This window comes from Aliiroseovarius sp. B-4, from assembly GCF_056857795.1.
In genome coordinates this window covers 1-112,347 of the sequence record NZ_JBSXNV010000027.1, presented here as the reverse complement: position 1 = coordinate 112,347, position 112,347 = coordinate 1, and the positions used below count along the sequence as shown (strand labels likewise).

108 protein-coding genes and 3 pseudogenes (1 of these 111 only partly in view) are annotated in these 112,347 nt (G+C 60.2%); 59 read left to right on the top strand and 52 right to left on the bottom strand.

Annotated features, from left to right (window positions below; translation table 11 throughout):
- The 6 genes in view from AC13C8_RS03020 to AC13C8_RS02995 are tightly spaced (at most 13 nt apart) and all read left to right on the top strand, a layout consistent with a single transcriptional unit that may run on beyond the window.
- A protein-coding gene (locus AC13C8_RS03020; protein WP_482846341.1) for an acyl-CoA dehydrogenase family protein crosses the window boundary here: on the top strand, positions 1–259 show its 3' end. The gene continues 956 nt to the left of window position 1, outside the view; only the last 259 of its 1,215 coding nucleotides appear in the window; its start codon lies beyond the left edge, outside the window; it ends in the stop codon at positions 257–259.
- Between the two features lie 13 nt (positions 260–272).
- Positions 273–1,472, top strand: a complete 1,200-nt coding sequence (locus tag AC13C8_RS03015; RefSeq protein ID WP_152467138.1) for an acyl-CoA dehydrogenase family protein — start codon at positions 273–275, stop codon at positions 1,470–1,472.
- 9 nt (positions 1,473–1,481) lie between these two features.
- Complete coding sequence (locus AC13C8_RS03010; protein ID WP_057796873.1) at positions 1,482–2,336, top strand: SDR family NAD(P)-dependent oxidoreductase; 855 nt, start codon at positions 1,482–1,484, stop codon at positions 2,334–2,336.
- Positions 2,329–3,132, top strand: a complete 804-nt coding sequence (locus AC13C8_RS03005; RefSeq protein ID WP_152467137.1) for an enoyl-CoA hydratase-related protein — start codon at positions 2,329–2,331, stop codon at positions 3,130–3,132. Before AC13C8_RS03010 ends, AC13C8_RS03005 begins: the two co-directional genes overlap by 8 nt.
- A gap of 12 nt (positions 3,133–3,144) precedes the next feature.
- The gene (locus AC13C8_RS03000) at positions 3,145–3,627 is read left to right on the top strand and encodes a PaaI family thioesterase (RefSeq protein WP_027264417.1); all 483 of its coding nucleotides are present in this window, start codon (positions 3,145–3,147) and stop codon (positions 3,625–3,627) included.
- On the top strand, positions 3,627–4,028 hold the full coding sequence (locus tag AC13C8_RS02995; RefSeq protein WP_028093915.1) for a PaaI family thioesterase: 402 nt from the start codon (positions 3,627–3,629) through the stop codon (positions 4,026–4,028). The genes AC13C8_RS03000 and AC13C8_RS02995 overlap by 1 nt, the downstream gene beginning before the upstream one ends.
- On the opposite strand, the gene AC13C8_RS02990 is transcribed toward AC13C8_RS02995, so the two are convergent.
- Positions 4,010–5,374, bottom strand: a complete 1,365-nt coding sequence (locus tag AC13C8_RS02990; RefSeq protein WP_136340203.1) for a TetR/AcrR family transcriptional regulator — start codon at positions 5,372–5,374, stop codon at positions 4,010–4,012. The two genes, AC13C8_RS02995 and AC13C8_RS02990, sit on opposite strands and share 19 nt — an antisense overlap.
- Before the next feature lie 124 nt (positions 5,375–5,498).
- Here AC13C8_RS02990 and AC13C8_RS02985 point away from each other — a divergent pair, with 124 nt between their 5' ends.
- From AC13C8_RS02985 to AC13C8_RS02960, 6 genes are all read left to right on the top strand, one after another.
- On the top strand, positions 5,499–6,260 hold the full coding sequence (locus AC13C8_RS02985) for a glucose 1-dehydrogenase (RefSeq protein ID WP_152467136.1): 762 nt from the start codon (positions 5,499–5,501) through the stop codon (positions 6,258–6,260).
- 115 nt (positions 6,261–6,375) lie between these two features.
- Entirely contained in the window at positions 6,376–8,313 is a 1,938-nt protein-coding gene (locus tag AC13C8_RS02980) for an AMP-binding protein (protein WP_197918524.1), read from the top strand.
- A complete protein-coding gene (locus AC13C8_RS02975) occupies positions 8,310–9,164 on the top strand; it encodes an SDR family oxidoreductase (RefSeq protein ID WP_152467134.1) in 855 nt (284 codons plus the stop codon). Before AC13C8_RS02980 ends, AC13C8_RS02975 begins: the two co-directional genes overlap by 4 nt.
- Positions 9,148–9,873 carry a helix-turn-helix domain-containing protein gene (locus tag AC13C8_RS02970; protein WP_152467133.1) on the top strand — a complete coding sequence of 242 codons (726 nt, stop codon included), beginning with the start codon at positions 9,148–9,150 and terminating at the stop codon, positions 9,871–9,873. The genes AC13C8_RS02975 and AC13C8_RS02970 overlap by 17 nt, the downstream gene beginning before the upstream one ends.
- A gap of 21 nt (positions 9,874–9,894) precedes the next feature.
- Positions 9,895–10,350: a PaaI family thioesterase gene (locus tag AC13C8_RS02965; protein WP_152467132.1), complete on the top strand. Its 456-nt coding sequence runs from the start codon at positions 9,895–9,897 to the stop codon at positions 10,348–10,350.
- A gap of 305 nt (positions 10,351–10,655) precedes the next feature.
- Positions 10,656–11,156: a DNA-3-methyladenine glycosylase I gene (locus AC13C8_RS02960; protein ID WP_136340201.1), complete on the top strand. Its 501-nt coding sequence runs from the start codon at positions 10,656–10,658 to the stop codon at positions 11,154–11,156.
- Positions 11,157–11,244: 88 nt separating this feature from the next.
- Here AC13C8_RS02960 and AC13C8_RS02955 read toward each other — a convergent pair whose 3' ends face one another.
- On the bottom strand, positions 11,245–11,673 hold the full coding sequence (locus AC13C8_RS02955) for a MarR family winged helix-turn-helix transcriptional regulator (protein ID WP_232237122.1): 429 nt from the start codon (positions 11,671–11,673) through the stop codon (positions 11,245–11,247).
- A gap of 98 nt (positions 11,674–11,771) precedes the next feature.
- Here AC13C8_RS02955 and AC13C8_RS02950 point away from each other — a divergent pair, with 98 nt between their 5' ends.
- On the top strand, positions 11,772–12,206 hold the full coding sequence (locus AC13C8_RS02950) for a DoxX family protein (RefSeq protein ID WP_036051600.1): 435 nt from the start codon (positions 11,772–11,774) through the stop codon (positions 12,204–12,206).
- Positions 12,203–12,907 carry a glutathione S-transferase family protein gene (locus tag AC13C8_RS02945; protein ID WP_043753650.1) on the top strand — a complete coding sequence of 235 codons (705 nt, stop codon included), beginning with the start codon at positions 12,203–12,205 and terminating at the stop codon, positions 12,905–12,907. Before AC13C8_RS02950 ends, AC13C8_RS02945 begins: the two co-directional genes overlap by 4 nt.
- A gap of 461 nt (positions 12,908–13,368) precedes the next feature.
- Here AC13C8_RS02945 and AC13C8_RS02940 read toward each other — a convergent pair whose 3' ends face one another.
- Together AC13C8_RS02940 and AC13C8_RS02935 are read right to left on the bottom strand one after the other, a co-directional pair.
- Positions 13,369–14,889, bottom strand: a complete 1,521-nt coding sequence (locus AC13C8_RS02940; protein WP_152467131.1) for a class I adenylate-forming enzyme family protein — start codon at positions 14,887–14,889, stop codon at positions 13,369–13,371.
- Between the two features lie 26 nt (positions 14,890–14,915).
- Complete coding sequence (locus AC13C8_RS02935; RefSeq protein ID WP_152467196.1) at positions 14,916–16,916, bottom strand: NADPH-dependent 2,4-dienoyl-CoA reductase; 2,001 nt, start codon at positions 16,914–16,916, stop codon at positions 14,916–14,918.
- Between the two features lie 126 nt (positions 16,917–17,042).
- On the opposite strand from AC13C8_RS02935, the gene AC13C8_RS02930 reads away from it, so the two are divergent.
- From AC13C8_RS02930 to AC13C8_RS02845, 18 genes are all read left to right on the top strand, one after another.
- The gene (locus tag AC13C8_RS02930) at positions 17,043–18,224 is read left to right on the top strand and encodes an acyl-CoA dehydrogenase family protein (protein ID WP_043753664.1); all 1,182 of its coding nucleotides are present in this window, start codon (positions 17,043–17,045) and stop codon (positions 18,222–18,224) included.
- The gene (locus AC13C8_RS02925; RefSeq protein WP_027264403.1) at positions 18,221–19,000 is read left to right on the top strand and encodes an enoyl-CoA hydratase/isomerase family protein; all 780 of its coding nucleotides are present in this window, start codon (positions 18,221–18,223) and stop codon (positions 18,998–19,000) included. The genes AC13C8_RS02930 and AC13C8_RS02925 overlap by 4 nt, the downstream gene beginning before the upstream one ends.
- Positions 19,001–19,009: 9 nt before the next feature.
- Positions 19,010–20,170 carry an acyl-CoA dehydrogenase family protein gene (locus tag AC13C8_RS02920; RefSeq protein WP_027264402.1) on the top strand — a complete coding sequence of 387 codons (1,161 nt, stop codon included), beginning with the start codon at positions 19,010–19,012 and terminating at the stop codon, positions 20,168–20,170.
- Between the two features lie 27 nt (positions 20,171–20,197).
- Positions 20,198–21,589: a phenylacetate--CoA ligase family protein gene (locus AC13C8_RS02915; RefSeq protein ID WP_136340197.1), complete on the top strand. Its 1,392-nt coding sequence runs from the start codon at positions 20,198–20,200 to the stop codon at positions 21,587–21,589.
- Positions 21,586–23,193: an acyl-CoA carboxylase subunit beta gene (locus AC13C8_RS02910; protein ID WP_152467130.1), complete on the top strand. Its 1,608-nt coding sequence runs from the start codon at positions 21,586–21,588 to the stop codon at positions 23,191–23,193. Before AC13C8_RS02915 ends, AC13C8_RS02910 begins: the two co-directional genes overlap by 4 nt.
- Before the next feature lie 10 nt (positions 23,194–23,203).
- Positions 23,204–25,210 (top strand): acetyl/propionyl/methylcrotonyl-CoA carboxylase subunit alpha, encoded by a 2,007-nt coding sequence (locus AC13C8_RS02905; RefSeq protein ID WP_152467129.1) that lies wholly within the window; start codon positions 23,204–23,206, stop codon positions 25,208–25,210.
- 4 nt (positions 25,211–25,214) lie between these two features.
- The gene (locus AC13C8_RS02900; protein ID WP_152467128.1) at positions 25,215–26,174 is read left to right on the top strand and encodes a hydroxymethylglutaryl-CoA lyase; all 960 of its coding nucleotides are present in this window, start codon (positions 25,215–25,217) and stop codon (positions 26,172–26,174) included.
- A 12-nt stretch (positions 26,175–26,186) separates the two neighbouring features.
- On the top strand, positions 26,187–27,101 hold the full coding sequence (locus AC13C8_RS02895) for an SDR family NAD(P)-dependent oxidoreductase (protein WP_152467127.1): 915 nt from the start codon (positions 26,187–26,189) through the stop codon (positions 27,099–27,101).
- Positions 27,101–27,895: a citryl-CoA lyase gene (locus AC13C8_RS02890; protein ID WP_152467126.1), complete on the top strand. Its 795-nt coding sequence runs from the start codon at positions 27,101–27,103 to the stop codon at positions 27,893–27,895. Before AC13C8_RS02895 ends, AC13C8_RS02890 begins: the two co-directional genes overlap by 1 nt.
- A 3-nt stretch (positions 27,896–27,898) precedes the next feature.
- Positions 27,899–29,062, top strand: coding sequence for an acyl-CoA dehydrogenase family protein (locus AC13C8_RS02885; protein ID WP_152467125.1), 1,164 nt, complete (start codon positions 27,899–27,901; stop codon positions 29,060–29,062).
- A gap of 11 nt (positions 29,063–29,073) precedes the next feature.
- Positions 29,074–29,913, top strand: coding sequence for an HTD2 family dehydratase (locus AC13C8_RS02880; protein WP_152467124.1), 840 nt, complete (start codon positions 29,074–29,076; stop codon positions 29,911–29,913).
- A gap of 211 nt (positions 29,914–30,124) precedes the next feature.
- Positions 30,125–30,904, top strand: a complete 780-nt coding sequence (locus AC13C8_RS02875; protein WP_028288584.1) for an ABC transporter ATP-binding protein — start codon at positions 30,125–30,127, stop codon at positions 30,902–30,904.
- 46 nt (positions 30,905–30,950) lie between these two features.
- Complete coding sequence (locus tag AC13C8_RS02870; protein ID WP_233145719.1) at positions 30,951–32,906, top strand: AMP-binding protein; 1,956 nt, start codon at positions 30,951–30,953, stop codon at positions 32,904–32,906.
- Positions 32,907–32,921: 15 nt separating this feature from the next.
- Positions 32,922–33,806, top strand: coding sequence for a branched-chain amino acid ABC transporter permease (locus tag AC13C8_RS02865; RefSeq protein WP_028288586.1), 885 nt, complete (start codon positions 32,922–32,924; stop codon positions 33,804–33,806).
- Between the two features lie 3 nt (positions 33,807–33,809).
- Complete coding sequence (locus AC13C8_RS02860; RefSeq protein ID WP_027264390.1) at positions 33,810–34,862, top strand: branched-chain amino acid ABC transporter permease; 1,053 nt, start codon at positions 33,810–33,812, stop codon at positions 34,860–34,862.
- 34 nt (positions 34,863–34,896) lie between these two features.
- Complete coding sequence (locus AC13C8_RS02855; protein WP_051630972.1) at positions 34,897–36,135, top strand: ABC transporter substrate-binding protein; 1,239 nt, start codon at positions 34,897–34,899, stop codon at positions 36,133–36,135.
- 61 nt (positions 36,136–36,196) lie between these two features.
- Complete coding sequence (locus AC13C8_RS02850; RefSeq protein WP_028288589.1) at positions 36,197–36,988, top strand: ABC transporter ATP-binding protein; 792 nt, start codon at positions 36,197–36,199, stop codon at positions 36,986–36,988.
- 12 nt (positions 36,989–37,000) lie between these two features.
- Complete coding sequence (locus tag AC13C8_RS02845) at positions 37,001–37,789, top strand: SDR family NAD(P)-dependent oxidoreductase (protein WP_043753691.1); 789 nt, start codon at positions 37,001–37,003, stop codon at positions 37,787–37,789.
- A gap of 25 nt (positions 37,790–37,814) precedes the next feature.
- Here the strand turns inward: AC13C8_RS02845 and AC13C8_RS02840 are convergent, their stop codons facing one another.
- On the bottom strand, positions 37,815–38,918 hold the full coding sequence (locus AC13C8_RS02840; RefSeq protein ID WP_232237125.1) for a CaiB/BaiF CoA transferase family protein: 1,104 nt from the start codon (positions 38,916–38,918) through the stop codon (positions 37,815–37,817).
- A gap of 113 nt (positions 38,919–39,031) precedes the next feature.
- Here AC13C8_RS02840 and AC13C8_RS02835 point away from each other — a divergent pair, with 113 nt between their 5' ends.
- Genes AC13C8_RS02835 through AC13C8_RS02825 form a run of 3 tightly spaced genes read left to right on the top strand, consistent with a single transcriptional unit; the run spans position 39,032 to position 42,258 of the window.
- Complete coding sequence (locus AC13C8_RS02835) at positions 39,032–39,820, top strand: enoyl-CoA hydratase/isomerase family protein (RefSeq protein ID WP_152467123.1); 789 nt, start codon at positions 39,032–39,034, stop codon at positions 39,818–39,820.
- A 16-nt stretch (positions 39,821–39,836) separates the two neighbouring features.
- Positions 39,837–41,075: a thiolase family protein gene (locus AC13C8_RS02830; protein WP_152467122.1), complete on the top strand. Its 1,239-nt coding sequence runs from the start codon at positions 39,837–39,839 to the stop codon at positions 41,073–41,075.
- A gap of 16 nt (positions 41,076–41,091) precedes the next feature.
- On the top strand, positions 41,092–42,258 hold the full coding sequence (locus AC13C8_RS02825; RefSeq protein ID WP_136340189.1) for an acyl-CoA dehydrogenase family protein: 1,167 nt from the start codon (positions 41,092–41,094) through the stop codon (positions 42,256–42,258).
- A 146-nt stretch (positions 42,259–42,404) separates the two neighbouring features.
- Here the strand turns inward: AC13C8_RS02825 and AC13C8_RS02820 are convergent.
- A pseudogene (locus AC13C8_RS02820) lies at positions 42,405–42,926 on the bottom strand (SDR family NAD(P)-dependent oxidoreductase); the annotation flags it as partial.
- Between AC13C8_RS02820 and AC13C8_RS02815 the strand changes: the two are divergent.
- Positions 42,877–43,854 carry an FAD-binding oxidoreductase gene (locus tag AC13C8_RS02815; protein WP_168733229.1) on the top strand — a complete coding sequence of 326 codons (978 nt, stop codon included), beginning with the start codon at positions 42,877–42,879 and terminating at the stop codon, positions 43,852–43,854. The pseudogene AC13C8_RS02820 and the gene AC13C8_RS02815 overlap by 50 nt on opposite strands.
- Before the next feature lie 225 nt (positions 43,855–44,079).
- Here AC13C8_RS02815 and AC13C8_RS02810 read toward each other — a convergent pair whose 3' ends face one another.
- The 10 genes from AC13C8_RS02810 to AC13C8_RS02765 all read right to left on the bottom strand — a co-directional run bounded on the left by AC13C8_RS02810 (position 44,080) and on the right by AC13C8_RS02765 (position 53,190).
- Positions 44,080–45,276, bottom strand: coding sequence for a phenylacetate--CoA ligase family protein (locus AC13C8_RS02810; RefSeq protein ID WP_232237126.1), 1,197 nt, complete (start codon positions 45,274–45,276; stop codon positions 44,080–44,082).
- Between the two features lie 27 nt (positions 45,277–45,303).
- Complete coding sequence (locus AC13C8_RS02805; RefSeq protein WP_028095226.1) at positions 45,304–46,113, bottom strand: enoyl-CoA hydratase/isomerase family protein; 810 nt, start codon at positions 46,111–46,113, stop codon at positions 45,304–45,306.
- 28 nt (positions 46,114–46,141) lie between these two features.
- Positions 46,142–47,293 (bottom strand): acyl-CoA dehydrogenase family protein, encoded by a 1,152-nt coding sequence (locus tag AC13C8_RS02800; RefSeq protein WP_152467119.1) that lies wholly within the window; start codon positions 47,291–47,293, stop codon positions 46,142–46,144.
- The gene (locus AC13C8_RS02795; RefSeq protein WP_136340185.1) at positions 47,290–48,414 is read right to left on the bottom strand and encodes an acyl-CoA dehydrogenase family protein; all 1,125 of its coding nucleotides are present in this window, start codon (positions 48,412–48,414) and stop codon (positions 47,290–47,292) included. Before AC13C8_RS02795 ends, AC13C8_RS02800 begins: the two co-directional genes overlap by 4 nt.
- Positions 48,401–48,850 (bottom strand): MaoC family dehydratase, encoded by a 450-nt coding sequence (locus AC13C8_RS02790; RefSeq protein WP_136340184.1) that lies wholly within the window; start codon positions 48,848–48,850, stop codon positions 48,401–48,403. The genes AC13C8_RS02795 and AC13C8_RS02790 overlap by 14 nt, the downstream gene beginning before the upstream one ends.
- On the bottom strand, positions 48,847–49,566 hold the full coding sequence (locus tag AC13C8_RS02785; protein WP_152467118.1) for a transglutaminase-like domain-containing protein: 720 nt from the start codon (positions 49,564–49,566) through the stop codon (positions 48,847–48,849). The genes AC13C8_RS02790 and AC13C8_RS02785 overlap by 4 nt, the downstream gene beginning before the upstream one ends.
- A 63-nt stretch (positions 49,567–49,629) precedes the next feature.
- A complete protein-coding gene (locus AC13C8_RS02780; RefSeq protein ID WP_152467117.1) occupies positions 49,630–50,766 on the bottom strand; it encodes a CaiB/BaiF CoA transferase family protein in 1,137 nt (378 codons plus the stop codon).
- Positions 50,767–50,776: 10 nt separating this feature from the next.
- Positions 50,777–51,634, bottom strand: a complete 858-nt coding sequence (locus AC13C8_RS02775) for a MaoC/PaaZ C-terminal domain-containing protein (protein ID WP_172975947.1) — start codon at positions 51,632–51,634, stop codon at positions 50,777–50,779.
- 23 nt (positions 51,635–51,657) lie between these two features.
- The gene (locus AC13C8_RS02770) at positions 51,658–52,809 is read right to left on the bottom strand and encodes a thiolase (protein ID WP_152467116.1); all 1,152 of its coding nucleotides are present in this window, start codon (positions 52,807–52,809) and stop codon (positions 51,658–51,660) included.
- Positions 52,810–52,812: 3 nt separating this feature from the next.
- Positions 52,813–53,190, bottom strand: a complete 378-nt coding sequence (locus tag AC13C8_RS02765) for a Zn-ribbon domain-containing OB-fold protein (RefSeq protein WP_152467115.1) — start codon at positions 53,188–53,190, stop codon at positions 52,813–52,815.
- Between the two features lie 104 nt (positions 53,191–53,294).
- On the opposite strand from AC13C8_RS02765, the gene AC13C8_RS02760 reads away from it, so the two are divergent.
- Positions 53,295–54,440 (top strand): CaiB/BaiF CoA transferase family protein, encoded by a 1,146-nt coding sequence (locus AC13C8_RS02760; RefSeq protein ID WP_152467193.1) that lies wholly within the window; start codon positions 53,295–53,297, stop codon positions 54,438–54,440.
- Positions 54,441–54,470: 30 nt separating this feature from the next.
- Entirely contained in the window at positions 54,471–55,637 is a 1,167-nt protein-coding gene (locus AC13C8_RS02755; RefSeq protein ID WP_152467192.1) for a CaiB/BaiF CoA transferase family protein, read from the top strand.
- Between the two features lie 21 nt (positions 55,638–55,658).
- On the opposite strand, the gene AC13C8_RS02750 is transcribed toward AC13C8_RS02755, so the two are convergent.
- From AC13C8_RS02750 to AC13C8_RS02675, 16 genes and pseudogenes are all read right to left on the bottom strand, one after another.
- The gene (locus AC13C8_RS02750) at positions 55,659–56,816 is read right to left on the bottom strand and encodes an acyl-CoA dehydrogenase family protein (protein ID WP_081979662.1); all 1,158 of its coding nucleotides are present in this window, start codon (positions 56,814–56,816) and stop codon (positions 55,659–55,661) included.
- Positions 56,817–57,021: 205 nt separating this feature from the next.
- Complete coding sequence (locus tag AC13C8_RS02745) at positions 57,022–57,948, bottom strand: electron transfer flavoprotein subunit alpha/FixB family protein (RefSeq protein WP_152467191.1); 927 nt, start codon at positions 57,946–57,948, stop codon at positions 57,022–57,024.
- Positions 57,948–58,706: an electron transfer flavoprotein subunit beta/FixA family protein gene (locus AC13C8_RS02740; RefSeq protein WP_090029138.1), complete on the bottom strand. Its 759-nt coding sequence runs from the start codon at positions 58,704–58,706 to the stop codon at positions 57,948–57,950. Before AC13C8_RS02740 ends, AC13C8_RS02745 begins: the two co-directional genes overlap by 1 nt.
- A gap of 42 nt (positions 58,707–58,748) precedes the next feature.
- Positions 58,749–59,531: an enoyl-CoA hydratase/isomerase family protein gene (locus AC13C8_RS02735; RefSeq protein ID WP_136340178.1), complete on the bottom strand. Its 783-nt coding sequence runs from the start codon at positions 59,529–59,531 to the stop codon at positions 58,749–58,751.
- Positions 59,532–59,542: 11 nt separating this feature from the next.
- Positions 59,543–60,319, bottom strand: coding sequence for an enoyl-CoA hydratase/isomerase family protein (locus AC13C8_RS02730; RefSeq protein WP_152467190.1), 777 nt, complete (start codon positions 60,317–60,319; stop codon positions 59,543–59,545).
- Between the two features lie 79 nt (positions 60,320–60,398).
- Positions 60,399–61,649, bottom strand: a complete 1,251-nt coding sequence (locus AC13C8_RS02725; protein ID WP_152467189.1) for an ABC transporter substrate-binding protein — start codon at positions 61,647–61,649, stop codon at positions 60,399–60,401.
- A 97-nt stretch (positions 61,650–61,746) separates the two neighbouring features.
- Positions 61,747–62,985, bottom strand: coding sequence for an ABC transporter substrate-binding protein (locus AC13C8_RS02720; RefSeq protein ID WP_394374333.1), 1,239 nt, complete (start codon positions 62,983–62,985; stop codon positions 61,747–61,749).
- Positions 62,986–63,018: 33 nt separating this feature from the next.
- Complete coding sequence (locus AC13C8_RS02715) at positions 63,019–63,828, bottom strand: ABC transporter ATP-binding protein (RefSeq protein ID WP_152467188.1); 810 nt, start codon at positions 63,826–63,828, stop codon at positions 63,019–63,021.
- An 11-nt stretch (positions 63,829–63,839) separates the two neighbouring features.
- On the bottom strand, positions 63,840–64,913 hold the full coding sequence (locus AC13C8_RS02710) for a branched-chain amino acid ABC transporter permease (RefSeq protein ID WP_152467187.1): 1,074 nt from the start codon (positions 64,911–64,913) through the stop codon (positions 63,840–63,842).
- A 3-nt stretch (positions 64,914–64,916) separates the two neighbouring features.
- Positions 64,917–65,804 (bottom strand): branched-chain amino acid ABC transporter permease, encoded by an 888-nt coding sequence (locus AC13C8_RS02705; RefSeq protein ID WP_152467186.1) that lies wholly within the window; start codon positions 65,802–65,804, stop codon positions 64,917–64,919.
- Positions 65,805–67,724 (bottom strand): AMP-dependent synthetase/ligase, encoded by a 1,920-nt coding sequence (locus AC13C8_RS02700; protein ID WP_482846339.1) that lies wholly within the window; start codon positions 67,722–67,724, stop codon positions 65,805–65,807.
- Complete coding sequence (locus tag AC13C8_RS02695) at positions 67,717–68,523, bottom strand: ABC transporter ATP-binding protein (protein WP_136340174.1); 807 nt, start codon at positions 68,521–68,523, stop codon at positions 67,717–67,719. The genes AC13C8_RS02700 and AC13C8_RS02695 overlap by 8 nt, the downstream gene beginning before the upstream one ends.
- Before the next feature lie 37 nt (positions 68,524–68,560).
- Complete coding sequence (locus tag AC13C8_RS02690) at positions 68,561–69,415, bottom strand: SDR family oxidoreductase (protein WP_028284935.1); 855 nt, start codon at positions 69,413–69,415, stop codon at positions 68,561–68,563.
- Between the two features lie 105 nt (positions 69,416–69,520).
- On the bottom strand, positions 69,521–70,675 hold the full coding sequence (locus tag AC13C8_RS02685) for an acyl-CoA dehydrogenase family protein (protein WP_152467207.1): 1,155 nt from the start codon (positions 70,673–70,675) through the stop codon (positions 69,521–69,523).
- A gap of 8 nt (positions 70,676–70,683) precedes the next feature.
- On the bottom strand, positions 70,684–71,895 hold the full coding sequence (locus AC13C8_RS02680) for a CaiB/BaiF CoA transferase family protein (protein ID WP_152467184.1): 1,212 nt from the start codon (positions 71,893–71,895) through the stop codon (positions 70,684–70,686).
- A 123-nt stretch (positions 71,896–72,018) separates the two neighbouring features.
- Positions 72,019–72,441 (bottom strand): annotated as a pseudogene (locus tag AC13C8_RS02675) (IS66 family transposase); the annotation flags it as partial.
- On the opposite strand from AC13C8_RS02675, the gene AC13C8_RS02670 reads away from it, so the two are divergent.
- Positions 72,398–72,631, top strand: a complete 234-nt coding sequence (locus tag AC13C8_RS02670; protein WP_336246031.1) for a hypothetical protein — start codon at positions 72,398–72,400, stop codon at positions 72,629–72,631. The pseudogene AC13C8_RS02675 and the gene AC13C8_RS02670 overlap by 44 nt on opposite strands.
- Before the next feature lie 12 nt (positions 72,632–72,643).
- Here the strand turns inward: AC13C8_RS02670 and AC13C8_RS02665 are convergent, their stop codons facing one another.
- The 5 genes from AC13C8_RS02665 to AC13C8_RS02645 form a co-directional block, all read right to left on the bottom strand.
- Entirely contained in the window at positions 72,644–75,724 is a 3,081-nt protein-coding gene (locus AC13C8_RS02665; RefSeq protein WP_482846338.1) for an efflux RND transporter permease subunit, read from the bottom strand.
- 27 nt (positions 75,725–75,751) lie between these two features.
- The gene (locus AC13C8_RS02660; protein ID WP_152467181.1) at positions 75,752–76,900 is read right to left on the bottom strand and encodes an efflux RND transporter periplasmic adaptor subunit; all 1,149 of its coding nucleotides are present in this window, start codon (positions 76,898–76,900) and stop codon (positions 75,752–75,754) included.
- Positions 76,887–77,438 carry a TetR/AcrR family transcriptional regulator gene (locus tag AC13C8_RS02655; protein WP_234163372.1) on the bottom strand — a complete coding sequence of 184 codons (552 nt, stop codon included), beginning with the start codon at positions 77,436–77,438 and terminating at the stop codon, positions 76,887–76,889. The genes AC13C8_RS02660 and AC13C8_RS02655 overlap by 14 nt, the downstream gene beginning before the upstream one ends.
- A 67-nt stretch (positions 77,439–77,505) precedes the next feature.
- Complete coding sequence (locus AC13C8_RS02650; RefSeq protein ID WP_234163373.1) at positions 77,506–78,099, bottom strand: TetR/AcrR family transcriptional regulator; 594 nt, start codon at positions 78,097–78,099, stop codon at positions 77,506–77,508.
- Between the two features lie 252 nt (positions 78,100–78,351).
- Positions 78,352–78,705, bottom strand: a complete 354-nt coding sequence (locus tag AC13C8_RS02645; protein WP_229737775.1) for a winged helix-turn-helix transcriptional regulator — start codon at positions 78,703–78,705, stop codon at positions 78,352–78,354.
- Positions 78,706–78,838: 133 nt separating this feature from the next.
- Between AC13C8_RS02645 and AC13C8_RS02640 the strand changes: the two genes are divergently transcribed.
- From AC13C8_RS02640 to AC13C8_RS02620, 5 genes are all read left to right on the top strand, one after another.
- Complete coding sequence (locus AC13C8_RS02640; protein ID WP_043753122.1) at positions 78,839–79,246, top strand: DoxX family protein; 408 nt, start codon at positions 78,839–78,841, stop codon at positions 79,244–79,246.
- A gap of 66 nt (positions 79,247–79,312) precedes the next feature.
- A complete protein-coding gene (locus AC13C8_RS02635; protein ID WP_136340168.1) occupies positions 79,313–80,128 on the top strand; it encodes a DODA-type extradiol aromatic ring-opening family dioxygenase in 816 nt (271 codons plus the stop codon).
- An 8-nt stretch (positions 80,129–80,136) separates the two neighbouring features.
- Positions 80,137–80,634 carry a luciferase domain-containing protein gene (locus AC13C8_RS02630; protein ID WP_036051542.1) on the top strand — a complete coding sequence of 166 codons (498 nt, stop codon included), beginning with the start codon at positions 80,137–80,139 and terminating at the stop codon, positions 80,632–80,634.
- Positions 80,635–80,676: 42 nt separating this feature from the next.
- Positions 80,677–81,579, top strand: a complete 903-nt coding sequence (locus AC13C8_RS02625) for an SDR family oxidoreductase (RefSeq protein WP_152467180.1) — start codon at positions 80,677–80,679, stop codon at positions 81,577–81,579.
- The gene (locus AC13C8_RS02620; RefSeq protein ID WP_051372683.1) at positions 81,579–82,226 is read left to right on the top strand and encodes a glutathione S-transferase family protein; all 648 of its coding nucleotides are present in this window, start codon (positions 81,579–81,581) and stop codon (positions 82,224–82,226) included. The genes AC13C8_RS02625 and AC13C8_RS02620 overlap by 1 nt, the downstream gene beginning before the upstream one ends.
- Before the next feature lie 568 nt (positions 82,227–82,794).
- Here AC13C8_RS02620 and AC13C8_RS02615 read toward each other — a convergent pair.
- Positions 82,795–83,133 (bottom strand): DUF736 domain-containing protein, encoded by a 339-nt coding sequence (locus AC13C8_RS02615; RefSeq protein ID WP_065331505.1) that lies wholly within the window; start codon positions 83,131–83,133, stop codon positions 82,795–82,797.
- A 366-nt stretch (positions 83,134–83,499) separates the two neighbouring features.
- Between AC13C8_RS02615 and AC13C8_RS02610 the strand changes: the two genes are divergently transcribed.
- A complete protein-coding gene (locus AC13C8_RS02610) occupies positions 83,500–84,861 on the top strand; it encodes an ISKra4 family transposase (RefSeq protein WP_040182552.1) in 1,362 nt (453 codons plus the stop codon).
- 243 nt (positions 84,862–85,104) lie between these two features.
- Here the strand turns inward: AC13C8_RS02610 and AC13C8_RS02605 are convergent, their stop codons facing one another.
- The 11 genes from AC13C8_RS02605 to ftsH all read right to left on the bottom strand — a co-directional run bounded on the left by AC13C8_RS02605 (position 85,105) and on the right by ftsH (position 97,103).
- Positions 85,105–86,250, bottom strand: coding sequence for a cation:proton antiporter domain-containing protein (locus tag AC13C8_RS02605; protein WP_482846337.1), 1,146 nt, complete (start codon positions 86,248–86,250; stop codon positions 85,105–85,107).
- 49 nt (positions 86,251–86,299) lie between these two features.
- Positions 86,300–86,722 (bottom strand): thioredoxin TrxC, encoded by a 423-nt coding sequence (gene trxC / locus AC13C8_RS02600; protein WP_482846336.1) that lies wholly within the window; start codon positions 86,720–86,722, stop codon positions 86,300–86,302.
- Positions 86,723–86,779: 57 nt separating this feature from the next.
- Positions 86,780–87,622 carry an SDH family Clp fold serine proteinase gene (locus AC13C8_RS02595; protein WP_482846335.1) on the bottom strand — a complete coding sequence of 281 codons (843 nt, stop codon included), beginning with the start codon at positions 87,620–87,622 and terminating at the stop codon, positions 86,780–86,782.
- Positions 87,613–88,251 (bottom strand): rhomboid family intramembrane serine protease, encoded by a 639-nt coding sequence (locus tag AC13C8_RS02590; RefSeq protein WP_482846334.1) that lies wholly within the window; start codon positions 88,249–88,251, stop codon positions 87,613–87,615. Before AC13C8_RS02590 ends, AC13C8_RS02595 begins: the two co-directional genes overlap by 10 nt.
- A gap of 194 nt (positions 88,252–88,445) precedes the next feature.
- Positions 88,446–88,928 (bottom strand): bacterioferritin, encoded by a 483-nt coding sequence (locus AC13C8_RS02585; protein ID WP_078530854.1) that lies wholly within the window; start codon positions 88,926–88,928, stop codon positions 88,446–88,448.
- Positions 88,929–88,981: 53 nt separating this feature from the next.
- Positions 88,982–89,563 carry an NADH dehydrogenase ubiquinone Fe-S protein 4 gene (locus AC13C8_RS02580; protein ID WP_078530853.1) on the bottom strand — a complete coding sequence of 194 codons (582 nt, stop codon included), beginning with the start codon at positions 89,561–89,563 and terminating at the stop codon, positions 88,982–88,984.
- A gap of 1 nt (position 89,564) precedes the next feature.
- Positions 89,565–90,185, bottom strand: coding sequence for a hypothetical protein (locus AC13C8_RS02575; protein ID WP_078530852.1), 621 nt, complete (start codon positions 90,183–90,185; stop codon positions 89,565–89,567).
- A gap of 211 nt (positions 90,186–90,396) precedes the next feature.
- Positions 90,397–91,044, bottom strand: coding sequence for an HdeD family acid-resistance protein (locus AC13C8_RS02570; RefSeq protein WP_038146996.1), 648 nt, complete (start codon positions 91,042–91,044; stop codon positions 90,397–90,399).
- An 11-nt stretch (positions 91,045–91,055) separates the two neighbouring features.
- Positions 91,056–92,213 carry a sigma-70 family RNA polymerase sigma factor gene (locus tag AC13C8_RS02565; protein WP_482846333.1) on the bottom strand — a complete coding sequence of 386 codons (1,158 nt, stop codon included), beginning with the start codon at positions 92,211–92,213 and terminating at the stop codon, positions 91,056–91,058.
- Between the two features lie 77 nt (positions 92,214–92,290).
- The gene (locus AC13C8_RS02560; RefSeq protein ID WP_482846332.1) at positions 92,291–95,200 is read right to left on the bottom strand and encodes an ATP-dependent Clp protease ATP-binding subunit; all 2,910 of its coding nucleotides are present in this window, start codon (positions 95,198–95,200) and stop codon (positions 92,291–92,293) included.
- 70 nt (positions 95,201–95,270) lie between these two features.
- Positions 95,271–97,103 (bottom strand): ATP-dependent zinc metalloprotease FtsH, encoded by a 1,833-nt coding sequence (gene ftsH / locus AC13C8_RS02555; protein WP_482846331.1) that lies wholly within the window; start codon positions 97,101–97,103, stop codon positions 95,271–95,273.
- Between the two features lie 154 nt (positions 97,104–97,257).
- Between ftsH and AC13C8_RS02550 the strand changes: the two genes are divergently transcribed.
- From AC13C8_RS02550 to AC13C8_RS02515, 8 genes are all read left to right on the top strand, one after another.
- A complete protein-coding gene (locus AC13C8_RS02550) occupies positions 97,258–98,211 on the top strand; it encodes a zinc metalloprotease HtpX (RefSeq protein ID WP_482846330.1) in 954 nt (317 codons plus the stop codon).
- A 267-nt stretch (positions 98,212–98,478) separates the two neighbouring features.
- Entirely contained in the window at positions 98,479–98,907 is a 429-nt protein-coding gene (locus AC13C8_RS02545) for an Hsp20/alpha crystallin family protein (RefSeq protein WP_287257740.1), read from the top strand.
- A 15-nt stretch (positions 98,908–98,922) separates the two neighbouring features.
- Positions 98,923–99,321, top strand: a complete 399-nt coding sequence (locus AC13C8_RS02540) for an Hsp20/alpha crystallin family protein (RefSeq protein WP_287257739.1) — start codon at positions 98,923–98,925, stop codon at positions 99,319–99,321.
- Positions 99,322–99,339: 18 nt separating this feature from the next.
- Complete coding sequence (locus AC13C8_RS02535) at positions 99,340–99,831, top strand: Hsp20/alpha crystallin family protein (protein ID WP_287257737.1); 492 nt, start codon at positions 99,340–99,342, stop codon at positions 99,829–99,831.
- Between the two features lie 58 nt (positions 99,832–99,889).
- Positions 99,890–100,075, top strand: coding sequence for a hypothetical protein (locus tag AC13C8_RS02530; protein WP_287257736.1), 186 nt, complete (start codon positions 99,890–99,892; stop codon positions 100,073–100,075).
- Entirely contained in the window at positions 100,076–101,077 is a 1,002-nt protein-coding gene (locus tag AC13C8_RS02525; RefSeq protein ID WP_287257734.1) for a PDZ domain-containing protein, read from the top strand.
- On the top strand, positions 101,074–101,553 hold the full coding sequence (locus tag AC13C8_RS02520; protein WP_482846329.1) for a phosphate-starvation-inducible PsiE family protein: 480 nt from the start codon (positions 101,074–101,076) through the stop codon (positions 101,551–101,553). The genes AC13C8_RS02525 and AC13C8_RS02520 overlap by 4 nt, the downstream gene beginning before the upstream one ends.
- Before the next feature lie 33 nt (positions 101,554–101,586).
- Positions 101,587–102,186: a DnaJ domain-containing protein gene (locus tag AC13C8_RS02515; protein WP_482846327.1), complete on the top strand. Its 600-nt coding sequence runs from the start codon at positions 101,587–101,589 to the stop codon at positions 102,184–102,186.
- Here AC13C8_RS02515 and AC13C8_RS02510 read toward each other — a convergent pair.
- Both AC13C8_RS02510 and AC13C8_RS02505 read right to left on the bottom strand, forming a co-directional pair.
- Positions 102,146–103,078: an IS5 family transposase gene (locus AC13C8_RS02510; protein WP_482846326.1), complete on the bottom strand. Its 933-nt coding sequence runs from the start codon at positions 103,076–103,078 to the stop codon at positions 102,146–102,148. The genes AC13C8_RS02515 and AC13C8_RS02510 overlap by 41 nt on opposite strands.
- Positions 103,079–103,164: 86 nt before the next feature.
- Positions 103,165–104,400, bottom strand: a complete 1,236-nt coding sequence (locus AC13C8_RS02505) for a helix-turn-helix domain-containing protein (RefSeq protein WP_482846325.1) — start codon at positions 104,398–104,400, stop codon at positions 103,165–103,167.
- A gap of 238 nt (positions 104,401–104,638) precedes the next feature.
- Here AC13C8_RS02505 and AC13C8_RS02500 point away from each other — a divergent pair, with 238 nt between their 5' ends.
- The 4 genes from AC13C8_RS02500 (at position 104,639) to repC (ending at position 109,351) form a co-directional block, all read left to right on the top strand.
- On the top strand, positions 104,639–105,547 hold the full coding sequence (locus AC13C8_RS02500) for a recombinase family protein (RefSeq protein ID WP_482846324.1): 909 nt from the start codon (positions 104,639–104,641) through the stop codon (positions 105,545–105,547).
- Between the two features lie 342 nt (positions 105,548–105,889).
- Positions 105,890–107,089 (top strand): plasmid partitioning protein RepA, encoded by a 1,200-nt coding sequence (gene repA / locus AC13C8_RS02495; protein ID WP_009807965.1) that lies wholly within the window; start codon positions 105,890–105,892, stop codon positions 107,087–107,089.
- Positions 107,089–108,057, top strand: coding sequence for a plasmid partitioning protein RepB (gene repB, locus AC13C8_RS02490; RefSeq protein ID WP_024099295.1), 969 nt, complete (start codon positions 107,089–107,091; stop codon positions 108,055–108,057). Before repA ends, repB begins: the two co-directional genes overlap by 1 nt.
- 238 nt (positions 108,058–108,295) lie before the next feature.
- Positions 108,296–109,351, top strand: coding sequence for a plasmid replication protein RepC (repC, locus tag AC13C8_RS02485; protein WP_088652203.1), 1,056 nt, complete (start codon positions 108,296–108,298; stop codon positions 109,349–109,351).
- Positions 109,352–109,563: 212 nt separating this feature from the next.
- Here the strand turns inward: repC and AC13C8_RS02480 are convergent, their stop codons facing one another.
- Positions 109,564–110,766, bottom strand: coding sequence for a Fic family protein (locus tag AC13C8_RS02480; RefSeq protein ID WP_482846322.1), 1,203 nt, complete (start codon positions 110,764–110,766; stop codon positions 109,564–109,566).
- A 278-nt stretch (positions 110,767–111,044) separates the two neighbouring features.
- On the opposite strand from AC13C8_RS02480, the gene AC13C8_RS02475 reads away from it, so the two are divergent.
- Together AC13C8_RS02475 and AC13C8_RS02470 are read left to right on the top strand one after the other, a co-directional pair.
- Positions 111,045–111,530, top strand: a complete 486-nt coding sequence (locus tag AC13C8_RS02475; RefSeq protein WP_482846321.1) for a hypothetical protein — start codon at positions 111,045–111,047, stop codon at positions 111,528–111,530.
- A gap of 41 nt (positions 111,531–111,571) precedes the next feature.
- A pseudogene (locus tag AC13C8_RS02470) lies at positions 111,572–112,213 on the top strand (ArdC family protein); the annotation flags it as partial.
- Positions 112,214–112,347: the final 134 nt, after the last annotated feature.

Below are 112,347 nucleotides of genomic sequence, written 5' to 3'. Positions count from 1 at the left end.
ACTGGCCGCCTGTACGGGCCTACCAAAAGGGGCCGGGGGCCGTGGCGAAATCCACAAACTGACCGCGGCGGCCTGTCTTTACGCAGGCGAGGCATTCAACAAGGCGGTGACCGAAGCCTGTCATATTCATGGTGGCTCTGGCTACATGCAGGACACCGAGATCAACCGGCTGTTCCGCGCCAACAAATTGTTGGAGATCGGCGCGGGAACAAGCGAAGTCCGCAAGATCATCATTGCCGAAGAACTTTTGCGCGCCTGAGGGGGACGAGACAATGAACAAGCAACTGCGCAACGACACCGCTCTGCCAACACATTTCATGACGGACGAACAGCAGGCCCTGGCCGATCAGGCCGGCAAGTTCTTCATGTCCGAATTCCACCATCTGAATGCGGAAATGGACGATACTGATGACCTGCCGTCTTCGGTTTTCCCCAAGCTGGGCGAAATGGGCTACCTGGGACTGAACGTGCCGACGGAATTCGGCGGTGCCGGGCTCGATTTTACCTCGGCCTGTATCATCACCGAGGAAATGTCGCGCGCCTCGGCGGCCATCGGACTGACCCATGTGGCGCACGACAACCTCTGCGTCAATAATATCTATCGCAACGCCAATGACGAGTTGCGCCGAAAATACCTGCCAGGTCTGTGCGACGGCACGCTGGTGGGTGCCCTGGGTCTGACCGAACCCGGCGCGGGGTCTGATGCGCTTGGCTCGATGCGGACCACGGCCAAAAAGGATGGCGACGACTACATCCTGAACGGCGCCAAGATCTACATCACCAATGGGCCGATTGCCGATCTGGTGCTGGTCTATGCCAAGACATCGCCCGAAAAAGGGGCCAAGGGCATTTCCGCCTTTATCGTGGAAACCGACACGCCCGGTTTCAAGGTGGCGCAGAAGCTGAACAAGATGGGATTCCGGGGCTCGCCGACGGGCGAACTGGTATTCGAAGATTGCCGTGTTCCGGCCAGAAACATGGTCGGCAAGCTGGATGGCGGGGTTGCCGTTACCATGTCCGGACTTGATCTGGAACGTGCCATCGTCTGTTTCAACGCTCTGGGCATTGCGCAGCGGGCGCTGGATATTTCCATCGATTACGCCAAGACACGCCAGCAATTCGGCAAACCGATCGCCAGTTTTCAGATGGTTCAGGCGATGCTGGCCGACATGTATACGCAGATCGAGGCCGCGCGGAGCCTGTCCTTGCGCACCGCTGCCATGTGTGAAGGCCTCGAAGAGGGCGAAGGCGGGCGCGGCGAAATACACAAGCTCACCGCTGCGGCGATCTACAAGGCCGCTGAGGCGACATCCTTCGTGCTGGACAAAGCTGTCCAGATTCACGGCGGCTCGGGTTACATGCGTGATACAGAAGTGAACCGGCTATACCGGACCGGTCGCGTGCTTGAGGTCGGCGCAGGCACCCAGGAGGTTCGCAAACTCATCATCTCTGGCGAATTGCTGAAGAACTAGGGGCGGAACATGAGCGAAGCGAAATCAAGGCGTTACGCGTCGGATCTCATGGCGGGTCAAGTTGCCCTGGTCACGGGGTCCGGATCTGGAATGGGCCGGGCGACGGCGATCGAAATGGCCGCTTGCGGGGCAAGGCTTGCGCTGTTCGCGCGCCGCGAAGAGCCGCTGGAAGAGACCGCCGAAATGATCCGGGCGGCGGGGGGCGAGGCCTTTGTCGTGCCCGGAGACACCCGCGACGAAGACAGTATCGAAGCTGCGATGGGGCGGATCAAGGACCACTATGGGCAGTTGGATGTTTTGGTGAACAATGCCGGCGGCCAGTATATCGCGGCCGCCCGCGATATCACCAACAAGGGCTTCGAAGCCGTGATCCGCAACAACCTGATCGGATCTTGGCAGATGACCCGGGCAGCGGCGGATCACTTCATGTACGACAATGGTGGATCGGTTGTGTTTGTCACCGCCATCTCTGCGCGCACCGCGCTTACCGGCTTTACACACACCGTCGCCGCCCGCGCCGGTGTGACGGGCATGATGAAAACGCTGGCCGCCGAATGGGGCGAGTACGGCATCCGGCTGAACTGTGTCGCGCCGGGCACGATCAAGACCGATGCGCTTGGCCGCTATCCGATTCCGCCGGAACAGTGGAAAAAGCTGAACCGCTCGGTGCTAAACCGGATGGGGGCGGCCGAGGACATCGCAGGCACGATCATTTTCCTGGCCTCGAAACTTGGCGGTTTCATCACCGGAGAAGACATTTATGTAGACGGCGGTGAAACCTTGCATATGGGTCATGACGCGCGGGACATGATCAACCCCGCGATGTTCGAGAAACGCGAACGGGGAGATGGCAAGAATGAATAAACAGCCCGTCCTTCTGGAGATTTCCGACAGGATCGCTACGGTTACGCTGAACGACCCCGAGCGGCGCAACCCGGTCACCGGCAACGACATGATCGCTGCCCTTCTGGAGACCTTCGCCAAGGTGCAGGCCGATCCTCAGGTCAGCGTGATGATCCTGACCGGGGCCGACCCGGCCTTTTGTGCAGGCGGGGACATCAAGGAGATGAACGATCCCGACAGCGTGTTCCGCAAGGAGCCGCTGGCGGCGGCGCAGAGTTATGTTGATGGGGTGCAGCGGCTGCCGCTTGCGCTCTACAACATGGATATTCCGACGATCGCCGCAGTCAACGGCCCGGCGGTGGGCGCGGGGTGCGACCTGACCATGATGTGCGACATGCGCATCGCGTCAGAAAAAGCAAGGTTCGGCGAGGTGTTTCTGAATCTCGGAATCATTCCGGGCGATGCGGGCAGCTGGTTCCTGTTGCGTCGTCTGGGCCACCAGAAGGCCGCCGATCTGACCTTCTCGGGGCGCATGGTCGAGGCCAAGGAAGCGCTGGAGCTTGGTATGGTGCTTGAACTTGTGCCTCATGAAAAATTGATGGAACGGGCCCGTGAACGGGCCGCTGTCATCGCCGCGAAACCGCCGCGCGCGGTGCGGGTCGCCAAGCGTCTGATGCGCAATGCCGAACGGATGGACCTGCCGGATTTCCTGAATTCCGCGGCGGCCTATCAGGCGCTCATGCATCAGACCGAAGACCACCACGAGGCGGTTGCTGCGTTCGTCGAAAAACGAAAACCCAATTTCACGGGGCGTTAAAGGAAAGATCGCATGTCAGACATCACCCAAAAGAAGATGGAGCAAATCGCGCAGATGTGGAATGCGCGCGGCAAGGGTCTGATAACGCATATGGCGCTTGAGATCGAAGAGGTCTCGACGGAAGGTGTTCGGGTTCGGATGCCGTTCAATCCGGACTTTTGCGTCGATGCGGAACAATCGCTGCTCCACGGTGGTATCCTGACGGCACTTCTGGACAGTGTCTTTGGACTGGCGAACTTTGTTGCCATCGAAGGCGTCAGTACCATGGCCACTCTTGACCTCAGAGTTGATTACCTGCGCCCGGCCCGTTCGCGCGCGGATGTCATCGTTCAAGCGCATTGTTTTCGCAAGACCCGCCACATCGCCTTCAATTCCGGCAGCGTCTGGTTCGCGGGCCATGAGGATGCTGAAATAGCTAGGGGAACCGCCTCGTTTGCATTGACGCGCGGCGAAACCAGCCTGTTTGACGCAATGACAAAAGGAAAAACCTCGTGATGGACGTGCAAACTGTCAATGCCAATGTATCCCGGGTGCCGTTCTTCCGATTTCTCAACTTTGAGGTCAGAAGTCTAGACAGTCTCCATGCTGAGGCGGAAATGACCTTTGATGACCGCCATATCGGTAACCCGATCATGGAGTACTACCATGGCGGCATAATCGCGAGTTTTATGGAGGCCACTGCCGCCATCGCGGTACAGCCCGATTTCGCCGACGTTCCGGCCAAGCCGATCAACCTGACCGTCGATTACCTCAGACCCGGTGTGAAGGGACCGCTTTTTGCGCGCGCTAACGTCACGCGCAAAGGCAAGCGGATGGCAAGCGTCAGCGTGCTCAGCTGGCAGACGGATCGGGAAAAGGCGGTTGCCGAAGGGCTGTATCACTTCCTTCTGGTCTGACCGGGGCAACCGCTTTCAGGGCTACCTTGTCCTGTGGACGGGGTCGCTTCCCGGTTACAAATGCCTTCCAATAGCAGATTGATGAGCATGCTGGAGAATTCAGGCAGTGATAGATATCCTTCCACTCCTGCCTTGTTCGGGTCGAACCATTCCACCGTCCAGTTTAAGGCACCCAACATCACTTGGCGCAAGGGGACGATCTTGATATCCGACCGTATGGCACCGTCGTCCTGAGCTTCACGGAGTATCCGATCCCAGAGTTTTCCATACTCATGGCGAATACCCCTGTGCCTCTCCCTGAAATGATTGGGGAGCATTCCATAGCTTCTGATATTCGCCGAGGTGAATTCACTTGCCTTGAAGAGGAAATCCAGGTGCGCCCAGATTGCAGTCGCTATCTTGGCGTGATGATCGTACGGGGCATCGAATTTCCGAACGGCGGCTTCGACACCTGATAGCAAGTCCCTCAGTCCGGCGTTTAGAACTTCGTCAACGATCGCTTCTTTGGAGTTGAAATGGTAATAGACGCTGCCCGCTTTCATGTCCGCTTCTTCCGCGATCTTTCTCAGCGTGGTCGCCTTGTAGCCATTGTCCCTCAGAACGCGCGCTGCGGCCTTTAGAATTTCTGCACGGGTCTTAGCCGCCTTGCTGTCGGGATCCGGGGTTTTGGCGGTAGTGGCGGGGCACAGCTTCAAGCCTTCGGTATCCGCCTTGCGATGTGGACACATTCCGTCAAGTATCAGCTTACTCATTCGTTCCGCGAGTATGCGCACCGGATACGAGTCGACATCGTACCATTCTACGGTCCAGTTCATGGCACTCAGGATGAACTGGCGGATCACAGCAGTGGATATGTCGCTTCGAAGGTGGTCGGCGCGTTTGGCGTCATTCAGGAATTTGCCCCAGGCACCCGCATATGATGCACGCAATTCGCGATGCGGGGCGCGTGTTTCGTCCGACAACATCGGATAGTTCCGAATATTGGCTGACGTAAAGTCGCTGTCGGTCAATAGGTAGGCAAGGTGTGTTTCAATCAGCAGTCCGAAAGTCTTGCGAAAATCCTCCGAACTTGTCGGTGCCGACCGAACGATTTCACTGACCGCCTGATATAGTTGACGGACGCCAAGATCGAGAACTTCGCTCAGAATCTGGTCCTTGGATTGAAAATGATAATAAATGCTGCCGGCCTCAATGCCAGCTTCCTGCGCGATGTCGCGCATAGTCGTTGCGTGATAGCCTTCATACCGAAAAAGTCGCGCAGCCGCCGAAAGGATACCCTCACGTGTCCTCTCAGACTTGCTCAAGTCTTCGCTCAGTGTCCTGGGGGGGTCAGTCTTGTGTACCATTTCATTTCGATACTTGCGGGACACGAGACTGTCCATTGCATTAAATCTAACAAATGTTAGAATAATCCAAGGAACGTTCCGAATCAAGTTCTTGACAAAGGTTTATCGGAAGAGGAGGACCTCCATGCGAGGGTTGAGTGGAAAACGGGTCATTGTGACCGGCGGTGGAAGCGGCATTGGCCGCGCAGTTTGCGAACGGTTCGGCGAAGAGGGCGCCGAAGTTGCCGTTTTCGATCTGAACAAGGATGGGGCGGAGGAAACTGTCCGACTGATCACCGAGGCTGGCGGGAAGGCGCAGGCCTTCAAGGTAGATATCACCGACCGTAGTCAAGTCGACACGGCGGTGGCCGAGTTCGAATCCGGCGGCCCGATTGATGTGCTGGTGAACAACGCCGGCTGGGACGTCAGCAGAATGTTTCTCGACACCGATGCCGATCTTTGGAAAAAGGTTATCGACATCAATCTTTACGGCCCGCTCAACATGCATCACGCGGTGCTTCCGGGCATGGTCAAGAGCGGCGGCGGTCGCGTGGTTAACATCGCCTCTGACGCTGGTCGTGTCGGGTCATCCGGCGAGGCGGTTTATTCAGCCTGCAAGGGCGGCATCATTTCGTTCACGAAGACCGTGGCGCGCGAGCTGGCGCGCAAAGGTATACAATTGAATGCGGTCGCCCCGGGACCGACCGACACACCTCTGTTCGCTCAATTTGCCGAGGGCGAGGCAGGTCAAAAGATCGCCGAAGGTCTCAAGCGGGCGATTCCGATGAAGCGCCTGGCGCAGCCGACGGATTACCCTGGCATCATCTGCTTCCTGTCGTCGGACGACGCAGGGTTCATTACCGGCCAGGTGATTTCGGTTTCGGGCGGCTTGTCCATGCACGGTTGAAGCCATGACAGCAGCGCCGGACACCAGGCGTTGCTGCCAAACCGTGCCAAAAGAGTTACCTCCCCGACTGGCCGCGCCTTTTGTGCGGCCCTTTTTCATTCTAGAAAGGTTGCGAATGTTTCAGCCAGGCTCTGACATCCAGCGGACAAGCACTCTGACCGCATTTCTGACGGGCTGCGGCATTGACAGTTACGAGGAACTCGTCCGCCGTTCGAATGAAGACCCAGACTGGTTCTGGGGCCGGATCATTGACCATGCCGGGATACGGTTCGCGCGGCCCTACAGCCGGTTGCGAGATATCTCCGAAGGGCCCGAATCGATCCGGTGGGCCGTCGGGAGTACTTTGAATCTGACGGAAACCTGTCTTGACGCCCGAATTGTCGATGGCTTGGGCGACAAGGTCGCAATCGACTGGGTCGGCGAAGACGGAAGCCGCCGCCGCTGGACCTATTCCGACCTTACCGCCGAAGCCTCCCGCGTTGCCTCGGCCCTTGCCACGCGCGGTGTAAGGCCCGGTCAGGCGGTGGGCATCTATATGCCGATGATCCCCGAAATCGAGGCCGCGCTTCTGGGGATTGCCCGGCTGGGCGCGGTTGCGGTGCCGCTGTTTTCCGGTTTTGCGCCTCATGCCATCGTATCGCGCCTGAACGACGCGGATGCCGTGGCGGTGCTGACAGCGGATGCCACACCCCGGCGAGGCAAGCCGGTCTGGATGGAGGCGAGCCTCGCCCAGGCTTTGACCGACGTGCCATCGGTTCATACCGTGATCAGCCTGCGACGGTTCGGCGGTGCGGTAGCCGATCCCGCCCGCGATCTGGACTGGAGCGAAACCGTGGGCCGCGCCAGTCCGGAGCTTGCCGCCGTTCCGGTCAAGGCCGAAGCCACCTTTCTGATCGCCTATACGTCAGGCACCACCGGACGGCCCAAGGGCGTCGTGCATACCCATCTGGGCGTGCAGGCCAAGGCCACGGCCGATTTCCTGCTTTGCCTCGACATGAAACGGGATGACCGGCACCTCTGGATGACCGACATGGGGTGGGTCATGGGACCGCTTACCCTTTTGTCGGTGCTCTTGTCCGGTTCGACTCTGGTGCTGGCCGAGGGCGCACCATCAATGCCCGGCGATCCCTTCAGGCTGTTGCGTCTTGCGTCCGAGATGGAGGTCACGCATCTCGGCGTGGCCCCGACCCTGGTACGGCAGTTCATGACGCAGGATACTGAATCTTTGTCGGGCTACGACTTGTCGTCCCTGCGCATCGTCGCCTCGACCGGCGAGCCCTGGACCGAGGATGCCTGGCTCTGGCAGCTCGATCATATCTGTCGCCGCCGCGCCGTGCCGCTGAACATCTCGGGCGGGACCGAGCTTTTTGGCGCGATCCTGACCTCGACCGTGCTGCACGAGCTCAAGCCCGGCGGATTTTCGGCCCAGGCCCTGGGTGTCGGGGCCAAGGTTCTGCGCCAGGACGGCAGCGAAGCCGCACCGGGCGAGGTCGGCGAACTGGTCGTGACCCAGCCGCCTCTGGGTCTGACCCCGGCCATCTGGGGGGACCGCGATCGCTACCTTGAAACCTACTGGTCCACCTTCCCCGGCCTCTGGCGGCACGGCGACTGGGTGCGCTGCGATCCGGACGGGACATGGTATATCCTGGGCCGGTCGGACGACACGCTGAACATCGCCGGCAAACGCATCGGCCCGCCCGAGATCGAGGCGGCCCTGACCGAAACCGGAGAGGTGGTGGACGCCGCTGCCATCGCGGCACCTGATGACATCAAGGGCGTGGCCGTCGTCTGCGTCTGCGTGGCGGCCCCAAATGTGTCGCCGGACGCGGAGCTCGTGAACCGGCTCAAGGATCGTGTCGGAGAGATCGTCTCGAAGCCCTTCCGCCCGCGCGAGATCCACTTTGTCGAAGCGCTGCCCAAGACCCGCAGCATGAAAACCATGCGCCGTGTCGTGCGTGCCGCCTTTCTCGGTGAAGATCCGGGCGATCTGTCGTCGATCAGCAACCCGGAAACCATTCAGCCCATCGCAGACCTGCAAAAGGAAAAGTCATGATCACTGTTTTCGGAGCCACGGGCACGACTGGCGCGCCCCTCGTCGATACGCTTCTGGCAAAAGGCGCGTCCGTGCGCGCTGTCACCAGCGCCCCCTCCAAGTTAGATGCGCTAAGGGCCAAAGGATGCGAGGCGGTCGCAGCGGATTTCACGGACCCTGCCGCGCTGGCGCGGGCCTGTGACGGGGCAGAAAAGATATACCTGGTCACGCCTGCCCATCTGAACATGCGCCAGTGGAAGGCGAACGTGATCGAGGCGGCCAAGGCCGCGGGCGTGCGCCATATCGTTGTGGCCACGGGGCTTGGCGCGTCGCCCAAGGCGGGGCTGACCTTTGGAAAGTGGCATTCCGAAACCCAGGAGCTGCTGAAGCAAAGCGGCCTTGACTGGACCTTTGTCCAGCCGACCTATTTCATGCAGAACCTGCTGTGGCAGGCCGGCAACATTGCAAAGGACGCCGTGTACTATGACGATCTGGGCGGCCCCGTGGCCTGGATCGACGCCCGCGACATCGCGGATGTCGCCGCCGAGGCGCTGACCGCTCCGGGTTACGAAGGCAAGGCTCTTGGCCTGACCGGGCCCGAAGCTCTTGCAGGGGATGACATCGCGGCCCTTCTGTCCGGGGTGACGGGACGAACAGTGTCGTGCGTGTCCCTGTCGGCCGAAAATGCCAAGGCGGGCATGGTGGCTGGCGGAATGCAGGACGAGGTCGCCAGAGCCATGGTCGAATTGGCTTCCATCGCGCCCAAGGGCTACCTTGCCGGCATCGAGACCACGGTCAGTGATGTGATGGGACGCCCGGCGCGCCGATTTGCCGATTTCGTCGCCGAGAACCGGGATGCTTTCGTCAAGTAACCTGATGGAGCCGCCGCGTTATCTCGAACTGGCTCCGCCTGAGGAAGCGGCCAAACAGATCGACCATTTGTTCGTGTTCCGCGATACCGGTGTGCTGAGCGGTGGTGGACACGGGCGGTTCGCAACCGACCTCTTTACCCTTTCGGTAACGCGCGACGACAGCGGCGGCGGGCGCGTATCGCTGGCAGAACCGCGCCCCTATTTTTCGCCCCGCCCAAGGCCATTCCTGGGTGTCGTGGCCGGGCTGCGACTGTCGTCACGACCGCAGCGATTTCCCGACTCCAAAGGGCTGGACATGCTGGCCTCAGAACTGGCCCGGGTTCAGAACGGGGACGATGACCTGCCTGCGCTCATCGCGGTGCTTGACGGCCTTGCGAGAGACCTGCGCTTTGCCGCACCAACCGGAGCTTACAGCGACCGGACCAAACGTCGAAAGGTGCGGGCGGAAACCGGCGTGTCGCGGCGGCGGCTTGCGACCTTGCGACGCTTTCGCCGGGCTCTCGGGCAGCTTGCGTCAAAGACCCTGCTGCTGAGCGATCTGGCGCTGGACGCCGGATACTACGATCAATCTCACTTGTCCGCCGCTTGCCGGATCTTCGCCGGCAAACCGCCCGGCGCGTTGCGCGCTCTGTCTATTCCGCGTCGTTTTGACCTTTCGCTACAAGATACGCGCCTCAAAGACCGCCTAAGATTGGTCATTGACGAATGAAATCGAAGAGGAAGACCCGCCATGACACAATTCAAACCGAAAAACCCCGACTATGACGCACGCGTGCGCAACAGTTTCGATCGCCAGAAGGTGATGAACACGTTGGGGATCAGCATTGCCGAGTTGTTACCCGGCCGCATCGTTCTGGAAATGGCACATCAGGTTGCACTGACCCAGCAGCATGGGTTTTTGCATGCCGGAATCCTGTCGACAGCGCTGGACAGCGCCTGCGGATACGCGGCCTTTTCGCTGATGCCAGCGGACGCGGCAGTGTTGACGGCCGAATTCAAGATCAACCTACTCAACCCGGCGGACGGCGAACGGTTTCGCTTCGTCGCTGACGTGGTGAAACCAGGCAGGACGCTGACCATATGCGAGGCGCGTGCCTATGCCGTGAAGAGCCAGGATGAAAAGCTCGTCGCAACGATGACCGGAACGCTCATGGCGCTGATCGGGCGGGCGGGGGTCGCGGACTGAGCGCAACCCGGCCGCAGCACATCCGATCCGGGCGGCCGGGCCGATTATTCAGACAGCTGGATCAGCTGTTCCAGCGGCTCGCGACCTCGGCCAACCGTTTCCCGTAGGCGCGCGCGGTATCCAGATCGCCGCCAGCAGGTTCAGACCTGCCAAGCGGTAATGTTAGCCTTTAGCAGTGCGGTCGCCGATTGTCCCTCGTCAGGGTTTTTCGGAGAGCTGAGACTGTATCGTAACGGAGGATCTGGTTCAGTTTCTGTTCAAGTTTATGCGGCAGCGGCCTGATGCTGCAACCGTAATTGGAACGGATGGACGCCCACGGTGCCGATGGGCTGCCGTCACGCCGGAGTTTCCAGTCAGGGCGGAGCTGGCGCACCATTCCGGCCAAGCGCGAGAACTTTCGTGCTGCCTTCGCCGGGTTCGACTTTCGGGGAGTTGCGAACTTTGACGACAACGATATTAAGCGCCTACTTGCCGATGAAGGAATTGTTCGCTATCGAGGCAAGATCGAAGCCGTGATCAACAACGCTCGCCGTACTTTCGAGGTCGTCCAAGAGGAAGGCTCCTTCGCCGCATTCATCTGGCTATATGAACCTGCCAAGGACGACGCACTGCCACAAATGCGGTCCAAATCACCAGCGTCCGAGACCCTGTCCAAAGACCTACGAAAGCTTGGCTTCAAATTCGTGGGGCCGGCCACCGTATATGCATTCATGCAGGCCATGGGATTTATCAACGATCACGCAGAGGTCTGTTGGATGCGAAAGGACGTCGAAACAGCCCGAAACACCCTTCGCACACCGACATAGGCAACTGTCGGCCAATTAACGTGAAAAAAATTCAGGGCCACTTAGCGTGGAAAGTCACAGACAGGTTTCGCGTCAGTCGACCTAGACTTCAGAGCTTTGAGAGTAGCGAGGCCAATTGAGCGGCGTCTTTGGGTTTCAGCTTTGCGCCGATCCTTTCCGACAGAACCCGTTCATAGATCGGCCACATCGCCCTCCTGACAGATTTACCCTTTTCAGAGATAGAAATGTTTTGACCTCGCCCATCTTCCAAGCAGTCCTGTCGGTTCACCAGCCCTGCTTTCACCATACGGTTCAGCAGCCGCGAGGTACCGTATTGGGGTAACAAAATCCGGTCTTTGAGTTCGAATGGCCGGAGTCCGTCCGGGCCAGCCTTCTCGAGTTCGAGAAGCGCGTCATACCATGCAATTGGCGGGTATCCTGCCGATTTCAGAGACGTTTCGACAGCCTCAAGCAAAACGCGGCTTTTAGTCATGAGGGCTGTCCAGGCGGCCTCAGTAGCATGGTCAATCTCGTTCATATCCAGCACCTATCATGTACATGTAAGTGCATCAACCTTGACATCGCATGTGACGCGCTATATATAGATGCAACTGCATCGACATATGGGATCATATCATGTCACAATCGCACCTCACAGAATTTGGGATATTCCTGCTCCGTATAGCACTCGGGATCATGTTCCTGGCGCACAGCCTGTTTCTCAAGCTCTTCATTTTCACACTTCCCGGAACGGCGCAGTTCTTCATTTCGATCGGGCTGCCCGGCTGGTTTGCTTATATGGTCTTTGCAGTCGAGGCGATTGCCGGTGCCCTTTTGGTCCTCGGCGTACAGGCTCGGTGGGTCGCGTCGGCGACCGTGCCCATCCTGGCCGGTGCGACCTGGGCTCACTCCGGAAACGGCTGGATGTTCGGATACGAGAACGGCGGGTGGGAATACCCGGCCTATCTGACGCTGCTTGCCATCGTGCAAGGGCTTCTGGGCGACGGCCGTTTCGCCCTCAGCCCTTCCTTCGCGCCCGGTAACGTGCAGATGGCGGGAGAGACAACATGAGCCTCCACCTCATTAGCCATGCGCTCTGCCCATATGTGCAGCGCGCGGCGATCTCGCTCACTGAGAAAGGTGTCACGTTCGAGAGAACTGACATCGATCTTTCGAACAAGCCCGACTGGTTTCTTGCCATATCTCCGCTGGGCAAGACGCCTGTCCTGGTTGTGGACGGGACGCCGATTTTCGAATCTGCGGTTATCCTCGAATATCTTGAGGATACACAACCCCACGCGCTTCATCCGCACGACGCTCTCGATCGCGCCCGCCACCGTGCCTGGATTGAATTTGGATCTGCTGTCTTGAACGACATTGCGGGGTTCTACTCGGCGCCGAACGAGAAAGCGTTGGAAGAAAAAGTGGCGGCGCTCCGCGCAAAGTTCCTTCGGCTGGACGCGGAGCTTGGGGAGGGACCATGGTTCGATGGCCACCGGTTCAGCCTCGTCGATGTCGTATTCGGCCCGGTCTTCCGCTATTTCGACGTTTTTGACACCATCGGAGAGTTTGGCGTCTTCACAGGGCTTGCCCGTGTAAGGGCCTGGCGACATGAACTGGAGCGTCGGGTTTCTGTGAAGAATGCCGTCAGTGAAGATTACCCGACCCTTCTGCGTGACTTCATCAGACGGCGCAATTCTTACCTGTCCCAGATCATGCAGACAGGAGGGCCGAAGAAGACAGTTACACAGGTGCGATCGGCTGACCGCTGATCACTTGATATCGTTTTGTCGGGCCGCAGTACAGAACCGGACGTTTGAGGTCGCTTGGCGAATGTCCGCTTTGTCCCGCACATCGGATAGTCGCCGACTTTCCCTTGAAGGCCCGCAGCAGCCCCAACCGGCAATTGCCGGCAGTCCATGCCCGTCGGTGCGATGCGCCGGGTTACTGCTGCCCCCACAGCGCAACCGGGAACAAACCACCGATCGCACTGATGAATGGCTCAGGGATCTACGAATCCTCCTGAGCTCAAACACCCGGAAAACCCTAGCCGTGTAGTCCGACAGAGGGCTGCGCTTCAATCGCGGGTCAATCTATCCCAGATGGTGGATCACTTTCAGGGGGTTACTCCAAAGGGCGGGGATAAGAAGCTCGTGGCAACGAGGATAAGAACGCTTTTATCGCTATTGGGGCGAACTGGCGTGGCTGGCTGACGATCGGGTCAGAGCGAAAATTAATCTGCGAGCCGGGCTTCGAGGATATGCCGCTGGATCTTGCCGCTGGTCGATCTGGGAAAATCCTCGAACGCGATGAAGCGAATTTCGCGTGGTCGCTTATAGCCAGCGAGGCTTTCGCGGCACAAGTTCAGCAGCGCCTCGGCATCCGGCCCGTCATCGTCACAGGCGACAAAGGCCACCGGGCTTTCCCCCCATTTCGCGTCGAAGGCCCTTACCACGGCGGCATCGATCACATCGGGATGAGAAAGAAGCACACGTTCGATTTCCGCCGGATAGACGTTTTCACCTCCGGTCTTGATCAGGTATTTCGCCCGATCCACAAAGTCGACGGTGCCGTCCGCATTGCGCCGGAACAGATCGCCCATGTGGAAAAAGCCGTTGCGAAAGTCACGGGCATTGGTGTCGTCGGCGTTCCAGTACCCGGAAAACAGCGTCGGACCCCGAAGCGCCATTTCGCCCGGCGTTCCATCGGGGACTTCGCGGTCGTCGGGATCGACCAGCCGCACCTCGCAAAAGGCGCTGATGCGCTTGGACAGCCGGTCCGGGGTCACACCCGGCGCGATCAGATCGGCGGTTCCCGGCGGCAGGCCGGTTTCGGTCGCCCCGAAGGAATTCAGATAGGGCGTGTCCAGAAGACCGGTCAGTTCCGCGATCTGATGCGGCGGCACCAGATCAGCCATTGCGCCGCAAACCTTGATCCCCTTCAGCGGCAAAGGGTTGGCGTGCCGTTCGTTAATAAAAGCCTCCAGTGCCCCGGGCATCATCACGAACCAGCCGATCCTGTGGCGTGACAGCGCCTCGTTGATGACGGCGGGCTGCAGCCCGTCCACCATCACCACGGTCCCGCCCCGCAGGATCGTTGCCAGCGCATGATCGGTGGAGGCCATGTGGAACATCGGCGCCCAGGCGATGAACCCGTCGCCGGGATCCAGCGCCAGCTGGGCCGCAAAAACCATGGATCGGGCGATATGCGCGCGGTGGCTGATATGCGCCCCCTTGGGCAGGCCCGTGGTCCCCGAGGTATAGAGGATCGTCAGACCGGCCTCGGGGTCGTCAACCATGGTTCCGGTGCGCGGGTCCGGCTCGACCCCGGCAATGGCCGTTTCCAGGTCTGGCCCGACGGTTAGACAGGGTGTCGACGCGACGGCGCGGTAAGCTTCTGAAAGTTCCGGTTCGACAACCGCGAGAACCGGCTCGACCAGATCGATGCAGTGCCGCAGTTCATCGGGGGCAAGCCGCCAGTTCAGACAGGCGACGATCGCGCCGATTCCCGCTGCTGCAAGTTCGACCTCCAGGTATTCTGAGCGGTTATGCGACAGGATCGCGATCCTGTCTCCGGGCGCCACGCCTCGTGCCAGAAATACAGCCGCCAGACGATCGACCCGCTCCAGCAGTTCTGCATAGGTCAGTTTTCTGCTGCCGTCCTCGATGGCGAGGGCGCGGGCGCAGTCATGTGCGCGGGTTCGAAAGATCGAATACAGATCAGCGCGCCCCGCGCGGATGACGTCGGTCAGCATAGTTTCCCCCTTGCCCGAGCCTCGGTTCAGAGATCCTGCGCCAGGCGCACGCCCTCATCAATGGCGCGCAGCGCATCCAGTTCGGCGGCCTCCTTTGCCCCGCCGATCATCGTAACCGGGACGCCGCGCGCTACAACCTCTTTGGCCAGGGCCCGTTCCGGTTCCTGACCGGTGCACAGCACAATTGTATCGGCTGCGATGACCGTCGGGTTTCCGTCCGCGACGATGTGCAGCCCCGCATCGTCGATATGTTCATAGGTCACCCCGCCCATTGCCTCGACCCCATGTTTGCGCAGCGCGTTGCGCAGGATCCACCCTGTCGAAACACCAAGCCCCGCGCCCGGTTTAGCGGTCTTGCGCTGCAGCATGACGACCTTGCGGCGCGACGGCTTCGGTGCCAGAGGGTCGCCCGCCAGGGCACCCGAGGAGACAAACTCGGGGTCCACTCCCCAGGTTTCGCAAAAGACGTCGGAATTCGCGGTCTCGGCGGGTTTGGTCACTAGGAACTCGGCCACATCATGACCGATGCCCCCCGCCCCCATCACCACGACACGGTCGCCCGCCTCGCGGTCACCGGACAGAATTTCGGCGTAGGTCGCGACGCTGGGATGGTCGATACCCGGCAGGTCGGGAATGCGCGGCGTGACCCCGGTGGCGATGACCACATGGTCAAATCCCTCAAGATCGCTCGCCTCTGCCCGCTGTCCCAGACGCTGCGTGACCCCGTGTTTCTGCATCTGACCGGCATAATACCGCAGGGTTTCGTCGAATTCGTCCTTGCCTGGTGCGGCGCGGGCCAGATTCAGCTGACCGCCCAATTTGTCCTGCGCTTCGAACAGGGTGACATCGTGGCCCAGCCGTGCCGCCTCGGCGGCTGTGGCCATGCCCGCGGCACCACCGCCAACGACGGCCACTTTCTTTGGCGTGTCGGTTGGCGTATCCCGGAATTCCGTTTCACGCCCGGCCCTTGGATTGACCAGACATCCGACCGGCCGGTCCGAAAAAATGAAATCCAGGCAGGCCTGGTTGCAGGCAATGCAGGTGTTGATCTCGTCTGCGCGGCCCTCGCGCGTCTTTTTCACGAAATGCGGATCGGCCAGAAACGGGCGCGCCATCGAGATCATGTCCGCATCGCCAGAGGCAAGTATGTCTTCTGCAAGCTGGGGTGTGTTGATCCGGTTCGAGGCGACTACCGGGATCGACACCGCCGCTTTGACGTTGGCTGCCGCCTTGCGCCAGGCACCGCGCGGCACCGGGTAGGCGATCGTCGGCACGCGGGCCTCATGCCAGCCGATGCCGGTGTTCAGGATATCCGCACCCGCAGCCTCGATCTTGCGGGCCAGTGCGGCAATTTCTTCGGCGGGCGCGCCGCCCTCGACCAGATCGGCCGCCGAAATCCGGTAGATGACCAGAAAGTCGGGGCCGCAACGTTCGCGCACCGCGCGCACGATCTCGACCGGGAATCGGTGGCGGTTCGCGGCGCTGCCGCCCCAGTCGTCTTGGCGCTTGTTGGTGTGGGTGACGGTGAATTCGTTGATCAGGTATCCCTCGGACCCCATGATCTCGACGCCATCAAAGCCTGCGGCCAGCGCATTGGCGGCCGCTACGGCAAAATCCTCGATGGTACGGAGAATGTCGGCTTCGGTCATTTCACGCGGGATGAAACGGTTGATCGGGGCGCGGATCGGCGACGGGGCCACACACCCTTCGATCTTGGCATAGCGCCCGGCGTGGAGGAGTTGCGCGCAGACCAGGCTGCCTTCGGCCTGCACCGCCTCGCAGATCGGGCGCAGGTCAAGCGCTTCTTCCGGGTCATCGATTCTCGGACCTTCTGGATCGAATATGCCCTCGGCATTGGGCGAAAACCCGCCGGTGACCAGAATCGCCGCCTCCCCCCGCGCACGCTCGGCGTAAAACGCGATCTGTTTGGCTATGCCGTCAGGCTCGGTTTCCAACCGCGTGTGCATCGACCCCATGATGACACGATTTCGCAATGTATGCTGGCCTGCGCGGATGGGCGAGAGCATGGTTTCAAAGCTTCCATCTGGTCTATTTTTCACTTTGGTTCTCCTCCTCAAAACTGCACTTGATCTACATTCTAACATTTGTTAGATTTTTGGAAAGAAGATTTTCGCTCATGGGGAGGAGCACCGATGCAATTCCAGCCTACAGACGATCAGAAGGCGTTTCGCGAGACCGCAAAGCGCTTCGCAACTGAAAGGCTTGCGCCCACATATCAAGAACGCGCCAGCGGCCATACATTCGACCGTGCGCTGATCAAGGAGATGGGCGCACTGGGGCTGATCGGGGCCGATCTGCCCGAGGAATTCGGGGGTCTCGGCGAAAGCTCTGTCACGTCAGGGCTGATCGTCGAAGAGATCGCCTATGCCGATTTCAACGCAAGTTACGTGCAGCTTCTGGGCTCTCTCATGGGCGGAATGGTTGCCAAACATGCCTCCAAGGACATCGCGTCGGAATGGGTGCCCAAGGTTGTTTCGGGTGATGCGGTCATTGGCCTGGGCCTGACAGAGCCGCGCGGCGGTTCGGATGCGGCGAACCTGATTCTGAGGGCCGAGAAATCCGGCAACGGCTGGCGGCTGAACGGTGAAAAGACATCCATGAGTTTTGCCAGTCAGGCGGATGCGGCGGTCGTCTTTGCCCGTACCGGCGATCCTGATGGCGGCTCACGCGGGGTCAGCGCCTTTTTCGTCGATCTGAACCAGGAAGGCATCAAGCGCACCCATTTTGACGACATCGGCACCAAGCCTGTCGGGCGCGGCTCGGTTTTCTTTGACGATGTTTTCGTGCCGGCTGAAAACATGATGGCGGAACAGGACCATGCCTTTGGCACGATCATGGCGGGCTTCGACTATTCCCGCGCACTGATCGGGCTGGAGTGCCTGGGGGCCGCGCAAGCGTCGGTGGATGAAACCTGGGCCTACGTTCAGGAGCGCGAGGCATTCGGAGCCCCGATCGTGCAGTATCAGGGTGTCAGCTTTCCCTTGGCCGAGGCCGAGACCCAACTGACCATGATGCGCCAGCTTTGCTATTACACGTTGGACCTGCGCGACCGTGGCCTGCCCCACACCTCTCAGGCCGCCATGTGCAAATGGTACCTGCCCAAAACCGCCTGCGAGATCCTGCACCAGTGCCTGATCCTGCACGGACATTACGGCTACACCACCGACCTGCCCCACCACCAGCGCTACAACGATGTGCTCGGCTTGCAGATCGGTGACGGCACCGCGCAGATCCAGAAGCTGGTGATCGCCCGCGAGAAGGTCGGTCGCATGGCGCTGCAGTATGACAAGAAGGCGAAGGGAGCCTCGAAATGAGCGACCCCATCCTCGTCACTTCCGAGGGCAACACCGGCATCATCGAACTGGCCCGCCCCGAGAAATTCAATTGCCTGTCACTTGAGGTGCATGAGCGTATTTCTGTCGCGCGTGCGGAATTCGAGGCGAACCCCGCTATTCGGGCGATCCTCATCCGGGCGCAGGGCAAGCACTTTTGCACCGGTGCCGATCTGGTGGAAGTGAAAGGTAAATTGAACGATCCCGCCGCGCTGGACCATTTCATCGCCTTTGGCATGAACAACCTGCGTGCGCTCGAAACCTCCTCCCTCCCTGTCGTGGTGGCAGTGCAGGGGTTGTGTCTGGCCGGCGGGATCGAACTGATGCTGGCATGCGATGTGTGTTTCGCGGCCGAAAGCGCCCAGTTTGGCGATCAGCACGCGCAATTCGGGCTGATTCCCGGTTGGGGTGGCTCGCAGCGGTTGACACGGTTGATGGGGCAGCGCAGGGCGCTCGACCTGATGTTCTCGGCCCGCTGGCTCAAGTCGGACGAGGCCAAAGAGGCCGGATTGGTCAACTACATCGTGCCGGATGCGGACCTGCACAAGTCTGCGCTGGAATACTGCGAGAAAATCGCCACCCGTTCACGTCCCGGCATCGCCGAGATGAAGCGGTTGGCGCGCGAAGGCGCGGACCTTGGTATCGACCAGCAGATGCGGCTTGAGCGCGATGCCGCCGTGCGCGCACTGCCCAGCGATGACGTGGCCGAGGGCCTCGATGCATTCGAGAACCGGCGCGCCCCCGAATTCAAGGCTTGAGGACGAAGCATGGATTTCATTTTGAACGACGAACAACGCCAGATTTACGACTATGGCGGCCAGCTGGCGCAGAAGTTCGACAACGATTACTGGCTGAGACACGCACGCAAGCACGAGTTTCCGCACGAAATGTTCCGCCAGATCGCCGATGACGGCTTCCTCGGCATCATGGTGCCCGAGGAATATGGCGGCGCGGGCCTTGGTATGACCGAAATGGCCCTGTTCATGGAGGGCACCGCCAATCACGGCATTCCTCTTTTGATGATGGTGGTCGGGCCGACCATGTCGCTGGCCCATATCGCCAGCCACGGGAGCGAGTTCCACAAGAAAGAACTGCTGCCGGCTGCCTGCCGCGGTGATATCCAGTTCTGTTTCGCGATCACCGAACCGGGGGCCGGGTCTAACACGATGAAGGCCACTACGCTGGCCAAGCGTCGAGGCAACCGGTTCAGCCTGTCGGGCGAAAAGACCTTCATCACCGGGGCCGAAGTGGCCGACTACTGCCTCGTGGTGGCGCGGACCAAACCGCATACCGAGGTCAGCCGCAAGACCGACGGCTTTACCCTGTTCGCCGTGGATCTGAAGAAAAAAGGCGTCGACAAGCAGCGGGTGAAGATCTCGATCCCCCTGCCCGAGGAGCAGTGGACACTGTTCTTCGACGATGTGGATCTCGGCCCCGAGGATGTGGTCGGCGAGGTGGACGAAGGGTTCTCGATCCTGTTCGACAGCCTCAACCCCGAGCGTATCATCCTGGCCGCCTTGTGCTGCGGCATCGGCCGGTTCGCCCTGAACAAGGGCGTGGCCTATGCCTCCGAGCGCAATGTGTTCGGCCAACCCATCGGTGCGCACCAGGGCGTGCAGCATCCGATGGCCAAGGCGCACACAGCGGTCGAGATGGCCAGTCTGATGACCCGGCGCGCGGCATGGGAGTTCGACAACAAGCTGCCTGCCGGTGCGTCGTCGAACATGGCGAAATATGCCGCCGCCGAAGCCGGGATCGAAGCGGTCGACGCGGCGCTTCAGGCGCATGGTGGATCGGGCTTTACCGAAGATACGGGACTTTACGAAATGTACCCGCTGGTCCGCCTGCTGCGCACAGCGCCGGTGAACCGCGAACTGTGCCTGAGCTTTATCGGCGAAAAGGTCATGGGCCTGCCACGATCCTATTGATCGCCACGGCTTGGAACGGAGAACGACATGCAATTTGGAATGCGCTTCCGGCGGGAGGATGCCGCCGACAAGGTAAATGATCGCTTCTGGCACGCGATCGAGGGCACGCCGCTCGACGAGGTGCGCCGTATTCAGGAAGAGCGGCTGCGTGACCAGATGGCCTATCTCAAGTCGAATTCGACCTTCTATCAGGAAAAGTTCGCCGACGCCGGTGTCGATTTCGACGAGATTCGCAGCATCGAAGACCTGCAGAAGCTGCCTTACACCTACAAGACCGAGATCCGCGAAAGCCTTGCTGCGGAACCGCCCTTCGGCAAGCACCGCGCGGCACCAATGTCGGACATCATCCAGATGCAGGCCTCGTCGGGCACCACCGGCAGCCCCTCGTATGTGGCCCTGACCGAATCCGACGCCGAAATGTGGCACGAGATGACGGCGCGCTGCTTCTTCGCCAACGGGGTGCGACCGGGCGATATGGTGTTGCACGCGTTTTCGCTGGCCAAGGGCTTTGTCGGCGGCATCCCGGTGATGCAGGGATTGCAGTACATGGGCACGATCGATGTGCCGGTGGGGGCGGATGGCGGTGCAGAACGTCTGCTGCGCGCCTGCGCAGACACGCGGCCGCGTTGCGTGGTCGGCGCTCCGAACTTTGTTCTGCACCTGGCCGAAAAGGCTCCCGAGGTGCTGGGATGCAAGGCCAGCGAACTGGGTATCGAGCGCGTGATCGTCGGCGGCGAACCCGGCGGCGGCATTCCCGCAATTCGGGCAAAGATCGAAAAGGCCTGGGGTGCGAAATGCACCGAGATGCTGGGCGGCACCGATCTGGGCGTGACATACTGGGCCGAGTGCGACGCCCAGTCGGGTATGCACATGGTCAACATGGACTATATCATCACCGAATTGCTCGACCCCGAAAGCGGCGAAATCATCCCCTGGGAAAAAGGTGCCGAGGGCGAGATGGTCTATACCGCGCTCGGCCGCCAGGCGAGCCCGCTCGTGCGGTTCCGGTCAGGCGATTATATCGAAGTGATCGATACCGAATGCTCCTGCGGCCGCACCGGGCCGAAGATCCGCTGTACCGGCCGGACCGACGACATGCTGATCGTCCGGGGGGCCAATGTCTTCCCGTCGGCGATCAACAGCGTCATTACCGAAATGGTGCCGGACACCAATGGCGTCATGCGCATCGTGGCCGATTTCGAGGGCCACACCACGCAGGGCGCGCTGACGGTGATTGTCGAACGCGGCCCCAATCGCGATCCGGCCGATGACGTCACCCTCAAAAAGAAAATCGAGCAGCGCCTGCGCGAATCCTTGGTCTTCAAGGCCGACGTTCACCTGGTTGCGGCCGACACTTTCGAAAAACCTGGCGCCGCCAAGGTCGCCTTCGTTCTCAGGAAATATCCAGACCTGCCATGACTAGAATGAAATCCCTTCTCGACACCGCGTCGGACGACTTCCGCGCCAACGACGTGTCTTACCGCGAAAAGGTCGATGAACTACATGCCCTCCGGCTCTTACAGCGCGTCGGCGGCCCCGAAATGGCGCGCAAACGTCATGTGGACAAAGGCAAAATCCTGCCGCGCGAACGGATCGAACGACTGATCGACCCGGGCACACCATTTCTGGAACTCGGCGAGTTGGCCGGACTGAATATGCACAAGGGAGTTCCACCCGGCGCCGGCATCATCACCGGTATTGGCGTGATCGAAGGCCGTCAGTGCATGATCATCGCCAATGATGCCACCGTAAAGGGCGGCACCTATTTCGGGATCACCTGCCGCAAACACGTCCGGGCACAGAAAATTGCCTGGAAAAACCGCCTGCCCGTCATCACCCTCGTGGACTCCGGCGGTGCCTTCCTGCCCGACCAGGCCAACCTTTTCCCCGACGAAGGCCAGTTCGGCTCCATCTTTCACCAACAGATCGGCATGTCTGGCGATGGTGTGCCGCAAATCGCCGTGGTCATGGGGCCCTGCACCGCGGGTGGTGCCTATATCCCCGCGCTCTGTGACGAAGTGGTGATCGTGCGCGGTCAGGGCTTTATGTATCTAGGCGGACCGGAATTGACCTTTGCCGCAACCGGCGAAAAGGTCGAAGCCGAAGAACTGGGTGGCGGCAAGATGCATTCGTCCGTCTCCGGTGTGACAGACCATTTGGCCGAAGATGACGCCCACGCTCTGGCCATCACGCGCGAAATTGTCAGCCATCTTGGCGAAAAACCCCAACCCCGCAAGACGCCCGAAACGCCCCGTGCGCCCGCCTACCCGGTCGAAGAGATTTATGGACTCATCAGCCGCGACCCCAAGGTGCCGACCGACAACCGCGAAATCGTGGCTCGGTTGGTCGATGAGAGCGATTTTCACGAATTCAAACCGCTTTATGGCGACACGATCATGACCGGCTGGGGCCGCATCCACGGCCACGAGGTCGGTATTCTCGCAAATACAGGCGTGCTTTTCGTCGAAGCCGCACTGAAGGCCACGCATTTCATCAATCTCTGCGTCCAGCGTGATATTCCGCTGCTGTTCCTGGCCGATGTGAACGGCTTCATGGTGGGCCGCGAGGTCGAGCAGATGGGCATTGCCAAGGCTGGCGCCAAGATGATCACGGCCATGTCTTCGGCCCGGGTGCCGAAATTCACCATTATCACCGGCGGCTCCTATGGGGCGGGATACCTGGCCATGCTGGGCCGCCCGTTCCAGCCGGACGCAATGTTTGCCTGGCCGACGGGACGGTCGGCGATCATGGGGCCGGAACAGGCCGCCAGCGTGCTGGCTCAGGTCCGCGCGCAGATCAACGAACGCGAAGGCAAAAGCTGGACCCCCGAGGAGGAGGAAGCCTTCAAGGCACCGATCCGCAAGGAATACGAAGATTTTCAGGGAGCCTATAATTTTGCTTCCAACCTTTGGATCGACAGCGTGATCGAGCCCTGTGAGACCCGTGATGTCATGGCGCTGATGCTGGATGTGACATCGCGCAGACCCAAGGTCGATACCAAATTCGGCGTGTTCAGGATGTGAGGAGCGAACCGTGAAAATCAAGACGCTTCTGATCGCCAACCGCGGCGAAATTGCCTGCCGGATCGCGCGCACTGCGCGGGCCAGCGGTATCATTCCCGTCGGCGTGCATTCGCAGGCCGACGCCAATGCCCTGCATGTCCGCGAGATTGGCAAATCTGTCTGTATCGGCGCCGGACCTGCATCCGAGAGCTATCTGAAAATCGACGCGGTGATTGCCGCTGCGCAATCAGTGGGCGCGGATGCGATCCATCCCGGTTATGGCTTTCTGGCCGAAAACCCCGATTTTGCTCGTTCGGTCGAAGCCGCCGGCATGATCTTCATGGGGCCGACGCCTGAAACGCTTGAACGTTTCGGCGACAAGGCCAGCGCCAAAGAGGCCGCCGTGGCGGCCAGCGTCCCGGTGATTTCGGGCGCCGAAGGTGCGCGGTCCGATCCCGAGCAGATTGCCGAGGAGGTGCGCCAAATGGGCCTGCCGGTGCTGCTCAAGGCGGTCGGCGGCGGTGGTGGGCGCGGACAACGGCTCGTCACTGACGAAACCACGCTGGTCGAGGACATCGAAGGCGCGCTGCGCGAAGCAAAATCCACCTTCGGCTCCGAAGGGCTGCTGTTGGAGCGTTTCCTGCCCGAGGCGCGCCATGTTGAAGTGCAGATCGCAGGTGACGGCAAAGGCCATGTGGTGCATCTGTTCGAACGCGATTGCACGCTTCAGCGCCGCCACCAGAAGGTCATCGAGGAAGCCCCGGCCTGGGGTCTGCCCCGAACGCTTCTGGACGACATCGCACGCGACGCGGTGCGCTTGGGCGAAACGCTGGACTATCGCGGGCTGGGCACGGTCGAATTTCTGGTCGCGGGTGGCGAGTATTTCTTCCTTGAGGTGAACCCGCGCATTCAGGTGGAACATCCCGTCACCGAAGCGATCACCGGGCTGGACCTTGTCGCGCTTCACCTGCGGATTGCCGAAGGCGCGGGCCTTGGACTGGTGCAGGACGATCTGACGATCAACGGCCACGCGGTCGAGGCGCGGCTTTACGCCGAAGATCCGGCGATGCAATTCGCCCCGTCGACGGGCACGCTCTCCACGCTCAGCCTGCCATCGGGCCTGCGCATCGACAGCGGCGTCGAAGAAGGCGATGCCGTCACGCCCTACTACGACCCGATGATCGCCAAGCTGATCGTGCACGCGCCCGACCGGGAAACCGCATTGGCACGTCTGGCCACGGCGCTTGATCATGTCGCGGTCGAAGGTGTCGAGACCAATCGCGCCTTTCTAACGGCGCTGGCGCGAAACCATGAATTCGAACGGATGCAGGTGCATACCCGCTGGATCGACGGCAGGCTGGATGAGCTGACACAGGCACCCGGCCTGACCCGCCCCGATCTGTGGAAGGCGACCGCTGCCATTCTCTTCGTGACCCAGTCGCGCAGCGACACAAACGCCAATCCCTGGACCAACCGTGATGCCTTTACCGGCTGGCGGCTTGGACTGGGCGGCGATGCGATTGAAGCGGGGCAGCGCGTGACGCTTACCGATTCTGACGAGGTATCCGAAGAACTGCGCGTCAGTCCTGTCAAACCGGGTGCCAAGTACACCATCCATTCGGAGAAAGGCGAGGCGCTGATACTGTCGGCACGTGAACTGACCCCGGGCCGTTGGCGTGTCGGCGAAGGCGACACCGTCCATCTGATCGACGCGCGCCTGCACGCGGGCGTGATCGAACTGGATACGCCCGAAGGCCGCCTGGTATTTCGGCCCGCCGCGCCCCTTGCCTTTGCCGGCGACAATGCCGCGGCGGATCGCGCCGTGACCTCTCCGCTGACCGGCATGATTGTCGAAATCAAGGTCTCCGATGGTCAGAGCGTGGCCGAAGGCGACGTGGTCGCGGTCATGGAATCCATGAAACTCGAAATCTCGATCCGGGCGGCCGCGGCCGGGATCGCCAGCAATATATCCGTCTCGAATGGGGACATGGTCGATCGCGGCCAGGTCATCGCCGAGATCCTGCCATCCGAGGAGTGATGAAATGAGCGACTTTCCCAAATTCGTAGAATTTCGTGAAGAAGGCCCGCGTGAGGGTTTTCAGATCGAAAAGAAGATTTACCCGATCGAAGAGCGGATCGAACTGATCGACATGCTCAGCGAAACCGGCTTGAAACGCATTCAGGTCGGCAGCTTTGTCAGCCCGAAATACGTTCCTCAGATGGCGGACACCGGCGAGTTGTTTCAGCGTATCAAGCGCAAACCGGGCGTGAACTACACATCGCTGTGGCTGAACGACAAAGGGTTTCGCAAGGCCCTGACCGCGCATGAGGTCGATATCGACCCGCGTCTGCTGTTCTATCCTTCCGAAGCATTCGCCCAATCGAACAACAATTGTTCCTCGGCCGAGATGCGGGAAAAACAACGTGACTGGGTCCGTCTTTACAAGGAAGAGGGATATACCGTCGACGCGGCCTATGTGATGACCGCCTTCGGCTGCAACCTCGAGGGCCCCATCCCCCAAGAACGCATCTTGGACGATTTCCGCTTTATCCTTCAGCTATGCGAAGAAGAGAACATCCCCGTGCCGATCCTCGTGGTCGCCGACACCATGGGTTGGGGAAACCCCGAGGCGGTCAAACGGATGATCGGCGCCCTGCGCGAATTGGCGCCCGAGGCGCGCATCGGTATGCACATCCATGACACACGTGGGCTGGGGATCGCCAACGTTTATGCGGCCCTGTCGATGGGCGTGGACATGTTCGAAAGCTCCGTCGCCGGTCTTGGCGGCTGTCCTTTCGCGGGCCACGGCCACGCGCGCGCCGCAGGAAATGTCTGCACCGAGGATTCAGTGTTCCTGTGTCACGAGCTCGGCATCGAAACCGGCATTGATCTGGACAAGCTGATCGCAGCGGCGGTCAAAGCAGAAGAGATCATCGGTGTGCCGCTCATGGGCCGGGTCATGCACACCGGCGGGTTGGACAAATACCGCAAGTCACGCTGAGGGAGCAAGAAGATGACAAAAGCACTTGACGGAAAGGTCGTTCTGGTCACCGGGGCCGGCGGTGGGATCGGGCGTGATATCGCCTTGATGGCAGCCGCAGAAGGCGCCGCCGTGGTGGTCAATGATCTGGGCGCATCCCTGAAAGGCACCGGTCAGACAGAAACTGCGGCGCAGAAAGTCGTCGAAGAGATCAAGGCGGCGGGCGGCGATGCGATCGCCGATGGCGGCAACGTCACCGATCCGGACGCCGCGCGCGCGATGATCGAGGCGGGTGTCAAGGAATTCGGCCGCATCGACGCGGTGGTGAACAACGCCGGCATCCTGCGCGACGGGTTCTTCCACAAAATGACCTACGAGGATTTCGACGCGGTGGTGAAGGTCCATCTCTATGGCGCCTTCAACACCAGCCGCGCGGCGGCCGATTATTTCCGCGAGCAAGAGGGCGGTGCTCTGGTGCACATGACCTCGACCTCGGGGCTGATCGGCAATCTGGCGCAGGCGAATTATTCGGCGGCAAAGCTGGGCATCGCGGCCTTCTCGAAATCGGTAGCGCTCGACCTGAAACGCTGGAACGTGCGGTCAAACTGCATCGCGCCCTTCGCCTGGAGCCGGATGATCTCGTCTATCAAGACAGACACCCCGGAACAGGTGGCACGGGTCGAAAAGATCAAGGAGATGACACCGGCCAAGGTTGCACCGATGGCCTGTTTCCTGATGAGCGACCGCGCGGCTGACGTGTCAGGACAAATCTTTGCGGTTCGCAAGAACGAGATCTTCCTGTTCAACCAGCCCCGCCCGGTGCGGTCGGTTCATTCCGATGATGGCTGGACCGCCGATGAAATCGCCGAGCGCGCCATTCCCGCGCTCAAATCACAGTTCACGCCGCTCGAAGTTTCGGCGGATGTCTTTTCGTGGGATCCGGTTTGATGGGAAAACGCAAAGAAAAAATCAGCTCCGACATTGCCTGGAGCACCTCTGACAAGATCAGCGTGCGTGGGCTCGATCTGCCCAACGAGATCCTGGGCCACATGAACCTCGGCGATCTGGCGTTTCTGCAGTTGACGGGTCGCAAGGCCACGCCCGAGGAAAGCCGCGTCTTTAACGCTATCGTCATTACCTTGGTCGAACATGGTATCACGCCCTCGGCCCTGGCGGCGCGGATGACCTATATGGGGGCGCCGGAATCGCTTCAGGCGGCTGTGGCGGCTGGCTTGTGCGGGCTGGGCACCGTCTTTGTCGGTTCTATGGAGGGTGCCTCGAAGATGCTTTACGAGGCACTGCCACAGGACAAGTTGGGCACCGGTGTCGATCTGGATGCGCTGGCCGTCGAGACGGTGGAAAAATTCCGCGCCCGCAAGATGATCGTGCCGGGGCTGGGCCATCCGGTGCACAAGCCGGTCGATCCGCGCACACCTCGCCTGTTCCAGATCGCTGCCGAGAACGGCAAGTCCGGTGAATACATCGAGTTGATCCAGAAAATTCAGGCCGTTGCCGAAGAAAAATCGGGTAAGATGCTGCCGATCAACGCCACCGGGGCGATCGGAGCGATCTGCTGTGAATTTGGCTTCCCCTGGAAGATCGTGCGGGGCTTTGGCGTCATGGCACGCGCCATCGGTCTGGTCGGTCATATCCTCGAAGAGAGCGAAAACCCGATTTCCTATGAGCTTTGGCAGCGTGCCGAGCAGGAAATTCTTGAAACGTCGGGTCCGGGAGCGAAGTAACCGATGCAGACGTCAGCCCCAGACACTCACACCGATCTGCGCGACGCCTTGCGCGCACTTTGCGCGCAGTTTCCGCCAGAGTATCATCGCAAGTTCGGCGAAGACGAAACCTACCCCGAGGAATTCGTCGATGCGCTGACCCGCGAGGGCTGGCTTGCCGCGATGATCCCAGAGGAATACGGTGGCTCGGGTCTGGGGTTGACCGAAGCCTCGATCATCATGGAGGAGGTGAACCGCTGCGGCGGAAACGCGGGCCATTGCCACGGGCAGATGTATAACATGGGCACGCTGCTGCGGCATGGTTCGGATGAGCAAAAGCAGAAATACCTGCCCGGCATCGCCAGCGGCGCGTTGCGCCTGCAATCCATGGCCGTGACCGAACCGACAACCGGGACCGACACCACCAAACTGAAGACCACCGCGGTCAAGAAAGGTGACCGGTATGAGATCAATGGCCAGAAGGTCTGGATCAGCCGTATCCAGCATTCCGACCTGATGATCCTGCTGGCACGCACCACGCCGCTGAGCGAGGTCAAGAAAAAGTCGCAGGGCCTGTCGATCTTTATGGTCGATCTGAAAGAGGCTATCGGCAACGGGATGGAGGTCCGCCCCATCGCCAATATGCCCGGCCACGAAACCAATGAAGTGTTTTTCGACAACCTGGAAATCCCCGCCGAGAACCTGATCGGCACCGAGGGGCGCGGGTTTTACCATATTCTTGACGGGTTGAACGCCGAACGGACCCTGATTGCGGCGGAATGTATCGGTGATGGATACTGGTTCGTCGACAAAGCCCGCGCCTATGCCGGTGACCGCGTGGTCTTTGACCGTCCCATCGGCCAGAACCAAGGCGTGCAATTCCCTATCGCCAGGTCTTATGTGAACATCGAGGCCGCCAATCTGATGCGCTTTGAAGCCTGCAGGCGGTTCGATGCTGGGCTGGATTGCGGAGCACAGGCGAATATGGCTAAGCTGCTGGCTTCGGAGGCCAGCTGGGAAGCGGCCAATGCCTGCATTCAGACCCATGGCGGCTTCGGTTTCGCACGGGAATACGATGTCGAGCGCAAGTTCCGCGAGGCGCGCCTCTATCAGGTCGCCCCGATCTCGACCAACCTGATCCTGTCATATGTCGGAGAACATATCCTCGGCATGCCAAGATCGTTCTGAAGGCTAGGATTATGGGTGAGATCGACCTTGACGCGCTGGCGCCCTGGCTGGGACGCACCGAGACTAAGGAAGATGTTCTGACGCACGGGCTGATCGACAAATTCCGCGCCACGCTCGGTCCGCATCTTTGGGATGGAGCGGGCGATGTCCCGCTGGGAATTCATTGGTGCCTTGCCCTTGATACCGTGCCAGCGACCGCCCTGTCAGAAGACGGCCATGCCGCGAGGGGTGGATTTCTGCCCCCTGTTCCGCTGCCCGCCCGCATGTGGGCTGGCGGCGATGTTACGCATATCGCGCCGCTGAAAATCGGCGAAACCATCACCCGACGCTCTTCGATCAGGGATATTGTGGCCAAGCAGGGCCGTAGTGGACCATTGGTCTTTGTGACCGTCGAACATGAGTATCTGAGTGGCAACCGGCTTTGTATCCGGGAGCAGCAAACGATCGTTTATCGTGAGATTTCCGCCCCCCGCACGGGCGAGAGCGCACCTGACGCGGGTGACCCCACCACGCTCAGATCGACCCTGACACCGGATCCTGTTCTGCTGTTTAGCTATTCGGCGCTGACGTTCAATGCCCATCGCATTCACTATGACCACATCTACGCCACCGAAACCGAAGCCTATTCCGGGCTTGTTGTCCATGGCCCCTTGCAAGCCACGCTACTTCTGAATCTGGCGGCGGATGCGTTGAAAACATCGCCTCACCGGTTTTCTTTTCGCGGACTCGCGCCACTCACCCTGCCCTGCGAATTGCAACTGCACAATGAAGAGACCGGCACCTCCGGGACAGTCTGGTGTCAGGATCAAAACGGTCTTCGAAGCTTTTCCGCAGAGTACGCGGCTGTCTGATCGTTTTTCTTCGGTAGCGAATTCAATTGTTGACCAAATTTTCTAACATCTGTTAGGAATGGCGGAGAAACTTGGTAAATAAACCAGGCAAACCTCTGAATTTAGAGGTGGGAGGAGGAACAATGCGAGGAAAACTCGTAACCAACGAAAAACCGTGCGGTCAGGCTATGCGCGCCTCCATGAGGTGTGGGGCAAAAGCACGGGCCGCAACATGACCACGAATAACGGGCACGTATCCTCACCGCTTGCGGTGCGTGGTGCAACTTTGAAATTTGGCGGTGTGACCGCGCTCGACGATGTGAGCATTTCTGTGGCCGACGATGAATTGCTTGCAATTATCGGACCGAACGGAGCCGGAAAAACATCACTTCTGAACGTGACTGCGGGCTTCTACCGTCCGCAGAAGGGCCGTGTCGAATTGTCCGGGCAGGACGTGACCGGCCTGCGTGTTGACCAGATCGCCCGGCGCGGTCTGGCGCGGACGTTTCAGGGCACCCATCTTTTTGCCGGGCAGACGGTGGTGGAAAACATTATGATCGGCCGCCACATGCTGATGAAATCGAATGTAGTCCAGGCCTTTTTCCAGTTCGGTCCCGTGATGCGCGAGGAATCGGAACATCGTGAAGCCGCAGAGGAGATCATCGATTTTCTCGAGATCGAGGCAATCCGCAACCGGCCCGTGGGCACGTTGGGGTATGGGTTGCGCAAGCGTGTCGATCTGGGCCGTGCATTGGCGCAGGAACCGTCGATCCTGCTGATGGATGAACCGATGGCCGGCATGAACTCGGAGGAAAAAGAAGACCTGGCGCGCTTCATTCTCGATGTGCGCGAGGCGCGCAAGATTCCGGTAGTTCTGGTGGAGCACGACATGGGCGTCGTGATGGACCTTGCCGACCGGATCGTGGTGCTGGATTTCGGGCGGGTCATCGCCGAAGGCACCCCGGAAGAAATCCAGAAGGACCCGGCTGTCATAAAGGCATATCTGGGGTAGCGGCATGGTCAAACAACGGACAGCAATGGTCTTTTCGGACCCAGCAGTGACACATAGCGAAACCCTGCCGCAGGTTTTGCTCGCGCGAGCGACATCCACACCGACCAACCTCGCCGAACGGCACAAGCGCCTGGGCATCTGGCGTGAATTCACCTGGGCCGATGTTCTTGACAGGGTTCGCGCCCTGGCTCTCGGGTTGGAGAACCTGGGCTTGTCGGCTGGCGAATCCGTCATGATGATTGGCGAAAACGAACCCGAACATTTCTGGGCTGAATACGCCGTCCAGTCGTTAGGCGGCAAAGTCCTGTCTGTCTATCCGGATCAAAACGCTGAAGAGATTCTGTATCTGGCCGAAGACTCGCAAACGCGGATTTTTCTGGCGCAGGATCAGGAGCAGGTCGATAAATGCATCGAGATTGCGGGCAAGTACTCGGGCGCCCTGGCGGTCGTTTACTGGGACGATTCCGGTCTGTGGGGCTATGATCATCCCCTGTTGCATTCGTTTGAAAGTGTGAGCGCGGCAGGGCGTCAGATCCACGCCAAGGAACCCGCCAGATTTGAAGAACACGTAAAACGTGGACGGGCGGACGATACCGCCTTGCTGTCCTATACCTCGGGTACCACGGGAAAACCCAAGGGCGTTGTCATCAGCCATCGCTACCTGTTCGACAATTGCTCGCGGGTGATGGGGGCAATCGAAATCGCGCCGGGCACCGAATACCTGACCTACATTTCGCCGGCCTGGGTCACGGAACAGATTTTCGGCCTGTCGATCGGTTTGATCGCGCCCATGGTCGTCAATTTCCCCGAAGGCCCTGAAGACGTACTGACCAACATTCGCGAACTGGCGGTCGACGCACTGGTGTTCAGCCCGCGCCAGTGGGAAAATCTCGCCTCCATCGTTCAGGCCCGGATGCTGGGGGCGGGCAAAATCCGCAATGCGATGTACAACTGGGGCATGAAGGTCGGCCACGACGTTTATGTGGAACGGCTGGAGGGGCGTAGCCCCAGCCTTGCCGCACGCCTGCAGCTTCCCTTTGCCGAAGCTCTGGTGCTGCATCACCTGCGCGACAATCTTGGCCTTGGTAAGGCCAAAAACGCAATGAGCGGCGGCGCCCTGATGGCACCTGACGTCTTTCGTATGTTCCACGCGATGGGGGTTAAGCTGCGCAACGTGTATGGCGCGACCGAAATCGGCCTTCTGACCGCGCATGTCGGCGAAAGCTATCAGCTGGAAACCAGCGGCAGCTGGATGCAAAGCAACACGAACTACGGCGAACCGCTGGAATACAGGGTCTCGGACGAAGGGGAGCTTCAGGTGCGTGGCGGATCGGGCTTCGGTGGCTATCACGGCAAGCCCGAAAAGACCGCAGAGGAATTGACCGAAGACGGTTGGTACAAGACCGGTGACGCGGTGTCGATGACCGACGACGGCGAGCTTTTGTTCTTTGACCGTGTCAAGGATATGCGCCGCCTGGCAAATGGGCACAGCTATCCGCCGCAATTCATCGAAACGCGGTTGCGGTATAGCCCCTTCATCAAGGATCTCATGACCTTGGGCGACGAAACCCGGAGCTTCGTCAGCGCGCTTATCAATATCGATATGGAAGTTCTCGGGCGTTGGGCGGAAGAGAACAAGATCAGCTTTTCGACCTACACCGATCTCTCGCAGAAACCCGAAGTTCTGGACCTTATCAAAGGCGAAGTGGCGCGCATCAATGCGCTCCTGCCCGAAGGCTCGCGCGTGGCACGTTTTGCGAATTTTCCCAAGGAACTCGACCCGGATGAAGGCGAGTTGACCCGCAGCCGAAAGCTTCGCCGGGCCTTTCTGGAGGAACGGTATGCCAAGCTCGTCGAGGCGATCTATGCTGGCGATGACGAGACAGATCTCGAAATCGCTGTGACCTATCAGGACGGCCGTCAAGGCGTTCTCAAGACCACGGTTCGCGTGTCGGATGTTGAAAACGCATCGAAGGCTGCCAAGCGGCAGTCCAAATCTTAAAGGAGGTCGGCGACAATGGTCTATTTCATCAATGACATCATTACCGGGGCTTTGATCGGCCTTCTGTATTCGCTGGTGGCCATGGGCTTTGTTGTGATTTACCGCGCCAGCAAGGTGTTCAACTTCGCGCAGGGCGAGCTTGTGATCATCGGCGGGTTCATCGTCTGGTTCACAACGATGCAAGCGGGGCTTAGCCTTTGGTTGTCGATACCCCTTTCGCTGGTTCTGGCCGGGCTGGTCGGGTACGCAATCGAACGGATTTTCCTGACAAAGCTGATCGGTGAATCGGTTTTCTCGATGGTCATGGTCACCGTCGGCCTTTTGATCCTGCTGCGCGGTTTGGTGCTGCTTGTGTTCGGTCCCGCGGTAAGACCCTTCCCGATCATTTTTCCGCTGAAACCCTTGTTCCTCGGCGATATGTTGATCCCGATGAACCTCCTGATAGGTGGGATCATCACCATTGTCGCGGCCGTCGGCCTGTCGTGGTTCTTCAACCGGACCCGGTCCGGCCTCCGTATGACCGCTGTGGCGGAGGACCACGTCGTAGCTTCCTCGATGGGCATTTCGGTGAAAGGCTCGATTGCCGTTGCCTGGGTTCTCGGGGCAATCCTGTCCACAATTGGTGCGATGATCTTTCTCAGCGGCAAATCGCTGACCTTCCTGGCCTCGGATATCGGGTTCGCGGCCCTGCCGGTGGCGCTCTTTGCCGGGCTGGAATCCATCGGCGGGCTTATCTTGGCAGGAATAATCATCGGCATCGCGCAGAGCTTGACCACCAACTACCTTGATCCGTTGATCGGTGGCTCGCTCGGCAGTGTCGTTCCATATATCATAATGCTTGCCATTCTGCTGATCCGGCCGACCGGCCTGTTCGGCTGGCGCACAATCGAACGGGTGTAATCCATGGATCCTTCTGGCGTATTCCCGACAAGCTATCGCAGTGACAGACGTTTGATCCGAACGCGCTGGCAGTTTCTGGCCCTCGTCGTATTCATGGCTCTACTGCTGTTGGCGCCTTACCTGGTGAGCAGCCGTATCATCGCTATCCTGAATATGATGATGATCAGCGCCGTCATCGCCGTCGGGCTTCAGATCTGCACCGGCTATGCGGGCCAGATCAACCTGGGTCAGGCGGCGTTCATGGGGGTCGGCGCCTATACGGCCTCGATACTGGCCTCGAAGACCGGCCTTACGTTTCTGCTGACCATTCCTCTGGCCGGGCTCTCGGCTGCGCTGTTCGGCTTTCTCTTTGGCTTGACCGCGGCGCGGATCAAGGGGTTCTATCTGGCACTGACCACGATTGCAGCTCAGTTCCTGTTCCACTTTGCCGTATTGAACCTGCCGTCAACCTGGCTGGGTGGGTCGAACGGTATCACCGTGCCCCCGGCCGAGCTTTTCGGGCTGCGATTTGTCAGCGAATCTTCGCAGTTCTATCTGAATTTCGCCGTGACCGCGATCATGGTGGCGGGCGCGTTCGGGATCGTTCGGTCACGCTTCGGCCGTGCCTTCGTGGCGGTCAGGGATGATGACGTGGCCGCGGGTATAATGGGGATCAATGTCGCGGCCACAAAGGCAAATGCCTTCCTGATCGGCGCTTTCTATGCGGGCGTCGGCGGGGCGCTTTGGGCCTATCTGATCCGCTTCGTGGGGGTAGACCAGTTCACCCTGTTTCACTCGATCTTCTTCGTCGCGATGATCATCGTCGGCGGGATGGGTTCAATCGTGGGGGCCCTGATCGGCGTCTTCATTATCCGCATCATCCAGGAAATTATCGCGACGGTCGGCCCCAATATCGCCGACTCGGTATCATTCCTTGGCGGTGACATCGTGTTCGCTGGCATGAATGTCGTTCTTGGCGGCGTGATCGCATTGTTTATGATCCTCGAACCCAAGGGGCTGATGCACCGCTGGAACATCCTGAAGTCGTCATACCGTATCTGGCCGTTTCCTTACTGAGAAATAGAGCGGCTCTAAACCTGGGAGGAAGAATATGACTTACCAATCGAATCGAGGTCTTCGCGGCTTACTGGCAGCGGCTGCCTTGGCGGCCGCGGCGACCATGCCTTTGAAGGCGCAGGCCGAAGAGACCTATAATCTCGCCCTGCTGTCGGACTTTTCCGGCCCTTATGCTGACATCATGCCCATCCTGGCAGGCGGACGCGAAGCTGTGTTCACCTGGTGGAATGAAACCCGCGGCAAGGAACTTGGCGTCACGCTGAACTACAAAAACTACGAAACCCGCTATGACGCGGCACAGGTGGCAAGTCTCTGGCCCGGGATCAAATCGGAACTGGACCCGATTGCGGTTGTCGGCCTCGGCGGGCCTGACGTCGCGGCCCTTTCCGAACGCCTGCCGGAAGACAAAATCCCGATGTTCATGGCCACAGCGGCCTACGGTTTTGCCTGGCAACCGGATGCCTGGATTTTCAACCCACGCCCAACCTATTCGCACGAAAGTGTCGGCTTTCTGAACTGGATGCGTGAACAGCGCGGAGGAGACGAACCGCTCAAGGTTGCGATCCTCGCCTCCGAAGCATCGCCTGCCTATGTCGACATGGCAAAGGGCCTTGAACTCTATGCCGAAGAGCACCCCGAGGAGATCGACCTCGTCGAGGTCATCTATACCGAAGTTCAACCCACCGATCTGACGGGGCAAATGCGCCGCGTTGTACGAGCCGGGGCCGAGGCGCTGGTAATCCAAACTAACACCTCTATCGTGGTTGCCGCGAAACGTGGGCTGCAGGCCAACGGGGCGAACATCCCGATCATGATGAGTTCGCATAACGGGCTTCCAGCCTCGGGTGGCGCGCTTGGCGGGCTTGAGCAAATGGAGGGGGACTTTGAAGCCTACGGCATGGCGATTGCGGCCGATGAGGACACTCCCGCGCGACAATTCTACGAGACATTGGTTGCCGATTACGGACTCGAAGCACCTTGGAACGTCGTGACCGCAATGGGCGTATCTCAGGGTCTCTATACCGTGACCGTGATCGATCACGCGATCGAGGCGAACGGCGCCGAGGGCCTGACCGGAGAGATGGTACGTGAGGCGCTTTTTGCCAAACCGATCACCACCGAAGAAACCCATGGGTTCCTGCCGACCTTGTCCTTTACGCCAGAAGCACCGTTCCCATTGGAAGGCCTCAAAGTGAATGTGGGCACCGTCAAAGATGGGAAAATCACCATCGCGGCAACGGGTGTCGACGTTCCGCAAGTTGAGAAATGGTGAATTAATCCGGGCGCCGCAGTCGCGGCGCCCGTTCTGATCCTTAGCCCCGGGCAATATGACCATGCTGGAACTCAACAACGTAGAGGTGACATATTCCGACGTCATCCTGGCGCTCAAAGGCGTGTCCATGACAGTCCGTGCGGGACAATGTGTTGCTCTGCTCGGTGGCAATGGCGCAGGAAAAAGCACGACGCTTAAAGCCATCTCGGGAACGCTCAAATCCGAGGATGGAACCGTTTCGGCGGGGTCCATCGTTCTGGACGGAACTCCCATTCAGAACATGGAAGCCTCGGAAGTCGTGAAGAACGGTCTCATCCATGTGATGGAAGGGCGGCGCGTTTTGCGGCATCTGACGTCAGAGCAAAACCTGATCGTCGGCGGGCACATGGTGCCCAACTCCGCCGAGCTGAAAAAGCGCCTGGACCATGTTTACACCTTGATGCCCCGGCTTGCGGACCTGCGCAACCGCACCTCTGGCTTCATGTCTGGTGGCGAACAACAACTGCTGCTGATCGGCCGGGCCATGATGGCCAGCCCCAAGATCATCGCGATCGACGAACCGTCGTTGGGATTGGCCCCGATGATGATCCGGGATGTTTATGAAGTGCTCAAGCAGCTCAAGTCAGAAGGCACGACCTTCTTCCTGGTCGAACAAAACAGCGCCGCGGCGCTATCGATCGCCGACTATGCCTATGTGATGGAGAACGGCCGGATCGTGATGGACGGCCCTGCCGACAAGCTTGCTGACAACGAGGACATCAAGGAATTCTATCTCGGCGTCACCGCATCGGGCGAGCGCAAAAGCTATCGAGATATCAAACACTATCGCCGCCGGAAGAGATGGCTGGGATAGAAAGGAACGAAGATGAGTAACCTGCTTTCCATCAAAGGTCGTACCGCATTTGTAACCGGAGCGGGGCAAGGCGTTGGTCGGCAAGCCGCGCTTTATCTGGCGGAACACGGAGCCGGTGCCATCGTTGTCAACGATTTTCACGCCGAACGGGCCGAAAGCGTTGCCGCGGAAGTGGAGGCAGCGGGTGCAAAGGCTCTGCCACTCGCCTTCGACGTCTCGGATTTCGACGCGGTTGGCGCGGCGTTTGCCGAAACGCAGACCACATTTGGCGGCGTGGATATTCTGGTCAACAATGCGGGCAACGCCGGGCCGACATCGCGGCTCGACGATCTGGTCCCTTTTTGGGAATCCGATCCCGACGAATGGCGCCGCTGGATGGCCACCAATTTCGATGGGGTGCTGAACTGCACCCGTCACGCCATGCCGTTGATGGTTAACAGTGGCTATGGGCGCATTGTGACCGTCATTTCCGACGCCGGCCGTGTCGGTGAACCGCATCTGGCGGTTTATTCCGGGGCCAAGGCCGGTGCGGCCGGCTTCATGCGGGCAATTGCAAAGGCCGGCGGCCGGTTCGGGATCACCGCGAATTGCGTCGCCTTGGGGGGCACAAGAACTCCGGCTGTCGCCGACCTGATCCCGGATGCAGAGACCGAGAAGCGGGCATTGTCGCAGTACGTGATCCGCCGTCTGGGCGAGCCGGAAGACCCCGCCGGAATGATCCTGTTCCTCTGCTCGGATGCTGCCAGCTGGATCACCGGTCAAACCTATCCGGTGAATGGCGGGTATTCTTTTGCCTGCTAGAGCCGCCATCGGACGGCTGCCGCCTCTAGTTGGAGCTGTCCGAAAAAACGCTGTCATTATCTGCCCCGAGCTCGGGGGGCAGATCCGGTATCGCGGTTTCGAAACCATCGAATTTCAACGGCTGGACAATAAAAGTCTCGGCCTTGCCGCCGTCATGCGTAATCTTGCGCAGCAGCTGGCGCGCACGCACATGGGGGTCGTCCAACGTTTCGACCAGGGAATTGACCGGACCCCATGGCACCCCCGCCTTATCCAGAAGGTCGCCCCATTCGGCGCGCGTCTTGTTGACCAAAATCGCCGCGATTTCTTCGCGCAGCGCGGCCTTGCGGGCGACACGGTCGCGGCCTGTCAACGGCGCAAGATCCGCCCTGTTGATCACATCGCAGAACGGTTTCCAGAACCAGTCCTCATGCGCGATGGACAAGGTCAAGAGCTTGCCGTCTTTGCAGGTGAACACGCCATAGCCCGGCTCGGCGATAAATTCGCCCAGCGGTGTTCCATTGGCGGCGGGAACGAGGAATGCGGTCAACATCGAAACCACCGCATCCGACATGGACACGTCCACGTAACGCCCCTGCCCTGTGCGCTGGCTCGACACCACCGCCGACAGGATTGCGATCGCCGCGAACAACGCCGCGCCAACATCCGCAAGGGGGATCGGCGGCACAGGGCCGGGCTGCTTTGCATCGGCCTGATCGGCCAGCAAACCGCCAACCCCTTCATAGCTCAGGTCATGGCCAGCCCTGTCACGATAGGGGCCGTCCTGCCCGTAACCCGAAATCGATACATAAACCAGCCGCGAGTTGACACGACGCATGTCCTCGAAACCGGCACCCAAGGCCGCAAGCTTGCCAGGGCGGAACCCTTCGACGATGACATCCGATTCCTTGGCCAGTTCGCGAAACCGTGCCAGCCCCTCGGCCGATTTCAGATCCAACGCAACGCTGCGCTTGCCTCGGTTCAGTGCCCGGAACAAGGGCGGAAATTGCCGGGCCGGATCGCCGACACCCGGTCGTTCGATCATGATCACCTCGGCTCCCATGTCGGACAACAGCATTGTGGCATAGGGACCGGGAAACTGTTCGGCAAGGCTGAGAATTTTCAGGCCGGCCAGGGGTGTAGTGCTCATATCAATCTCCAGCTCTTTTGTTTTCCACGTGCGGGTCCGCCCGAGTGCAGCGCAAATCGCCGCAAAAGACAAGGCGAAAAACCAATAATATGTATAATTATCAGGAGCTTAGCATGAGTGAAGCAAAGCAGACGCTATTCGTTGAGCGGGTCGAAAAAACTGAATGGATTACCTTCCAGCGCACCGAACAGCTCAACGCAATGTCAACGCAGATGCTGCGCGAGATGGCGGCAGCACTGGAATCGGCGCTGGCCGACGATGGGGTGCGTACAATTGTCCTGACCGGCTCTGGCCGGGCATTCTGCGCCGGTGCCGATCTGAAAGAAGTTGCTGGCGCCAAACATGCACCAGGCGAGCCGGATCTTCTGGATCTTGTCGATCACACGTTTGGGCTGATGCGACATGGCCCGAAACCGGTGATCGCCGCAGTGAACGGGCTGGCGATGGCGGGCGGTTTGGAAATGGTGATGGCCTGCGATCTGGTCTTTGCCGCCGAAAGCGCGCAACTGGGCGACGCACATTCCAACTTTGGCGTCTTTCCCGGGGCCGGCGGTGCGGCGATCCTGCCGCGTAGGATTGGCCTGAACCGCGCGAAATACCTGCTGTTCTCGGGCGAGAACGTTTCGGCACGGGACATGATGGACTGGGGACTGGTGAACAAGGTCGTCGCGGACGAAGACCTGCGACAAGCGGTGCAGGCCTTTACCGACAGGCTGGCAGAAAAAAGCCCGGCGGTCTTACGCCGCATGAAGACGGTTGCCAATCGGTCGCTGGACGTGGACGAAACCGCCGCGCTTTCCGAAGAGATGCTGAACCTGCGCGCGCACATGCGATCCTGGGACATGCACGAGGGTCTGTCGGCGTTCAATGAAAAACGAAAACCGCAGTTTCGCGGATACTAGGTCAGGAGGACAAACGATGCAGGACATTTACATCGTTGGCGTCGGGATGACGCCGTTCGGAAAGTTCCGGGACAAAACCATCAAGGACATGACCGGCGAGGCCGTCGCCGCCGCGCTTTCCGATGCCCGAGTGACGGCAGATCGTATCGACGGCGCATTCTTCTCGAACGCGGTGCAGGGCCACATGGAGGGCCAGCACATGATCCGCGGCGAAATCGCGCTGCGTGAAATGGGCATTCAGGGCATTCCGGTGGTGAATGTCGAAAACGCCTGCGCCAGCGCCTCGACCGGGTTCAAACTGGCAGTCGATTTCCTCAAGGCCGGCAATGGCGACTGCTGTCTCGCCGTGGGCGCCGAAAAGATGTATTCTGACGACCGTGCGTTGATGTTTTCGGCCTTCGACAGCGGCTGGGACGTCAGCAACAGCGAAGAGGTCGCGCAACGGCTGGCCGATCTGGGTGCAGGGGTCGAGGAACCCGAAGGATCGAAATCGCCCAAGCCCTACAGCGTGTTCATGGATGTCTACGCAGGCTTCGCCCGGCTGCACATGAAGACCTTTGGCACAACTCAGGAACAGTTCGCCGCCGTCGCCGCCAAGAACCATGCGCATTCCGTGCATAATCCACTGGCGCAATACCGAGAAGCCATGAGCGTCGATCAGGTATTGGCCGCGCCGCCGATCACCTATCCGCTGACCCTGCCGATGTGCGCCCCGATCTCGGACGGGGCCGCTGCGGCCGTTTTATGCACCGGCGAGGGGATAAAACGTCTGGGCCTAGATCCCGCGCGCGCGATCAAGGTCAAGGCCGCGATCCTGCGCTCGGGCACCGATCGTCCGCCGGAAGATTACAAGAACCACCTGACCCGGCTTGCCGCGCTTGAGGCCTATGAACAGGCCGGGATCGGCCCCGAGGATATATCGGTGGCCGAAGTGCATGACGCCACGGCCGTGGGCGAAGTGATCCAGATCGAGAACCTCGGATTTGTCGAATTCGGCGAGGGCGGTCCCGCCAGTCTGCGCGGCGAGACAAAGATCGGCGGACGCATTCCGGTGAACCCCTCGGGCGGGTTGGAATCCAAGGGCCACCCGGTCGGTGCCACAGGGATAGGGCAGGTTTTCGAACTGGTCACGCAACTGCGCGGCGAAGCTGGCGCGCGCCAGGTCGAAGGGGCAAAGAATGCCATCGCCGAAAACGGCGGGGGGTTGCACGGGGTAGAAGAAGCGGCCGCCTGCGTCATCATTCTGGGCCGTTGAAACAAGGAGACGAACCATGGAAAACGTGATCGCCGCCGCTCAGGCAATCTATACAGATGAGCAACGCATGTTGCTGGAAAACTTCCGCAAGATGGCCGAGGCAGAGTTCGCGCCGCTGGCCGAGAAATACGAGAACCTCGGCCACCCCCCCGATGCGAAAACCCTGAAGTCCCTGTTCGCCAAGGTCGAGGAATTCGGGCTGATCAGCGGCCTGATCCCCGAAGAGGAAGGCGGTGCCGGAATCGACCGCATGACCTATGGCATCCTATACGAGGAACTGGCCCGGATATGGGCCGATCTGGCAATCGCGGTGCTGATTCAGGGTCATGCCGTGTTCGCGGTCAACCTCTTGGGAAATGTGGCGCAGAAAGAGGCCTATCTGAAGCCGCTCCTGCGCAGCGAACGGATCTGTGCCACCTGTATTTCCGAACCAGAGGTCGGTTCGAACGTACGCGAGGTCAAGACACGTGCGGACCGAGAGGGCGATAAGATTTTCGTCACTGGCCAGAAGCTCTGGATTTCCAATGGGGCCCAGTCGGATTTCGCCATCGTTGTCTGCAATCTGGACGACGGTATTTCCATGGTCATCGTCGACCGCGACACCGGCAACTATGAGAGCCGCGAATTGCGCAAGATGGGACTTGTCGGTGCATCGACCTGTGAATTGTTTTTCGACCGGGCGGAAACCACCGCCGAGCATGTTCTGGGTAATGCAGGCGGCGGCCTGTTCCAGACGTTGAAACTGTTTGAGAGCGCGCGTGTGTTTGTTGGCCTGACCAGCATCGGCATTGGTCAGGCGGCATTGGAATGTGCGGTCAAATATGCCCAGGAACGCGAGCAGCATGGCAAGCCGATTGGCGGGCACCAGTTGATTCAAGGCTACCTGGCCGACATGGCCACGCACCTGGATGCCGCGCGCCTGTTGTGCCAGCGCGGGCTGCAACTTCTGGACCTGGGCGTGCGCTGTGACACCCAGACCTCGATGGCGAAATGGTATGCAACCGAAATGGCCGTCGAAATCGCCGGCAAAGCGGTGCAGATCCACGGCGGCAACGGCATCACCAAAGAGTTCGACGTTGAACGGCACTTCCGCAATGCAAAGGTCATGCCGATTCCCGATGGCACCACCGAAATCCAAAAACTGGTCATCGGGCGCAACCTGACCGGGCTTAACGCGTTCTGAAATCGTGACTCTAAGAATTGCGGCCGGGGATTCCCGGTCGCCTTATCGTAGGCCCCCGGTCCGGGGGGGGCGGCCAACGGATCATGCCCCAACCGGCGCTGCGGGACGCGTTTGATCAATGCCTGTCCCGCGTCAGTGGCAAAAAACTCACGGTTCAGGTCGGTTTCGATATAACCGGGGCAGATGGCATTCACCCGGATGCCATGCCGCGCCCATTCAAGCGCCAGAGACCGGGTCAGTTGAATCAGCCCTTCCTTGGACGCGGCATAGGCGGACACATGGCTGGCCACCCGTGTGCCCAGAAACGAGGCGACATTGACGATACAGCCCCCGCGTCCGGCATCAATCATCGCTTTGGCGGCGATACGTGCGACATGAAATGCGCCCTTGAGATTTGTGTCTATGATCGCGTCGATTTCGGCCGGCCCGTGTTCCAATGCGGGAAGAGATGCCGTCGTTCCGGCATTGTTGATGACAGTGTCAAAGACCCGTCCCTTCAGCGCGGCTTCCACCGACTTCGGGTCCGCCACGTCCATCTCTATCACATCGGCCTGCCCCCCTTCCGCCGCTATCTTTGCGGAAAGCTCAGACAAGCGGGCGACGCGGCGGGCGGCCAATGTGACGTCGACATCCTGCCCCGCCAGCAGTTCGGCGAAATGCTCGCCCAATCCCGAAGATCTGGCGGACGACTATCAATTCATCCCGGGCCAGTACGTCACGCTGCGCCGTGCCGATGATATCGATGGTGTGCGGCGATGCTATTCGGTCAGCTCCGGCCGAGACGATGGCGAGTTGCGCGTTCTGGTCAAGCTGCTGGAAGGCGGAGCGTTTTCCTCTTTCGTTCATAGCGAACTGCCACCGGGCACCGAACTTGATGTCATGACGCCCGAAGGCACATTCGGATCAAAGATACGACAAGGCGGACCACGCACCTATCTCGCCCTGGCCCCGGGCAGTGGAACTACTCCAATCATTTCGATCATCCGCTCGGTGCTTGCCACCGAGGCCGGGGCCAACTTCATCCTTTTTTACGGCAGTCGAACGCTAAGTTCCATCATCTTCCGCGACGAATTGAACGATCTCAAGGATACCTATCCCGGACGGTTCTCTCTTTTTCATACACTGACGCGCGAAGGCACCGATTCCCCACTATTCTCGGGCCGGCTTGATGCGGAAAAGCTGCGCAAGTTCTCCGGTGCCCTGTTCGCTCCGGCAGAAATAGAAGATGCTTTTCTTTGCGGCCCCGCCGAGATGATTCAGGAACTCAAGACCGCGCTCCGCGACCTAGGCGTTGAAGAGAACCGTTTTCATGACGAGCTGTTCGCTCCCGCCGATGCTGACAATACCGCCACCGTCACGCTTGCGCCGCTTACGGCGGAAGCCGCCACTGGAGAAGGAGTTCAGGTCACGGCGATCCATGATGGCACCGCCCGCAGCTTTGTGATGACACCTGATCAGGAAAGCGTGGTCTCCGCCGCCGCAGCAGGTATCGAACTACCCTATTGCTGCAAGGGCGCAATGTGTTCCACCTGCCGCGCCAAAGTTATCGAAGGCGAGGCAGAGATGACGCTGAACTATGCTTTGGAGCCTTGGTAGTTGAAGGAGAACTTTGTCCTGACCTGCCAGGCCCGTCCGAAAACCAAAAAACTGACAGTCGATTTCGACCACGTTTGACCTGTGCCGCTTTCCGCGACACCCCACGGGCGCGCGGGGCCGGGATCCCCAAGACCTTCGCCAAGTTGAAAGTCTTGGGTCCACGAAAACCCGCGTGCCAGTGTCGGCTAAAAGGTCGGATTCAGGCAAAGCGCACAGAACCCGATCTCAGCGGTCTTTTTGGTTGACGATCAGTTCTGCATTTTCGGGTAGTTCCGAAACAATGTTCACCTCGTCAGCACGAATTCGTGCATGCAGTTTGAAGGTATCAGCGGCGGCTGCTTCTGCGGCGGAAGCGTCGGCACCGTCTTCCAGCACAAGCGAGAGGCGGATCATGTCGCGATCGTTCTCGCGCGTTACCACGGCCTGCGCGGCCTTTGCGCCCGGCGTGCCGATGACAACTTCTTCAACCACGCGCGGATAAACGAAAATCTCGCGCACTTTGACCGCTGCCCCGACCCGTCCCTGCAATGCTGAAATCCGGCTGACGGTGCCATCCGCGTTGCTTTCCAGGGCAAAGGCGCTGTCGCCGGTGCCGAACCGGATCATCGGCCAGGTGGCATCGCGCGCGGTCACGACAACCTCGCCAGGTTCGCCATGAGCGACCTGTTCGCCGCTGACCGGATCGCAGATCTGCACCACGCGGTCGGGATGAACCAGGTAGCCTTCGCCGCCATCCTCATAGGCGACAAGGCCCAGATCGGCGGTGGCATAGGCGGCCCAGGTGGACACGCCGTATTCGGCCTCGATCCGGCGGCGCTTGGCCATCCAGTCGCCCATCTCACCGCCGAGGAAGGCTGTCTTCACCTTCCATGCGTCGCGGCCATAGGTTTCGATCACCTTGTCCGCCAGCGTCAGGAAAAACGCGGTCGAAGCGCAGATCGAAGTCACGCCGGTTTCGGCGATGATCTGTGCCTGAAGCTCCGTATTGCCGACGCCTCCGGGGATCACCGTGGCGCCTGCGGCCTGTGCCGCTTCGTCGAACAAAAGCCCCGCGGGCACCAGATGATACATCCAGGTGTTCAGGATGATATCCCCCGGCCCCACGCCTGCCGCCTTGAACAGCCGGTCAAGGCCGTGGCCGCCACCGTCCGAAAGGGCCGGTTCGAAAATCGGGCCGGGGGACACGTAGATCCGCCCGACATCCTTCAGATCCGAGGCCAGGAACCCGCCAAAGGGCGGGTTCTCGCGCTGGATCTTCAGAAGCTCTTCTTTTTTCATCACTGGAAGACGCGAGAGGTCCGCCACCGATGTGACAGCTGCCGGATCGAATCCGGCAGCCGTAAATCGCGATTTCAGGCCAGGAGCTTTTTCGGCCGCAGCGGCATAGGCTTGAGCTATATCTTTGTAGATATCATCAGACATTTCCATGCCTCCTCGTCCAATCGGGCGTTAAAGCGGGCAGTCCTTACGGAAGTTCGGCGCGCGCTTCTCGCGGTGCGACAACACACCTTCCTTGACGTCCTCGCTCATGAAGCCAAGCATCTCCAGCGCGGTCGACGCATCAAAGATCGGCCCGGCCTGGCGCAGCCAGTTGTTCAGCGAATACTTGGTCCAGCGAATCGCGCTTTGCGAGCCGTTGGCCAGTTCGACGGCTGTATCCAGCGCGATCTGCTGCAGCTCGTCATCCTCGACGCACATTGATACCAGACCGATACGCTCGGCCTCTTCGCCCGACACCGGCTTGCAGGTCATCAGATAGTATTTCGCCTTGGCCATCGAGGTCAGCAGCGGCCAGATAATCGCCGCGACGTCACCGGCGGCAACACCAAGGCGGGGATGACCATCGACAATCTTGGCCTTCTTTCCGGCGATCGAGATGTCGGCCAGGATGGCAACCACAAGGCCTGCGCCGGCCGCAGGGCCATTGATCGCGGAAATGATCGGCTTGTTGCAGTTGATGATGTTATAGACGAGATCCTTGGCTTCTTTCCACGTCTTCATGATCTCGTGCGAATTGCCAATCATGTTTTCGATCAGGCTGAAATCACCCCCGGCGGAAAATGCCTTGCCCGCACCGGTCACGATGACCGAATTGATGTCTGGGTCACGGTCGATATCGATCCACATGTCCGTCATCTGAGTGTGGGTTTCGGCATCGACCGAGTTGAATGTCTCGGGCCGGTCGAACGTGATGCGCAGGACGCGATCCGCCGGGTAGTCAAATTTCAGTTTATCGTATTTTGCATAACGATCCGACATGGTTCTATTTCCTCCGTGGGGTATTGAGTCAGCCAGGCAGTCCCAGGACGGCCTTGGACAGGATGTTTCTTTGGATTTCGTTCGATCCACCGTAGATCGTGGTAGGTCTGGCCTTGTAGAAACTCGCCAGAACATCGACACTTACGTTGCCGACCTGAAGCGGCCCGATGGAGCCGCCATCGGGACCGGCTGCTTCGATCATCAGCTCGGTGATGCGCTGGAAGCATTCAGTCACCCAAATCTTCAGCATGGACACATCCGCACCGAGCGTCTCGCCACGTTTGAGCTGATCTGCAAAACGGGCATAAAGCGCGGCATGATCTTCCACATCCAGTGCCGCCTGGGCAAAGCGGTCACGGAACACCGGATCGTCAAACGCGCCACGGCCACGGGCAAAGCTTTCAAGCTGTCCCAGAGCGTTCTGGGCCAGACTTGGCGAACCGATGAAAATGCGTTCGAAGCTCAAGAGAGCCTTGGCCATCGTCCAACCCTTGTTCAGCTCGCCCACGAGGTTCTCGCGGGGCGTCCGTGCATTGTCAAAGAAGACCTCGCAAAACTCGGTCTCGCCCGACAGGGTCGTGATGGTGCGCACCTCGACTCCGGGTTGATCCATCGGAGCGAGCAGGAAACTGATGCCCTGCTGTTTCTTCGGCGCATCGGGATCGGAGCGCACCAGCATGAAAATATGCGTGGCGTCATGCGCCATCGTGGTCCAGATCTTCTGTCCGTTGATGACAAAGTCGTCGCCGTCAATCTCTGCGCGTGTGCGCAGGTTCGCCAGATCGGACCCGGCGCCGGGTTCCGAATAGCCCTGACACCAGATATCTTCGCAACTCAGGATACGCGGCAGCCAGTAATCTTTTTGTTCCTGGGTGCCGAATTTGATGATCAGCGGCCCGACCATCTGCACGCCCATGTCGCGGCCGCGATTGACGCCCCAGCGCTGCTGCTCTTCGTAAAAGATCAGCAACTTGGCGGCGTTCAGCCCCATACCGCCGAATTCAGCGGGCCAGGCTGGCGCGACCCAGCCCTTGGCGTGAAGCTTGCGGTGCCAATGTTCGATCTCGGCGAACTTCGGTCGGTGCGGCAGGTGACGCAGCTCCTCGGGATATTCCGCCTCGAAGAACTGGCGCACTTCTTTGCGGAACTCTGCATCGGTCATAGCGTTCCAGTCGGTCATTGTGCTGCCCCCTCTGCTTCGCGTGCCTCGAACCATATCCGCCTGTGATAGGCATCGTCGCCCAACCAGGCCGACAGCACCAGCGCCCGGTTCAGGTAGAGCCCGATATCGAACTCATCCGTGTACCCGACGGCCCCGTGCAGCTGGATGGCGTCGCGGGTGATTTTCTTGGCGGCCGTGACGGCGCGCGCTTTGGCGCGGCTGGCAATCGGGGCCCGAACCTTCGGATCGGTTTCGCTGTCCATCTGCGCAAGCGCCTCCCGCACTCCGGCCTGCGCGACCTCGCACATCACGTTGAGGTCGACGGCACGGTGCTGGATGACCTGGAATGATCCGATCGGCTTGTCGAACTGCTCCCGCGTCTTGATGTAGTCGAGCGTGATCTCGAAGGCGCGCTCGCTCAGGCCGACAAGCTCGGCCGCGGCAAGCGCCGTTGCATCGGCGACAGCCTCGGCCAGTGCAGTGAGAACCGCACCGCTGCTGGCCAATTCCGCGGCCGGAGTTCCCGAAAACGAAAGCTCGCCCAGAGAGCTGCCATCCGCCTGCGTCCGCTTGTCGATGACAAGCCCCTGCGCGTCTGCCTCAGCCAGAACCAGAACCGGACCATCATCCTGTTCGGCCACGACAAGGAACCCGTGCGAACCGATCGCACCGACGACCCAGGCCTTGCTACCGGTCAGCTTTCCGTCCGCGTATCGGCAGGTCGCATCGGCAGGCGCCCCGTCGGGGCCGCGTTCCTGCCAGGCAACCGCCAATGAAATTTCGCCGCCGATGAGCTGTGCCATCTTCGGATGATCCGGACAAAGGCGGCGCAGAAGGCCGAGGCTCAGACCGATCGTCGACACGACCGGTTCCGGGGCAATCACACGGCCGACTTCCTCGGCGATGACACCCCCGGCGGCTAGGCCCATGCCAAGCCCGCCCTGATCTTCGGGCACCGCCACGCCGAAAACACCGGCCTCGGCCAGTTCCCGGACCATCTCCGGATCGAAACCGCCCCCGGCATCACGGAGTTGTCGGGCTCTGTCACTTCCGCCCGCCCGTTCAAACAACGTGCGCACGCTCTCGCGCAACAGGCGAAGGTCTTCTTGTTCGCTGGAAAGGATATCAGTTTGTGTCATTTTGTTTTCGCTGGATCATCACGGGGGTGTCGGTCGAAAAAACGACCTCGCCCTCGGGGTTTCTGGCGCTGAGCGTATAGTGCAAAACACCTCTGTCGGGCTTGCTTTTTGACGGTGTGACCGAGTTGACCGTCAGTTCGACATCAAGGGGTTCGTTCGGGTGCACAGGCCGCAGCCAGCGCAAATTGTCAAAGCCCATGCCGCCGATATTGGCAACATCGACCATCATCTCGGTCATGACCGGCTTGAACACCTCAAGCATGGTCTGAAAGCCCGAGGCGATCAGGCTGCCATGTATGGCGGTTGCATAGTCTTCATCGGTGTGCAGCCGCTGCGGATCCCATTCCTTGGCAAAGGCCTTTATTGAATCCGCGCTCATCGGAGCGCTGCGAAAGCGATAGACTTGGCCCGGCGAGAAGTCTTCCAGATACCTCAAGAGGCACCCTCCTTTGCGAAACCGTCATCGTATCCGCTCGCATCCTTGGATATTCGGATGCGGTTGAATTCTTCCAGCTTCGGATAGGTTTGCTTGAACGCCACCAGGAACTCACCCATCGGCGCGTCGAAATAGAGACCACGGTCGTTCACATATTCCATGTGCCGGTGATTCTGTTCGTCGAACTCATGAAAGAGCGCGTCGTGATAGCCGTCGAAGACCAGGGGTTTGACCCCGAATCTTTCACACAGTTCCATGTTGAATGCAGGTGTCACCTTGTAGGCCTCATTCCCCAACCACAGCTGAACATAGCCGTGGTAGATAAAGAGATCGGTCCCCATCAACTCCTGCAACTTGGGTGTATTCAGGTGGTTGCGCACATCCGCGAACCCCAGAGCGGCAGGGATACCCACAGCACGCAAACAAGCCGCCAGAAGAATTGCCTTGGGAACGCAAAACGCCGCTTCCGCCCCAGCGATACGGCTGGCACGGTAAGAGTCCTCATCCAGCGCAAAACAATAGGGATCATAGCGAATATCGTCGCGCACCGCTTCGAACAGGCGGATCGCCTTATCTCGATTGGTTGCGCCCACAGGAAGATCACGCAAAGCCGATGTCACGAAACCCTGCACTTCCAAGCTATCGCTTTCCACAAAGCGCGATGGCATGACATAACGCTCAGCTTCAGTCGGCAGGTCATCGTCAGACTTGTCCATTGGACCCTCCTTTTTTCTAACAATTGTTAGATTACCGATTCAAAACCTGCCCGTCAACGGGATTTACTCTGTCTTTGGTTGGTCCAAGCCATAACGCGTATTGTCTTCGCCCAGAGTGGCTGCAACTCCGACCGAATTTCCGGAAGAACGGAACTCCGGGGCAATTGGCAGCGGCAAAGCGGGCGCGTCCCGGCCGGAGATTTTTACGGTCCGCCCGAACACGTCACGCGCTTTGAAATGCGGGCCACGCGCCGCCTCGGCGGGCGTCTTCACGACCGAACAGCAGCAATCTGCCGCAGCCAGCAAAGGCTCCCAATGGGTCGAGGGGTGTTCCCTCAGACGACGTGCAACCTCTGCGGCACAGGCATTTGGATCGGACCAGTCATCGCGAAGGGCCACCGGCAAACCAATGACATCGCAGAACGACTGCCAGAACTTTTCTTCCAACGCGCCGACGGCGATCTGACGCCCGTCCGCAGCCGTATAAAGCCGATAACGGGCCAGGCCACCCGTCAGACGGCTGCAACCGCTTTCGATGTTCTGCCCGGCAATCACACCTTCGGCATGGGCCCAATAGGCAAAGGCGAACGCCCCCTCGGCCATTGCGATATCCAGATGCGTCCCCTGCCCGCTTGCCTGCCGCGCAATCAGGGCCAGCAGGATATTCATCACCGCAGGATAGGTTCCGCCTCCGATATCGGCGACCAGCCCGAACGGGGCTGTTGGCTGGTCATCCGGTCCGCGACTGAGCGACAGGATACCCGCATCACCGACGTAGTTGAGATCGTGGCCGGCGGCGCTGGCCTTTGGTCCGGTCTGGCCATAGCCGGTGATCGAACAATAGATGAGACCGGGATTGATCTTTCGCAACGCTTCATAACCAAGCCCCAGCCGGTCCATCACGCCGGGACGAAACTGCTCTACCAGAACATCGGCCTTCTCGATCAAAGGGCGCAGACGTTCCACTGCGCCCCTTGACTTGAGGTCGATGGCCACCGATCGCTTGCCGTGGTTCAACACGGCAAATCCGATGCTCTCTCCGTCGATCCTGGGCTCGGTTTGGCGCGCGTCCTCGCCGACTCCGGGCCGTTCGAACTTGATCACTTCGGCGCCGGCCTCGGACAGCATGAGCGTCGCCATCGGACCGGGAAGAAGGGTGCTGAAATCCAGCACCAGGATATCCTTGAGAGGTTGAGCCATCTTCATTGCCTCAGGCGAAGCGCGCTGCGCCGTTGTTCAGAACAACCACGTCGCGTGCAGGAATAGACGCTCGAAACCGGACCTCGCCGTCCTCTTCCCAGATTTCGAACCGCACGGTTTCGCCGGGATAGACCGGAGCCGAGAACCGAACATCCAGACCGACAAGCCGGGCAGAATCATAGTCAAGCAACGTCTTTAGAATCGCCCGGGCCGCCAGCCCATAGGTCGCCAGACCATGCAGGATCGGGCGGTCGAACCCGACAGAACGGGCCACATCCGGGTCAGCGTGAAGCGGATTGAAATCACCGCTGAGACGATAAATAAGGGCTTGGCGGGGCAGGGTATCGATATCACATATGTGATCAGGCGCCCGGTCAGGTAGCACTGCGGGTGCCGGACCTGCCTGGTTCTCACCGCCGAACCCCCCATCACCGCGACAGAAAGCCGACATCGCCACGCGCGCCAGTTTTTCACCGCTGTCCGCGTCGATAATATCACGGCTTTGGTAAATGACGGCTCCCTTGCCCTCGCCCTTGTCGGCGATGAAGTCGATCTTGCTGCGGCCGACAATCCGGCCATGTGTCGGCAGCGGCTTGTAGATGTCGAGCCACTGTTCTCCGTGCAGCACTTTTTGCCAGTTTACGCCGGTCTTGGGATCGCGCAGCCAGAAGCCGGGATACCCCAAAATGACCGCCATCGAGGGAACTGCCTTGAGCCCGTCCTCATAGACATAGGCCAGCTCCTTTTTGTCGGTCGGATCCTCGCCGAACCCAAGGCCGAGTGCATACAGGATGGTATCCCGCTCGGTCAGCGTCTGTTCGATTTCCTCAAAGTCCCAGTTCGACAGTGCCTCGAAATCCAATGGCATTTACTTTCCTCCCTTAGTTGCCGTCAGAGCGTGTTTTGCGATCCAAGTATCGCCGTGACCTGGCTGGACAGCACACCGCCGTTGCCATGCGCCAGCGCCAGGTCGATATCCTTCGACTGAATGCCCGGCGCGTCGCCACGGATCTGACGAGCAGCCTCGATCACTGTGAAGATGCCGTACATCCCGGGGTGCACGCAGGACAGGCCGCCGCCATTCGTGTTCACCGGCAAGACGCCGCCAGGCGCGATGCGTCCGCCCTCGACAAAGGCCCCTCCCTCGCCCTTGGCGCAGAACCCAAGATCTTCGAGAAACAAAATCGTGTTGATGGTGAAGGCATCATAGAGCTCGACCGCCTGGATATCCGCAGGGGTCACTCCGGCCGCCGCAAAGGCGCGCGCGCCCGAGTCGCGGGCCGCGGTCACGGTGAAATCCTTCATCTGGGAAATCTGCCGGTGCGAGCTTGCCGTCGCACTGCCCAGCACATAGACAGGCACCTTGGGGAAATCCCGTGCGCGGTCCGCGCGGACCATCACGATCGCGCCACCGCCGTCGGTGACAAGACAACAGTCGCGCACGGTCAATGGATCGCCCACCATGCGCGCGCCCAACACGTCTTCTCGGGTCAGCGGGCCGCGCTCGAACGCTTCGGGGTTGTGTTGTGCCCATGCCCGCGCAGCAACGGCCACGTCGGCCAGCTGCTCTCGGGTGGTGCCATATTCATGCATGTGCCGGGCTGCGGCCATCGCATAGGCCGAGATCGGATAGCGCGGATTATATGGCGCCTCGTAGGCCGGCGGACGTGAAGCGGTCACGAGTCTGCCCGATGCGGTGCGCTGGTTGGAGCCATAGACGATAAGAGCGACATCACACAGACCGGCATCAAGCGCCATGGTCGCGGACGTCAGGTAGTTTACGAAGGACGAACCGCCCGACATCGTGCCATCAATGAAACGGGGCTGGATGCCCAGATACTCCGCCGCCATAAGCGCCGGCATGCTGTCTTCCATCATGGTGCAGAACAGCCCGTCGACGTCGGACAGTTTCAGCCCGGCATCGCCAAGCGCCGCAAGCGCAGATTGCGCCATGACATCATAGGCCGTCAGGCCATGGGCTTCTCCGAAACCGGCATGACCGGTTCCCACGATGGCGGATTTCCCCCGAAGTTCTGTGGTCATGACTTATACCTCCGACGGCTTGAAGAGCACGGCCGGAACACCCTCGGCCTCGCCCACGAAAGCGGTTACAGCCATGTCGATGGCGACCTCACCCGGTGCAATGTCTTCGACCCGGCTCATCATTCGAACGCCCTCTTGAAGCTCGACCATGCACACGTTGTAGTCGCCACCGCGGTTTTGGCTGCGGCGCACGACGGTTGTGGTGTAGACCCGTCCCTTGCCGGTGGCCTGCTTCCACGAAATCGCGGCGCCATGACAATGTGGACACAGGACTCGCGGGAAAAAGTGATAGGCCCCGCAGTCGTCGCACTTGGGCAGCAGGATCTCTCCCTCTGCCAGCGCGCGTTGGAAAAGCTGGTCTGGTCCTTTGGCATCCTGCATAGGCGTTCTCCTTCAAGCGACCCAGTCTTTGTTCAAGCGTATTGATAATCTTTCTAACAATTGTTAGATTTAGTCAACCTTTCAGGATCAATTGAGAGAAACTCATGTCAGGTTCAGACTTAGCCCCCCTTTCCGGCAAACTCGTCGTTGCGCTGGAACAGGCAGTCGCTGCGCCTTTTTGCTCCTCGCGGCTGGCCGACGCCGGCGCGCGCGTGATCAAGATCGAACGCAAGGGCGCAGGCGATTTCGCCCGCGCCTACGATACCGCCGCCAACGGTGAAAGCGCCTATTTCACATGGCTGAACCGAGGCAAAGAATCGGTCGCCTTGGACATTAAAGCCGACGAAGACCGTGAAATCCTGCTCAGGATGCTGGAAAACGCAGATGTGTTTATTCAGAACCTGCTGCCGGGCGCGCTGGCCAAGCTGGGGCTCGATTCCGCGAGTCTGCGAGAGAGCTTCCCGCGTCTAGTGACCTGCGACATCACCGGATATGGCGAAGACGGCCCGATGCGCAACGCCAAGGCCTATGACCTTCTGGTGCAATGCGAGAGCGGTCTGGCATCAGTGACCGGTACACCCGACGGACCAGGACGGGTGGGCGTGTCGGTCTGCGATATCGCCACCGGTATGACAGCCCATGCTGGAATCTGCGAAGCACTTGTCGGGCGTGATCGCACCGGCAAGGGCAGCGGCGTTTCCGTGGCAATGTTTGATGTGATGGCCGACTGGATGTCGGTTCCACTGCTGTATCACGATTACCTTGGCAAGCCGACACCTCGTGTCGGACTGAACCACACGGTCATTTGCCCGTACGGGGCCTATGAATGCAAGGACGGTCAGCTTGTCGTCATTACCGTGCAACACAACGGCGAATGGCAACGGTTCTGTGAACACATACTGGGCGATGCGGCTTTGGCAACCGACCCCCGGTTCCATGACAACACGTCGCGAATTGAAAACAAACCCGCGCTCGAAGTTCTCATCAAGGACGTGTTCGCCTCGCATGACCGCGCCGAGATGCTGAAGCGGCTTGACGCTGCGGGCATTGCCTCGGGCGCGGTGAACGACGTGGCGACCCTGTCCGGTCACCCCCAGCTTGACCGGTCCGTAATTCGCACGCCTTCCGGTGAAATCAACGTCCCGACCCCCCCGATCCGGCGCAGCCTCGGCGAAACGGCACTGGGCCCCTGCCCGGCCTTCGATGCGCAAGGCAAGGCCCTTCGCGCCGAGTTCGGCCGTTGTTCATAAAAAACGGTAGGCAACTAAGTGGACAATCAAATGACCGATGAGAACAATCCGGCGATCCTTCAAGACGTGAAGATCGTCGATCTGACTTCTGTAGTTTTCGGACCTTTGGCGACGCAGATGCTGGGCGATCTGGGGGCCGATGTGATCAAGGTGGAAGGCCCCGAGGGCGATCTTCTTCGCCAGGTCCAGCCATCGCGCAACAAGCTGATGGGGGCCGCTTTTCTGGGGACCAACCGTAACAAGCGCAGTGTCGTACTCGACCTCAAAACACAAACCGGTCTCGATCAGTTGCGCAAACTGCTCATCGATGCCGATGTGATGATTTCGAGCATCCGGCCTGCGGCGCTTGCCAGATTGTCTTTGGATCCCGAAACCCTGCGCCAGGAAAACCCGAACCTGATCACGGTATCCGCCACCGGTTTCGGACAGGACGGGCCCTATGCCGCCAAGCCAGCATTCGACGATTCCGTCCAGTCGGTGTCGGGATTGGCCAGCCTGGCAACCTTGCGCGACCCCGAGGCACCGCCCGCTTATGCCCCGACAATTCTGGCCGACAAGCTTGGCGGCGTGACCGCCGCCTATGCCGTGATGGGCGCCCTGTTCCACCGCGAGCGTACGGGACAGGCCCAGCATGTCGAAGTTCCGATGTTTGAGACGCTGGCCGCCTTCCTGCTGGCCGAACACATGGATGGCGCCACCTTCGAGGAGACTCCGCAGGATTTCGGCTATGCCCGCATGCTGGTTCCGCACCGGCGTCCGGTTCAGACCGCAGATGGCTACATCACCATTCTGCCCTACACCAACGTGCAATGGGCGCGGTTCTTTCAGGCGGTCGGGCGCGACGACATGATCGACCATGTCTGGGTCACTGACATGGATGCCCGAAGCCGCAACATCGGCGCAGTATACGATATGGTGGCGCAGATTGCGCTGACCCGGACCACAGATGAGTGGCTTGACCTCATGGAGCAGGCCGACATACCCGCCATGCCAGTGCGCAACCTGTCAGATTTGCCGAACGATCCCCATCTTGCCGCAACCGGGTTCTTTCAACGGATTGATCACCCGACCGAAGGTGCGATCTGGACGACACGCCCGCCGGCTCGCTTTTCGGCGACCCCTGCGCGACATGATCATCGCCCGGCCCCGCGACTTGGGGAACACAGCGACGAAATTCTGGGACCGGGCAGGGAATAGCCCCACCCGGCACCGGACGGATCAAACATCCATCGAGCGTGCGATCAGTTCCTTCATGATCTCGTTGGTGCCGCCATAGATCATCTGGACCCTGCTGTCGGCATAAAGTCGCGCGATGGGGTATTCCATCATGAAACCGTAACCGCCGTGCAGTTGCAGGCATTCATGCATGACCTCGTTCTGCGTCTGGCTGCCCCACCATTTCGCCATCGAAGCCGTGGCCGCATCAAGTTCGCCCGCTTCAAGACGCGCGAGCCCGTCATTTACGAAAGAACGTAGCAATTCGGCCTTGGTTTTGCATTCCGCCAGTTTGAAGCGTGTATTCTGGAAGTCCATGATCCGGCTTCCAAATGCCTTGCGGTCCTGAACATATTTCACCGTTTCATCGATCGCAAAATCAATAAAACCGAGCGCGGTAATGCCGATCATCAGCCGCTCCCAAGGCAGCTGCTTCATCAGCTGGTAGAACCCCTGCCCCTCTTCCGGACCAAGCAGGTTCGCCGTGGGCACGCGCACATCCTCGAAGAACAGCTCAGCAGTATCCGAACCTTTCATACCCAGTTTCTTCAGGTTCCGTCCCCGGCGAAAGCCCTCGGCGCCCTCGGTTTCCAGAACGATCAACGAAACGCCCTTGGCGCCGGCGTTGCGATCGGTCTTTGCCACGATAACAACGAGATCCGCCGTGTGCCCGTTTGTGATAAAGATCTTCGAACCGTTGATCTTGTAGTGGTTGCCATCCTTTTCCGCATAGGTTTGTACGTTCTGGAGGTCAGAGCCCGTTCCAGGCTCGGTCATGGCAATCGCCGCAACGCTGTCGCCGCTGACCAGTTTCGGCAACCACTTTTTCTTCTGTTCCTCACTGCCATATGCGTTGAGATAATGGATTACGATGGACTGAATCCCATAGCCCCAACCCGTATCACCGGTGCGCCCCTGCTCGTAGACGGTAATCGCGTCGAACCCGATGCCGCCGCCGAAACCACCATATTCTTCGGCAATCGAGCCACCCATGACACCCTGCTGACCGACTGTTTTCCAGAAGTCGCGGTCAACAATTCCCTGCTCCGCCCATTTTTCAATCTTCGGAGCCATCTCTGCATCGAAAAGCCTGCGTGTACTATCGGCGAACATCTTGTGTTCATCCACTGCCCAACTCGGGGAGTTCTTGATCAGAGACATGTTTTATTCCTATCGAGTCATGCTTGCATTGAGGAAATCTAACAAGTGTTTTTTTCTCGACAATGAACCCGAGCCGTTCTGACGGAGCGTCACACGGCTTCGGACCGTGCGCATCCGGATTTTTCCAATCAACGCGCCGCCCATTCGGCTCGTACAAAAAGGCCCGACAAAACAGGCGGGCCTTTTTGTAATTTTTGCAATGGACTTACAGCTTGTCGGTCAGTTCAGGCACAGCTTCGAACAGGTCGGCGACCAGACCGTAATCGGCCACCTGGAAGATCGGGGCCTCTTCGTCCTTGTTGATCGCGACGATGATCTTGCTGTCCTTCATGCCCGCAAGGTGCTGGATCGCACCCGAGATGCCGACGGCAATATACAGGTCAGGCGCGACCACCTTGCCGGTCTGGCCAACCTGCCAGTCGTTCGGTGCAAAGCCCGAGTCGACGGCGGCGCGGGATGCGCCAACGGCGGCGCCCAGCTTGTCGGCCAGTTTCTCGATCAGCGCGAAATCGTCTTCCGAGCCGACGCCACGGCCGCCCGACACCACGATACCGGCCGAGGTCAGTTCGGGACGGTCGCTTTCGGCGACCTTGTCTTCGACCCATTCCGACAGGCCCGAAGCGGAGGCCCCGCCCACGGTTTCCACGGCGGCCGAGCCACCGGTGCCGGCCGCGTCGAAGCTGGCGGTGCGGAAGGACACGACCTTTTTCGCGTCGCCCGATTTCACCGTCTGGATCGCGTTACCTGCATAGATCGGGCGCTCGAACGTGTCGGCATCGACCACGCCCGAGACGTCGGTCAGCATCATCACGTCCAGCAGCGCGGCCACGCGGGGCAGCACGTTCTTGGCGTCGGTGGTGGCGGGCGCCACGATGTGATCGTAATCGCCTGCCAGCGACACGATCAGGTCGGCGGTCGATTCCGCCAGGCGATGACCCAGCGCGGGGTCTTCGGCGACCAGCACCTTGGCCACGCCATCAATTGTCGCGGCTTCTTTCGCGGCGTCGGCGGCGGATGCGCCGGCGCACAGAACCGTCACGTCGCCCAGGGCCTTGGACGCGGTGACCGCCTTTGCGGTCGCGTCCATCGACAGTTCACCATTGTTGACTTCGGCAAGAAGAAGAACAGCCATCACACCGCCCCCTTTTCCTTGAGTTTCGCAACCAGCTCGTCGACCGAGCCAACCATTTCACCGGCGGCGCGTTCGGCCGGCTCGGACGTCTTGACCACGGTCAGGCGCGGGGTGACGTCGACGCCGTAATCGGCGGCGGTCTTTTCATCCAGCGGCTTTTTCTTGGCCTTCATGATGTTGGGCAGCGACGCATAGCGCGGTTCGTTCAGGCGCAGGTCGACGGAAACGACGGTCGGCATCTTGACCTTGATGGTCTGCAGGCCGCCATCGACCTCGCGGGTGACGACGGCGCTGTCGCCATCGATGCCCACTTCCGAGGCAAAGGTCGCCTGGCTCCAACCGAGGATCGCCGACAGCATCTGGCCGGTGGCATTCATGTCGTTGTCGATCGCCTGCTTGCCGCAGAGAACCAGACCGGGCTGTTCCTCTTCCACGACCTTGGCAAGGATCTTGGCCACTGCCAGCGGCTCGATATCCTGGTGCACGTCATCCGCTGCGACGACCAGGATGGCGCGGTCGGCGCCCATGGCCAGTGCGGTGCGCAGGGTTTCCTGCGCCTGTTTGACGCCGATGGATACCGCGACGACCTCTTCGGCTTTTCCCGCCTCTTTCAGGCGGATCGCCTCTTCAACGGCGATTTCGTCGAACGGGTTCATCGACATCTTAACGTTGGCGAGATCGACACCGCTGCCATCCGCCTTGACGCGGACCTTCACGTTGTAGTCGATCACGCGTTTCACAGGCACGAGTACCTTCATTGGCGTGGGCTCCTTGAGTTTTGCGATAAGGTTTCAACCGAGCTAACGGTCTTTGAATTCTGGAGTTCTTTTTTCCGAGAACGCTTTCATCGCCTCGGGAAAGTCATGCGCGCACAGCAAAACGCTTTGGGCATCGCGCTCGATATCCAGCGCCTCGAGATAGCTGCACTCGGCTGCGGCGCGCATCACACGCTTGGCGGTCTGAACGCCAAACATCGGGTGCGTTGCAATCTCGCGGGCAATTTCCAACGCCCGTACCTCGACCTGGTTGGCCGGCACGCATTCTTCGACAACGCGCAGGTCCCTAGCGGTGCGTCCGTCGATCTCGCGGCCCGTGAGCACCAGCATCCGCGCCACCCCCGCACCGGCACGCTGTTGAAGCAGCCAGCTTGATCCCGTGTCAGGACAGCCGCCGACGCGCGCAAAAACTTCGCACAGCCGGGCATCTTCGGCAGCAACGACAATGTCCGCCGACAAGGCCAGGCTTAAACCCGCGCCAAAAGCCACGCCGCATACCGCGGAAATCAGAGGTTTGCGAAACAGATAGGCCGCGCGTCCGCCATCGTGAACCAGCTCCACCATTTCCGATGTCGCCTTTGCGCCTTTCGCGATCTCAGACTGAAACCCGACAAGATCGCCGCCGCTGCTGAAATGATCGCCACCGGTCATAACAACGACACGGATCGTAGCGTCCCGTTCGGCTTCGCGCAGGAGCGCCACTAGTTCTTCGACGAACCCGATGCTGTAAGGGTTGCGTTTTGTCGGCTGAAGAAACCGCAGGATTCCGACAGGGCCATCCCTGTCCAGGCGAATAAGCTCAGTCATTCAAGCCTCCATCAGGTCCCGGTCCAGACGGGTGCTCGCTTTTCAGCAAAGGCCTTTGGGCCTTCAATCGCGTCGTTGCTGGCGTAAACCACCTCGTGCAGGCGCTTGCCCTCTTCCAGACCACCGGCACAGCCAAGATCCATGGTTGCGCGAACACTGCCTTTCGCGGCAACAACCGACAGCGGGGCCGCGCTGGCAATGCGTTTGGCAAGGTCGAAGGCCCGTGCGCGGACAGCATCGGGAGTGTCTTCGATATAGTTGGTGAACCCGTATTCGTGCAGGCGCTCGATCGGCATCAAGTCGCCGGTCAGAACTATTTCCATAAGGATGGGCTGCGGCAGCATGGACAATGCTGGCGATGCCCAAGGCGATCCACGACCGATCTTTACTTCGGTGATACCGACCTTGGTCCCCTTGAGACCGACCCGCAGATCGCAATTCAAAGTCAGCATCATTCCGCCCGCCATCAGCGACCCCGTCATCGCCGCGATGATCGGTTTCTTGCAGGCGCGCATTGTCTCGTGAAACGGGTCGCGCATCTTGGTCAGAATATCGACGCCCTCGTCGCGTGCGATTTTTGTGGCTTCCTTCAGATCCAGTCCGGCGCTGAACACGCCACAATCGGCCGAAGTCAGAATGGCCACACGAACGCTGTCATCCGCCTCGATCTTTTCCCAAGCATCGGTCAGCCCGTTCGTAGCCGCCACGGAAAGTGCGTTTTTGCGTTCGGGCCGGTTAATACAGACGGTTGCAATTCCGTCTTCGATCTTCACGTCAATGGGGCTCATGATACCTGCTTCGCTTTCTCGGGACAATCTAACTGCGGAAAGCTTCCCCGCGACGTGTCTGCCGCGGGGAAGCCCAGTCTTATTCGACGGTGAAAGTCGCCGAGCTGTGCTTGATGACATCCCAAACAACGTCGAGATAGTCGGCGCTCCAGTCGGTCAGCGGAACCCAGGTTTCGCCATTCCACTGTTCGACCCGGGTCTTGCCACCACCTCCGTGGTCTTTGTCGGTCACTGTAACCGGGGCCATGATGCCGTTTCCATCGAAGTTCTCGATCGATTCAAAGGCATTCTTCATGGTTTCCGGTGTGATCGGCCAACCGTTTTCGGTAATCGCAATACGCGCAGCTTCGAAACCGGCCGAGTAGATCGCCATGCCCGTATTGTAGTACACGTCGCGCACGAGGCTCTCGGGTCCGCTGCCCTTGCCATTGGCATAGTAGGTGTCCAGCATCGTCTTGACGATCGGAACTTCCTGGCCACCGGCCACGTTCGTCCCGCGCAGGATGCCTTTCGCCTCTTCCGCGCCGATATTGGCGATATCGACTTCGTTCAGCCAGTTCACCGACAGATAGCGGTCGATCGGGAAACGGTTGCGGCGCATTTCCTTCGAGGCGACCACATGTCCGCCCGCCAGTAGCCAGCTGATCACATAGTCGGGCTTGTCGCGGCGGATTTTGCTCCATGCGCCGGCTTGATCCGACCCGGGAAGCGGTACGGGATACAGCTCCAACTCGAACCCTTCCTTTTCGGAAAGCGTTTTCAGGATCTCGATCGGTTCCTGGCCAAAGGGATAATCCAGATAGATGAACCCGATCTTCGCCTTGCTCAAGTCACCGCCCATCTGACCCTTGATGAAGGCAACGTCATTTGCCGCCTGCTGCCAGTACGTCGGACCGACCGGGAAAACCCATTCGAACACTTCGCCGTCCACCGCGTCACCGCGGCCAACGAAAGACTGCATCAGTACGTTACCGTCCTTCATGGCACGCGGCAAAACCGCGTTCGTGACCGGCGTGGACAGAAAATTGAAAAGGAAAACGCCTTCGCGCTTGAGCTGCTCATAGCATTCCACGCCACGCTGCGGTTCGTTGCCGTGATCGCGAATGATGACTTCAACCGGATGCCCTTCAATACCACCGTTTTCGTTGGTGTACATCGCGAGATCCTGCGCGGCCTGGGCCACCTGCGGCGAAATGAACGTGTAGGATTTACTGAGGTCGAAGCAGAGTCCGAAGCGGATCGGCTCCTTGTCCTGCGCTGAGGCCACAGTCGCGCTTGCAGCCAGCGCAGTAGCAAGGACCACTGCCTTAATGTGCTGTTTGACTTTCATGTTTTCTCTCTCCCGTTTCTAGGGTTTAGGGCGATGATACCGTTTCGTAAGCGCCGCTGCCGCCCTGCGTAGCGTCACCCTTCCTGCTACCTGTCTTTCACTGCTCGTATTTTGAGGAACTTTCTTTCACCACGTCCCACACGACGTCCGTGTACTCAGAGATCCAGTCGGTTTGCGGCACCCAAGTCTCCCCGTCCCACATCTCGATCCGGGTCTTACCGCCGCCGCCATGATCTTCGGCCGTCACCGTAATGGGGGCCATCAGCCCGTTCGCGTCGTATCCCTCAAGAGATTCCAGTCCGGCTTTGTAGGACTCCGCGGTTATCGGAAGGCCTTCCTGTTCTGCCGCCCTGCGCGCGGCTTCGAACATGATTGAATACATCGCCAGACCGGTGTTGTAGAAAACGTCCTGCGTCTTCTCGATCGGGCCGGACCCCTCGCCCTTGTCATAAAGCTCGGACATGATTTCCTGATACAGGGCAATATCCTGACCGCCCACGACATTGGTACCGCGCTTGATACCCTTGGCGGCCTCTTCACCGATGTTGGCGATATCGACTTCGTTCAACCAGTTGACCGAGATGTACTTGTCCATCGGAATGCGATTGCGCTGCATCTCCTTCGACGCAACCACATGCGCACCGCCCAACATCCAGACGATTACATGATCGGGCTTGTCGCGGCGCACCTTGGACCACACACCGGCCTGGTCACTGCCCGGAAGCGGCACGGGGTACAGCTCAAGCTCGAAACCCTCTTTTTCGGACAAGGTTTCCAGGATCTCGATCGGCTCCTGTCCGAAAGGGTAATCGAAATACACAAACCCCACCTTCACGTCCGACAAGTCGCCATCATGCAATTGCTTTATGTAGGCAACATCATTGGCCGCCTGTCCCCAATAGGTCGGTCCGACCGGATAGACCCATTCGAAAACGGTGCCGTCAACGGCATCGCCTCGGCCGACAAGCGACTGCATCAGGATACGCCCGTCTTCCATGGCCCGCGGCAGGATAGCCAGAGAGACCGGAGTGGACAGGGTATCGAAGACGAATACACCCTCGCGGCTGAGCTTGGAGTAGCACTCGATTCCGCGCTGCGGTTCGTTCCCGTGGTCACGCACGATGACTTCGACCGGTTCCCCACCGATGCCGCCCTTCATGTTGATGAGCTTGGCAAGGTCCATCGCGGCCTGCGAAACCTGCGGCGTGGCAAAGGTATAGGCCTTGCTGAGATCGTAGCAGATGCCGATCTTGAATGGCTCAGCCAGCGTCTGGGTGCCAAACATTGCTCCGCCGAACATTGATAATACGGCCAACGCTTTGGTAAGTTTCTTCATTTGTTCCTCCCTGAACAACTTCTGATTAGTACCTCAACTCAACCAACGTTTGCGTCGGCTGTAGTGCTTGACGTTGTGAAAATCGGTCTCTCCGCCGCCTAGATAGAACTCCTGAATGTCGGAGTTAGATTTGAGCGCCTCGGCGGTGCCGTGCATAACAACGCGGCCGTTTTCGATAAGGTACCCTTGCGAAACGATTTCCAGAGCCGCCAAGGCGTTCTGTTCCACCAGCAGGACGGACAGGCCCTCATCCTTATTGATCTTTTGCAAGATGCCGAAGATTTCCTCGACCAGGAACGGAGCAAGCCCGAGACTTGGTTCATCAAGCATCAACAGCTTCGGCTGGGTCACGAGGGCCCGCCCAATGGCAAGCATCTGTTGCTCACCACCCGACAAATAGCCTGCTTGCGAATTCTTGCGTTCGGCAAGCCGCGGAAAATATCCGTAGATCTTGTCCTTTTCCGCATTCAGCGTTGATCGGGACATTCCGCGCGGCGCGGCGGCGGTCAGGTTCTCGTCGGGGGTCAGGTGTTCGAAGACTCGTCGCCCTTCGATGACATGACAGATGCCCATCTCGACGCGTTTTTGCGCGAGCGCTTCGGTAATGTCCGCTCCCTGGAACGTTATCTCACCTCGGCTGATGCGTCCGCGCTCAGCCTTCAAAAGACCGCTGATCGCTTTCAACGTGGTGCTTTTCCCCGCTCCGTTCGATCCCAAGAGTGCGATCATCCCGCCTGTAGGAACCTGAACCGAAACACCTTTGATCGCCAGCATTACATTGTCGTACAGCACCTCGACACTGTTCATGGACAGAATGTTCTGGGCTTCAACTTTCTCTTGCATCGTCAATTCCCTTATTTCTTGAACTGATCGAAGGGCCAGACCATCAGGTAGTCTCTGATGTTGCCGTAGAGTTTTCCCAAACCGAGTGGTTCGATCAGAAGGATAATGACGATCAGTGCGCCATAGACTGCGTTCGGGATGTGAGCGAGCGTTTCAACGTTGATCTGCATGCCAATCCATTCACTCAGCGTGACGACGAGACCGTTCACGATACCCGGAACAAGAAGGATCAGGGCAACCCCAAAATAGGATCCGATGATGCTGCCAAGACCTCCAACGATCACCATCGCAAGAACCTGGATCGAAACGGCAACCGAGAATTGCTCGGGTGCGGCGAGAAAGAAAAAGGTGGCAACAAGCAACGCACCGCTGACGCCCGCGATGAACGACGAAGTCGCGAATGCGAGAATTTTGTAGTAGAAACTGTTCACACCCAGGATCGCGGCGGCAAAATCTTTTTCACGGACAGCGACCAAAGCGCGACCGAGTCCAGTACGCTTGAGATTAAGCATGAAGATCGTCACCAAGACACACCAGCCGAAGGCGACATAGTAGAAGCCAGTATCAGTGGTAATCTCTTGCCCGAGCAGCGCCAATGTCGGTGACTGGAGCGACGCGTGTGAGCCCCCCGAGATCGCCGGAGAGTGGGTCAGAACCCAGTCCATCACAAATTGCATCGCAAGAGTGGTAAGGGCGAGGTACAGTCCCTTGACCCGCAAAGCGGCAAAAGCAAACAGGCTGCCGATCACGGATGACGTCAACCCGCCGATGATCAGCGCGAATTCCCACGGCACCCCGAAACGCGCGGCATGGATCGCCGAATAGGCGCCGACCGCCATGACCGCGGCATAGCCCAGGTGAAGCTGCCCCGCCCAACCTGTCACCAGGTTCAGCCCCAAAGCGGCGGCCGTCCAGATCAGCCAGGGAAGCAAGTAGCTGTTCAGGTAAAGCGACGGAATGATGAACGGCGCGGCAAGACCGATCAGAAAGATGAATGCTGTCAGATTTCTGTCGGCAGGCACCTTGAAGATACGGCTGTCCGAAACGTAGTCGGCGTGATGGACGCCAGAAAGTCTGTAAAACATCCCTTACACCCTTTCGATGTCGTGACGACCAAATAGCCCGTGCGGACGGATCATGACCGTAAGAATGAGCACGGCGGCGACGATAAGCTCACGGCTTCCGCCTCCGACAAGCGGATCGAGGAAATCAGCGCCAACGTTTTCGACGACGCCCAGGATGATGCCCGCGATCACGGCGCCAAGGATACTGTCGAGACCACCGAGAACGGCAACGGTCAGACCCTTGAGCAGCAACAGCGACAGCGCCTGATCGACACCCTGAATTCCGCCCCAGATAACGCCCGCGGCGACAGCAACAACAGATGCCAGCGCCCAGGACAGGCCAACTCCGCGTTCAACCGAGATGCCGACCGACCACGAAGCCATGTAATCATCCGCGATCGCCCGCAACTTGATCCCGGTCCGGGTTCGGAAAAACAGCATGAATGCGACAAACAAGGCGAGCGCAACACCGGCACCAACCAGATGGATGCGGCTGATGAAGATGTCGTCCAAAAACAGTGGATCATAGCTGACGCCCAATTCCATCGAACGTGACGTCCCGCCCCAAATCGCAAGCGTTGTACCCCGCAGGAAAATGTCGAGGCCGAGTGTCAGCATCAAGATCATGACAACCGGCCGACCTGCGAGACGGCGCAAAGCAACACGCTCAATGCCGAACCCAAGGCCGAACATGACAACCGCAGCCAGAGGGATGGCCAGCCACAAGGGTAAACCCACGTCGCGTGCCAGCGCCAAGACCACATAGGCCCCGACCATGGTCAACCCGCCCTGCGCCAGATTGGGCACCGAAGATGCCTTGTAAATCAGCACAAGGCCGATGGCGAATAGCGAGTACAGCAGACCCGTCAAGGCTCCGTTGATCGCAAGCTCTGATAGAAAGACCCAGTCCATTTATACCTCCCTGATGGGAAGGCTTCTTTCGACCTTCCCTACTTCCCCGGTCTCGTAAGTCACCTGCGCGCTTACATGGACCTCTTTTGAACCGTCGTAGAGCGCCGCGATCACGTCAGCATAGCGTTCCTGAACGACCTTGCGCCGTAGTTTTCGTGTCCGTGTGATTTCACCATCGTCCGGGTCGAATTCTTTCGGCAGACTGACAAAGCGTTGCAGGCGCAATGGTTCGGTGACGGCCTTGTTGACCCGTTGGAAGGCCTCGCGAAGCAACGTCGCGACCTCTTCACGCTGAGAAAGATCGGCATATGACACGTAAGGTACGCCGTTCACTTCGGCCCAGTGCCCCACGGCCTCGAAATCCACGCAGACCATCGCCGTCAGTTCCTTCAGCCCGGCGCCGATTACGGCAGCATCCTTAATATAAGGGCTGAATTTCAACCGGTTCTCGATGTAGTTTGGCACAAACCGCTCGCCTCCGGCCGTATGCATGACCTCGGAGACGCGCCCCAGAACAACCAAGTGTCCATCTTCCTCCAAATACCCGGCATCACCTGTATGCAGCCACCCGCCCTCAAGGGCTTCGGCGGTCGCTTCGGGTTTGTTGAAGTACCCTTCGAATACGCTGTCCGAGCGTACCAGGATCTCCCCGTCCTCGGCGATGGTCACCTCGACGCCGGGCGCGGGTTTGCCGACGGTATGAAGGCGCACTTCACCCGGAGACTGAATTGCATTGATCGCGCTGTTTTCGGTTTGGCCATAGAGTTGGCGCAATTTGATTCCCAAGGATCGGTAGAAAACAAAGGTGTCTTCGCCGATCGCTTCGCCGCCGGTGAACGCGTTCTTGAGGCGGCTCATTCCGAACTGGTCCTTGATCGGTCCGAAAATGATTGCCTCGCCCAAAAGTCGGCCCAAAGGCTCCAATATACCACCGCTTTTTCCGTTCAGCTTGCGTGTCTCAGCGGCGATGGCCCGATCCATGAAAAAATGGTACAGCCATTTCTTTAAAGGGGTCGAATTTTCGATACCCACCTGGATTGTCGTCAGCATCTGGTCCCAGCTTCTCGGAGCCGCCAGATAGAAGGTCGGAGCGATCTCGCGCATGTCGCGCACGACCGTTTCCTGGCGCTCAGGCACATTCACGGTGAAACGCCAAAGGAGTGCCGCGGCAACGGTTATGGCGTAGTCTCCCACCCAGGCCATCGGCAAGTACGCGAGGATCTCCTCATTTTCGTCGAAGGCACCCGCCGCATGTCCATTCCGAGCAGCAGCAAGAACGTTCTTCTGACTCAGTACGATGCCCTTCGGCGCGCCCGTCGTTCCGGAGGAGTGCAGAAAAATGGCCGGATCTTCCGGCTTCGCACGACTAAGCAGTTCCTCACGCAGGCCCGGGGTTTCGTTCAGATCGTGCTGACCAACTTCGATCAGGTGATCCCAGGACAACAGCCCTTCAACCTCGTAGAAGCCAAGACCGCGCGCTTCATCATAAATGATGTGGTCGATGCCCTCGGCGCCCGCGTCCTTCAGTTCCAGGATCTTGTCAACCTGTTCCTGATCTTCCGCAATGGCCGCGACGATCTCGACTTCGCCAAGAAAGTGCCTTAGTTCCTCAAGAGTTGCGCCCGGATAAGCGGGCATGGCGTAGGCACCAAGCAACGAAACAGCCAGCATGCCGCCATAGAGCCGCGCACGGTTATCGCCCAGAACAAGCACTGCTTTGCCAGGCTTCACGCCGATTTTTTCAAGCCCAGCCGCACAGGCCACCACCTCTTGGGCGTATTCCGCCCAGGTGGTTTCTTTCCATATCCCACGCTCTTTTTCGCGACGGGCGATATCCTTTCCGTGGAGCGACGCGTTCTTCGCCAGAAGTGCACCAATCGTTTCGCCGCCTGAAGACCGGTTCTTCGTAAAATCAGTCATGCGACCCTCCGATATATGCCTCGATGACCCGCGGGTCCTTCACAACCTCCTTGGGGATGCCACTGGCGATCATTTCACCGTAGTTCAGTGCCAGCATCCGATCACAAATGCCGGTGATGACATCCATATGGTGTTCGATCAGCAGAACGCTGACGCCGCGTTCGGCACGGGCATCCAGAATGAAACGGGACATATACCCTTTCTCTTCCTGGTTCATGCCGGCCATCGGTTCATCGAGAATCAGCATCTGTGGCTCGGCCACCAATGCCCGCGCCAGCTCGACCCGCTTTTTCAACCCGATCGGAAGACCATCGACCAACTCATGCCGAATGCTCTCGAGCTGTAGAAACTCGATCACCTCCTCGACGATTTTACGGTTCTCGATTTCTTCACGCTGTGCTGCCCACCAATATAGCGCCGTACGCAAAACGCCTGGGCTCATGTGGATGTGCCGCCCGAGCAGGATGTTGTCCAGAACGCTCATCCCGTTGAACAGGGCAAGATTTTGGAACGTTCTGGCAACGCCGAGCTTGGCAACCTTGTGAGGCGCCGTACCCGTAATGTCGTTTCCTGCCAGCCGGACCCTGCCCTCGTTTGGCGGGTAAAATCCGGTAATTGCGTTTGTTAGCGTTGTCTTGCCGCTGCCATTCGGACCGACAAGTCCAAAGATTTCCCCTTGTCGAATAACGAGGTCAACACCGGTGACAGCGACGATGCCGCCGAACCGTCGTTCGACCCCGCTGCACTCCAGTATCGCCCCATCATCGGCTCCGATTGCTGTGTTAATCCTTGTCGTCATCTAGATATCATTGTCCCCCTAAGGTTCACGGCCAACATCAGGTAATCCGGAAGTAGTCCGGCCGCCCCGTTGGCCATGGATCCCCCCACAATTGCTGCCCACCGTCGATGTTCAGAACTTCTCCGGTTACGAATTTCCCTGAATTCGCCGCCATATAGACAACCCCTTCAGCGACATCCCATTCGTCCCCGGCGTGCCGCATCGGGTTGGAGTCCTGAAAGGTCGCAGAACCCTCCGGAGGGTAGTTCCCGAAACCGTTGCTTTCGCAGCAACCCGGCGCCACGCAGTTCACTCGGATACCGTGCGGGGCCCACTCCACCGCAACCGACTTGGACAGGTAAACTACCCCTGCCCGGGCCGCACAGGTATGCGCGATGCCGGGCATGCCGCGCCAGATATCGGCCACGATGTTGACGATGGAGCCCGATTGCTTGTTGGCAACCCAGTGGCGCGCCGTGGATTGCATCATCCACCACGTGCCGTTCAGGTTGGTGTCTATGACCGCATTCCAGCCCTTTGGACTAAACTCCAACGCTGCTTGCGGAAACTGACCCCCAGCATTGTTCACCAATACGTCAATCGCCCCGAACTCCTGGTTCGTCTTGGCGACAAAATCCTCGACCTGCTCAGGCTCCCGGATGGTCATAGGCACAGCGAAAACTTCGCCCCCGAAACTTTCAAGAAACTCCTTGGCCAAAGCCAGTTTCTCTTCGTTGCGTCCATTGATCGCCAGATTGGCCCCGAGCCTTGCGAACAAGGTCGCAATTGCCAGCCCCAATCCGCCTCCGGCCCCGGTCACCACAACGACTTTGCCGGTGAATAAACCGCTTGCGTAAACGGTTGCACGTTTTGATAGGTCCTCCCTCGAAGACCCAAACTGCGTCTTATTCATGACGCCTCCTCCCATTCCCCATTAGGGGCAGCTGCCAGTAATCTAACGGGCGTTAGAAAATTGGTCAAGACAACTTTTCCCACCAGCCCCGCCCGTTATCTCCGATCAGTAAGACTTTGGAAGTCCAAGGGCTTTTTCTGCTATGAACGACAGAAGCATCTGCGGTGTCACCGGTACGATGCGGAACAGCAGAGCTTCACGTACCAGTCGCTCCACGTGATATTCCTTAGCATATCCGAATCCGCCAAACGTAATTTGCGCGGCTTCGGTCGCCTCGACCGCGGCGTCGGCGGCCAAAAGCTTGGCGGCGTTCGCCTCGACGCCGCAGGGTTCTCCCGCATCGTAGAGGGCTGCAGCGTGCATCACCATGAGATTGGCAGATTCCACTCGCGCCCAGGCTTTGGCGAGTGGATGCTGAACACCCTGATTTTGGCCGATCGGGCGGTCAAAAATCACACGTTCGTTTGCATAATGCGCCGCTCGCGCCAGTGCGTTGCGCGCAATACCGATGCATTCACCGGCCACCAGGATGCGTTCGGGATTCAACCCGTGCAAAATTTGCCTAAAGCCTTTGCCCTCCTCCCCGATCAGGTCCTCAGCCGGAATCGGCAATCCATCGATGAAGACTTCGTTCGAATCGACAGCCTTTCGACCCATCTTTTCGATCTCTCGCACGTCAACGAAATTTCGGTCGAGATCTGTATAGAACAGGCTCAGCCCTTCGGTCGGGCTGCTCACATCCTCAAGCCGCGTTGTTCTGGCCAGAAGCAACATCTTGTCTGCCACCTGCGCGGTAGAAATCCAGACTTTTTGTCCGTGCACGACATATCTGTCCCCCCGCCGCACCGCCATGGTCTTCAGCTTTGTGGTATCCAGCCCCGTCGTCGGTTCGGTCACGGCGAAACAGGCCTTTTCATCGCCTGCTATTAGAGGGCCAAGCATACGCGCGCGCTGCTCATCGGTCCCAAACTTCACCACCGGGTTGAGCCCGAAAATGTTCATGTGGATGGCCGAGGCTCCGCTTGCGCCGGCCCCCGACTCGGCGATTGCCTGCATCATTATGGTCGCCTCGGTGATCCCCAGACCAGCGCCGCCGACAGCTTCTGGCATGGCGATACCCAGCCAGGCGCCATCGGCCATTGCCCTGTGCAGTTCATGGGGAAAACCACCGTTGCGATCCCGATCCAGCCAATAGTCGTCGTCGAACCTTGCGCAAATCCGCAGAACCTGGTCGCGAATCTCTTGTTGGTCGGCGGTCAATCGAAATGTCATAGCGCGCGCCCTCTTTCCAATCTTACGAGCCCAGCCTCACATAGGGCAGCGATCCGCTCATCGTCAAAACCAAGATCACGCAGAATGCTTTGGCTGTCTGCGCCAGGCGGTCGTCCCAGCCAACGAAGCTGACCGGGCGTCGCGCTGAGATGAGGGACCGGACCAATGACCTGAGTCTGTTCGCCAGCGACCGACACGATATCCCCGCGATGGCGTATCTGCTCGTTCGTCGCGATTTCCTCGACACTCAACACACGCGAGGCAACGGCATCATGGCGGGCGAATACCGCCTCCACTTCCTTAGCCGTGTGCTGCGTGACGAAATCATTGATCGCGTCAAAGACCACCGTCATGTGCTGCGACATCTCGCCGAGTGTCGCAAACCGCGGATCATCGGCAAGGGCGTCCCCGCCGACTGCCCGCAACAGTCGGTGCGCGGTTTCCGCGCTCCCTGCGGAAACGGTCAGCCACACCCCATCGGACGTTCGGAACATCCCCCCCGGAGCAAAGTCCATCGGCTGGCGCAGCCCATTGCGCCGCGGCGAGAGGTTCGCGCCCGTCAATGCGGGAACAGGATAGTCCATCAACCGAAGCAACGCCTCGAACACCGCAAGATCGACGACCTGACCGCGTGCAATGCCCTTTTCGCGAGCAAATAGCGCGATCATGATTCCCAAAGCGCCCATCAGCCCTGTCGTGCTGTCGGCCGCCGGAAAGCCGGGGTGCATCGGCGGCCCGTCGGGAAAACCGGTCAGATGCGCTAATCCACTCATGGCCTCCGCAGCACGCCCAAACGCTGGCACGTCGCGCATCGGACCGTCCTGTCCGTAACCTGAAACCCGCAAGACAACCAAGTCCGGGTTCCAATCGTGCAAGACGTCTGGCCCAACACCGGCACGTTCCAGCACACCCGGTCGGAAATTTTCGATCAGCACGTCGGCATCTTCGACCAACTTTCGCAGGATGTCCCGGCCCTCGTCGGACTTCCAGTCCAGGCCTAGTGTTTTCTTGTTACGGCCCAAAGTCTTCCACCAGACGCCCACCCCATCCTCTGCCTTGGGTCCAAGGTCGCGCATCATATCCGTCCGGTTGGGGGCTTCGATCTTGATGACATCTGCACCAAAATCCGAGAGTAAAGCTGCCGCAAGTGGTCCGGCAATTACGTGACCAAGTTCTATAATCTTCAGTTGATCAAGGGGTCCAGACATCTGCACTTTCGACTTTGCTAATTTTCTAATGGTTGTTCGATTCCTAGCAAAGGCGAAGTCGGACCTCAAGATTCAAAGGTAATCACTTCCCCAAAAACGTAACCGCCCGGTTGTTACCGCGGATCAGTTTATCGGCGTCCAGTTCCATGAAAGCAGTTCGTTGAGCGGGTTGGTCATGTGATTGTGGATGCGGTCGAGGATTTCGGCCAGCCAGGCTTGCCGATCGTGGCCGTTCATCTTGGCTGTCTCGACAAGGGAGATCGCCCGGGACAGCGTTTCGCCACCGCTGTCGGAGCCTGCAAAAAGTCAGTTTTTTCGCCCGATGCTGATCGGGCGCATGACGCGCTCGGCGGTGGTGTCGTCGATGCCGACGCGGCCATCTCCAAGGAAGAGCTCGAATGACGGCCAGCAGCTGAGACCATAGCGGAAGGCCTTCGCGAGACCGTCCTTGCCGGGAATGCGTAGCAGTTGGGCCTCGGTCCATGCCTTGAAGGCCTAGACCATGGAGCGGGAGTGCGCCTGGCGTGCTGCCAGCCGCAGTTTCGCTGTCTTTTTTGCCCACCCGAACTATGGCCTGCCGTGCGTTCTTTCAGGCCTGTGGGACGAAGCGCTCGTCTTTGGCGGCACCGAAGTGGCTCCGACATTCGGCGGTTTTCTCGAAGGCGCGCTTGAGGCGACGGAACATGCCTACACCGTCCTTAAGACGGGTCGAGGGCGCTCAGAGAAACGCTTATAACTGCATCTGCGTTCAGGCTGTCGCTGGGGAACCTGAAGGAGCGTTTTCTTGTTTAGGCGGCTTGATCAAGAAGAACAGCGCATACAATACCGGCACCGCGACCAGTGTCAGGATCGAGGCGAACGCGAGGCCACCCATGATTGTGACAGCCATCGATGCGAAGAAGGCGTCTGATATGAGCGGAGTCATACCGAAAATCGTTGTGCCCGCAGCCAGCACGACGGGCCTCAAACGGCTGACCGAGCCATCGATTACCGCCTGATAGTCCTCGACACCTTCGGCGCGTTGCTGATCGATTTCTTCCACCAGCACAATGGCATTCTTCATCAGCATCCCGGAAAGGGACAAGAAGCCGAGAAGCGCCGTGAACGTGAACGGTAGCCCAGTGAACAGCAGACCAAGAACCATCCCCGTGACCGACATCGGAACCACGAGCCACAGGATCAGTGGCTGGCGCACTTTGTTGAACATCAGGATCGAAATTGTCAGCATTACCAGAAAGCCCAAGGGAAGCTGTTTGCCGAGACTTGCCTGCGCTTCTCCCGCGCTTTCGAACTCGCCACCCCATTCCATCGTGTAGCCTTCGGGAAGCCGAATGGCTTCGATATCAGAGCGGACACTGCGAAAGGCCTCATCTGCTGTCAGGTCGCCGCCTGCACCGCCGAGGACCGTTATCGTACGCTCACGGTCGCGGCGGTGGATAAGGGCCTCGACGAGGCGGGGCTCAAAGCCGGAGACGAGGTTGGCCATCGGCACATAGCCATTTGCACCCGGCGACCAGACGGAGAGATCGCGCAAACGATCCAGCCCGTCGCGCTCGACCTCGGGAAGCCGCAGATACATAGGGATTTCGGCATCGCCTTCGCGCAGGGTGCCGACCCGCAGGCCCGAGGTCCCGTATTGCACGGTGTCGGAAATCGATCCGCGAGTCGCACCGGCCAACCGCATGCGAGCCTCGTCGACGATGGGTTCGACGAGAATTTCGCGCTGTCGCCAGTCTGTGCGCGGGTTTGTGATCGTGCCGGCCTCGTCGAAGATCGCAAGCGCGTTATCCGATAGCTGCCGGAGGACTACCGGATCGGGTCCCGAAAAGCGAACGGCGACATCGGCCCCGGCAGGCGGACCGAAGACGATCTCCTCGACGCGGATAAGAGCATTGGGGAATTGCGCCGGCAGTTCGCGATTGAGACGCGCCGCAACATCGGGGATGAGTGTGGCATCGGTCGCACGCACGATCAGCTGACCGTAGCTCGCATCGGCCTGCTCAGGGTTGTAGGTCAGCATGAAGCGGCTGGCCCCTCGCCCGACAAGCGTTGTAACGTCCGTCACTATCTCCTCGCCTAAGATGATCGCCTCGAGCCGGGCCATTTCTTCATTCGTGGCTCGAATGTCCGTGCCCTGTGGCATCTGGAATTCGACGTAGAATATCGGGGTGTTCGACGCCGGAAAGAAAGCCTGCTTGACTTGGCCGAAGGCCATGACCGACCAGACCGTGATTCCGACGACCGTCAGGACTACGAGCACGCGGGCGCGCAGCGCCATCCAGAGGAAACCGCGATAAGCCGAATAGACTAAGCCGCGATAGGGGTCCTTGGAGGTGTCTCTTGGCGCCTTCAGAAGGAGCTTCCCAAGATAGGGTGTAACGGTTACGGCGAGGATCCAGCTCATCAGCAACGAAATCGCGATAACCGCGAAAAGCGAGAACAGGAATTCTCCGGTGGCGTCTGGCGATAGCCCAATGCCCGAAAACGCCATGATCCCGATCACGGTGGCCCCAAGCAGGGGAAACCCTGTCGCGGTCTCTGTATCGGCGGCGGCGTCTTCGGCGGACTTGCCCCGCGCCATGCCAATCAGCATGCCTTCGGCGATCACGATGGCATTGTCGACCAGCATGCCCATGGCGATGATCAAAGCCCCGAGACTGATCCGTTCCATCTCGATGCCGAAGACAGACATGAAAAACAGTGTGGAAAAAACCGTGAGGCCCGGCGTGGCACCCACGACCAAACCCGCGCGCCAACCCATGGTCAGCATCAGCGCCCCGATGACGATGGCCACGGATTGACCGAGGCCGACGAGGAAGCTCGAGACCGCTTCGTCGACGACCTTATGCTGTTCATAGATCGGTACGATCTCGACGCCGTCCGGCAATTCGGTCTTCAGCTGGTCCAGCCGTGCCTCGACCGATCTGCCGACCTCGACAACGTTGCGGTCCACGAGCGCCGAGACCCCGAGGGTGAAGGCCCGCGTGCCATTGTGACGCACGATCTGGCTCGGCCGCTCTGTCTCCTCTCGGACCACGCGAGCGATGTCGTAGAGCGCAATCTGCCCGACCTCTCCGGGGGCGCCGAGCCGCAGCGCCTCTATGCCCTCGACGCTGACATAACCCGGCGGAACGGACACGCCCAGCCGAGACAGCCCTTCGCTGATCTCGCCGTTGGAGAAAACCTGGTTTTCGTCGGCGATGATACCGAGGATCTGGTCCGGTGGCAGGCCCAGTTCGGTCAGGCGCGCCGAAGGGATCGAAATGATGATCTCCTCTTCAGCCAGCCCCTGAACCTCGATCTTGGCCACCCCGTCGACGGTGACAAGGTCGCGCCGCAGTTTAGTCGCGAGGTCTCGCTGTTCCGAGGCGCTCAACCCATCGGCCGTCACAGCGTAGAACATGCCGTAGACGTCGCCGAAATCGTCATTGATGATCGGAGACTGCGCACCGGAGGGAAGCTCTCCTTCGATGTCGCGGATACGGCGGCGCATCTCGTCCCAGACCTGCGGAATCTCGTCGGGCCCATAGGTCATCTCGATCTCGACCGTGATCTGGGCCATGCCCGGCATGGATTTCGATTCCACCCGGTCGAGCTGCTTCATCTGTTGGAGTGCGCTTTCCACGACATCGGTGACTTCCTCTTCCACCTCCATCGCCGTCGCGCCCGGATAGGGCACGAAAACGAGCGCCGTCTTGAGCGTGAAACTCGGGTCTTCGAGGCGTCCGACCGTGTTCAGCCCCCACAAACCGCCGAGAAGGCAAAAGATAATTGCCAGCCAAACGGCGACCGGACGTCGGATGCTTGCGCGGGAAATACTCATTGTCATGGTTTCGGTTTTCCGGTCCAGGATCGTTCAGAGGCCGCGAACCGCGACTGTTTCGTTTTCCTTCAGGCGCCACCACCCGCCGGACACAACCAGTTCGTCTCCGGAGAGCCCCTCAAGCACGACGATTTCGTCGTCGTTCGGCAGCCCCAGGCGGATCGTCTTACGGGACACCCGGCCGGTCCCCTCGTCATACAGCCAGATGGACGGCTCGCTCCGGCTCGTCGTGTCGATCGCCGAGACCGGGACGACTACCAACCGCGATTGCGCACCCTCCGCGGCGGCGGCTACGCGCACATTCGCCGTCATTCCGGGCAGCAATCTCGGGTCGATGGCGCCCTCGATTGCAAACTCGACGTCATAGGTTTGGGCTGTGGGGTCTGCATCGGTCACGAATTTCCGCAGATACAGAGTTGCGTCATATCCCGGCACGGCGGGGAAAGAGGCGGTTACCCTGAATGCATCGGGCTGGGCCCGTGCCATCGCGGCGAGTTCCTCGGGCAGCGAAATCCGCACCCGCATTTCACTGATGTCCTGCAACCTGGCAATCGGAGCCGCAGGGGTGACGTTCGAAAACTCCTCCAGAAAGATGCGCGCGACAATGGCGTCGAAGGGCGCGGTGATCGTGGCTTGAGCCAAGCGTCGCTCCGCTTCACGCAGGGCGACTTCTGCCTGAGCAAGCTGCGCGCGGTTCGTTTCAAGTCGGGCGTCGGTCGCCACCCCCCTCTCGGTCAGACTCAACGCACGATCGTATTCGGATTTTGCGAGGTCGAAAGAGGCCTGCGCCCGATCCACGGCCAATTCGAAATCGACTGGGTCGAGCGCGGCAATTAAATCGCCTTTCTCGACCCGAGTCCCAGCATCTACCGCGAGGTCGGAAAGCTGACCCGAAACCTGAAAGGCAATATCCACGGTCCGGGCGGGCTCCACGCGGCCTGCCAGGCTGCGCGCCCTATCGCTATCGCGAAGCTCGGCACGCGATACTTCGACCGTGACCGGTTGGGCCATGTCTTGCTCGGCGCTCCCTTGCGCATCGGCACCGGAAACCTCATCCGTAGTCTGCGCGAAGACCTTGGATGCGATGTCCGGGTTGAATTGCACGAGAAGGACAATGGCGAGAAGAAGGGCGACCAATCCAGCGGCACCTCCTCGGAAGTATCTGGTTCTATTCAAGCTCATTTATCATGTCCTTCAATCTGTCGATGGCGGCGTCTTGCTGATCGTCGTCACCATCCGCGAGGCGAAGAAGCCTCTGGAAACGAAGACCCTGGATCGCCAAAAAAAGAACCATCGCCGCAGTGTCGTCCTGCGCGTCCGAACGGATGCGCTCGACATCACGGGACAGCTCTCTTCTCAGCGGGTCCAGAAGATTCGGATCCGACGCCGAAACCGCGAGAATAGCCATCGAAAGGTCATCATCGGTGCTTACGGCTTGCAGAACTGTCTCGAGATGACCGCGCAGGGTGCGGGAACTGTGCCCTTCCGGGACCGACGCCAGACGTTCGCGGTGCTCCGCGAGCATTTCGTCGAGCAGCCCGGCCAGAAGCGCTTTCTTGGTGGGGAAGTTGTACAACACCCCACCCTTGCTGAGGCCGGATTCCCGAGCGACGGCGTCGATCGTGATCTTTCCCGCGCCTTCTCGCAGCGCAATCGCCCGCGCAGCGCCGAGAATCTTCGGCGAGGCGTTCTTCGGTTGCTTTTCCACTTGTGCAGTCACCCTGTACCGTCCGGTCGGTTAAGTCATTGGGCGAGCTAATGCGCTGCCCCGTATTTGGCAAGCGAGCTCAATCTGAAAATTTGTCTCTGTGGCCGCTACCGTAAAGTCGCAGGAATGCAGCGACCGCTTCGCGCGCATGTTGCTCGCGGTGGACAGCTCGTTTCACTGCGAGAAGGCGCGGCATAAGTAGCCCCGAAACGCAAAGGTGTATGAAGTGATCGGACGCGCGCCGGACGTCATCGACATCGAGCGCGCCTTCGCGCGTAAGGCGCTCCAGAATCCGACCGACGAGTTCGCGGGCAGGTTTCGGGCCTGCGCGAAAATAAACCTCACCCACTTCGGGCAGTGCCTCGGAGGCGCCAACGCACGTTCGCAGGAGACGGATGTAGGTGTCGTCCAAGGTGAGGTCGACCATGCGAAGGGCGAGTTCTTCCAACTGGGCGCGCGGCTCCAAAGACGCGATCAAGGGCCGGAGGATTTCGTCCGCAAGCCGACCGCATTCGGATTCAACCACGCTCAGGAACAGTTGCTCCTTGGTCGGGTAATACGAATACATGGTTGCCTTCGACACTTTTCCTTCAGCGGCAATTGCATCGACCGTGGCTCCTTCGTAACCGCATCGGAAGAAAACCTCGCGCGCACCAATCATGACGTCGGCCATTTTTCTCACGGGCATCTCGTTCTCTCTATCCCAGGCAGGACTAGGCGGTTACAAGCTTTACTGTACCGTCTAGTGAGTATAGTAGATAGAAGTTGATTTAGCAGCAAAGCGTAAAGCTGTGCGGATCTACCCCACCAAGCGCCGCTTGGCGGCTTTTTCTAGCGCCGTTTTCAATTCGTCATGAGCTTCGGGTCTGATTCTGCCTGAGTTGTTCTCGGGCGCGGGATTATCCCGCGAACAGGAGGGGTACCGTCATTCTGCCGCGCTTGCGGTCCCGACAAAGGCACCCTCGGCCTCCCAGCGGCGTGCGATCGAGCCAAGCTTGTCCAGCACGCCGCGCAGTTCCGCGCCGCGCTCAGTCAGCCCGTAGGTGACAGCGGGTGGGATGGTCATGGCCTGCTCGCGCCATACAACGCCAGCATGTTCCAGCATTCTCAGCCTCTCGGTCAGGACCCGGGTGGAAATGCCGGGCACCAAACGCTTGAGCGCGCCGAAACGCTGCGGTCCCTGCTCGGACAGAACCCAGAGTATATAGATCGTCCAAGGGCCTGTGATGACACGCAGAAGCGCCTCCATCGGGCATGAGGGGGGCTGGACGCTCTTCATCGTGGATTATCCTCGCGGTTAAAGTAATCTAGTTACTTTTAAGTGCCTACTTTCACGAACGATGCAAGACACCTAAAGGTACTTAGAGCGGAAACTGCGGCTGAACAAGCCCTTGCAAACAGGGAGTGCGGTGATGAGTGACAACGTGGCAAAGTATGTCTACTGGATCGCGACCGGCCTTGTGGCGCTGGTCTATCTGGGTGCGGCGACTTTCTACATCTCATCCCACGATATGGTCGCGGGCATGTATCGCGAGGTGTTGAGCTATCCCACATACATCATCTGGCCGCTCGCGATTTTGAAGATTGTCGGCGCGGTGGTGATTCTCTGGCGCCCTTCGGCGATGCTGGCGGACTGGGCTTACGCGGCGATGTTCTGGCATCTGGTGTTGGCGTTCGGGGCGCATGTGGGCGCGGGCGATCCAGGCTGGCCACCGGCTCTTGCGACCTGGGTGCTCCTGATCGCCTCGTGGATGACAGCCAATCGCGTGCGTGCGGTAAAGTCGGCATATGCGCCGACGTTTCCGACAGAGACGAATTAATCCGATGCGGAGTTGCCACGGCGCTGGCCATCCACCCTCGGGCTTGGGGTTCAAAAGGACGACAGAATGACCGAAAGGCAGCCGACAGTGTTTGTTCCCCATGGAGGCGGCCCTTGCTTCTTCATGGACTGGAACCCGCCTGACACCTGGGACAGGCACCGCAGATTCCTTGAGGCTTTGCCTGCGAGCCTGCCGGCAAAGCCCAAGGCGCTTCTCGTGATCTCAGGCCATTGGGAGGAACGGGTGTTTACCGTGCAGACCAACTCCGCGCCGCCGCTGCTGTTCGACTATCAGGGGTTTCCCCCCCATACTTATCAGCTGACCTGGCCCGCGCTAGGCGATCCTACGCTGGCGGCCCGTGCAAGCGAGCTATTGAATGGCGCGGGTTTTGAAACCCGGGCCGACGCTACGCGTGGCTTCGATCATGGGGTGTTTGTTCCGCTAAAGGTGGCTTTGCCTGAGGCCGACATACCTACCGTCCAACTGAGCCTGCGCGACGATCTCGACGCTGAGGCGCATCTTGCTGCTGGTCGCGCGTTGGCGCCCTTGCGAGACGAAGGTGTTCTGATCATCGGGTCCGGCAACACCTATCACAACATGGGCAAGATGATGCGGGCGATGAGGGGCGGACCCGATGGCCCGGTGAACGGCGGCGACTTCGACCGATGGCTCACGGGTGCGGTGACCCATGAAGACCCCGGGGCGCGCCGCGCCATGCTGGCTGCTTGGGATCGGGCACCCGGCGCACGCGACGCCAATCCGCGCGAGGAACATCTAATTCCATTGCACGTCGTGGCCGGCGCCGCGCTTGCGGATCGGGGGGAAAAGACCCTCGAGGATCACGTATTGGGCGCGGTCGAAAGCGCGTTCAGATTTGGATAGGACCAGATATGTGCTTCGAACTTCCCTTGCGGCAGGGTCCGCGCCCCGAAACCACCGAGTGCGCCCCGCATGAGCAAGTGTCGCAGAACTCCTCGGCCGAGATTCACGCATTGTTCAAGCAGAAGGCCTTCGCCCTGCCCTTCGTCGAGCGTTGCCGATCGGGTATTTCGGTCCCCGGCGCCGAGGCATTAGTCCTGCCGCGGCCGCATGCCTGCGGCCCGCGCGAAGCCTTCATGATCGGACGCGAATTTGCGCATGTGCATCCCGCCTATGACGGTTCGTCGCACATGATGCTGCCGCTGGCGGCGGTTGAGGAACTCATCGCGAAGGGATGGGGCGAACAGCACCCGATGGCCTCGGCCGGATACATCCCGGCCAATGCGATCATGGCCTTTGCTCCACGCGATGAGGCAGAGGTCGATGTGATGATCAAAATCCTGACCACAAGCTGGGGTTTCGCGCGCGGCAAGCTGGCGAATCCCGCCCCCACCCAAATCCACGATTGATCGCAAGCGCGCTTGCAGAAACATCAAGATAAGAGAGATACCATGTCCAACATCCAGAACGGCCCCTTCATCGTGACCGGCGCGTCCGGACAACTTGGCCGGCAGGTGGTCGACCTGCTGGTTCAGGCAGGTGCCGGGCCGGTCATCGCGATCTCGCGCACTCCCGACAAGCTTGCCGATCTGGCGGGAAAAAGAGTCGAGGCGCGCGAGGGCGATTTCAACGACCCGGCTTCTCTTGAAGCAGCCTTCGCGGGCGGCAAGCGTCTCCTCATCATCTCCACCGACGATCTGGAGCCGGGCAAGCGGCTCGCAGCTCATTCCAATGCGATTGCTGCGGCCAAGACGGTAGGTATCGACCACATCGTCTATACCTCCTTCGCAGGCCCAGTCGCGGAAAGTCCAATCGGATTCGCTCAAGACCACGAAGGGACCGAGAAGCTGATCACGGAAAGTGGGGCGGATCATACGATCCTGCGCAACAATATGTACACCGACTTTCTGTTGATGGGCGGCCAGCAGAGCGTCGCCATGGGCACGCATTTCTCCGCCGCAGCAGATGGCAAGACCGGATATGTGACACGCGCGGATTGCGCCCGTGCCGCAGCCGCGGCGCTAATGAAAGCTACGGGAAGGGAGACCCTCGATATCACCGGGCCGGAGACGGTCAGCCAGGCCGAGGTCGCGGCGATCTTGTCCGAAATTGCGGGTAAGGAAATCCCCTATGTCGCCCTGCCCGCCGAGGATCTGGTGCAGGCGATGATCGCAAATGGACTGCCGGAGTTCATGGCGAGGGTCTTTGCCTCCTTCGACGAAGCAATCGCGCAGGGCTATCTCGATGTGGCCAGCGGCGATCTCGAATCGCTCACCGGCAAGCCCGGACAGTCGGTGGCCGATTTCCTGGCCGCTAACCGCGCGGCGCTTCTTCAGGCGCCGCAGGAACAATAATGCTGGAAAATGTCATGAGGCTTTACAACGCGAACTTCTCACCGAATGCGCTGCGTGTACGGGCGGTGGCGCACGAACTGGGCGTGGAACTCGAAATCGTCGAGGTCGACATCCGTGCCGGGGACAACCGCGCGGCGGAATTTCTTGCCCGCAATTCAAATGCAAAGGTGCCTGTTTTGGAGGACGGGAATTTCGTGCTCTGGGAGTCCCGGGCGATCTGTGCCTATCTGGCCGGGATCCGGCCCGAGGCAGGGCTCTATCCTGATGGCCTCAAGACGCGGGCCCTCGTCGATCAGTGGGCCTGGTGGCAAGCCATCCACCTAGGCCCGGCGATGCAGAAGTTGTCCTTTGAGCTGTTCCTCAAAGAGAAATTCGGCATGGGCGATCCTGATCCTACTGTGGTCGAAGCGGAACGGAAAGCCACCGATCAGTTCCTTGCCGTTCTGGAAACCGGACTCGACGATAAGGATTGGATTGCAGGCGCACTCAGCCTTGCCGACTTCTATCTGGCGACCACATTCATGTATCGCGACCAAGCGGGGATTTCGCTGGACGAATTCCCCAGAATCGCGGGCTGGATCGGCCGGCTTGAAGCGCGTGACAGCTGGCAGAAGGCCGTAGCACCGCTTCTTGCGCTCTTCGCCTGACATCGCGCTCGCCGCGATGATTGAACGATCTGCATCACGTCCGGCGATCGGCGCGCTATCAGATTTAGACATGAGCAGGAAGCGTCGCATGACAGAAATTAGCCGCAGACAGCCGCGACAACCAACCTGACAAGAGTTCCTCCGGAAGCAATGCGGCGGTTTTGGGATGTAGATGCTGTGTCTCATCCCGATCTTTAGAGTTTTCGCGCGGAGTGTATTCATCAGGTCCGATAACTCAGCATCCGTCGCGCCAATTGAGCACGTGCCGTTCGTCCAAGACAAAGACTGATCTCACGGCCTCCGCGAGCGGGATGCCGAGCACAGTGTAACCGTGCAGGACAGCTATGCGGGTGTCACTGTTCCCTTAATTCTTGGACGCTGATGTATGTGACCGTTCAGAACCGCGGGGTCATGCTGCCCTGAGCAAGGGTGGTGTAGGACTTATGAAGCTCGCAATGTTGCCCGCAATAGGCTGCTTCGGGGCTTCATATTTCGTTCGTTCACTCAAACCGCTGTCGTTCCCAGGAACAAGAAAAAACCAGACCGCCGGAGCGGTCTGGCCGTTGGCTTAGGCGGCGTCTTTGGGGCCCCAAGGGATGACAGCCTGCAGGGACAGATCGTCCTGGTTTGCGGCCTTGCCGAGGTTGGCGTTGAAGCCGTGGTCGCGGATGGTCAGCGTGTAGTAGTCGGCGCCGGTCTCCTTGTTCTGCTTCTTCCAGATGCCGCCGCACTCGACCAGCTTGCCGCGCGGGGAGCGGCCGAGGACGCGGTGCGTGGGGGCCATCGGGTTCGTGCTCGCGACGGGTTCGACCGTGATGTCGAGGTCGAAGGTCAGGGTCGAGATGGAGCCGACGCCCTTGGCGGTTTCGATGTCGGTGCTGGTGAATTTAATGCAGTTCGTGGTCATTGCTCTTCTCCTTGTTTGCATTGCAATGATGGTCACCTTGCAGCTGGCCAAGGCCCGGCCACACCGAAGGCGAAGCGTAGCGGAGAGGGGCAGGCGCCGGTCTTTTTGGCGCGCGAGGAATGACCCGTAGGGTCAGGGGAAAAAGATCGGCGACAACCTTTGTGGACGGGACGACAGCTGCGACCAGCATGTCATGCAGAGCAACACATCGGGAGAAGTGCGGTGGCCGCGAAGGACACCCAGGTGAACAGCCGATGAAACTGCCGGGGGCGGTGTCCTTTCTGCCCTCGGGAGTGGACAAAACATGGGGGTCATCTTCGTCGTTGCGGCCCGTGCTAAGGTGAGTTCTTTGCGTGTGGGGCTGCCATGGACGTACGGATTACAATCGAAACTACCTTCGACAACGGGGAGAAGCGCACTCATCAGCTTGACGGCATTTCACGACCCTACCGGGTGACCTGTCCAGACGGGATCGGGTTGCGCCTCGAGGATGGGAAGAGGGTTGTCGAACAGATTCAGCGGGCAATTCTTTGCGATCAGGTTGAGGAAATCATCCGAGAAAGCCGCGTATGCCCGGATTGCGCCTCGGTTCGTGCCATTCATGACTATCGCACGCGCGATCTCGACACGCTCTTTGGGCGGGTTCGGGTCAAAGCCGCGCGCTTGCGCCGCTGTTCGTGTGATGCCAGGTCAGCGGCGATGCCCGGCGGACCTATTTCTCCGCTGGCCTATTTCTTTCCTGACCGGGCTACCCCGGAGCTGCAGCGGCTCCATGCGGAACTCGGGTCCCGGCATTCCTTTCGCGAAGCCGCGCGGCTGATGAAAAGCTTCCTCCCCTGCCATCCGCCCCATCACACCACGGTGCGTGACCGGTTGGGAAGAGTAGCCGCGGGGCTCGAGAAAAGTCGAAGGGCATCAGGCGATCCCGCTGAAGCACTTCCCAAAGGGGGTTTGACGGTTTTTCTGGACGGTGCGCATATCCGCTGTCGACCGGAGTATCAGCAGCGACACCTGGATCTTGTGGTCGGTAAGATTGAAAGTCGCAATATGTGCCGACGATTTGGCTTGGTCGCCAATGCGACGGCATCGCCAGGCAGCCGGATGCGAGAAGAGCTGTCAGACTTTGGATGGAAGCCGGGCCGTCTGTTGACGGTAATCTCTGATGGCGAGCTTGCTCTCCCGAACCTCATACGGAATGCCATGGGTGGCGACGGCCAGGTGAAGCATATCCTCGACTGGTGGCACATCTCGATGCGTATTCGACATGTCGAGGCCGCCGTTCAGGGTCTGGTCCAGATACCGGGATTCACTGGAATTCCGGTGCTGTTCCAGCGCCCCGCGAAAAGCCTTCGCTGGTGGCTGTGGCATGGCAGAGCACGGGTCGCGGAAACTTATCTGAAAGGGCTCATGCACGATTGCACCCGCCTTGCGGAAGAACCTTTGGCTGTCCGCACCGCTGCCGCTCGTGTGCAGGCCCGATGCGGGACACTGTACACCTATCTCGCGAACAACATGGAATCCCTTGTCGACTATGGCCGACGGTACCGTAACGGGCTGCCCATCTCGTCATCTCGTGCCGAAGGATCAGTCGATGACATTGCCAATGCCCGCATGGGAAAGCGCAGAAGGATGCGGTGGTCGCCCAAAGGGGCTCACCGAGTAGCCGTCACAAGGGCCGCAGTTCTCGATGGTCGGCTGACCGTCGCAAACAGAAAACGCGCCGCATGACCCCCATGTTTTGTCCACTCCCATCCAACAGCGCCGGGCCAGGGCAAGATCGCGGCGCGGCATCCGCGGGTCTGATCCGGGCGCGCACGTCTATCCTTTCGGGATCGGTGCGCCGAGCGGTTCCGGAATACGGGCGCCCGAAAAGATCGAGGGTCGAAAAGGTATCGGCCGCCGCAGAAGGTCCTGACCGTGCCGCCCGACTGTAACCGCTCCAGCTGCCGAGATCATCTGTGGACGAAAAACTCAGGCGTTCAGTCCCGACCGCCTGATCATGAGACTTCCGACCACAATGCTCGCACCAACCGCGAGTAGGATAGGGCCGGCGAATTCCTCCGCAACAATGCCCGACGCCGAGGAAACCGATAGCAGCATCAGGCTGAATTCTCCTCCGTGGGCCAGGATGATTCCGGTGCGCAATGAGGTCTGAAACGACTCGCCGAATAGTCGGGCGACGACCATAACAATCAGCGTCTTGCCCACGAGAAGAATGACAAGCCAGATCAGCACGACAGGCCATGCAGAAGGAATGATGCAAAGTGGCAATTGTGTTCCGATGCCGATAAAGAAAATCCCGACAAACAAATCGCGGAAGGGCCTAATCTCGTTCTCGACCGCATGGCGCGCGTCGCCCTCGCCGATAATCATGCCGGCCGCAAATGCGGCGAGTGCCGGAGAAAGGCCGGCGGTGGCCGCGACAATCCCAGAGCCTAGTGCAATGGTGAGCGCGAGGAGTTGGGCAAGTTCCGGATCGCCACGCGACGCTACCCAACGGGCAAGTATCTGCACCGGGCCACGGGCAATGAACAGAGCTGCAACCAATGCCGTTGCACCGGCGACGACCGTTATCACGGCATACCCTTCGGCGGCCCCGCTCATTGCATCGTGAAGAAGCAGAAATGCGACGGCTGCCAAATCCTGAAACAGAAGCACTGCAATGGCGAGGCGCCCTTGGGCCGATCCTAGAGCGTTCACGCTTGCGAGCACCTTGAGGCACATGGCCGTGGACGACATGGCAACGGCCCCGCCGACAAGGATCGCGGCGACGGGCGCGAGGCCGAATGCCTGACTTCCCACGACCGCAGCGAGTATTGTCGTGATCGCGACCTGCGCGCCGCCGACACCGAAAACGTGATGCCTGAGCGTCACAAGCTTCTCGAACGAGAATTCGAGGCCGAGCGCGAACAGCAAGAGTATCACGCCAATCTCGCCGATGTTGGTGAGGGCGGTGCTTTGAGCAAGCAGGCCGAAACCGGGCGGCCCAATCAACAGACCGGTCAGGATGTATCCCACGATGCTGGGCACGCCGATCCGTGAGCACGTCGTGACGAACACGAATGCCACTCCGACCAGCAGGGCCGCACTTTCGAGAAATCCGGTCACGCTGTGCATTTGACTTATCCAAATCGCATGGCGCAGGGAAGGCCAGGAGCCAAAATCATCAGAGCCGGGATTGCGCCCATTGCGCAATCTGGACGGCAGACATCGCGCCGCTCTGGCGCGCGATTTCCTTGCCGCCTTTGAAGAGGATCATGGTGGGAATGCCGCGGATCTCGTAGCGGCCGGCGATCTGCTGTTCGGCTTCCGTATTGAGCTTGCCCAGGCGGACACGGGGTTCGAGCGAGCGCGCCGCCGCTTCGAATTGGGGCGCCATCATCTTGCATGGCCCGCACCACTCGGCCCAGAAATCGACGAGCAACGGCAGGTCGGCATTAGCGTGGCGGTCGAAATTCGCCGCCGTTAGCGTAACCGGATGGCCCTGAAAGAGGGCGCCGCCGCAGCGTCCGCAATTGGGATTGTCGCCCAGGCGCTCTTGCGGCACCCGGTTGGTGGAATTGCAGTTCGGGCAGATAACGGTCGTCATTTGGTTTCCTTTGCTGAGCAGGCCCGGTCTTCCGGGCGGTGGATGGTTCTCTCGACGTCAGTGGCCAGACAGGCTGCGGCGCGCCTCGCGTTCTCGCGGCACGGGCAGATATTCGACGCCGCCGCCCTGCCGCCGCACAGGCTGCGGGTAAAGCGTCATCAGTTCCAGGACTTCCTTGGGCATGTCCGTTCCGACGGGCAGGCCCAGCTCGCGTGCCTCATCGGCGGAGATCGGATAATCATGGGTCCAGGTGCCGGTCGCCAGTTTCGCCGCCACATCCGCCGCCCGGGCCTCATCCATTTTGTCCGAGAGAAGCCGCTTCGCGAAGGCCTCGATCTGCGCGATGGCCTTGCGACCGACATCGGCCATGATCAGCGTCTGGTCGTCGATCTCGGCGATGGGTTTTTCCTCGACGACCTTGATCAGCGAGGCGGCGGGCATCTGGCCGAGCTGCGGATCGACGGGGCCCAGCACGGAATGCTCGCACATCACGATCTCGTCGGCGGCAAGCGCGATCAAGGTGCCGCCCGACATCGCGTAATGCGGCACGAACACGGTGACCTTTCCCTTATGGCCCTGAATGGCCCGCGCGATCTGGGTTGCTGCCAGCACCAGCCCACCCGGCGTGTGCAGCACGATATCGAGCGGCACCTCGTCGTCGGTCATCTGGATCGCACGCAGGACTTCCTCGGAATCGTTGACGTCGATGTAGCGCATCAGGGGAAAGCCCAGCAGGTTCATGGTCTCCTGCCGGTGGATCAGCGAGATGACGCGGCTCGCGCGTTTCTTCTCGATCTGGGCAATCTTGCGGGTGCGCATCGCCTCCAGATATCTGCGCTGAAGCACCGGTTGCAGCGCAGAGAAGATGAAGAAGAGCCAGAAAAGCTGCGTTATGTCCATGGACCTTGTCCTCCTTGCCGTCGGCCGTCGGGCAAAAAGCCGTAGATGCCTTCGTCGCGGTAATAGTTGCGATAGCCGTCGGCGCGCCTTCGAAGGAATGGCGTGACGAGCCAACCGGCGACGAACCCGCCGATATGCGCCCACCAGGCGACGCCGCCCATGGCCTGATCGCCCAGCGACAGGATGCCGGGGATCACCTGCAGGCCGAGCCAGATCATCGCGAAGCCAAGGGCCGGGACCTCGAAGAACAGCGGCAGGAAGAGAACCGGCACCATCACCACCAGCTTCGCCGCCGGAAACATGCGCGCATAAGCGCCGATCACGCCCGCGATCGCGCCGGATGCGCCGAGCGCGGGAATTACGGAATCGGGGTTGGCCAGGGCATGCGCCAGGCTGGCCGCGATACCGCAGAACAGATAGAACAGCGTGAACCGGCCCGGCCCAAGCCGGTCCTCGACCGCGGGGCCGAAAATCCAGAGCGTCCACATGTTCAAGATGAGGTGAAGCCAGCCCCCGTGCAGGAAGATATTGGTCAGGAATGGGGTCCAGCCGGACGGGGCGATGAGGCTTAGCTGTCCGAAGAAGCGCGAAGGCACCAGCGCGAACTCGAAAAGGAACCTGTCTACCACGCGCGGCGGCAGGCTTGTCTGATAGAGAAACGCGAGGACGTTCGCAGCAATGAGCGCCCATATGATGACGGGCGGGTAACGGCGTGCGACGCTGTCAAGATAGGGAAACAGTGGCAGTCTCCGCGTTCATCGGGGTGTCTGGCGGTCGTGGCGGAGCAAGGCGCGCGCGCGCGCGCCCGCCTTGCCCCTCGCCGTCACGCTTCGGCCTTGGTCTCATCGAGGAAGCGCAGGCTGTAACTGGCCTCGCCCAGCCTTTCGATGAGCTCGAGCTGCAACTCCAGCCAGGCCTTGTGCCCTTCCTCGTCGAGCACGATTTCCTCGAACAGCATTCGCGATCCGATGTCGTTTTCCTCTGCCGCGGCGCGTGCCGCCTGGCTGTAGAAGGCAATCGCCTCTTCCTCGTCCTTGAGGTCGGCTTCAAACATCTCGCGCAGGGTCTTTGCCCGAACCGGCGGCTTGTCGAAAGCCACCTCGGGCTCACCCTTGAGAAACAGGATCCGCTCCAGAAAGCGGTCGGAATGGCCGCCTTCCTCGGTCTGTTCCTCGCGCATCTGCGCGGCGAGACCGACAAGGCCCCAGTCCTCCAGGACATGGGCATGAAGCTGATACTGGTGTGTGGCGCTGATCTCCATCCTGAGCGCCTTGTTCAGGTTATCGATGGTTTTGGCGTTGGACATTCCATCTCTCCTCGGTTGGGTTATGGTAAAGTATCAGCTCCGCAGGCGGGGCGTCACGTCTTGCGCCGCCCCGCCGCGACGGTCACGCCCGTCCAGGCCGGCGGATCAGAAGCGGGGAAGGATTCGAGATCGGCCTCAAGCACCGGATCGAGCGGGCGATCATCGGTCCCGGACAGATCCCGCGCGCCATCTTGATCGACCGCCCTTCGCAGGCGGTGGTCCGAATGCCCCTGACCCGTGCCGGAGGAGACCCGAAAGGCCCCCGGCGCATCGGCCCCCTTGTAGAGTCGGTGCCTTTCCTGCCCCCGCCAGGGGTTGGGCGCGGTGCGGTGCGGGGCGTCCTCGCGCACGACATAATGCCAGTCCTGCCGCTCTGCGAAGTCCACGGCGCTATCGCGGTCGGGGAATTTCAGCCGGATCGGGCGATAGGGATCGTCGCTGGAGGTATGTCCCATCAGCGGGTCGATCTGCGGCGGCCGGGACGGCTCGAACTCCAGGACCCAGTAGTTGGGCCGAGGCGCCGATGTCATCGCGGAACGGGCAGGACGGTAGATGATTGCCGTCGGCACGTCCCAGGATGGCAGATCGGTTCCGGGAATTTTCGGCGGGAATGGTGGACGATTATGGCCGCGCATATCAGTTCTCCCGGGTGTCGGTGGATACGAGAAGGTGACGTTCGAGATCGTCGAGTTTTTCCATTCGCCTCGAATTCAGGCGAACGGCGCGTTCGGTGTTCTGCGAAGGAAAGGCAGCAGCGTGCAGGACGTCCGACCGCATCGCTATCGTGAGATCGGCGACGGCATTCATCACGCCCTCTCCGTCCCCGTCCGAGAGCGTGCCGTCAGCAAAACCGGACTGCAAGCTCTCCAGTACCTGCTCGAAGCTGGACACGACCCCTGCACTCGCGACCACAGCCAGCTTGTGGCTGAGAACACGCAGTTCATCGATCAGCTTCGCATCGTGCCTTGCGGTTTCCACGATCTCTGCGACCTTCTCGATACAGGCCATGTAAATGTCGCATTGCTGCTGGAGGATGATGACCCTTCCTTCCTTGCGAAGCTCGAGATCGGTCTGGCGATTGAGAAGCGCCGCGGTCAGAATGATCGTCACGACAGCGCCGAGGAAGATGAGCGTCATCTCCTGCGCGAAAGGCAGTATGTCTTCGGCAAGATACATCGAACGAAAAACGAAAAGGATTCCGATGCCCAAGGCAGCGGCCGCACCAGCAAATGCCAAGTCAGGCAGGCGGTTCGACATCAGCACCTCGCATTTTCGGTGTCAGGTGGCATGCACGGCTTTGCATCGGCGTCCGGCGCCTCTGCGTCCCGGTGCCGCAGGAAGATTGGCGTCGGACCGCTGCCGAACGGATTGAAGCCGGTGCTCAGGCAACGGTCGAAGATCGTTTCGTCCCATCGGGTGAAATCGTGCTCCTCGCCGGCAAGTCGCCCGTCATGCATCACAGGGCACCTCACGCCTTTGCCGATGGGGGAGCGTCATCGAAGGCCGCACCGTCCGAACGATCCGCCTTGCGAAGCCGTAACCCGAGGAGGATCATCATCACCCCGAAGAACGCGGCGTAGAAGCCGATCAGCCAGCCGAGCGCGAGGAAGCTTTCGACCGGGCGCGTCAGCAGCATCCAGGTCACGACGACACCGAGAACGACCGAGAGAAGGCCGCTTAGGATCAGCCAGATTTCGCCGTCGATTTCCTTTCGCAGGCGGATCGCTGCCGCGATCTCGAGGGCACCCGAGAACACGGACCAGAAGGCGATGCTGGCCCAGAGGAATGTCGCAAGCACAAGCGTCGCGACAAAAGGCGAGACAACCACGACGACGCCCGTGGCGATGCCCAGAATGCCGCTGAACATCAGCCAGCCCCAGCGTTCGCCCTTGCGGATGTTACGTATCGCGGCGACGAGGCCGAACACGCCGTCGGCAAAGGCGAACGCGCCGAAGACCAGCGTGAGCGCCAGAAGCGATTCCGCAGGCATGACGAAGGCTAGCACTGCGATGATCAATGCGAGCACGCCGCGTAACACGAATGCCCACCAATTCCGGGACAGGCTGCACAGCATGTCCTGCATCTTGTCGGTCGGGTTTTCAGAGGCTGTGGTCATTGGTCGATCTCCTATTCAGTTCCATGTAAGGTGTCGGAGCCGACCTCCTCGCCGGTTAGGGCGGCGGCCAAGCGGCGGCGATCCTCGATCGGCTGAGGCAGACGCTGCGTGTGAGCGATTTCCCGTTGGACGGGCGCGCGGCCTGATGGTTCTCTGACCAACCCGGCTTCGGCAAGCCTCGCGCGTAGTGTCGCGCCCGCATTTTCTGCGATCTCCGCGACCTCTGCCTCGGTCAGGCCGAAAAGGTCTGCCGTCTCCGCGATCGTAGCGTTGTCGAGGTGGAGCCGATAGAGAACGCGGCGTTCGACCGACGGAAGATCGGCGATTGCCCGGTGCAGCACCATGGCGATCTTATGCCGATCCGCTTGGCTCTCGGGGTCTGTGCCGCCGTCGTCGGCGATGAGGTCCTCCAGCATCAGCACTTCGTCGGGCTGGTAGAACTCGAACATCGCCTGATCCGCCTCGGTCGGATCCTCCGCCGGGGCCTTGGGTTCCGCCTCGATGGAGGCGGCATCCTCAGGCACGGCGCGGCGGGCGGCGCGGGATTCTTCCTCGATGGTCTGAAAAGCCAGCCGTTTCAGCCAGTCGCCGACGGAAAACTCCGAAGGCCGATCCTCGAAGCGGGCCAGCCCCTTGAGGATCGTCGCATCGACGATATCGCGAACGCTCAGGTAGCCAGCCGGCACAGACCCGCTACACTCCAGATAGGTCAACTCGCGCCTGACGGTATCGTAAACCGTATCGAGATGATCCTCGATCAGGTCAAAGAAGAGCTGGCGCCGGTCCGCTTCCGCCGCATCCCGCGCGGGCGGCAGCGGGGCGCCGATCCGGCGCCGGCGGGCGGGGCGCTTGTATTCAGGCTCGTGCTTGAGGCGCGCCACATGCCGATCGACCTGGTGGCGCAGGTCGGCAAAGGTCTTGCGCAGGACAGGCTCGATCTCGAATCCCTCTTCCCGCGCCACGATCACGCCCGACGGCAGTTGCAGGCGCAGGCTGATTTTGATGCGCTTCTTGCCCCTCGTCTGCGAGGCAACGACTTCGAGCCGGACCAGATCCTCGCGAAAGCGCGCAAGGTGCGGTTCAAGTTGCCGCACCTCTTCCTCGATGACCTCAGGCGCGCGCTGTTGGCCGTGCCGGTCGAGATTGCGGAATGATCTAATGACGTTCATGCCGTGGACCTTCCTATAACTCTCCGAAGAGATGGTCCGGCGCGACCGATATCGCGCCGGGCCAGTCTTTTGCGCTGTCACTCGGCGGACTTGTCGTCCTTGGACTGCACCTCATCCCCAACGCTGGGCTTCGGAACGTCCGTCTTGTTTTCGGCAACTTCGCTGGACTCGCCGATCCCGGCTTGGGCCGGATCGTCCGGGCTGTCGTCACCGGTGTCCTTTACGATCTTTTCGAACACGACCCTCTGTTCGTCCTCCGACCAGGCGACGCGGACCTTGTCACCATCCTCGATCCGCCCGGAGAGCATCTCGCGGGCCAACTCGGTCTCCAGCTCCGACCGGATCAGCCGGCGCAGCTCGCGGGCGCCGAATTCGGGGCGGAAGCCGACGGCACCGAAATGATCGACCACGCTGGTGTCGAATTCGAGTTCGACGCCCTGGGTCATCGCGGTGCGCTTCACCCGGTTCAACTGCAATTCGACGATCTGGCGGATCTCCGACTGGTTCAGCGAGTGGAAGACGATGATCTCGTCGATCCGGTTGATGAATTCGGGCCGGAAATGACCGCGCAGCACGTCCATCAGTTCGGATTTCTGCTTTGCCTCGTCGAACTCCTTCGTGCCGCGCTTCTGTAGGTTGCGCTGGATGATGTCGGAACCGAGGTTCGAGGTGGCGATGATGATGGTGTTGGTGAAGTCTACGACGCGCCCCTTGCCGTCGGTCAGACGCCCGTCGTCGAACACCTGAAGCAGGATGTTGTAGACATCCGGATGCGCCTTCTCGATCTCGTCGAGCAGCACCACCGAATAGGGCCGGCGGCGGACCTTTTCGGTCAGCTGGCCCCCCTCGTCATAGCCGACATAGCCCGGAGGCGCGCCGACCAACCGTGCCACCGCGTGACGCTCGCCATATTCCGACATGTCGATCCTGAGAAGCGCATCCTGATCACCGAAGATCACCTCGGCCAGCGTCTTGGCCAGTTCCGTCTTGCCGACGCCGGTCGGCCCGAGGAAGAGGAAGGTCGCAGTCGGACCGGAGCCTTCGCGCAGACCCGCGCGCGCGAGACGCACCGCATCGGCCACGGCGTGGATCGCTTCTTCCTGGCCGATGACGCGCTCGTGCAGCTTGTCTTCGAGCTTGAGGAGCTTGTCCTTCTCCTCGGTGGTCAGTTCGGTGACCGGAACCCCGGTGATCTTCGAGACGATCTGGGCGACGTGATCGGCGCGCACCTCGGCGGTCGCCGAAGCCTGATCGCGTTTCCATACCTCCAGCAGCTCGTCGAGCTCCGTCTGCCTGGCCTCCAGTTCCTTCTTCAGCTCGGCCGCCCGGTCGAATTGCTTGCGCGCGGCGGCATAGTCCTGTTCGCGCCTGATCTGCGCGACCTCGGCTTCGAGCTCCTGCACGTCCACGGGCCGCGCAGTGGCCGAGATCTTCACCCGCGCCGCGGCCTGGTCGATCAGGTCGATCGCCTTGTCGGGCATGAAGCGACCGGTGATATAGCGATCCGAAAGCTCTGCGGCGGCGATGATCGCCTCGTCGGTGATCGTCACCTTGTGGTGGCTTTCGAGCGTGTCGCGCAGCCCGCGCAGAATCATGATCGTCTGTGCGACCGTGGGCTCGTCCACATAGACCGGCTGGAAGCGGCGTTCGAGTGCGGCGTCCTTCTCGATGTATTTCTGGTATTCGTTGAGCGTTGTCGCGCCAATCAGGTTCAACTCGCCGCGCGCCAACGCCGGCTTGAATGTGTTGGCGATGTCAAGTCCGCCCTCGCCGCCGCCCTGGCCGGCGCCGACGATGGTGTGGATCTCGTCGATGAAGAGAATGAGGTTGTCTTTCTCCTCGGTTATCTCCTTGAGGATCTTCTGCACGCGCTCCTCGAACTCGCCGCGATACTTGGACCCTGCGACCATCGAGTTGATGTTCAGTTCAACCAGCCGCTTGTCGCGCAGGGCCTCGGGCACCTCGCCGGCCACGATCCGCTGGGCGAGCCCCTCGATGATGGCGGTCTTGCCGACGCCGGGCTCGCCGATCAGCACGGGGTTGTTCTTCTTGCGCCGCGCAAGAACCTCGATCGTCGTCTCGATCTCGCGAGCGCGACCGATCACCGGATCGAGCTTGCCCTCGCGCGCGGCCTTGGTGAGGTCGCGGCTGAACTGGTCGAGATCGGGGGTGTTCGACGGAGTGTCGACGCGGCCTTCCTCGGCACCCTTGCCGACCACCTTCGTCACCTGCTGGCGCAGCGCCTGCGGCGTCAGCCCCAGCTTGCGCAGCATCGCCGCCGCGAGGCCTTCGCCCTCTTCGGCGAGCCCGATCAGCAAATGTTCCGGCCCGACATAGGAATGGCCAAGCTCGTTCGAGGCGATGAAGGCGCGGTTCAGCGCGTCCTTGAGACGCGGGCTGACACCGATCTCGCCCTCGGTCTTGCCCTCGCCGTGTTTGGCCTCTTTCTCGATCTGGCGGGCAAGATCATCCGCATCGATCTTGAACTGCTCAAGGATCGTGCGCACGACATCCGACGTTGTCAGCGCCAGCAGCAGATGTTCGGTATCCACCTCGTTGCGACCGAACTCGCCCGCCTTCTGCGCCGCCGCCTGCAACAGCTTGTTGCCCTGTTCGCTCAACCGGTCGGCGATCGTCTGCCCGCCGCCGCCCCGGCGGGCTCCGCGGCGCGGCGCTTCGCCGCCGAAGGTCGCGTCCACCACATCGTCATCCCCGACGTCGCCACCGGTATCCGTCGCGCCCACAGAGCGGCCCCGCATCGGGCTGTCCCCGAAGAGGCTGCCAAAGCCGCTGTCGCCAAAGAACTCGTCGAACAGCGAAGACCTCCCGAACAGCGATTCGAGCGGCGAGGCGCTGCGGCCCGACCGGCGCACCATCTCGCGGTAATGCTGGTCGCAAAGCTCCATGTCCTGCGTCTTGCCGTTGATCGAGGCCCGCACGCGCGCCGTCGCCGGGCGGCCGCAGATATCGCATTTTCCGTTCGCCATTTTTTGGGCTCCCTCAAGTTGAAATTGTCACGACTACACATTGAAATGCGTGACGCAGATATGACGTGGATCAAACCGCCTTGTCCCGGGCCGGTTGGACCTTGCCCTGAACCTCCGCAAGGTCGGTCTCGTCCAGCGTCTCCTTCTCCAGCAGTCGCTGCGCGGTCTCGTCCAGCAGGGCGCGGTTCGCCGTCAGCAACGCCACCGTGCGCTCGAAGACCCCATCGACGATGTCGCGCACCTTCGCGTCCATCCGCTCGGCAGTGGCGTCGCTGTAGCGGCGGTTGAGCCAGGACGACTGATCGCCGGTGCCAAGAAAGCCCGGTCGCTCGCTGTCGTAACTCACATGACCCAGATCGGGGTCCATCCCGTAGCGCGCCACCATCGCGCGGGCGATGTCGGTGGCCTTCACCAGATCGTCCGCAGCCCCGGTCGAGAGATGATCGTAGATCACCTTCTCGGCCGCGCGCCCGCCCAGAAGCACGGCGATCTTGTTCTCCAGCTCCTCGCGGGTCATCAGGAAGCGGTCCTCGGTCGGGCGCTGGATCGTGTAACCGAGCGCGCCGATCCCGCGCGGGATGATCGAGACCTTGTGCACCGGATCCACCCCCGGCAGCGCCATCGCCACCAGTGCGTGGCCCATCTCGTGATGGGCCACGATCTCGCGTTCGCGCGGGTTCAGGAGGCGGTTCTTCTTCTCCAGCCCCGCGACGATGCGCTCGACGGCATTGGTGAAATCCTCCATGCCCACGGCCGCCGCCTTGCGGCGGGTGGCCAGAAGGGCGGCTTCGTTGACGAGATTGGCCAGATCCGCCCCGGAAAAGCCGGGCGTCAGCGCCGCGACCTTCTCGGCGTCGACATCCGGGGCGAGGGTGACCTTCTTCATGTGCACATTGAGGATCTGCACGCGGCCCGTCTTGTCGGGCTTGTCCACCAGCACCTGCCGGTCGAAGCGACCCGCGCGCAGGAGTGCCGGGTCGAGGATCTCGGGCCGGTTGGTGGCCGCCAGCAGAACGATGCCGGCCGACGGGTCGAACCCGTCGAGCTCGGTCAGAAGCTGGTTCAGCGTCTGCTCGCGCTCGTCATGGCCACCGGCGACCTGCCCGGCCGCTCGGGCGCGCCCGAGCGCGTCGAGCTCATCGATGAAGATCATCGCGGGGGCGGATGTCCGCGCCTGCTCGAAGAGGTCGCGCACCCGCGCGGCGCCCACGCCCACGAACATCTCGACGAATTCCGACCCCGAGATCGAGAAGAAGGTCACGCCCGCCTCACCCGCCACGGCGCGCGCCAGAAGCGTCTTGCCGGTGCCCGGCGGCCCGACCAGCAGGATGCCCTTGGGGATGCGCGCACCGAGCTTGCCGTAGTCGGCCGGGTTCCTGAGAAACTGTACCACCTCTTCCAGCTCGGCCTTGGCCTCATCCACGCCGGCGACATCGGCGAAGCTGACGCCAGTTTCCTTTTCCATATAGACCTTGGCCTTCGACTTGCCGACCTGCATGAAGCCGCCGAAACCCTGCCTGTCGGCGAACTTGCGAAACAGCAGCATCCAGATGCCGAAGAAGACGAGCGCCGGCGCCACCCAGGAAATCAGCGTGCCGAGGAACGTGTTCTGCGGCACGCCGGTGATTTCGACCCCCTTCTTGTCGATCAGTTGCAGGATCGAGGGATCGACGATGGTGGTCACGAAGTCGTTCTTGCCTTCCACTGGAACCGTAAACCGGCCCGAAATCGTATCGCGCCCCACGGTGACCGATTCGATCTTGCCGTCCTCGAGATAGGTCTGGAACTGGCTGAAGTTGATCGGTGCGACGGATCGCCAGCCCGCGATCGCGTTTTGGAGGAATAGAACGGCCACAAAAGCCACCACCCAATACCAGATGTTGTATTCGGTCTTCTTTTCCATTTCTCACCTGTTAGGTTCCAACCCGCGAACAGCTTAATGCGTTGTCGGCGCACCGCCAGACCAAAGTCGCGCCCCACCTCGTTTTTCGGGGGCGGGATCATTCCAGGGGTCGAAACCGTCCGGCCCTTCGGCTATCTACGGACGACTGACCCCGATGAAAGGCCCGGCCGAGATGACGTTCAATCCCCGCCACCGGTTCATCAACCTTGCCCAGTCTGTCCTGCTGCTGGCGGGAATGGGCGCCATCGGCTGGGTCGCCCTCAATGCCATCGTCGGCCCCGATCTGGCGCTGGCCATCGTTCTGGGCTCGCTGGGTGGGCTCCTGCTGGCGCCGGGGATGTCGAAACAGATCCTGATCCGCGCCTATCGCGCCCGCCGCCTGACCGGGCGCGACTTTCCCGAGGGGCTGGCGATCCTGGGCGAGCTGGCGCGCCGGGCGGGGCTGCCGCGGGTACCGGAACTTTACTACATCCCCAGCGAATTGCCGAATGCCTTCGCCATCGGCAAGCCGGAAGACAGTGTGGTCTGCATCAGCGACGGGCTCTTGCGGCTGCTCGATCGCCGCGAGCTGGCCGGCGTGCTGGCCCATGAGGTCGCCCATGTCGCCCATCGCGACCTGTGGATCATGGGGCTGGCCGATGCGTTGTCACGGGCGGTGTCGCTGGCATCCTGGTTCGGCCAGGTTATCCTGCTTGTGAACCTGCCGCTGATCCTCATGGGTGCGGCCTATGTGCCCTGGGAGGTGCCGCTTCTCCTGATCTTCTCGCCCACAATCATGGCGCTGCTGCAGCTTGCCCTATCGCGGACGCGGGAATATGAGGCCGATCTGGGCGGTGCGCGGCTGAGCGGCGACCCGGAGGGGCTGGCCTCGGCGCTTCTCAAGCTCGAACGCAGCGCGGGGCGGTTGTGGGAAGAGATGTTCCTGCCAGGCCGCCGCATCCCGGTGCCCTCGCTTTTGCGCACCCATCCGCCGACCGAGGAGCGGGTGCAGCGGCTGCGCGCGCTGGCGGGGCCGCTTCGGCCGACGCATCCCGAGGCGCCGTTGCGCCTGCCGCAGGTCGGCCGGATCGCGCCGCCGCGCTTCGGGCCCTGGGGTGTCTGGCGCTGAGCGAAAATTTCGTCGTGCCTCTCTTGAAACGAGCGTGACACATTCCTTGATTACAATCGAGACGCCCAATTGGGGTTTCAAGGACACGCAGAAAGGTTCGACTGCAAGAGCGGACCACCGATGGCTCGCCAGTTCGGAGTTTATCGGAAACGCGACGACACTCGAACGCCGATCGTTCGGCGGACCTTTCAACCTGTCTGGCTCCTCGGGCGCCCTGGCTGACACGAGACCTTTCGTGTCATGGATTGGCGATGAAAGAGGCGAGACATGCTTTATCCCATATACATGCGCCGAAGCGACCCGTTCGCGCTGATGCGCTCCATGCTGCACGATACAGACCGCTTCACGCCGTCGTTCGCGGCCCGGCCCGCTTTTCCGGCGGTGAACGTCTGGCAGAGCGACGAGGCCGTGGCGATCACCGCTGAACTGCCCGGCGTCGATCCGGCCGATATCGACATCCATGTAAAGGACAACGTGCTGACCCTTTCGGGCGAGCGCAAGGCGCCGGACCTTCCCGAAGGGGCCCGCTGGCACCGCAACGAACGCGGCTATGGCAAGTTCAGCCGTGCGGTCCGTCTGCCCTTCGCCGCCTCCGACGACAAGGTCGAGGCGCGGATGACCGATGGCGTTCTGCGTATCGTCGTCGGCCGTCCGGAAGAGGACAAGCCGAAGAAGATTGCGATCAAGGCCGCCTGAGAGGAGGAGTTCGACATGACCACCGAAGTCACTAAAACTGCCGAGAAGACCCCGGCCGAGACGCCCGAGACCACCACCGGCAGGCACATCTATCAGCCGCTGGCCGATATCGTCGAGACAGACGAGGGCGTGACGCTGATGCTCGAGATGCCGGGTGTTGTCCCCGATGACGTGGATGTCACGCTGGAAAAGCGCGTGCTGACGATCCGCGGCAAGGTGCGGCCCACCAGCACCGAAAAGCTGCAACTGGCCTATGCCGAATATGGCGAGGGCGATTACGAGCGATCCTTCACCCTGTCGGAGGATTTCGACCCCGAAAGGATCGAGGCATCGGTCTCGCACGGCGTGCTGACGCTCTCGCTGCCGCGCGCGGCCGAAACTAAGCCGAAGAAGATCGCCGTCAAAGCGTCCTGAACAGAAGGAGGAATGGATATGCAGATCAAGGACCTGATCCCCTGGGCGCACAAAGATCACGTGCCCGAACCGAAAGCTGGTGACCAGAATCCCATCGCTACGCTTCAGCGAGATATGAACCGCCTGTTCGAAGGCTTCTGGAACCGCGTCGGCGATCTCGACTGGCCCTGGGGCAGCGGAGAGGCCCGCTCGGACGTGGTCGAGACCGACAACGCGGTCGAGGTGTCGATCGAGCTCCCCGGCATGGAGATGAAGGACATTGAGGTGTCCGTCAGCGACGACATGCTGACCGTCAAGGGCGAGAAGAAGATCGAGCGGCAGGACGAGAAGAAGGGCTACTACCTCTCCGAGCGCAGCTATGGCGCGATCTACCGCACGATTCCGCTGCCGCCCGGCGTCGATGGCGAGAAGGCCGAGGCGAGTTTCAAGGACGGCGTGCTGACGATCCGTCTGCCGCAGACACCCGAAGCCCAGGCCAAGGTCAAGCGCATCGAGGTCAAGGGCGCCTGAGGGCGTGTCACGGCGCCGCCGCGGGATAACCCGGCGGCGCCTTTTCCCCGAAAAAGAGATGACATTGCTGGCAAGACTCGCCCTAATATTTATTTATCCGATCGGCATCCTCTCAGGCCCGACGGCCGCTCAGGTTGTGAGCGCCGAAGCGGATCCGCGCGGCATGCCGACCATCGCGCCGCTCATCGACGCGGTCGATGATGCGGTGGTCAACATCGCGGTGGTTTCGGAACGGCCCGCGTAAATGACGCCGCTGTTTCGCGATCCGGCCACCGACAACGCCGTGCTCAGGAGCGAGGCCGATAACCTCACCGAGGTAGCGCTCGGAAATTCCGAGGATCTTCTGGTGGACGATTTCGTGGTGGCCATCGGCAATCCCTTCGGCCTCGGCCAGACGGTGACCAGCGGTATCGTCTCGGCGCTTGGGCACTCGGGTATCAACCCCGAGGGCTACGAGGATTTCATCCAGACCGACGCGTCGATCAATCCAAGCAACTCGCGCGGCGCGCTCATCAAGCTGGATGGCAAGCTCGTCGGCATTAATACCGCGATCATCGCGCCCAATGGCGGCGGCAATGTCGGCATTGGCTTCGCCGTGCCGATCAACATGGCGCTCGCGGTCAAGGACCAACTGCTCGAGTTCGGCGAGTTGCAGCGCGGGCGGCTCCGCGTGCTGATCCGGGATCTGACGCCGGATCTGGCGCAGGCGCTTGGCGGGGAGGCCGCGACAGGGGGCGCCGTGAGCTCTGTCGAGGCGGGCACGCCGGCCGATGACGCAGGGCTCAGGACTGGCGACGTTATCGTGGCCGTGAACGGTGAGATGGTAGAGGGCTCGCCCGACCTGCGCCATAAGATTGGCCTGCGCCGTCCGGGCAACAGGGTCGAGATCGGTTATATCCACGACGGCGAGCGTCTGACCGCGCAGGTCGCGCTGACCCGCGGGGCAGCACAGGGTCCGGCCGCGCGAAGCCGCGGCGACGACGATGCGCTCGCCGGGGTGCGGCTGGGGTCGCATCCCGTCTGGGGCGAGACGCAGGACGTCGTGGTTGCCGAGGTTCTGCCCGGCAGCCACGCGGCGCGGGCCGGGCTCGAGCCGGGGGACGTGATCACCGCCGTTAACCGCCAGTTGGTAGAGACGACGCGCGACATTGACCGCGCGCTTGAGCAGGCGGCAACGACCGCCATCCGGCCCCGGCCTGGCCCGATCGCAGGGTCGGGGCCGGTGAATCGATGGAGCAGCAGATGAAACAGACCGAAACGCGGTCGAAAGTCCGAGAAGATTGGAGCGCAATGACGCTCTACGAACGGTTCGAGCAGGCGGCGATCGTCGTGCTCACGGGCATCATCATGATCATCATCGTCTCGGCGCTGTGGCAACTCATTCGCGAGGTCGGCCTTCGCCTGCTTCTCGGCGGGCTCGATCCGCTGGACTACAGGACGTTCCAAGCGGTTTTCGGGATGATCTTCACCGTGGTGATCGCGCTCGAGTTCAAGCGGTCGCTGCTGGTCGCCGTCGAGCGCCGTTTCGGGGTGGTACAGGCCCGCAGCATCATCCTGATTGCGCTTCTTGCCATCGTGCGCAAGTTCATCATTCTTGACCTCTCTGAGACGGAGGCGTCCAAGATCGGGGCCCTTGCCGCCACCGTGCTCGCGTTCGGCTTGGTCTACTGGCTGGTTCGCGATCAGGACATGCGGGAGAGGTCGGAAGCCCAGGACCTCTGAGCCAGGGGAATACGAGGTGAAAGAAGCCATGCGATGACAGAAGATCCCTACAAGACCCTTGGCGTTGCCAAGACCGCCACCCAAGCCGAGATCAAAAAGGCCTATCGCAAGCTCGCCAAGGAGTTGCACCCGGACCTGAATCCGGACGATGCGGTCAAGCAGGAGCGGTTCAAGGCGGTCTCGCATGCCTATGACCTTCTGGGCGATCCCGAGAAGCGCCGGCGTTTTGACGCGGGCGAGATCGACGCCGACGGACAGGAGCGGCCCGAACGGCAGTATTATCATCAGTATGCCGGGCAGGACGCCGGCCGCCGCTATGATCCCGGTGGGGGCGGCTTCCACTTCGAGACGGGCGGCATGTCGGACGAGGATCTGTCGGACATCTTCTCGCACATCTTCGGTGCACGCGGCGGTCGGGCGGGCCCGGGTGGCTTCGGGCAGGAATTTCACGCCCGCGGCCAAGATCTGCGCTATCACCTCGAGGTGGAGTTCCTCGACGCCGCGCGCGGCACGAAGCGCCGCGATCTTGCCCTGGCCCGGCGCTGTTGGATAAATCAGCTGGCGAGCGCAATCCCCCTTTCCCCGGGCACACTTATTCTGCGGCCACGGTCATCGGGATGCCGAGTGCCGTGAAGTGGTTGAGGACCGCCACCCGGATCTGGACCTCCGCCACCTGGCGGTCGAATTCCCGGGACATCAGCCGCTGGCCGAGCAGCTTCACGCAGTTCATTTTCGTCTCGACCCTGCTGCGCCGGTGGTACCCGCTCCAGTTCCGCCAGAGTGCCCGGCCCAGGTGCTTCGATGCTCGCAGGATCTCGTTGCGTGCGCGAGCTCCTGCCGTGTCCGGCTTCCAAGGCCGGGCGTTTCGACGGGGTGGAATGATCGCTGCTGCCCCACGGGCCGCAATGGCATCGTGGCAGGCGCGTGTGTCGTAGGCACCGTCAGCCGTGACAGTGGCGATGTCCTCGTTCGCCGAGATCTGGGCGAGAAGGTTCGGCAGCATCGGGGCGTCGCCGACATTGCTTGAGGTGACCTCGACCGCCCGGATCTCCAGCGTTTCCTCATCAATTCCAAGGTGGATCTTGCGCCATACGCGCCGCTTGGAGCCGCCATGCTCGCACGCGTGCCACTCGCCTTCACCTTCCACCTTGATGCCGGTGCTATCGACGAGCAGGTGAATCGCCCCCTTGGAGCCGCGATATGGGATGGTCACGTCCAAGGTCTTCTGCCGCCGGGACAGGGTGCTGAAGTCCGGCACGGCCCATCCGAGTCCGGACAGCTCCAGTAGGCTCGCCACGAAACCAGTCGTTTGCCGGAGTGGCAGGCCGAGCAAGACCTTGATGGTAAGACAGGCCTGGATCGCCGCGTCGCTGTATGCCTGCTGGCGGCCGCGACGCCCGGAAGGCGCCGCTTCCCATTGCATCGAGGGATCGAACCAGACGGTCAGCGATCCGCGCTGCCTCCGCGCTTGATTGTAGCTATGCCAGTTGGTGGTCTTGTACGGGGTTTTCGCCGGTCTGCTCATGGCCGCCAGCTATCATGCTGGACTCGCGCAGTGAATCCCCCGCCGCATTTGCGCAACAAGGCCCCTGACAGGCACATATCCGGGTGTCATCGGCGCGCGGCCAGCACGTCGTAGAGATCCTCAGCCGACAGCCCATCATTTCGATCAGAGGTCGACCTTGCCTCTGTCGCGCGCGTCTCGACGATCCGCCACATCCGATATCGTCCCTGCCCCGTGACCTCCCGGATCAGGCCCCGCTCCTCCATCCAGTTGATGTTGCGCTGAACCGTGGCCCGGTGCGCGCCCGTCAATTTCTCGGCCATCTGTACTGAGACCAGCGGCCAGCTTGTGAAGAGATCCCGCAGCATCGGTGGAGTCTTGCCCGAGAGCGGCACCATCGTTCGCTCCGCCGCCGCCGCCCAGGCTTCGATCTCCTCGATCCTGCGCAGGGCTGCGAAGGTCGCGCTCTCCATCGCGTTCAGCCAGCGCGCCAACCGGGCGGGCTGGTCCCCGATCGCGCGAAAGCCCCCTCCCCCGCCCATGGCGATCGGTGCGAAAATCGCGCCCCGGGCGCTCCCTGACGGTGCGAGCTCGGTGATCGCGACACGCGAAGCCGTCACCGCAGCCTCGAGCGGATCGTCGATCGGCGAGAGCTCCGCGACATGCCAGAGATGGAAGCCCATGCAGGCCCGCGTAACTGGGTGGAGGTCTTCGGCCTGATCCATCATCGCGAGCCATCCGGCGGCCCGGTCCTCGAAGGCTTCGCGCTCTGCCATCTCGACCACGCGCGAGGGAGCCTTGGCATCTTCGAAACGCTCCCCCTGCCCCGGACGGTCGCGCCGATCGAGAAAGGTTTCGAGGTCACCGACAGCCAAACCACGCGCCAACAGCGCGGGTCCGCCGGTCAGCCGCCGCACGGTCCAGCCGATCCGGTACAGCGCCTGCGCATCATCCGTTACGGTCGAAACCCGCAGCGCCATGTAAAGCGAAAGCCGGTCGAGGCCGACCCGGTGTTGCGTGAGCCAGCTGAGATCCGCGGCTTCGATCAGGGCGAGCCGTTGCCGCCAGCCAGCCGGGCCGCGGCGCAGGCGTTCATCGAGGATTCCCAGGCGCGCCGCAACGCGGGCGAGCTGCGCCGCCTGCCCGGCCTCGGCCGCGCGCCAGGCATCGACTACATCGGATTCCTTCGCCTCAGGCGCAGGTCCGGGCGGCAGGTAATCCGGTTCGTCCTCCATCGGTCCGGGGAGGAACCAGAGGTCAGCGTCATCCTTGCCCTCGGACGCCTCCATATCCTCAAGAGGCACCCCGTCATCATCCATGTATGTCTGGCGAAATCTGTTCATGCGCGCATTATATGGCCATTATGCGCGCTTGGCCATGGAGTTTGAGGGGCTGCGATTTTCTCTACTATAGAAGCGTCCGAGGATCCTGTCTTCTCGAGCGCGATGTGGCGCCTCTCGTGGGCTTCAGCCTATAGATACAAGGCTTCCCGAACTCAGCGCGACGAGGGAAACGCCCATTGCACTCGTTTACAAACGGTCGTTTAGTAACGGTATATGAAATTGCAAACGGCCCGTTTTCATGCCCTTGATAGGCTACGCCCGCGTTTCCACTGAGGATCAGACCCCCCTGCCTCAGTCGGAGGCCCTCCAATCTGCGGGTTGCGCCGAAGTCTTCGAAGAGCACGCCTCAGGCGGCAATCGTGCCCGGCCGGTGCTTGCCCGCTTGCTGGAACGCATTAGCAAGGGCGACACGCTGGTTGTCGTACGGATCGACCGGCTCGCACGGTCTCTGTCGCACCTTCTCGAGGTGATCGAACGGTTGGAGGCCAAGGGGGCGTTCTTTCGTTCCATTCAGGACCCGATCGACACCGGATCCCCGCAAGGCAAGTTCACGCTGCAGGTTCTGGGCGCCGCGGCCGAGTTCGAGCGGGCGCTGATCCGGGAACGTACCAAAGCAGGGCTGGCGAGCGCCCGTACCAAGGGCCGGGTCGGCGGGAACCCTGGACTGCGGGCCAAAGACCCTGCTGCTCTTCGCAAAGTACGGCTGGCGCGACAAGACGGCTACATGGAGCGTCTGAACGAGACGGCACAAGATTGGGTGCCCCATGTGCGCCGGTTGCGACCCGACTTGGCCTGGGAAGACGTGGTGCGCATCATCAACGGCCCCTTGCCCGAGGCGCGTCGCTGGACCCAAAGCCGTCTCTTGCGCACTGTGAAGGCCTATGTCGGCGACGGCTTCCTGCCGGCCGAGGTGCTAGCCCGCGCCGGGCGCCGCGAAACCGACGACCGTCTGCCCGCCATCGTCGCCGGCATCAAGGGCGCGGACCCCGACATCACGCTTCAGGCGATCTGCACCCGGCTGGAAGCGATGCGCGAACGCACGCCTCGTGGCCGAACAAGATGGCAGCCGTCTTCGGTGAAAATGCTGTTGGAGCGGGCGGAACGACTTGGCCTCATGCCGTACGAATCGAGCCAAAATCAGATGTAGCTTCTGACCCGAATCCAAAAAATTTCACCGGGAGAAAACTCCGCAGGAGGCAGAAAGTGCCATTAGTTGCTTGGGGTTAGCTGCTAATGTGCCAACTCAACAGAGTAGCGGCTCGATTTGGTTAGATCTGCATTTAATATATCTATATCAATGACTTGCTGAGTTTTTTTACACGACAACACCTATAGGTGTTGTGGATAACTTTCACACTACATTTAGATTCTTCTTGCCGGACTCACTGGATCGTGGCATTCCCATTCTGACGGCAAAACGCGTCAGACACGCTGTACACCGTCAGAATGACTAAGAGCCTCAACAGAGGCCGAGAGTGGGCGGCAGGACATGGATGATCGTAACATTGGATACACGCAAGGCATAGGCTCTTCCGATATCGGAGCATTTGCCGACAATCTGGCTGAGTCTTTGGATCGCCAGATGAAGATCGCTTTCGAACCCGAAGAACGAAAGTCCCTACGTCGCTTCAGTTCCACCGAAGTCGCCGGCCTCCTGCGCGTAAGCACATCTAACCTGCGCAACCGGCACAAGGACGGCAGCTTCCCGGAAGTGCATACAGACAACCGCGGACACCGGTTCTACACAGCCCAAGAGATTGATGAGCTGCGCGATGTTCTTGGACGCACTGGAAAGAACGCAGAAAGCTACCGCCCAGGTCGACGTGATGGCGATCGTCTCCAGGTGATATCCGTCGTCAACTTCAAAGGCGGCTCATCAAAGACTACTGCAACGATTCATCTTGCGCAAAGGTATGCCTTGCGCGGTTACCGCGTGCTGGTCCTAGACCTCGATCCGCAAGCAAGTTTGACCACGTTTTTCGGCTTTCGGCCCGAGCTTGAGTTCGCCGATGGCGGCACAATCTATGATGCTTTGAGATATGAGGACCAAGTTCCTCTCTCGAACGTCATCCAAAAGACCTACTTCCATAAGCTCGACATGGTGCCCGCCGGTTTGATGCTCTCGGAGTACGAAACCGAGACCGCAAACGCTCTCGCCCGTCGCGTACAGCCCATCTTTGCAGAGCGCCTCGCCTTGGCGCTTGAAGAGGTTGAGGCAAACTACGACATCGTCCTGATCGACTGCCCGCCTCAGCTTGGGTTTCTAACCCTGACTGCGCTGGCAGCCTCGACGGGGCTTTTGGTTACCGTGGTACCTGGCATGCTTGACATCGCATCCATGAGCCAATTCCTGAAGCTTGCTTCAGAAACGGTCAAGGCCGTGGAGGAAGCCATCGGTCGGCGTGTCACATGGGATTTTGTCAAGTTCCTGATTACCAGATATGAACCGTCGGACGGTCCGCAGACCCAAATGGCAGGCTACCTGAGATCAATTCTGGCAGGTCAGGTCATGACAGAGCCAATGCTGAAGTCTACGGCGATCTCCGACGCGGGGATGACCCAGCAGACCGTCTACGAAGTCGATCCAAGCCAATTCATCAGAAAGACAATTGATCGCGCCCTGACCAGCGTGAATGGCGTTGGCGATGAGCTAGAGCAGACGATCCAAATGGCATGGGGGCGTCGCTGATGGCCCGAAACATCTTCAACCAGCCTCCAAGGAATGAGACGGAGAGCGGAGCCCCCTCCCCTACCCCGCCAAAAGCGGCAAAGCTGCCGGGATCTGTTGGAGGATTGCGCGACTCTTTGCGCGAGATCACAGCAAACTCGATTCGCGATATCGAACCCGATCAGATTGACATGGATGGGCTGCGCGATCGGTTGGTGCTGGAAGATTCCAGTATCGATGAGTTGGCCGAGAGCATTCGCAAGCATGGCCAACAAGTGCCCATCATGGTCCGTCCATCAGCCCAACCGGACAGATACCGCATCATCTACGGCCGCCGCAGGCTTGCGGCGATCCGTAAGGTCGGTGGAACGGTCAAGGCAATTGTTCGAACCTTGGACGATGACGCATCTCTGATCGCTCAAGGCCAGGAGAACAACCTCAGGCTTGATCCGTCTTTTATAGAAAAGTCTCTTTTTATCAAAGAGATGCAAGAATCCGGGTACAAACCCGGCGTCATTCAAGATGCTCTAGGTCTGACCCGGCAAGGCGTATCCAACCACAGGGTCGTCATAGAACAACTGCCAGACGGTCTTGTTCAACTCATCGGGCCAGCACATGGGATCGGACGACGGCAGTGGGGTGATCTAGCTGCCTTGTCGGTGAAGGTAGATTTGGTGGACATCGCCAAAGAGGCGCTCGCCGCCCTGCCCGACGACACTCCTAGTTCCGAAAAGTTCCAAGCGGTCTATTCGGCTTGCTCGAGCAAAGCACGTAGCGACAAGAAGCCGCCCAATCGTGGGCTGACTTCGGTCATCAATGATGAGAACGGCAGTTCATTGGGCACGCTGACAATCGATGAGAAGGCGATCGCGCTCAAGGTCACCAAGAAGGACAATCCAGAATTCGGCCAATGGCTCGAAGAGCACGCGGAAGCTACGCTTTTGCAACTCTTCGTACAGTGGCGGAATGAGAGAGGCTCTGGGTCCTAACCCAGGCCACACAGAGCAACACGAGCAGAGGAGAAAAGCGAAGACCCGAAAGAAAAGAGCCCCCCAAAGTTTCCCCTGGAGAGCCCTCATCATCTGATTAGCATCTTTGATGTAGCAACCTCCAGCATACCGGTCAAGAGTCACCGATTCGGTGGACTGATATTTTTTGCCTTTTTCCGCGAAAATTCGAGGAAAGAGACGGGGAAGTTGTGGGCCGAACGGTCGTCGTGAACAAGCCATGGCATTTACAAAACTCTCGATCGAAGCCGCAGGTGCTGATGCAACCCGCGGCTCATTTCCCCCATCTGAAACCGACGTCTGGACCATCTTCAGAGCCCTGAGAGATGCACGCAGCGTGTTTGGTCTACGTCCTGGCCACATACAGACACTTCAAGCAATGCTCAGTTTTCTGAAACCTGGCCATGGCGAAACGGTTTTTGCGTCTAACAATTCACTTTGCCAGCGCGTTGGCGGAATCGACGAACGGACACTCCGGAGGCACATCAACCGCTTCGTTGAACTCGGATTCATCAAGCGCAATGACAGCTCGAACCGAAAGCGCTACCGCGTTCGCTCATCCGGCGGGGAGTGCATCAGTTATGGATTGTCTCTCACCCCCCTGCTCCAACGTGCGAGCGAGCTTATAGCCATCGCGCAAGAGATGGAGAATAACCGGCGAGATCGGATATTTGTCCGCAAACAGATCCTTACAAAGCTCGCCCATTTGGAAGAGCACGATCCTAGCAACGCATTCATCAACCACGCACGGAAAGCTCTACGCAGGAAGCTGAGCCTCCCCGAATACCACGCTCTGCTCGCCAATACAGATGCAGAGTGCCAGAGTTTGTCTACCCCGGATGACCCGCCTGAGACTATGGAATTGCCCGCCAATGACGGACAAACTGTCCGGCATCAATCTAAGTCTGAAGAAGAAAAAAAAGATTTAGATAGCAACTTAGGCCTTGAGGCCCTGAAACCAGACTTGCTGACCTCAGTCTGCGATCAGGCGACATCGTTCTCCACAGAGAGGCTTAGAAACTGGTTGGACATTGAAAACCATGCTCGAACACTTGCACCCATGATGGGCATTCACCCAGAGACTTTCGAGAAAGCCAAGAATGCTGTAGGAGCTCAGAAAGCGTCATGCGCGATCTTCATCATGCTACAGCTTGGAAAACGCATCAGGGATTTTGGAGCGTATTTTCACAGTATCACCCTGGGTCAAAGGCAAAACCAATTTGATCCATTAGCTTTGATCAAGCGACTGTCCGAAAACAATGAGCGAACTGTCTAATGTCCACCGCGGTGGACTTCGAACGAGAAGCGGCGCTTGTGGCAACCAAAACTGTCCAAACGCACATAGCGGCGCGTGGTGGTTCTTCAGTTTATCTCAGACCAGCCGATGTCCACCGCGGTGGACAAGTGACACACGAGCAAGCCTTGATGAAAATCTGGCCGCCCATGGAAGAAATCGGCGGCAAGGCATTACACCCTAAATGCCTAAAGTTATTGTGGGAGGTCACCGTCTCCAAAGAGGTTTGGAAAGAGCCGCTCTCGATAATCCAACGGAAACGCCAACCGAACCGGCGTCTTCGGCGAGGCGGACGTCAGGTATCCGGCGGCGGTCAGTTTACTCAGCGTGTTGCGAGCAGTACGCTCGGACGTCTTGAGCACAATCTGCGCATCGCCTCGTTCCAGTGCCCCATGCCGAAGAACCGCCGAGATTAGTTCCGGCGCTCGCTTGTCATCGATGGTATCTGCAACAAGACGACGATACCGTTGGTCCAATCCGCCGAGATCGAACAATCTTGCTGAGAAGCTGATCTGGTCGAGCGTCACCTTTAGGAACCATTCACTAAACGTCTTCAGTGCCGCTTCTGACAGGTTCCCCCGTCCGTCGCGGTCTCCGCGGCGTGGACTGTCGGCCAGATCCATCATCCGTTTGTACTCGCCCCGATCGGTTAGCCCGCGGGCCAGCCCACGTGATACGGACCAGAGCCCTTGGCCACCAATCCCCGCTGTGAGGGCCATGGCATGAGACATCAGTCTGCTGACACGGCCGTTACCATCCGGGAAAGGGTGGATGTAGTTGAGCCGGTGATGCGCAGAGGCGATCGCGATGATCCGTCCGCTCGAAGACCGCGCCGCAATCTGAAATCGTTTGTCGAAGTGGTCCATGAATGCCGCGACGCGCGACGATGAAGGAGGTAGGTGGCGCCCGACCGCAACTTCCCGATCGTCGTCTTGGCGCATCCGTCCCGGAACGATGGGCTCTTGTGTGCCGTCAGGATGTTCGATGACCCGAAACTCATCAGGCATCTCGTCGTAGAAGCTCTTATGGACCCAAGTCAGGAATTCGACGGATGTGGGGCGGGGCAGGGTGCCCTTGCGATGCATCTCGTCGATGGTCCGTTGAACGATGACGTGCGCCCGGGCCTCAAGGGCGAGGGGACGGGTTTCTTCCTCAAGCTCGGCACCAGCCAGCGCCCTTTCGATGTCGCGGGGGCGCGTGTTGTGTCCTTCGATCAGGTTGGAGTAGTAGCAGTTCATCACACGGACCAGATCGGCAAGTTCGGCTGCGCTGTCAGGATGCAACCCTTGTCCCAGCCCGGTGGCTTCCCTCTGGATGTCGACCGAAAGGTCTGCCAGTTCTGTGGGAATATGCTCCTCGAAGAAGCAGGGTTCGATCCTGGCGGGTGTTTCCAGCATATTTGCCGATCTTCCATGTTTGCAAAGTAATTGAAAAATAAACACATTTCGTACTTTCAAGCAAGGTTTTGCCGATATGCGTTGCCGATCTTGCCTGCCGATCTGGAATTGCTGCATGAAATCAATGGCTTCGGCAGAAGGGCCGGGCTTTTCGGTTTTGTTGTGTGCCCAAAGGGGCCGGAAAAAGAGAAAGTGTTCTTCGGGTTTTGTGACTGACGGATGAGGGCCTTTGGGGTCCCTCAGATGGGTCCGGGCCGGGTTCCGGTCTGCCGTTCCGGATGAAGGGCATTCCTATGCAATCAGGTGTCTTGCGCGTGCTCCGCGCAACCGCCGCCTCCTGGTGGCGGCATAGAGAGCTGCGCCGAACTGGCCAGACGGCGCTGGCACAGCGGCTCGAACGCCAGACCGTCCTGCGTGATCTCGGCTATCTGAAGCAGGCGGCGTCATTGCCAAACGCGCATGTGATCTGCGGGGAGGGTGGGACATTCCTCCATCTCGGTTGGACCACCGTTTCAACCTTCGCGCCAATCGAGCGCTTTCCCTTGGCCACTCTCGCGGTCGCACGAGGAACCCCGTTCATCGATATCCGAACCGTCACCGATGTCATCGCCTTCGCGAACCTGCCGCGGGTGACGCGGGACGGATCGGTCGACCCTGACTCTTCGGGTCCCGGCAAGTCCGTGTCGCTGACCACCTACATTGACATGGTCGAAGCCCTCGGTGGCAGGATCGCCAACGATCCGCGCCCCTGTCGGTCAACCTAGTCACCACTCCCTCTCACCAAAACTCGAAAAGGAGGCCAGCCATGGCCCGATCCCGTACGCCCAAATTCGATGCCTCAGAGGTCATCACAAACGAAATCATCCGTATCATTGAGCGCGGCGTCCTGCCCTGGCGAAAGCCCTGGACCGCAGGCGGCAGCTCTCGCCCCCTGCGCGTGGGGGGTGAGCCCTACCAGGGGGTCAACAACTTCCTGCTGACGATGCGCACCGTGATGGCGGGCCACAGCTCGCCCTTCTGGATGACGCTGCCTCAGGCCAATGCCTTGGACGCGAAGGTGCGCAAAGGCGAGAAGTCCTCTGTCGTTGTCTACTACGGCCAAAGCCGGAAAGACGCCGATGGCGAGGACGACCGTAGCAGCGGGGATGATCACTCCGAGGAAGCCCGCATCTTCCGCTTCCAGAAATCCTACCGCGTGTTCAATGCCTGCCAGATCGAGGGCTTGCCCGACAGTTTCTACCCTGACCCGGAGCCCGTGCCCGAGCATCCGCCGTCCGAGCCCATCCCGCACATGCAAGCGTTTTTCGATGCCATCGACATCACAACCGTCTTCACGGGCACGGAGGCGTACTATTTGCCCCCCGTGGACAAGGTCTACATGCCGTCCATCACGCGGTTTCAGGACCCGCGCAATTTCTACGGGGTCTGGGCCCATGAGCTGGCCCATAATGCCGATGTTTGGATTATGCCGCGTTTCTGCTGGCGATTGCTTTTTTCGTTGGGTTCCTCGCGTTTTCAGGCTGCATAAGACGGCGGCAGAGATCGTCCGTCTTTCAGCCAGAGAGAGGTCGGTTTGGAAAA

Excerpts from the sequence above, each read along its gene's own strand:
- AC13C8_RS02680 (WP_152467184.1), bottom strand. The coding sequence starts at position 71,895 with ATGTCTGGACCCCTTGATCAACTGAAGATTATAGAACTTGGTCACGTA.
- AC13C8_RS02780 (WP_152467117.1), bottom strand. The coding sequence starts at position 50,766 with ATGGCTCAACCTCTCAAGGATATCCTGGTGCTGGATTTCAGCACCCTT.
- AC13C8_RS02605 (WP_482846337.1), bottom strand. The coding sequence starts at position 86,250 with ATGCACAGCGTGACCGGATTTCTCGAAAGTGCGGCCCTGCTGGTCGGA.
- AC13C8_RS02975 (WP_152467134.1), top strand. The coding sequence starts at position 8,310 with ATGATCACTGTTTTCGGAGCCACGGGCACGACTGGCGCGCCCCTCGTC.
- AC13C8_RS02945 (WP_043753650.1), top strand. The coding sequence starts at position 12,203 with ATGAGCCTCCACCTCATTAGCCATGCGCTCTGCCCATATGTGCAGCGC.
- AC13C8_RS02960 (WP_136340201.1), top strand. The coding sequence starts at position 10,656 with ATGGACGCCCACGGTGCCGATGGGCTGCCGTCACGCCGGAGTTTCCAG.
- AC13C8_RS02615 (WP_065331505.1), bottom strand. The coding sequence starts at position 83,133 with ATGACCACGAACTGCATTAAATTCACCAGCACCGACATCGAAACCGCC.
- AC13C8_RS02930 (WP_043753664.1), top strand. The coding sequence starts at position 17,043 with ATGCAATTCCAGCCTACAGACGATCAGAAGGCGTTTCGCGAGACCGCA.
- AC13C8_RS02710 (WP_152467187.1), bottom strand. The coding sequence starts at position 64,913 with ATGTTTTACAGACTTTCTGGCGTCCATCACGCCGACTACGTTTCGGAC.
- AC13C8_RS02885 (WP_152467125.1), top strand. The coding sequence starts at position 27,899 with ATGCAGACGTCAGCCCCAGACACTCACACCGATCTGCGCGACGCCTTG.
- AC13C8_RS02840 (WP_232237125.1), bottom strand. The coding sequence starts at position 38,918 with ATGAGCACTACACCCCTGGCCGGCCTGAAAATTCTCAGCCTTGCCGAA.
- AC13C8_RS02695 (WP_136340174.1), bottom strand. The coding sequence starts at position 68,523 with ATGACGACAAGGATTAACACAGCAATCGGAGCCGATGATGGGGCGATA.
- AC13C8_RS02805 (WP_028095226.1), bottom strand. The coding sequence starts at position 46,113 with ATGTCGGATCGTTATGCAAAATACGATAAACTGAAATTTGACTACCCG.
- AC13C8_RS02665 (WP_482846338.1), bottom strand. The coding sequence starts at position 75,724 with ATGACAATGAGTATTTCCCGCGCAAGCATCCGACGTCCGGTCGCCGTT.
- AC13C8_RS03010 (WP_057796873.1), top strand. The coding sequence starts at position 1,482 with ATGAGCGAAGCGAAATCAAGGCGTTACGCGTCGGATCTCATGGCGGGT.
- AC13C8_RS02770 (WP_152467116.1), bottom strand. The coding sequence starts at position 52,809 with ATGACCACAGAACTTCGGGGGAAATCCGCCATCGTGGGAACCGGTCAT.
- AC13C8_RS02625 (WP_152467180.1), top strand. The coding sequence starts at position 80,677 with ATGTCCAACATCCAGAACGGCCCCTTCATCGTGACCGGCGCGTCCGGA.
- AC13C8_RS02560 (WP_482846332.1), bottom strand. The coding sequence starts at position 95,200 with ATGGCGAACGGAAAATGCGATATCTGCGGCCGCCCGGCGACGGCGCGC.
- trxC (WP_482846336.1), bottom strand. The coding sequence starts at position 86,722 with ATGACGACCGTTATCTGCCCGAACTGCAATTCCACCAACCGGGTGCCG.
- AC13C8_RS02850 (WP_028288589.1), top strand. The coding sequence starts at position 36,197 with ATGCTGGAACTCAACAACGTAGAGGTGACATATTCCGACGTCATCCTG.
- AC13C8_RS02565 (WP_482846333.1), bottom strand. The coding sequence starts at position 92,213 with ATGAACGTCATTAGATCATTCCGCAATCTCGACCGGCACGGCCAACAG.
- AC13C8_RS02620 (WP_051372683.1), top strand. The coding sequence starts at position 81,579 with ATGCTGGAAAATGTCATGAGGCTTTACAACGCGAACTTCTCACCGAAT.
- AC13C8_RS02860 (WP_027264390.1), top strand. The coding sequence starts at position 33,810 with ATGGATCCTTCTGGCGTATTCCCGACAAGCTATCGCAGTGACAGACGT.
- AC13C8_RS03015 (WP_152467138.1), top strand. The coding sequence starts at position 273 with ATGAACAAGCAACTGCGCAACGACACCGCTCTGCCAACACATTTCATG.
- AC13C8_RS02890 (WP_152467126.1), top strand. The coding sequence starts at position 27,101 with ATGGGAAAACGCAAAGAAAAAATCAGCTCCGACATTGCCTGGAGCACC.
- repC (WP_088652203.1), top strand. The coding sequence starts at position 108,296 with ATGGCATTTACAAAACTCTCGATCGAAGCCGCAGGTGCTGATGCAACC.
- AC13C8_RS02765 (WP_152467115.1), bottom strand. The coding sequence starts at position 53,190 with ATGCAGGATGCCAAAGGACCAGACCAGCTTTTCCAACGCGCGCTGGCA.
- AC13C8_RS02535 (WP_287257737.1), top strand. The coding sequence starts at position 99,340 with ATGCAGATCAAGGACCTGATCCCCTGGGCGCACAAAGATCACGTGCCC.
- AC13C8_RS02635 (WP_136340168.1), top strand. The coding sequence starts at position 79,313 with ATGACCGAAAGGCAGCCGACAGTGTTTGTTCCCCATGGAGGCGGCCCT.
- AC13C8_RS02475 (WP_482846321.1), top strand. The coding sequence starts at position 111,045 with ATGAAGGGCATTCCTATGCAATCAGGTGTCTTGCGCGTGCTCCGCGCA.
- AC13C8_RS02855 (WP_051630972.1), top strand. The coding sequence starts at position 34,897 with ATGACTTACCAATCGAATCGAGGTCTTCGCGGCTTACTGGCAGCGGCT.
- AC13C8_RS02750 (WP_081979662.1), bottom strand. The coding sequence starts at position 56,816 with ATGTCTCTGATCAAGAACTCCCCGAGTTGGGCAGTGGATGAACACAAG.
- AC13C8_RS02920 (WP_027264402.1), top strand. The coding sequence starts at position 19,010 with ATGGATTTCATTTTGAACGACGAACAACGCCAGATTTACGACTATGGC.
- AC13C8_RS02925 (WP_027264403.1), top strand. The coding sequence starts at position 18,221 with ATGAGCGACCCCATCCTCGTCACTTCCGAGGGCAACACCGGCATCATC.
- AC13C8_RS02900 (WP_152467128.1), top strand. The coding sequence starts at position 25,215 with ATGAGCGACTTTCCCAAATTCGTAGAATTTCGTGAAGAAGGCCCGCGT.
- AC13C8_RS02935 (WP_152467196.1), bottom strand. The coding sequence starts at position 16,916 with ATGCTCTCGCCCATCCGCGCAGGCCAGCATACATTGCGAAATCGTGTC.
- repB (WP_024099295.1), top strand. The coding sequence starts at position 107,089 with ATGGCCCGAAACATCTTCAACCAGCCTCCAAGGAATGAGACGGAGAGC.
- AC13C8_RS02705 (WP_152467186.1), bottom strand. The coding sequence starts at position 65,804 with ATGGACTGGGTCTTTCTATCAGAGCTTGCGATCAACGGAGCCTTGACG.
- AC13C8_RS02810 (WP_232237126.1), bottom strand. The coding sequence starts at position 45,276 with ATGTCTGATGATATCTACAAAGATATAGCTCAAGCCTATGCCGCTGCG.
- AC13C8_RS02480 (WP_482846322.1), bottom strand. The coding sequence starts at position 110,766 with ATGCTGGAAACACCCGCCAGGATCGAACCCTGCTTCTTCGAGGAGCAT.
- AC13C8_RS02955 (WP_232237122.1), bottom strand. The coding sequence starts at position 11,673 with ATGAACGAGATTGACCATGCTACTGAGGCCGCCTGGACAGCCCTCATG.
- AC13C8_RS02760 (WP_152467193.1), top strand. The coding sequence starts at position 53,295 with ATGTCAGGTTCAGACTTAGCCCCCCTTTCCGGCAAACTCGTCGTTGCG.
- AC13C8_RS02690 (WP_028284935.1), bottom strand. The coding sequence starts at position 69,415 with ATGAATAAGACGCAGTTTGGGTCTTCGAGGGAGGACCTATCAAAACGT.
- AC13C8_RS02545 (WP_287257740.1), top strand. The coding sequence starts at position 98,479 with ATGCTTTATCCCATATACATGCGCCGAAGCGACCCGTTCGCGCTGATG.
- AC13C8_RS02700 (WP_482846339.1), bottom strand. The coding sequence starts at position 67,724 with ATGACTGATTTTACGAAGAACCGGTCTTCAGGCGGCGAAACGATTGGT.
- AC13C8_RS02755 (WP_152467192.1), top strand. The coding sequence starts at position 54,471 with ATGACCGATGAGAACAATCCGGCGATCCTTCAAGACGTGAAGATCGTC.
- ftsH (WP_482846331.1), bottom strand. The coding sequence starts at position 97,103 with ATGGAAAAGAAGACCGAATACAACATCTGGTATTGGGTGGTGGCTTTT.
- AC13C8_RS02530 (WP_287257736.1), top strand. The coding sequence starts at position 99,890 with ATGACATTGCTGGCAAGACTCGCCCTAATATTTATTTATCCGATCGGC.
- AC13C8_RS02595 (WP_482846335.1), bottom strand. The coding sequence starts at position 87,622 with ATGGACATAACGCAGCTTTTCTGGCTCTTCTTCATCTTCTCTGCGCTG.
- AC13C8_RS02505 (WP_482846325.1), bottom strand. The coding sequence starts at position 104,400 with ATGAACAGATTTCGCCAGACATACATGGATGATGACGGGGTGCCTCTT.
- AC13C8_RS02880 (WP_152467124.1), top strand. The coding sequence starts at position 29,074 with ATGGGTGAGATCGACCTTGACGCGCTGGCGCCCTGGCTGGGACGCACC.
- AC13C8_RS02540 (WP_287257739.1), top strand. The coding sequence starts at position 98,923 with ATGACCACCGAAGTCACTAAAACTGCCGAGAAGACCCCGGCCGAGACG.
- AC13C8_RS02515 (WP_482846327.1), top strand. The coding sequence starts at position 101,587 with ATGACAGAAGATCCCTACAAGACCCTTGGCGTTGCCAAGACCGCCACC.
- AC13C8_RS02745 (WP_152467191.1), bottom strand. The coding sequence starts at position 57,948 with ATGGCTGTTCTTCTTCTTGCCGAAGTCAACAATGGTGAACTGTCGATG.
- AC13C8_RS02895 (WP_152467127.1), top strand. The coding sequence starts at position 26,187 with ATGACAAAAGCACTTGACGGAAAGGTCGTTCTGGTCACCGGGGCCGGC.
- AC13C8_RS02845 (WP_043753691.1), top strand. The coding sequence starts at position 37,001 with ATGAGTAACCTGCTTTCCATCAAAGGTCGTACCGCATTTGTAACCGGA.
- AC13C8_RS02500 (WP_482846324.1), top strand. The coding sequence starts at position 104,639 with ATGCCCTTGATAGGCTACGCCCGCGTTTCCACTGAGGATCAGACCCCC.
- AC13C8_RS02875 (WP_028288584.1), top strand. The coding sequence starts at position 30,125 with ATGACCACGAATAACGGGCACGTATCCTCACCGCTTGCGGTGCGTGGT.
- AC13C8_RS02550 (WP_482846330.1), top strand. The coding sequence starts at position 97,258 with ATGAAAGGCCCGGCCGAGATGACGTTCAATCCCCGCCACCGGTTCATC.
- AC13C8_RS02725 (WP_152467189.1), bottom strand. The coding sequence starts at position 61,649 with ATGAAAGTCAAACAGCACATTAAGGCAGTGGTCCTTGCTACTGCGCTG.
- AC13C8_RS02980 (WP_197918524.1), top strand. The coding sequence starts at position 6,376 with ATGTTTCAGCCAGGCTCTGACATCCAGCGGACAAGCACTCTGACCGCA.
- AC13C8_RS03000 (WP_027264417.1), top strand. The coding sequence starts at position 3,145 with ATGTCAGACATCACCCAAAAGAAGATGGAGCAAATCGCGCAGATGTGG.
- AC13C8_RS02630 (WP_036051542.1), top strand. The coding sequence starts at position 80,137 with ATGTGCTTCGAACTTCCCTTGCGGCAGGGTCCGCGCCCCGAAACCACC.
- AC13C8_RS02865 (WP_028288586.1), top strand. The coding sequence starts at position 32,922 with ATGGTCTATTTCATCAATGACATCATTACCGGGGCTTTGATCGGCCTT.
- AC13C8_RS02715 (WP_152467188.1), bottom strand. The coding sequence starts at position 63,828 with ATGCAAGAGAAAGTTGAAGCCCAGAACATTCTGTCCATGAACAGTGTC.
- AC13C8_RS02825 (WP_136340189.1), top strand. The coding sequence starts at position 41,092 with ATGGAAAACGTGATCGCCGCCGCTCAGGCAATCTATACAGATGAGCAA.
- AC13C8_RS02795 (WP_136340185.1), bottom strand. The coding sequence starts at position 48,414 with ATGACACAAACTGATATCCTTTCCAGCGAACAAGAAGACCTTCGCCTG.
- AC13C8_RS02670 (WP_336246031.1), top strand. The coding sequence starts at position 72,398 with ATGGAGCGGGAGTGCGCCTGGCGTGCTGCCAGCCGCAGTTTCGCTGTC.
- AC13C8_RS02985 (WP_152467136.1), top strand. The coding sequence starts at position 5,499 with ATGCGAGGGTTGAGTGGAAAACGGGTCATTGTGACCGGCGGTGGAAGC.
- AC13C8_RS02575 (WP_078530852.1), bottom strand. The coding sequence starts at position 90,185 with ATGTCGAACCGCCTGCCTGACTTGGCATTTGCTGGTGCGGCCGCTGCC.
- AC13C8_RS02570 (WP_038146996.1), bottom strand. The coding sequence starts at position 91,044 with ATGACCACAGCCTCTGAAAACCCGACCGACAAGATGCAGGACATGCTG.
- AC13C8_RS02970 (WP_152467133.1), top strand. The coding sequence starts at position 9,148 with ATGCTTTCGTCAAGTAACCTGATGGAGCCGCCGCGTTATCTCGAACTG.
- AC13C8_RS02735 (WP_136340178.1), bottom strand. The coding sequence starts at position 59,531 with ATGACTGAGCTTATTCGCCTGGACAGGGATGGCCCTGTCGGAATCCTG.
- AC13C8_RS02520 (WP_482846329.1), top strand. The coding sequence starts at position 101,074 with ATGAAACAGACCGAAACGCGGTCGAAAGTCCGAGAAGATTGGAGCGCA.
- AC13C8_RS03005 (WP_152467137.1), top strand. The coding sequence starts at position 2,329 with ATGAATAAACAGCCCGTCCTTCTGGAGATTTCCGACAGGATCGCTACG.
- AC13C8_RS02580 (WP_078530853.1), bottom strand. The coding sequence starts at position 89,563 with ATGCGCGGCCATAATCGTCCACCATTCCCGCCGAAAATTCCCGGAACC.
- AC13C8_RS02730 (WP_152467190.1), bottom strand. The coding sequence starts at position 60,319 with ATGAGCCCCATTGACGTGAAGATCGAAGACGGAATTGCAACCGTCTGT.
- AC13C8_RS02720 (WP_394374333.1), bottom strand. The coding sequence starts at position 62,985 with ATGAAGAAACTTACCAAAGCGTTGGCCGTATTATCAATGTTCGGCGGA.
- AC13C8_RS02510 (WP_482846326.1), bottom strand. The coding sequence starts at position 103,078 with ATGAGCAGACCGGCGAAAACCCCGTACAAGACCACCAACTGGCATAGC.
- AC13C8_RS02585 (WP_078530854.1), bottom strand. The coding sequence starts at position 88,928 with ATGTCCAACGCCAAAACCATCGATAACCTGAACAAGGCGCTCAGGATG.
- AC13C8_RS02835 (WP_152467123.1), top strand. The coding sequence starts at position 39,032 with ATGAGTGAAGCAAAGCAGACGCTATTCGTTGAGCGGGTCGAAAAAACT.
- AC13C8_RS02740 (WP_090029138.1), bottom strand. The coding sequence starts at position 58,706 with ATGAAGGTACTCGTGCCTGTGAAACGCGTGATCGACTACAACGTGAAG.
- repA (WP_009807965.1), top strand. The coding sequence starts at position 105,890 with ATGGATGATCGTAACATTGGATACACGCAAGGCATAGGCTCTTCCGAT.
- AC13C8_RS02775 (WP_172975947.1), bottom strand. The coding sequence starts at position 51,634 with ATGCCATTGGATTTCGAGGCACTGTCGAACTGGGACTTTGAGGAAATC.
- AC13C8_RS02610 (WP_040182552.1), top strand. The coding sequence starts at position 83,500 with ATGGACGTACGGATTACAATCGAAACTACCTTCGACAACGGGGAGAAG.
- AC13C8_RS02640 (WP_043753122.1), top strand. The coding sequence starts at position 78,839 with ATGAGTGACAACGTGGCAAAGTATGTCTACTGGATCGCGACCGGCCTT.
- AC13C8_RS02650 (WP_234163373.1), bottom strand. The coding sequence starts at position 78,099 with ATGGCCGACGTCATGATTGGTGCGCGCGAGGTTTTCTTCCGATGCGGT.
- AC13C8_RS02785 (WP_152467118.1), bottom strand. The coding sequence starts at position 49,566 with ATGGACAAGTCTGACGATGACCTGCCGACTGAAGCTGAGCGTTATGTC.
- AC13C8_RS02995 (WP_028093915.1), top strand. The coding sequence starts at position 3,627 with ATGGACGTGCAAACTGTCAATGCCAATGTATCCCGGGTGCCGTTCTTC.
- AC13C8_RS02910 (WP_152467130.1), top strand. The coding sequence starts at position 21,586 with ATGACTAGAATGAAATCCCTTCTCGACACCGCGTCGGACGACTTCCGC.
- AC13C8_RS02950 (WP_036051600.1), top strand. The coding sequence starts at position 11,772 with ATGTCACAATCGCACCTCACAGAATTTGGGATATTCCTGCTCCGTATA.
- AC13C8_RS02800 (WP_152467119.1), bottom strand. The coding sequence starts at position 47,293 with ATGACCGACTGGAACGCTATGACCGATGCAGAGTTCCGCAAAGAAGTG.
- AC13C8_RS02965 (WP_152467132.1), top strand. The coding sequence starts at position 9,895 with ATGACACAATTCAAACCGAAAAACCCCGACTATGACGCACGCGTGCGC.
- AC13C8_RS02940 (WP_152467131.1), bottom strand. The coding sequence starts at position 14,889 with ATGCTGACCGACGTCATCCGCGCGGGGCGCGCTGATCTGTATTCGATC.
- AC13C8_RS02990 (WP_136340203.1), bottom strand. The coding sequence starts at position 5,374 with ATGGTACACAAGACTGACCCCCCCAGGACACTGAGCGAAGACTTGAGC.
- AC13C8_RS02660 (WP_152467181.1), bottom strand. The coding sequence starts at position 76,900 with ATGAGCTTGAATAGAACCAGATACTTCCGAGGAGGTGCCGCTGGATTG.
- AC13C8_RS02645 (WP_229737775.1), bottom strand. The coding sequence starts at position 78,705 with ATGAAGAGCGTCCAGCCCCCCTCATGCCCGATGGAGGCGCTTCTGCGT.
- AC13C8_RS02830 (WP_152467122.1), top strand. The coding sequence starts at position 39,837 with ATGCAGGACATTTACATCGTTGGCGTCGGGATGACGCCGTTCGGAAAG.
- AC13C8_RS02915 (WP_136340197.1), top strand. The coding sequence starts at position 20,198 with ATGCAATTTGGAATGCGCTTCCGGCGGGAGGATGCCGCCGACAAGGTA.
- AC13C8_RS02525 (WP_287257734.1), top strand. The coding sequence starts at position 100,076 with ATGACGCCGCTGTTTCGCGATCCGGCCACCGACAACGCCGTGCTCAGG.